This is a genomic window from Vibrio sp. V09_P4A23P171 (assembly GCF_963875615.1).
Lineage (GTDB): Bacteria > Pseudomonadota > Gammaproteobacteria > Enterobacterales > Vibrionaceae > Vibrio > Vibrio anguillarum.
Map to the genome: position 1 here is coordinate 1 of NZ_CAWNMR010000033.1, position 115343 is coordinate 115343.

The 115343-nt window shown below is 44.9% G+C and carries 105 protein-coding genes and 1 other RNA gene (1 of these 106 running past the window's edge); 46 read left to right on the plus strand and 60 right to left on the minus strand.

Features of this window, described 5'->3' with window-relative positions; translation table 11 throughout:
* The 3 genes from AACT23_RS10625 to AACT23_RS10635 all read left to right on the plus strand — a co-directional run.
* A partial coding sequence (locus tag AACT23_RS10625; protein ID WP_141195556.1) for a DUF444 family protein occupies positions 1-251 on the plus strand: 251 nt, incomplete at its 5' end.
* A gap of 12 nt (positions 252-263) precedes the next feature.
* Complete coding sequence (locus AACT23_RS10630; RefSeq protein ID WP_013856538.1) at positions 264-1802, plus strand: SpoVR family protein; 1539 nt, start codon at positions 264-266, stop codon at positions 1800-1802.
* A gap of 165 nt (positions 1803-1967) precedes the next feature.
* Positions 1968-2486, plus strand: coding sequence for a cytochrome b (locus tag AACT23_RS10635; protein ID WP_094128808.1), 519 nt, complete (start codon positions 1968-1970; stop codon positions 2484-2486).
* Positions 2487-2528: 42 nt separating this feature from the next.
* On the opposite strand, the gene kdsB is transcribed toward AACT23_RS10635, so the two are convergent.
* The 5 genes from kdsB to AACT23_RS10660 are packed head-to-tail and all read right to left on the minus strand — an operon-like array spanning position 2529 to position 8476.
* Positions 2529-3281 (minus strand): 3-deoxy-manno-octulosonate cytidylyltransferase, encoded by a 753-nt coding sequence (kdsB, locus tag AACT23_RS10640; RefSeq protein WP_017045182.1) that lies wholly within the window; start codon positions 3279-3281, stop codon positions 2529-2531.
* A complete protein-coding gene (locus AACT23_RS10645) occupies positions 3281-3460 on the minus strand; it encodes a Trm112 family protein (RefSeq protein WP_013856535.1) in 180 nt (59 codons plus the stop codon). The genes kdsB and AACT23_RS10645 overlap by 1 nt, the downstream gene beginning before the upstream one ends.
* The gene (gene lpxK / locus AACT23_RS10650) at positions 3441-4448 is read right to left on the minus strand and encodes a tetraacyldisaccharide 4'-kinase (protein WP_094128811.1); all 1008 of its coding nucleotides are present in this window, start codon (positions 4446-4448) and stop codon (positions 3441-3443) included. The genes AACT23_RS10645 and lpxK overlap by 20 nt, the downstream gene beginning before the upstream one ends.
* Positions 4449-4451: 3 nt before the next feature.
* Entirely contained in the window at positions 4452-6200 is a 1749-nt protein-coding gene (gene msbA / locus AACT23_RS10655) for a lipid A ABC transporter ATP-binding protein/permease MsbA (protein ID WP_017045180.1), read from the minus strand.
* A 32-nt stretch (positions 6201-6232) separates the two neighbouring features.
* The gene (locus tag AACT23_RS10660) at positions 6233-8476 is read right to left on the minus strand and encodes a DNA internalization-related competence protein ComEC/Rec2 (protein WP_094128814.1); all 2244 of its coding nucleotides are present in this window, start codon (positions 8474-8476) and stop codon (positions 6233-6235) included.
* 6 nt (positions 8477-8482) lie between these two features.
* Here AACT23_RS10660 and AACT23_RS10665 point away from each other — a divergent pair, with 6 nt between their 5' ends.
* A complete protein-coding gene (locus tag AACT23_RS10665; RefSeq protein WP_010319231.1) occupies positions 8483-8992 on the plus strand; it encodes a DUF2062 domain-containing protein in 510 nt (169 codons plus the stop codon).
* A gap of 138 nt (positions 8993-9130) precedes the next feature.
* Here AACT23_RS10665 and lolE read toward each other — a convergent pair whose 3' ends face one another.
* The 3 genes from lolE to lolC are packed head-to-tail and all read right to left on the minus strand — an operon-like array spanning position 9131 to position 12263.
* Complete coding sequence (lolE, locus tag AACT23_RS10670) at positions 9131-10375, minus strand: lipoprotein-releasing ABC transporter permease subunit LolE (RefSeq protein ID WP_094128817.1); 1245 nt, start codon at positions 10373-10375, stop codon at positions 9131-9133.
* Positions 10376-11062, minus strand: coding sequence for a lipoprotein-releasing ABC transporter ATP-binding protein LolD (lolD, locus tag AACT23_RS10675; protein WP_017048077.1), 687 nt, complete (start codon positions 11060-11062; stop codon positions 10376-10378). It abuts the gene before it with no gap.
* Positions 11055-12263, minus strand: coding sequence for a lipoprotein-releasing ABC transporter permease subunit LolC (gene lolC, locus AACT23_RS10680; protein WP_017048078.1), 1209 nt, complete (start codon positions 12261-12263; stop codon positions 11055-11057). Before lolC ends, lolD begins: the two co-directional genes overlap by 8 nt.
* 165 nt (positions 12264-12428) lie before the next feature.
* On the opposite strand from lolC, the gene AACT23_RS10685 reads away from it, so the two are divergent.
* The 4 genes from AACT23_RS10685 (at position 12429) to AACT23_RS10700 (ending at position 19746) form a co-directional block, all read left to right on the plus strand.
* Complete coding sequence (locus tag AACT23_RS10685; RefSeq protein WP_017048079.1) at positions 12429-12998, plus strand: hypothetical protein; 570 nt, start codon at positions 12429-12431, stop codon at positions 12996-12998.
* An 8-nt stretch (positions 12999-13006) separates the two neighbouring features.
* Positions 13007-16468 carry a transcription-repair coupling factor gene (gene mfd, locus AACT23_RS10690; protein ID WP_094128821.1) on the plus strand — a complete coding sequence of 1154 codons (3462 nt, stop codon included), beginning with the start codon at positions 13007-13009 and terminating at the stop codon, positions 16466-16468.
* Between the two features lie 28 nt (positions 16469-16496).
* A complete protein-coding gene (locus AACT23_RS10695; protein ID WP_088732653.1) occupies positions 16497-17267 on the plus strand; it encodes a peptidoglycan binding protein CsiV in 771 nt (256 codons plus the stop codon).
* 409 nt (positions 17268-17676) lie between these two features.
* Positions 17677-19746, plus strand: coding sequence for a beta-prism lectin domain-containing protein (locus AACT23_RS10700; protein ID WP_013856525.1), 2070 nt, complete (start codon positions 17677-17679; stop codon positions 19744-19746).
* Positions 19747-19858: 112 nt separating this feature from the next.
* Here the strand turns inward: AACT23_RS10700 and AACT23_RS10705 are convergent, their stop codons facing one another.
* The 7 genes from AACT23_RS10705 to hinT form a co-directional block, all read right to left on the minus strand.
* Complete coding sequence (locus tag AACT23_RS10705) at positions 19859-21148, minus strand: NAD(P)/FAD-dependent oxidoreductase (protein ID WP_026028144.1); 1290 nt, start codon at positions 21146-21148, stop codon at positions 19859-19861.
* A gap of 353 nt (positions 21149-21501) precedes the next feature.
* Complete coding sequence (ycfP, locus tag AACT23_RS10710) at positions 21502-22044, minus strand: alpha/beta hydrolase YcfP (protein WP_013856523.1); 543 nt, start codon at positions 22042-22044, stop codon at positions 21502-21504.
* 100 nt (positions 22045-22144) lie between these two features.
* Positions 22145-22996: a phosphotransferase gene (locus AACT23_RS10715; protein WP_038170292.1), complete on the minus strand. Its 852-nt coding sequence runs from the start codon at positions 22994-22996 to the stop codon at positions 22145-22147.
* 34 nt (positions 22997-23030) lie between these two features.
* Positions 23031-23621 carry a penicillin-binding protein activator LpoB gene (gene lpoB, locus AACT23_RS10720; protein ID WP_094128824.1) on the minus strand — a complete coding sequence of 197 codons (591 nt, stop codon included), beginning with the start codon at positions 23619-23621 and terminating at the stop codon, positions 23031-23033.
* Between the two features lie 22 nt (positions 23622-23643).
* Positions 23644-24033: a YcfL family protein gene (locus AACT23_RS10725; RefSeq protein WP_013856520.1), complete on the minus strand. Its 390-nt coding sequence runs from the start codon at positions 24031-24033 to the stop codon at positions 23644-23646.
* Entirely contained in the window at positions 24033-25424 is a 1392-nt protein-coding gene (locus AACT23_RS10730) for a COG3014 family protein (protein WP_094128827.1), read from the minus strand. Before AACT23_RS10730 ends, AACT23_RS10725 begins: the two co-directional genes overlap by 1 nt.
* A 67-nt stretch (positions 25425-25491) precedes the next feature.
* Complete coding sequence (gene hinT / locus AACT23_RS10735; protein WP_094128830.1) at positions 25492-25842, minus strand: purine nucleoside phosphoramidase; 351 nt, start codon at positions 25840-25842, stop codon at positions 25492-25494.
* A 357-nt stretch (positions 25843-26199) separates the two neighbouring features.
* On the opposite strand from hinT, the gene AACT23_RS10740 reads away from it, so the two are divergent.
* A complete protein-coding gene (locus AACT23_RS10740; protein WP_026027184.1) occupies positions 26200-28191 on the plus strand; it encodes a methyl-accepting chemotaxis protein in 1992 nt (663 codons plus the stop codon).
* A 176-nt stretch (positions 28192-28367) separates the two neighbouring features.
* A complete protein-coding gene (locus AACT23_RS10745; protein WP_013856516.1) occupies positions 28368-29528 on the plus strand; it encodes a DUF1887 family protein in 1161 nt (386 codons plus the stop codon).
* A 52-nt stretch (positions 29529-29580) separates the two neighbouring features.
* Here the strand turns inward: AACT23_RS10745 and fadR are convergent, their stop codons facing one another.
* The gene (fadR, locus tag AACT23_RS10750) at positions 29581-30420 is read right to left on the minus strand and encodes a fatty acid metabolism transcriptional regulator FadR (protein WP_010319711.1); all 840 of its coding nucleotides are present in this window, start codon (positions 30418-30420) and stop codon (positions 29581-29583) included.
* Positions 30421-31075: 655 nt separating this feature from the next.
* On the opposite strand from fadR, the gene nhaB reads away from it, so the two are divergent.
* Both nhaB and dsbB read left to right on the plus strand, forming a co-directional pair.
* On the plus strand, positions 31076-32665 hold the full coding sequence (gene nhaB / locus AACT23_RS10755) for a Na(+)/H(+) antiporter NhaB (protein WP_013856514.1): 1590 nt from the start codon (positions 31076-31078) through the stop codon (positions 32663-32665).
* A gap of 75 nt (positions 32666-32740) precedes the next feature.
* Complete coding sequence (gene dsbB / locus AACT23_RS10760; protein WP_094128833.1) at positions 32741-33280, plus strand: disulfide bond formation protein DsbB; 540 nt, start codon at positions 32741-32743, stop codon at positions 33278-33280.
* A 61-nt stretch (positions 33281-33341) separates the two neighbouring features.
* Here dsbB and bioD read toward each other — a convergent pair whose 3' ends face one another.
* The 4 genes from bioD to bioB are packed head-to-tail and all read right to left on the minus strand — an operon-like array spanning position 33342 to position 37018.
* Positions 33342-34028: a dethiobiotin synthase gene (gene bioD, locus AACT23_RS10765; RefSeq protein WP_176428667.1), complete on the minus strand. Its 687-nt coding sequence runs from the start codon at positions 34026-34028 to the stop codon at positions 33342-33344.
* Positions 34025-34828, minus strand: a complete 804-nt coding sequence (bioC, locus tag AACT23_RS10770) for a malonyl-ACP O-methyltransferase BioC (RefSeq protein WP_094128839.1) — start codon at positions 34826-34828, stop codon at positions 34025-34027. Before bioC ends, bioD begins: the two co-directional genes overlap by 4 nt.
* A gap of 2 nt (positions 34829-34830) precedes the next feature.
* The gene (gene bioF, locus AACT23_RS10775) at positions 34831-35994 is read right to left on the minus strand and encodes an 8-amino-7-oxononanoate synthase (protein ID WP_094128841.1); all 1164 of its coding nucleotides are present in this window, start codon (positions 35992-35994) and stop codon (positions 34831-34833) included.
* A complete protein-coding gene (gene bioB, locus AACT23_RS10780; protein ID WP_017048088.1) occupies positions 35966-37018 on the minus strand; it encodes a biotin synthase BioB in 1053 nt (350 codons plus the stop codon). Before bioB ends, bioF begins: the two co-directional genes overlap by 29 nt.
* A 134-nt stretch (positions 37019-37152) precedes the next feature.
* Between bioB and bioA the strand changes: the two genes are divergently transcribed.
* Positions 37153-38442 carry an adenosylmethionine--8-amino-7-oxononanoate transaminase gene (gene bioA / locus AACT23_RS10785; RefSeq protein ID WP_094128844.1) on the plus strand — a complete coding sequence of 430 codons (1290 nt, stop codon included), beginning with the start codon at positions 37153-37155 and terminating at the stop codon, positions 38440-38442.
* 79 nt (positions 38443-38521) lie between these two features.
* Here bioA and serS read toward each other — a convergent pair whose 3' ends face one another.
* From serS to AACT23_RS10805, 4 genes are all read right to left on the minus strand, one after another.
* Positions 38522-39829, minus strand: a complete 1308-nt coding sequence (serS, locus tag AACT23_RS10790) for a serine--tRNA ligase (protein WP_094128848.1) — start codon at positions 39827-39829, stop codon at positions 38522-38524.
* Between the two features lie 102 nt (positions 39830-39931).
* Positions 39932-41281 (minus strand): replication-associated recombination protein A, encoded by a 1350-nt coding sequence (locus AACT23_RS10795; protein ID WP_026028684.1) that lies wholly within the window; start codon positions 41279-41281, stop codon positions 39932-39934.
* A 30-nt stretch (positions 41282-41311) separates the two neighbouring features.
* Entirely contained in the window at positions 41312-41914 is a 603-nt protein-coding gene (gene lolA, locus AACT23_RS10800; RefSeq protein WP_026027187.1) for an outer membrane lipoprotein chaperone LolA, read from the minus strand.
* A 190-nt stretch (positions 41915-42104) separates the two neighbouring features.
* The gene (locus AACT23_RS10805) at positions 42105-42761 is read right to left on the minus strand and encodes a YecA family protein (protein ID WP_094128851.1); all 657 of its coding nucleotides are present in this window, start codon (positions 42759-42761) and stop codon (positions 42105-42107) included.
* 62 nt (positions 42762-42823) lie between these two features.
* Between AACT23_RS10805 and dusC the strand changes: the two genes are divergently transcribed.
* On the plus strand, positions 42824-43780 hold the full coding sequence (gene dusC, locus AACT23_RS10810; protein WP_088718024.1) for a tRNA dihydrouridine(16) synthase DusC: 957 nt from the start codon (positions 42824-42826) through the stop codon (positions 43778-43780).
* 101 nt (positions 43781-43881) lie between these two features.
* On the opposite strand, the gene AACT23_RS10815 is transcribed toward dusC, so the two are convergent.
* From AACT23_RS10815 to yfbV, 4 genes are all read right to left on the minus strand, one after another.
* Complete coding sequence (locus AACT23_RS10815; protein WP_010319725.1) at positions 43882-44676, minus strand: ABC transporter ATP-binding protein; 795 nt, start codon at positions 44674-44676, stop codon at positions 43882-43884.
* Positions 44673-45617, minus strand: a complete 945-nt coding sequence (locus AACT23_RS10820; RefSeq protein ID WP_094128854.1) for an ABC transporter permease — start codon at positions 45615-45617, stop codon at positions 44673-44675. Before AACT23_RS10820 ends, AACT23_RS10815 begins: the two co-directional genes overlap by 4 nt.
* 59 nt (positions 45618-45676) lie before the next feature.
* Positions 45677-46642, minus strand: a complete 966-nt coding sequence (locus tag AACT23_RS10825) for an ABC transporter substrate-binding protein (protein ID WP_013856501.1) — start codon at positions 46640-46642, stop codon at positions 45677-45679.
* 357 nt (positions 46643-46999) lie between these two features.
* Positions 47000-47452, minus strand: coding sequence for a terminus macrodomain insulation protein YfbV (yfbV, locus tag AACT23_RS10830; protein ID WP_013856500.1), 453 nt, complete (start codon positions 47450-47452; stop codon positions 47000-47002).
* Between the two features lie 348 nt (positions 47453-47800).
* On the opposite strand from yfbV, the gene AACT23_RS10835 reads away from it, so the two are divergent.
* Positions 47801-48997, plus strand: coding sequence for an acetate kinase (locus tag AACT23_RS10835; RefSeq protein ID WP_013856499.1), 1197 nt, complete (start codon positions 47801-47803; stop codon positions 48995-48997).
* Positions 48998-49169: 172 nt separating this feature from the next.
* Complete coding sequence (gene pta / locus AACT23_RS10840; protein WP_013856498.1) at positions 49170-51314, plus strand: phosphate acetyltransferase; 2145 nt, start codon at positions 49170-49172, stop codon at positions 51312-51314.
* Between the two features lie 79 nt (positions 51315-51393).
* Here pta and AACT23_RS10845 read toward each other — a convergent pair whose 3' ends face one another.
* The 10 genes from AACT23_RS10845 to AACT23_RS10890 form a co-directional block, all read right to left on the minus strand.
* Positions 51394-52344 (minus strand): glutathione S-transferase family protein, encoded by a 951-nt coding sequence (locus tag AACT23_RS10845; RefSeq protein ID WP_029388200.1) that lies wholly within the window; start codon positions 52342-52344, stop codon positions 51394-51396.
* Between the two features lie 180 nt (positions 52345-52524).
* The gene (oppF, locus tag AACT23_RS10850) at positions 52525-53517 is read right to left on the minus strand and encodes a murein tripeptide/oligopeptide ABC transporter ATP binding protein OppF (RefSeq protein WP_094128857.1); all 993 of its coding nucleotides are present in this window, start codon (positions 53515-53517) and stop codon (positions 52525-52527) included.
* Positions 53514-54485, minus strand: a complete 972-nt coding sequence (locus AACT23_RS10855) for an ABC transporter ATP-binding protein (protein ID WP_010319733.1) — start codon at positions 54483-54485, stop codon at positions 53514-53516. The genes oppF and AACT23_RS10855 overlap by 4 nt, the downstream gene beginning before the upstream one ends.
* Positions 54486-54507: 22 nt before the next feature.
* A complete protein-coding gene (oppC, locus tag AACT23_RS10860; RefSeq protein WP_026028150.1) occupies positions 54508-55410 on the minus strand; it encodes an oligopeptide ABC transporter permease OppC in 903 nt (300 codons plus the stop codon).
* Positions 55411-55425: 15 nt separating this feature from the next.
* Positions 55426-56346 (minus strand): oligopeptide ABC transporter permease OppB, encoded by a 921-nt coding sequence (gene oppB, locus AACT23_RS10865; RefSeq protein WP_013856495.1) that lies wholly within the window; start codon positions 56344-56346, stop codon positions 55426-55428.
* A gap of 118 nt (positions 56347-56464) precedes the next feature.
* On the minus strand, positions 56465-58096 hold the full coding sequence (locus tag AACT23_RS10870) for an ABC transporter substrate-binding protein (RefSeq protein ID WP_141195557.1): 1632 nt from the start codon (positions 58094-58096) through the stop codon (positions 56465-56467).
* 522 nt (positions 58097-58618) lie between these two features.
* On the minus strand, positions 58619-60397 hold the full coding sequence (locus AACT23_RS10875; RefSeq protein ID WP_017048098.1) for an EAL domain-containing protein: 1779 nt from the start codon (positions 60395-60397) through the stop codon (positions 58619-58621).
* Entirely contained in the window at positions 60394-63960 is a 3567-nt protein-coding gene (locus AACT23_RS10880; RefSeq protein ID WP_094128863.1) for a hybrid sensor histidine kinase/response regulator, read from the minus strand. Before AACT23_RS10880 ends, AACT23_RS10875 begins: the two co-directional genes overlap by 4 nt.
* A 206-nt stretch (positions 63961-64166) precedes the next feature.
* Positions 64167-65411 carry an NAD(P)/FAD-dependent oxidoreductase gene (locus AACT23_RS10885; RefSeq protein ID WP_094128866.1) on the minus strand — a complete coding sequence of 415 codons (1245 nt, stop codon included), beginning with the start codon at positions 65409-65411 and terminating at the stop codon, positions 64167-64169.
* A gap of 23 nt (positions 65412-65434) precedes the next feature.
* Positions 65435-66541 (minus strand): class I SAM-dependent methyltransferase, encoded by a 1107-nt coding sequence (locus AACT23_RS10890; RefSeq protein ID WP_094128869.1) that lies wholly within the window; start codon positions 66539-66541, stop codon positions 65435-65437.
* Positions 66542-66656: 115 nt separating this feature from the next.
* On the opposite strand from AACT23_RS10890, the gene AACT23_RS10895 reads away from it, so the two are divergent.
* From AACT23_RS10895 to AACT23_RS10975, 17 genes are all read left to right on the plus strand, one after another.
* Entirely contained in the window at positions 66657-67394 is a 738-nt protein-coding gene (locus tag AACT23_RS10895; protein ID WP_094128872.1) for a beta-ketoacyl synthase chain length factor, read from the plus strand.
* On the plus strand, positions 67388-68161 hold the full coding sequence (locus tag AACT23_RS10900; protein WP_029189783.1) for a lysophospholipid acyltransferase family protein: 774 nt from the start codon (positions 67388-67390) through the stop codon (positions 68159-68161). Before AACT23_RS10895 ends, AACT23_RS10900 begins: the two co-directional genes overlap by 7 nt.
* Before the next feature lie 191 nt (positions 68162-68352).
* A complete protein-coding gene (locus tag AACT23_RS10905) occupies positions 68353-68613 on the plus strand; it encodes a phosphopantetheine-binding protein (RefSeq protein WP_019282451.1) in 261 nt (86 codons plus the stop codon).
* A 15-nt stretch (positions 68614-68628) separates the two neighbouring features.
* Positions 68629-68886, plus strand: a complete 258-nt coding sequence (locus AACT23_RS10910; RefSeq protein WP_013856486.1) for an acyl carrier protein — start codon at positions 68629-68631, stop codon at positions 68884-68886.
* Entirely contained in the window at positions 68886-69443 is a 558-nt protein-coding gene (locus tag AACT23_RS10915; RefSeq protein WP_013856485.1) for a hypothetical protein, read from the plus strand. The genes AACT23_RS10910 and AACT23_RS10915 overlap by 1 nt, the downstream gene beginning before the upstream one ends.
* Positions 69444-69450: 7 nt before the next feature.
* Positions 69451-70836, plus strand: coding sequence for an AMP-binding protein (locus tag AACT23_RS10920; RefSeq protein ID WP_094128878.1), 1386 nt, complete (start codon positions 69451-69453; stop codon positions 70834-70836).
* Between the two features lie 22 nt (positions 70837-70858).
* On the plus strand, positions 70859-71227 hold the full coding sequence (locus tag AACT23_RS10925; RefSeq protein ID WP_094128881.1) for an ApeI family dehydratase: 369 nt from the start codon (positions 70859-70861) through the stop codon (positions 71225-71227).
* A complete protein-coding gene (locus AACT23_RS10930) occupies positions 71211-72941 on the plus strand; it encodes a glycosyltransferase family 2 protein (protein WP_094128884.1) in 1731 nt (576 codons plus the stop codon). Before AACT23_RS10925 ends, AACT23_RS10930 begins: the two co-directional genes overlap by 17 nt.
* Positions 72922-74466: an HAL/PAL/TAL family ammonia-lyase gene (locus tag AACT23_RS10935; RefSeq protein ID WP_094128887.1), complete on the plus strand. Its 1545-nt coding sequence runs from the start codon at positions 72922-72924 to the stop codon at positions 74464-74466. The genes AACT23_RS10930 and AACT23_RS10935 overlap by 20 nt, the downstream gene beginning before the upstream one ends.
* Before the next feature lie 8 nt (positions 74467-74474).
* Positions 74475-74915 (plus strand): acyl-CoA thioesterase, encoded by a 441-nt coding sequence (locus AACT23_RS10940; RefSeq protein WP_013856480.1) that lies wholly within the window; start codon positions 74475-74477, stop codon positions 74913-74915.
* Entirely contained in the window at positions 74912-75523 is a 612-nt protein-coding gene (locus tag AACT23_RS10945) for a LolA family protein (protein WP_013856479.1), read from the plus strand. The genes AACT23_RS10940 and AACT23_RS10945 overlap by 4 nt, the downstream gene beginning before the upstream one ends.
* A complete protein-coding gene (locus AACT23_RS10950) occupies positions 75495-77843 on the plus strand; it encodes an MMPL family transporter (RefSeq protein ID WP_094128890.1) in 2349 nt (782 codons plus the stop codon). The genes AACT23_RS10945 and AACT23_RS10950 overlap by 29 nt, the downstream gene beginning before the upstream one ends.
* The gene (locus tag AACT23_RS10955) at positions 77840-78460 is read left to right on the plus strand and encodes a DUF3261 domain-containing protein (RefSeq protein WP_094128893.1); all 621 of its coding nucleotides are present in this window, start codon (positions 77840-77842) and stop codon (positions 78458-78460) included. The genes AACT23_RS10950 and AACT23_RS10955 overlap by 4 nt, the downstream gene beginning before the upstream one ends.
* Before the next feature lie 9 nt (positions 78461-78469).
* On the plus strand, positions 78470-79705 hold the full coding sequence (locus AACT23_RS10960) for a beta-ketoacyl-[acyl-carrier-protein] synthase family protein (RefSeq protein WP_094128896.1): 1236 nt from the start codon (positions 78470-78472) through the stop codon (positions 79703-79705).
* Entirely contained in the window at positions 79683-80147 is a 465-nt protein-coding gene (locus AACT23_RS10965) for a hotdog family protein (protein WP_013856475.1), read from the plus strand. The genes AACT23_RS10960 and AACT23_RS10965 overlap by 23 nt, the downstream gene beginning before the upstream one ends.
* Positions 80144-80869 (plus strand): 3-ketoacyl-ACP reductase FabG2, encoded by a 726-nt coding sequence (locus AACT23_RS10970; RefSeq protein WP_094128899.1) that lies wholly within the window; start codon positions 80144-80146, stop codon positions 80867-80869. Before AACT23_RS10965 ends, AACT23_RS10970 begins: the two co-directional genes overlap by 4 nt.
* Positions 80866-82095, plus strand: a complete 1230-nt coding sequence (locus tag AACT23_RS10975) for a beta-ketoacyl-ACP synthase (protein ID WP_094128902.1) — start codon at positions 80866-80868, stop codon at positions 82093-82095. The genes AACT23_RS10970 and AACT23_RS10975 overlap by 4 nt, the downstream gene beginning before the upstream one ends.
* 103 nt (positions 82096-82198) lie before the next feature.
* Here the strand turns inward: AACT23_RS10975 and AACT23_RS10980 are convergent, their stop codons facing one another.
* Positions 82199-82582 carry a DMT family protein gene (locus tag AACT23_RS10980; protein ID WP_017045134.1) on the minus strand — a complete coding sequence of 128 codons (384 nt, stop codon included), beginning with the start codon at positions 82580-82582 and terminating at the stop codon, positions 82199-82201.
* Positions 82583-82817: 235 nt separating this feature from the next.
* Positions 82818-83336 (minus strand): cysteine hydrolase family protein, encoded by a 519-nt coding sequence (locus AACT23_RS10985; protein ID WP_088732687.1) that lies wholly within the window; start codon positions 83334-83336, stop codon positions 82818-82820.
* Positions 83337-83453: 117 nt separating this feature from the next.
* Between AACT23_RS10985 and AACT23_RS10990 the strand changes: the two genes are divergently transcribed.
* Positions 83454-84368, plus strand: a complete 915-nt coding sequence (locus AACT23_RS10990) for a GlxA family transcriptional regulator (RefSeq protein ID WP_094129083.1) — start codon at positions 83454-83456, stop codon at positions 84366-84368.
* Positions 84369-84519: 151 nt separating this feature from the next.
* On the opposite strand, the gene AACT23_RS10995 is transcribed toward AACT23_RS10990, so the two are convergent.
* From AACT23_RS10995 to AACT23_RS11005, 3 genes are all read right to left on the minus strand, one after another.
* A complete protein-coding gene (locus tag AACT23_RS10995; RefSeq protein ID WP_017045125.1) occupies positions 84520-85383 on the minus strand; it encodes a DMT family transporter in 864 nt (287 codons plus the stop codon).
* Positions 85384-85542: 159 nt separating this feature from the next.
* Entirely contained in the window at positions 85543-86151 is a 609-nt protein-coding gene (locus tag AACT23_RS11000) for a bifunctional 4-hydroxy-2-oxoglutarate aldolase/2-dehydro-3-deoxy-phosphogluconate aldolase (protein ID WP_094128905.1), read from the minus strand.
* Between the two features lie 26 nt (positions 86152-86177).
* Positions 86178-87554: a GntP family permease gene (locus AACT23_RS11005; RefSeq protein ID WP_026027816.1), complete on the minus strand. Its 1377-nt coding sequence runs from the start codon at positions 87552-87554 to the stop codon at positions 86178-86180.
* A 160-nt stretch (positions 87555-87714) separates the two neighbouring features.
* Here AACT23_RS11005 and AACT23_RS11010 point away from each other — a divergent pair, with 160 nt between their 5' ends.
* Both AACT23_RS11010 and edd read left to right on the plus strand, forming a co-directional pair.
* Entirely contained in the window at positions 87715-88248 is a 534-nt protein-coding gene (locus tag AACT23_RS11010) for a gluconokinase (protein ID WP_047687909.1), read from the plus strand.
* On the plus strand, positions 88245-90056 hold the full coding sequence (edd, locus tag AACT23_RS11015; protein ID WP_094128908.1) for a phosphogluconate dehydratase: 1812 nt from the start codon (positions 88245-88247) through the stop codon (positions 90054-90056). The genes AACT23_RS11010 and edd overlap by 4 nt, the downstream gene beginning before the upstream one ends.
* 70 nt (positions 90057-90126) lie before the next feature.
* Here the strand turns inward: edd and AACT23_RS11020 are convergent, their stop codons facing one another.
* Positions 90127-91134, minus strand: coding sequence for a substrate-binding domain-containing protein (locus AACT23_RS11020; protein WP_026027817.1), 1008 nt, complete (start codon positions 91132-91134; stop codon positions 90127-90129).
* A 321-nt stretch (positions 91135-91455) separates the two neighbouring features.
* Here AACT23_RS11020 and AACT23_RS11025 point away from each other — a divergent pair, with 321 nt between their 5' ends.
* On the plus strand, positions 91456-91944 hold the full coding sequence (locus AACT23_RS11025; RefSeq protein WP_010319103.1) for a hypothetical protein: 489 nt from the start codon (positions 91456-91458) through the stop codon (positions 91942-91944).
* Positions 91945-92013: 69 nt separating this feature from the next.
* Here AACT23_RS11025 and AACT23_RS11030 read toward each other — a convergent pair whose 3' ends face one another.
* Positions 92014-92580, minus strand: a complete 567-nt coding sequence (locus AACT23_RS11030; protein WP_094128911.1) for a phosphoribosyl-AMP cyclohydrolase — start codon at positions 92578-92580, stop codon at positions 92014-92016.
* A gap of 176 nt (positions 92581-92756) precedes the next feature.
* Between AACT23_RS11030 and AACT23_RS11035 the strand changes: the two genes are divergently transcribed.
* From AACT23_RS11035 to AACT23_RS11045, 3 genes are all read left to right on the plus strand, one after another.
* Positions 92757-94352: a sensor histidine kinase gene (locus AACT23_RS11035; RefSeq protein WP_094128914.1), complete on the plus strand. Its 1596-nt coding sequence runs from the start codon at positions 92757-92759 to the stop codon at positions 94350-94352.
* Positions 94349-95050 carry a response regulator transcription factor gene (locus AACT23_RS11040; protein ID WP_013856461.1) on the plus strand — a complete coding sequence of 234 codons (702 nt, stop codon included), beginning with the start codon at positions 94349-94351 and terminating at the stop codon, positions 95048-95050. Before AACT23_RS11035 ends, AACT23_RS11040 begins: the two co-directional genes overlap by 4 nt.
* A gap of 286 nt (positions 95051-95336) precedes the next feature.
* Positions 95337-96995 carry a putative transporter gene (locus AACT23_RS11045; RefSeq protein ID WP_026027818.1) on the plus strand — a complete coding sequence of 553 codons (1659 nt, stop codon included), beginning with the start codon at positions 95337-95339 and terminating at the stop codon, positions 96993-96995.
* Positions 96996-97102: 107 nt separating this feature from the next.
* On the opposite strand, the gene AACT23_RS11050 is transcribed toward AACT23_RS11045, so the two are convergent.
* Entirely contained in the window at positions 97103-97687 is a 585-nt protein-coding gene (locus AACT23_RS11050) for a LysE family translocator (RefSeq protein ID WP_094128917.1), read from the minus strand.
* Between the two features lie 105 nt (positions 97688-97792).
* Between AACT23_RS11050 and AACT23_RS11055 the strand changes: the two genes are divergently transcribed.
* Entirely contained in the window at positions 97793-98236 is a 444-nt protein-coding gene (locus AACT23_RS11055; RefSeq protein WP_019280913.1) for an Lrp/AsnC family transcriptional regulator, read from the plus strand.
* Between the two features lie 158 nt (positions 98237-98394).
* A complete protein-coding gene (locus AACT23_RS11060; protein ID WP_094128920.1) occupies positions 98395-100032 on the plus strand; it encodes a phosphoethanolamine transferase in 1638 nt (545 codons plus the stop codon).
* 29 nt (positions 100033-100061) lie between these two features.
* Here the strand turns inward: AACT23_RS11060 and AACT23_RS11065 are convergent, their stop codons facing one another.
* Genes AACT23_RS11065 through AACT23_RS11095 form a run of 7 tightly spaced genes read right to left on the minus strand, consistent with a single transcriptional unit; the run spans position 100062 to position 106422 of the window.
* Positions 100062-101474 (minus strand): sensor histidine kinase, encoded by a 1413-nt coding sequence (locus AACT23_RS11065; protein ID WP_094128923.1) that lies wholly within the window; start codon positions 101472-101474, stop codon positions 100062-100064.
* Positions 101464-102120, minus strand: coding sequence for a response regulator (locus AACT23_RS11070; RefSeq protein ID WP_013856454.1), 657 nt, complete (start codon positions 102118-102120; stop codon positions 101464-101466). Before AACT23_RS11070 ends, AACT23_RS11065 begins: the two co-directional genes overlap by 11 nt.
* Positions 102121-102123: 3 nt before the next feature.
* Complete coding sequence (locus tag AACT23_RS11075; RefSeq protein ID WP_176428669.1) at positions 102124-102753, minus strand: tetratricopeptide repeat protein; 630 nt, start codon at positions 102751-102753, stop codon at positions 102124-102126.
* Between the two features lie 27 nt (positions 102754-102780).
* Positions 102781-103578, minus strand: a complete 798-nt coding sequence (locus AACT23_RS11080; protein ID WP_094123787.1) for an SDR family oxidoreductase — start codon at positions 103576-103578, stop codon at positions 102781-102783.
* Positions 103568-104302, minus strand: coding sequence for a TenA family transcriptional regulator (locus tag AACT23_RS11085; RefSeq protein ID WP_013856451.1), 735 nt, complete (start codon positions 104300-104302; stop codon positions 103568-103570). Before AACT23_RS11085 ends, AACT23_RS11080 begins: the two co-directional genes overlap by 11 nt.
* A 1-nt stretch (position 104303) precedes the next feature.
* Positions 104304-105803, minus strand: a complete 1500-nt coding sequence (locus AACT23_RS11090) for an AMP-binding protein (RefSeq protein ID WP_094128929.1) — start codon at positions 105801-105803, stop codon at positions 104304-104306.
* A 10-nt stretch (positions 105804-105813) separates the two neighbouring features.
* Entirely contained in the window at positions 105814-106422 is a 609-nt protein-coding gene (locus AACT23_RS11095) for a thermostable hemolysin (RefSeq protein WP_013856449.1), read from the minus strand.
* 375 nt (positions 106423-106797) lie between these two features.
* On the opposite strand from AACT23_RS11095, the gene AACT23_RS11100 reads away from it, so the two are divergent.
* Positions 106798-107283, plus strand: coding sequence for a VOC family protein (locus AACT23_RS11100; RefSeq protein WP_047687889.1), 486 nt, complete (start codon positions 106798-106800; stop codon positions 107281-107283).
* Between the two features lie 127 nt (positions 107284-107410).
* Here AACT23_RS11100 and AACT23_RS11105 read toward each other — a convergent pair whose 3' ends face one another.
* From AACT23_RS11105 to AACT23_RS11120, 4 genes are all read right to left on the minus strand, one after another.
* Positions 107411-108310: a LysR family transcriptional regulator gene (locus AACT23_RS11105; RefSeq protein WP_094128931.1), complete on the minus strand. Its 900-nt coding sequence runs from the start codon at positions 108308-108310 to the stop codon at positions 107411-107413.
* Positions 108311-108487: 177 nt separating this feature from the next.
* Positions 108488-108584: signal recognition particle sRNA small type (ffs, locus tag AACT23_RS11110), an RNA gene on the minus strand.
* 173 nt (positions 108585-108757) lie between these two features.
* Positions 108758-110824, minus strand: a complete 2067-nt coding sequence (locus tag AACT23_RS11115) for a GGDEF domain-containing protein (protein WP_094128933.1) — start codon at positions 110822-110824, stop codon at positions 108758-108760.
* A gap of 83 nt (positions 110825-110907) precedes the next feature.
* A complete protein-coding gene (locus tag AACT23_RS11120) occupies positions 110908-111651 on the minus strand; it encodes a hypothetical protein (RefSeq protein WP_017045285.1) in 744 nt (247 codons plus the stop codon).
* Positions 111652-111720: 69 nt separating this feature from the next.
* Here AACT23_RS11120 and AACT23_RS11125 point away from each other — a divergent pair, with 69 nt between their 5' ends.
* Positions 111721-112023 (plus strand): MGMT family protein, encoded by a 303-nt coding sequence (locus AACT23_RS11125; protein WP_094128935.1) that lies wholly within the window; start codon positions 111721-111723, stop codon positions 112021-112023.
* 111 nt (positions 112024-112134) lie between these two features.
* On the opposite strand, the gene AACT23_RS11130 is transcribed toward AACT23_RS11125, so the two are convergent.
* Positions 112135-112566, minus strand: a complete 432-nt coding sequence (locus tag AACT23_RS11130; RefSeq protein WP_017044405.1) for a YbaY family lipoprotein — start codon at positions 112564-112566, stop codon at positions 112135-112137.
* A 146-nt stretch (positions 112567-112712) separates the two neighbouring features.
* On the opposite strand from AACT23_RS11130, the gene tesB reads away from it, so the two are divergent.
* Positions 112713-113573: an acyl-CoA thioesterase II gene (gene tesB / locus AACT23_RS11135; RefSeq protein ID WP_013856442.1), complete on the plus strand. Its 861-nt coding sequence runs from the start codon at positions 112713-112715 to the stop codon at positions 113571-113573.
* Between the two features lie 19 nt (positions 113574-113592).
* Here the strand turns inward: tesB and AACT23_RS11140 are convergent, their stop codons facing one another.
* Positions 113593-114054, minus strand: a complete 462-nt coding sequence (locus AACT23_RS11140; protein ID WP_013856441.1) for an Lrp/AsnC family transcriptional regulator — start codon at positions 114052-114054, stop codon at positions 113593-113595.
* 119 nt (positions 114055-114173) lie between these two features.
* On the opposite strand from AACT23_RS11140, the gene AACT23_RS11145 reads away from it, so the two are divergent.
* On the plus strand, positions 114174-115241 hold the full coding sequence (locus tag AACT23_RS11145) for a PLP-dependent cysteine synthase family protein (RefSeq protein WP_013856440.1): 1068 nt from the start codon (positions 114174-114176) through the stop codon (positions 115239-115241).
* Between the two features lie 57 nt (positions 115242-115298).
* On the opposite strand, the gene AACT23_RS11150 is transcribed toward AACT23_RS11145, so the two are convergent.
* Positions 115299-115343 carry the final stretch of a Tim44 domain-containing protein gene (locus AACT23_RS11150; RefSeq protein ID WP_013856439.1) on the minus strand. 825 nt of this gene lie beyond the right edge of the window, so only the last 45 of its 870 coding nucleotides appear in the window; its start codon lies off the right edge, out of view; the stop codon is at positions 115299-115301.

Consider the following 115343-nt stretch of genomic DNA (forward strand, 5'->3'; position numbering starts at 1 on the left):
CAGCTCAAGCATCCGATGGTGATAACTGGGCTGATGATTCGCCTCGTTGTAAAGAACTCCTCACCAATAAGCTTCTGCCATATTGCCAGTATTACGCTTATATTGAAATCACTCGTCGCTCACACCAAACCTTGTGGCACGAGTACGAAAAATTACAACCCTCATTTGGCAATTTTGCGATTAAAAACATTCGCACCGTGGATGACATATTCCCTGTATTTAGGGAGCTATTCCAAAAGGAAACAGCTTAGGGAGGCATACTAATGACAACAAAAGCGAAAGGTACTTCAAAACGCAAGAGCAAATTGTTACCAGACGGGCCTGACTGGACGTTTGAGCTTTTGGAGAAATACCATACTGAAATACGCCGGGTAGCTGAGTTTTATCGTCTCGATACTTACCCCAATCAAATTGAAGTTATTACCTCCGAGCAGATGATGGATGCCTACTCCAGCATTGGCATGCCGATTAATTACAGCCACTGGTCATTTGGCAAAAAATTTATTCAAACGGAACAAGGTTACAAACATGGCCAAATGGGGCTCGCGTATGAGATCGTTATTAACTCAGACCCATGCATTGCCTATTTAATGGAAGAAAACACCGTCACTATGCAAGCCTTAGTGATGGCACACGCTTGCTATGGTCACAACTCGTTTTTCAAAGGCAACTACCTTTTCCAAACTTGGACGGATGCGAGTTCTATCATTGACTATCTCTTGTTTGCCAAAAACTACATTTCAGAATGCGAAGAAAAATATGGCGTACCCGAAGTCGAATCGCTGCTCGACTCATGCCACGCGTTAATGAATTATGGTGTTGACCGCTATAAACGACCTGAAAAAATATCGATAGCAGAAGAAAAAGCACGTCAAGAAGAGCGCGAAGCCTATCTACAATCACAAGTTAATGAACTGTGGCGCACCGTGCCCAAAGCAAAAACCAAAGAAGAAGATCTTAAAGTTCGTTTTCCAAGTGAGCCACAAGAAAACATTCTTTATTTCATTGAGAAACATGCGCCACTGCTTGAGCCATGGCAACGGGAGATCGTTCGTATTGTGAGGAAAATAAGCCAATATTTTTACCCACAAAAACAGACACAAGTGATGAATGAAGGCTGGGCCACATTCTGGCACTACACTATCTTGAATCACCTTTATGATGAAGGTTTTGTTTCTGAGAAATTCATTCTTGAGTTTCTACACAGCCACACCAGTGTCGTCGCACAACCTTCTTACAACAGCCCCTATTTTAGTGGCATCAATCCATATGCACTTGGCTTTGCTATGTTCCGAGATATTAAACGTATTTGTGAAGAGCCAACCGATGAAGACAGGGAATGGTTTCCTGAGCTTGCTGGCACAGAATGGTTAGATGCGCTTCATTTTGCTATGCACAACTTTAAGGACGAGAGCTTCATTAGCCAGTATCTTTCACCTAAAGTAATGCGCGATTTCAAGCTGTTTGCCATTGTGGATGACGATCGCAAGAATTTTATTGAAGTTAGTGCCATTCACGATGATATTGGCTATCACGCCATCCGTGAAAAGCTTGCGGCACAGTACAATCTCAGTAATTTAGAACCGAATATTCAAGTTTATAACGTGGATGTACGTGGTGATCGTTCACTGACGCTTCAACACGTTCCACACGATAGAATTCCTTTAGATCAAAGCTGTCATGAGGTACTAAAACACCTTTACCGTTTATGGGGGTTTGATGTCATTTTAGAGGAAGTCAAAGAGAGTGGCCGACGTGAAATTTTAGCGACTTGCCCACCACACGGCGAACGTGACACATAAGAACAAGTCGTTACCTTAAATATCGACTTCATAATGCGCGACCTCATTCGTTGCGCATTTTTTATTAAAAAATATTTGTAATACATCCTTACAGCTTTGTTCACATTTCATTCATTAAATATTTGCTTAAATAAAATCACCAATATTCATAAGGGTATTTAACTAATGAAGCACAACAAAATCATCATCGCGATACACTGGGTTATAGCATTACTGTTCGTATTGCTGTTTTTAAGCGATTCATTTCGTTCATTCTCCGATAAAGGTAGCGAAATGCGAGTGTTATGGCTGAACTTACATGCATGGTTTGGAGTCGCTGTTTTTGGATTATCGATGATTCGTTTAGCCGTAAAACTAAGCACAACAGCACCAGAGCCAGTGTATGAAAGTGACCTTATGCAGAAGCTGCTATATGGAGCGCATGCTGCCCTTTACCTCCTTACATTGCTTGTTCCAATCAGTGGTTATCTTCGTTTTGCTGGAAAAGGTCGGACATTAACTCTGGCAGGCGATGCTATTCCCTCATTGATAGGTAAGAGTGATTGGCTTTATAACATAGGGAAAACTTTACACGGTGAAGTAATGCAGGTGATTGTATTGACTGTTATCGGTGGTCATATCGCAGCGGTTCTTTATCATCACTTCATCGTAAAAGATCAAGTCATGGCACGCATAAAACCGTAATTAACTCGGTGATAAAAAGGAGCATAATTGCTCCTTTTTTAGCTAACGTTGGCTTACTATCGCTCTCACTAACTCTAAATCTTCTGGTGTATCTACCCCTGCAGGTGGTGCTTCTTTAGCAACGGCAACGTGAATTTTTTCACCATACCACAGTACTCGAAGCTGCTCTAAACACTCAATTTTCTCAAGTACACTGGGTTGCCAGTTGATATAAGTATTGATGAAACCAGCCCGATAAGCGTAAATACCAATATGACGTAGCAATGGCTGAATCACCGTTTGACCACCAGCTGCAAAATTGTCTCTATCCCAAGGAATTGTCGCACGGCTGAAATACAGCGCGTAACCCTCTTGATCTGTTACCACTTTAACCGCGTTAGGGTTAAACACTTCAGCTTGATCAGTAATTTCAACCGCTAAAGTCGCCATCGGCGCGCTACTGTTGGCTAAATTGTTAGCGACCTGCTTGATGATGCTCGGTGGAATGAGTGGCTCATCACCTTGTACGTTAACAATAATGTGGTGATCGGCAATGCCCATTAATTTCACCACTTCGGCTAAACGCTCAGTACCGGACTCGTGATGTGATGATGTCATACAAACATTGCCACCAAACGCATGGACAGCCGCTTCAACACGAGCATCATCAGTAGCAATAACGACCTGCTCAGCTCCCGATTGTAACGCTTGCTCATAAACCCACTGAATCATGGGTTTACCGCCGATATCAGCCAAAGGTTTGCCAGGTAAGCGAGTTGACTGATAACGAGCAGGGATAACAACGGTGAAAGCCATTATCGCCCCTCATCCATCGTCATGCTGCGCGCTTCTGGCTCAAGCAACACAGGAATCCCTTCTTTTATTGGGTAGGCCAAACGATCTAACTTACAAATAAGCTCTTGATTTTCTTTATCATAAGTCAACTTACTTTTACATACAGGGCAAGCTACAATTTCAAGCAGACGGTGATCCATATGACTCCATTACCTCTTTTATTTTGTCCAAAATACGCCTTTCATCTGGCGAACTAAATTGCGCAGAAACGGGAAGATACCACCAGTTTTCTTGTGCAAAGGCCGCACATTTCACTGCGTCTTTTTCTGTCATGATGACGTTTGCTCCATGTTGCGCAAGCGCCTCTAATTCTGAATATTGATACTCTCGGTGATCCGCAAAACCTTGGGTCAATACCGTCTTTGCACCTAAAGCTTCTAATGTATTGAAAAAGCGCGTGGGATAACCAATGCCAGCAAAAGCCACTAATGCAGCTAACTGGCTCACTGGCGCTTGCTGACCTGTCACTAAGTTAACGGCTAAGCTAGGTGAAAGGTGCATAGCCAATTCGCCGTATTGAGCTTGACCGCCATTAGTCACAATAAAATCAACTTCCGCTAACCGAGAGAGTGGCTCTCTTAACGGACCTAAAGGCATGAACTGCTCATTACCGAAGCGACGAACGCCGTCCACGACTGCAAATTCGAGATCACGCTCCAATGCATAGTGCTGAAGGCCATCGTCAGTGATGATCACATCAACACCCAACGGAAGCAGGGCTTGCACTGCTTGTGAGCGCTTTGGTGCAACAGCAACCGGAGCACCCGTGCGCTGGTGAATCAATTTAGGTTCGTCACCGCAGTGAGCGGTTGGCGTATCACTTTGCAGCACTAATGGATAAACCGGAGCCTTACCACCATACCCACGCGAAACAACTCCTGGTTTGAAGCCTTGTTCTTGTAAAGCTTCCACTAACCATACAACCAACGGTGTTTTACCATTACCACCCGCAGTAATATTACCCACCACCACCACAGGAACGGGAGCCTTATAGCGCTCTTTTTTGTTCGCTTGGAATGCTTGCTTACGTGCTTGACTGACCAACCGAAACAAGACACTCAGTGGCCACAACAGTGGCCACAACAAAAAACACGCTGGGTGATGTCCGAACCAGATTTTTTCAATCACTGATTAGTCACCAAATTGAATTCGATGTAGTTGGGCATACGCCCCATCCTGTGCAATTAACTGAGCATGATGACCACGTTCGATAATTTCACCCTCATCGACCACTAGAATTTCATCGGCTTCTTCAATCGTCGACAAGCGGTGCGCAATGACCAATACCGTTTTATTCTTTTGTAGCTCTTCAAGTGCTGATTGAATCGCTCTCTCAGATTCTGTATCCAACGCAGAAGTCGCCTCATCTAGGATAAGTACGGGTGCATCACGTAATAACGCTCGAGCAATCGCTACTCGTTGACGTTGACCACCCGATAAACTGGCTCCATTCTCACCAATCATGGTATCCAAGCCATCAGGCATGCTATTGATAAACTCCATGGCATGAGCAAGCCTAGCCGCGTGCTCAATTTGCTCACGCGTATACTCATTTTCTGCCGCGTAAGCAATATTATTGGCAATGGTATCGTTGAAGAGATGAACATTTTGCGAAACCAGCGCAAAGTGGGTGCGCAAGTTCTTCAGTTTATAATCGCGGATATCATGATCATCTAGATAGATAGCACCTGAATCGACATCATAAAAACGAGTCAAGAGGCTCGCGATAGTACTTTTCCCTGAGCCGGAACGCCCAACAAGCGCGACCGTTTTACCTTGAGGGATCTCAAAGCTCACATGAGACAGCGCTGGTTTTTCTTTACCTTGATAAGTAAAGGTCACATCCTGAACTCTAACGTCACCACGTACTTTTTCGGCTTCAAACTGGCCAGTGTCGCGCTCGGTTTCTAAATCAATCAGCTCAAATAATGTTTGGCTGGCCGCCATACCACGTTGGAAATCGGAGGTAACACTCGTTAACGCTTTCAGTGGTCGCATCAAGCCAAACATTGCCGAGAATACCACCGTAAAAGTACCTGGTGTTAATTCGGCACGAATAGAATCAACGCTGGCTAAAAACAGCACAGTGACAAGTGCTAAAGAAGCAATCATTTGAATGATAGGGTCAGCAGTGGACTGCGCCGCAACCAGCTTCATTGTTTGTTGACGCATTTGATTGCTGACATGGTCAAAACGTTTACGCTCTACGTCTTGTCCACCATAGCTCAGTACGACTTTGTGCCCTTTTAGCATCTGCTCTGCTGAAGAGGTCACATCACCCATGGTGGTCTGCATCCCTTTTGAGATCTTGCGAAAACGTTTAGAGACAATGCCAATCCCCATTGCAACCACTGGCGCAACCACGATTAATACCAAAGATAGCTGCCAGCTATTCCAAAACATCAAGGTCAATAGGCCGATGATACTCGCACCTTCGCGAACAATGCTGACCAATGCACGACTGGTCGCCCCAGCCACTTGCTCTGAATCATAGGTGATACGTGATAATAGACCACCCGTTGATTCTCTATCAAAAAAACTGACAGGCATGTGCATGAATTGATTGAAGATTTTTCGACGCATCAACATCACAACATTGCCAGAAACCCAGCTCAAGCAGTACGAGGAGACAAAGCCACTTAAACCACGTAGCGCCATCATCCCCAAAATAATAAAAGGCAGCACTCGCAAAAAATCGGATTCCGCATTACCAAATCCTTCATCTAGAAGAGGCTTAAGTAACGACACCATATAGGTGTCAGAGACCGCATTGATAATCAATGCGACAACCGCAACTGCTAGGCCAGATTTATATAGGCGGATATAGGTCCACAGGCGTTTGAAGGTTTGCCAAGTGGTTTCGTCAGTATTGAGTGACATAGAAATGCTTTGTTTTTAAGAAAATATTGCGCTCATTCTACCTCGTTACGGAGCATCTGCCTATACCAAGCCTGAGAGCGAGAGATACGCAAGCTGCTAACTTGATAATTCTGCATGCCAAAAATAACGCTAATTTGCCCTGCTTCACCCGTATCCAACCAGTTTGCTCCATGTTGTTGGTAGCGTTGAACAACCTGTGCGGAAGGTAATTGCCAGCGTCCGCCTTTGGCGAGCGAGGCAATAGCGACTTCAGGGTTCACCTTACTAATCAAAGCAACAGTAGAAGATGTCCTACTACCGTGGTGTGGTACAAGCAGGATATGACTTTGTAAGGATTGCTCTGTTCGCGCAAGTAACCACTCACTCATAGCATCCACATCCCCGGGTAAAAGCACTGAAAAACCGGTATTTGGGTCAAAGATTCGAATCACGCAAGAGTGAGGATTGTAAGCCCGCGCTACAGTTTTTGGTGGCCAGATAACATCAAAAGAGAGTTGTTGCCACTGCCATTGTTCACCAGCAATACAAGGTTGGTAACCCGCTATCGTTTGACTAGCACGTTTCCATTTGGGCTGCCAAACACGCTCAACCTCCGCTCTTCCACCTGCATGGTCGTTATCCAAGTGACTCAAAATCAACCCGTCTAATTGCGTAGCTCCCCGTTTGTTTAACACGGGGGCAACTGTTGCCTGGATGTGATCACCGCCTTGCCAACTTGCACCAGTATCATAAAGCACGTAGCGTCCTTCTTTTTCGATCAACACCGCCAACCCATGCCCAACATCTAACACATCAATCCGCCAACCTGTTTTTATCGGAATGGTGAGCCAAGAAACCATCACAATAAGGCTGTAAACCGCAAGTGCAAAACGCGAGATCAACGGTGAAAACACAAACAGCAACAGAGCACTGCTCAACAGAGCCAAAACAGCCCCAGAAATAGGAAACCAACTGAGGCTTGAATAATGTATTGACCAATCAACTGGAATGAGTAATTTGGCCACCCAATGCCACACCATAGGTGCGCCATCAAAAGTCAAAACCGTACACACTAAAGCCACAAAGATCGCCGGAACCACCACAAAACTGAACCAAGGAATAAACACTAAGTTATAGAGCGCCGCACTGGTACTGACTCCACCGAAAAAATAAGCAGTTACCGGAAGCATACACAGCACTAACCCAATCTGCATCGTCAATAAACGCCATAAAAAAAATCGCTGAGTTTGAGGTAGAGAAAGTTGGTAGAACACCACTGAGACAGCAATAAAGGACATCCAAAAGCTACTGGATAACGCAGCAAAAGGATCGATAAGCAGCACCGCCGATAACGTCATAAGCAGTCGCTGCAACGTATTGATACGGACATTGAGGACAATCATCGCCACATTGAGCAAACACATGATGAGCGCGCGTTGAGTGGGCAAGGTAAAGCCAGCCAACCAAGCATAGCCTAGTGCGCACAAGCTTCCTACGACGAATGGCGACCACCCCATGCGATGATGCAAACGCATCAATACGAGCCCAAGGCTATAACCAAAACCAAACGCGATGCCAATGTGCAGACCAGAAATGGCGACCAAATGAATCAGCCCACTGTCTCGTAATGCTTGCCACTGTGCCGTTGAAATATCACTGCGCTCACCAAACGTAAGCGCCATTAAAATACCAAGATTGGGATCATCAGCGAGCCAGGTTTTGATCTTCTGGTACCATTGTGCTCGCCATTCTGGTAATGATTCAATGCGATAAGACTGTCCATTATTAACCGTTGCACGAGCCACAATACCTTGGCTCAAAGAGTACGCCTCTGCATCAAACCCGGTCTCATTTAACCGACCAAAGATAGGTTTTACTGTGATGGAGAATTCAGCCACGTCGCCATACTTCAACGGTAAAGGAGCTATTAATCGCACCTTGGGCCGCAAAAAAATGCCTAAGGTTTGACCATTGATTGATCGAATCGAAATTGTTCCTTCATAACCATGAGTAATTTGTCTAAAAAAGCTGTTAACCTGTCCGTTTATGGTAATATCCGAACCTGTCTGAAAAATAGTGTTGGACTGCTCACGTAATAAGTTCCCGCTGATCACAATGACCATTAAAGCCATTGTTACTCCTGAGAGAAAGCGCAGTTTTCTATAACCAACAGAGAGTATGAGAATGGCGAATAGAGGCATACTCCATTTCCAATCTGGCATCCAAGGCCAATAAGAAGCAGAAATGGCGGTTAGCGAAAACGAAGCTAGGGTCCAGTAATTAGATAAGAGAGTCATGTCACGATGCCAAGAAAGTTCATCAAACGTTTTATGCCTAACCATGAAGTGATTAAGCGTCAGAAGGCATTAAAAATTTTTGGCAATGTGCTGTACAACCCCAATTTATGGTGTTTGAACCGCCGCTCAGCAGCAGGTGCCTTCGCCGTAGGTTTGTTCATGGCTTTTGTTCCACTTCCGAGTCAAATGATCATGTCCGCTGGCCTTGCCATTATGTGCGGCGTCAATTTACCGCTCTCTGTAGCCTTAGTCTGGATTAGCAACCCCATCACCATGCCAGTGCTGTTCTACTTCGCCTACAAGCTTGGCGCATGGGTAATGCAAACACCACCACAACCATTTCACTTTGAACTCTCTTGGCATTTTATCATGCAACAAATGAGTACCATTGGTCCGCCATTCCTTTTGGGGTGCATGATGTGCGGAGTGATATCCGCCATAATCGGCTACTTCGGCATTCACGGTTTATGGCGCTATTCTGTCGTAAGAAGCTGGCAAAAGCGCCAAGCGAGATAAAAGCTTCAAGAGATTGAGACTGGTTATACAACTGAGCATGTAAAACGATGTCGCATGATGTTGAAAAAGGACCAAGTGGTCCTTTTTGTTTGCTAAAAATAGCTCAATGCTGATGAACGAAAAGAATCCGAGTTGAGATTATTTAGCGCTAAGCACAGACGCCGGGTTCAGTTGACTGGCCCTAGAGGCCGGATACCAAGTAGCTAGTAGGCTCAACACAATCGCCGTGGAAGAGACAAGCACCACATCCGATAGGTTCACTTGTGATGGCAAAAAGTCGACAAAATAGATATCACCAGACAAAAACTGATGGCCGACTAATCGTTCTAATCCTTTGATTAACGCTGTTAAATTCCACGCAATCAACACACCTAACACGCCACCTATCACACTGCCTAATACACCAGAGAAAACACCCTGCCAGACAAAAATTCGTTTTACTAATCCATCGCTCGCGCCCATAGTGCGCAAAATGGCGATTTCAGCCGCACGATCTTTGACCGCCATCATAAGTGTTGAAACGATGTTGAAGCTCGCCACACCAATCACCAACACCATCACCAAATACATAATGGTTCTGACTAGCTGAATATCACGGTACAAAAAGCCAAACTTTTGCTGCCAACTGCGTAGATAGACGTATTGATCAAGCGTATTGCCGACCTCTCTTACAATTTGAGTTGCATTTAATACCTCTGAGACCTTGATAGCAACGCCCGTCACTCGCTCTCCTAATTTGGCGTAAGCTTGTGCATCTGCCAATGGCACTAATGCAAGGCTGTGGTCAATTTGGCCATTGAGTTCCAAAAGCCCTGAGACCTTGACGCGCACGCGCTTTGGCGCTTGAACTTTAGCGCTCTCATTCGCAGAGGGGATCATCAAAGTGACATAGTCACCGACTGCCGCGCCCAATTTATCCGCCACTCCTTTGCCTAAAATGACCTGTTGCTGACCTGCGACAAAACCTTGCCATGCATCGGAAGAGACAAATTGAGATAAACGCGACACGGCGCGCTCCATTTGCGGATCAATTCCACGCACCTCAATCGCTTTCAGTTGCGCGCCTTTCTCCGCTAATGCCGTCAATTTTACATAAGGAGCGGCCGCTTCCACTTTTGGATGCTGCACGGCTTGCTTGACTAATGACGACCAGTTCGCGATGGGTTGTTGAACCCCTTCAAACTCTCCGTGTGCAATGACAGATAACACGCGATTCTGCAGCTCTCTCTCAAAACCATTCATCGCTGACAAGCCCACGATGATCACCGCAACGCCCACGGCGATACCAATAATGGAAGAGAGCGAGATAAACGACACCATTTTATTACGCTGCTTTGCCAGGCTAAAACGCCGACCAATCACTAAAGAGAGCGAGGTGAACATCTACGGCGCCTCCACATTAATCAGCAAACCATCTTGCATGTGCATCTGTCTGTCCATTTTTGCAGCAAGTTCGCTATCATGCGTTACCACTAAAAATGCCGTGCCAAACTCTTGATTCATTTGACGCATCAAATCATAAATCGCCAGCGCCGTTTTGTGATCAAGGTTGCCCGTAGGCTCATCGGCTAACACCAAATCGGGTTGATTGACAAGCGCTCGCGCAATCGCTACCCGCTGCCGTTCTCCACCAGAGAGCTCAGAGGGTCGATGAGATAAACGATGTCCCAGCCCCACTTTTTCTAACAGTGCTTGCGCGGCCTGTTTAGCACGCGATACTTTTTGGCCACCAATAAGCAACGGCATGGCCACATTCTCAAGAGCGGTGAAATCGGCTAATAAATGGTGGAACTGGTACACAAAACCCAAATGTTGATTGCGAATGTTCGCTTGTTTATTGGAGCTTAAGCTCGATAAATCCTGACCTAAAAACGACACTGAACCTTCGGTTGCCTCATCCAGTGCACCCAGAATGTGCAATAACGTACTTTTCCCAGATCCAGAAGTCCCAATAATTGAGACTAACTCCCCCGCTTGAATGCCAAAACTGACGCCTTTTAGCACTTGAGTCCGTAGCTCCCCTTCTTGGTAGGTTTTGCATACGTTATGGCATTGTAAAAGGTTATTCATATCTTAAAGCCTCGGCAGGTTTTACGGATGACGCGCGGTAGGAAGGAAACAGTGTCGCGAATAAGCTGAGCGTGATGGCTGCTATCACCACCAACATAATTTGCATGGGGTTAATCACTACAGGCAGCGTTCCCCCCACAGAGAACAGCGCAACCCCCATGCTTTCTAATAATCCATTGAGGTTATCCGCCAGCAATACGCCTAACACACCACCGACAAGCGAACCAATCACTCCACTACTCGCGCCTTGAACCATAAAAATGGCCAGTACTTGTTGATCTGTCATGCCTTGCGTTTTCAAAATCGCGACCTCAGCTTGTTTTTCCATCACCACCATGATCAACGCGGAAATGATATTGAAAGCCGCCACGCCAACAATCAACCCAAGCATCAAACCCATCATATTTTTTTCCATGCGAACAGCTTGGAACAACTCGCCACGCTGATCTCGCCAGTCACTCCATTGCCATCCCTCAGGCAAAGGTGCGCTAGCTAGGTCTGCAACCACAAAAGGATCATCAAAAAAGAGCCGCCATCCCGACACAGTATTTGGTGGTAAACGAAGCAATCGCGCTGCATCTTTGATGTGCGTCAGCATCAGCTGTCCATCCACATCAGACCCCGTATTGAAGATGCCTGCGACTGTAAAATTACGCTGCGCAGGAATACGACCTAAGGGGGTAAATTGGCTAGCTGAAGTGACCATCAAACGCACTTTATCGCCAATTGTCACGTTGAGCGCCCGCGCCAGTGAATGGCCAAGGAAGAGTTGATATTCGCCCGGCTTGAGCGCACTCACTTGACCCGCAATCAAGTGCGCCGCAATCGGATCATTTTGATTAGGTTCAATTCCCACCAACAAGCCTGCGGCCAGTTGCGATGAGCTTTGAACAACCGCTTCACTGCGTACAATCGGTTCAGCCGCTCTGGCGCTAGAGAGCTGGCTAATGAATTGAGGCACATCTTGCGTGAGCAAAGTGCGATCGCCATTTTGCGAAACTACAGCCTGAGGCAACACACCTAGAATTCTATTTTTGAGCTGGGATTCAAAACCATTCATGACCGAAAGCACCGTCACCAGTGACATCACGCCAATGGTTATTCCCGCCGTAGACATATAAGAGACAAATCGACTGAATCTATCACCGGATCGCCCACGTAAATAACGCAAGCCGATGAACGCCGAAATAGGATGAAACATAAGAAAAACCGCCTAAAAGTGATGCTCAGTACTGTAACGAGAAACGGTGGAAGGTTGTAGCTTTAATTTGCCAAAAATCGGTTAAATAGACTCGATAACAAGGACATACCTTGATTAGTTCGCCGGTATGACGATAATCAACAAAGCGATGAGAAGGATGCCTTTATGACCGAGCAAGAATTTTTTACGGTTCACTATGGACTGACAACCAATATTGAACTTTTAGACAGCACATTTATGCTACCTTCCCAATCAATATTTGAAGCGGAGATTCCTGCCCCATTTATTGTGGCCAGTGAGTTTAGCCAGTTGGATGCACTCACCGAAAGTGCACGACTAGAACTGAAAAATAGTGATTTCAAGCACGTCGTTCAGTTACTTGATACTCAAAATTCGAAACTGAATTTGTTGCTGACCTTTATGTTATCACAGCAAGATGAGCCACATTCACGCTTCATCACCAGCACATTTGGGGCCAGTCGCTTCTCACTTCGTTATCCAAACGCACTAGAAATTGGTACCCAAGCCCGCTGTAAACTGTTTTTGGACCACCCTGCAGCCGCTATTTATTGCTATAGTTCGGTGATTGATTGCCAAGCGGACGAGCAACACTATCTCATCACGATGAAATACGATTTACTGCGAGATACTGACCAAGATCTCTTGATTAAAGCCGCACTGTACCAGCAGCAAAAATTGCTGCGTCAACGCTCTTTAGACCGAAATAAACCATAAGCGTTCTCATGACTACACACTCTTTACTGACTCTGATTAAACCTGCTGGCGCGGGCGACAAAAAACACATTGGTAACCTACGTGGTGCAAGCCTTGCGTTGGCAATTGCAGAGCTGGCCAACCAGCATAATAGCCACACTTTACTGGCTGTACCTGATCCTCAAACCGCCTTAAAGCTGCAGCACGAAATTGAGCAGTTTAGTGACGCCGAAGTGGCGCTGTTTCCTGATTGGGAAACTTTGCCTTATGATAGTTTTTCGCCTCATCAAGAGATCATTTCTGATCGCATCGCGCGCCTATATCAATTACCGAGCTTGAAAACAGGCATTACCATTGTGCCAGTGAGCACCATATTGCAGCGTCAGACGCCGCGAGAATTTCTGCTACAGCATACCCTGATGGTTAAAACTGGTGATCAATTTTCCTTAGATAAACTGCGTATTCAGCTGGAAAAATCGGGCTATCGTCATGTTGATCAAGTGTTTGGCCCAGGCGAATACGCCAGCCGAGGTTCGATTCTTGATTTATTTCCAATGGGCAGCAGCGATCCTTATCGCATTGATTTTTTTGATGATGAAATCGACACCATACGCACCTTCGATCCTGAGAATCAACGCTCAATTGAAGAGATCAGTGAGATACGCTTGCTACCTGCTCATGAATTTCCCACCACAGAAAGTGCAATTGAAGATTTTCGCACCCGCTGGCGTCAACGATTTGAAGCGCGTCGTGAACCAGAATCTGTCTATATGCAAGTCTCAAAGGGGATTTGGCCAGCCGGTATTGAATACTGGCAACCGCTATTTTTTGAACACACCGAAACCTTGTTCGATTATATCGCGCCAGAAAGCCAACTAATTGTCGTAGGAAATATCGAAACAGCGATTGACCAGTTTTTAACCGACGTCGAATATCGTTACCAGCAGCGTAAAGTTGACCCTCTTCGCCCGTTGCTGCCACCTCATGAATTGTGGCTTAAAAAAGATGAGCTTTTCAGTCTTTTCAAAAACGTGGCTCAGATCCAACTCAGTGTAGAACCGATTTCAGAAAAGCAAGGGCGGATCAATTTAGCGGTCAGTGCATTACCCGACTTGGCGGTCATGCATCAAAATAAAGAGCCTTTAGTCGCCATTCGGCAATTTAGTGAAAGTTTCACTGGGAAAATCATTTTTTCCGTCGAATCAGAAGGCCGTCGCGAAGCATTACTAGAGCTATTGCAACGCGTAAAACTGCGCCCTATCGAAAAAGAAACCTTCCAGCAAGCGTGCCAAGCAAAAGAAAAACAATGTCTCGTATTAGGGGCATCTGAGCACGGCTTTATCGATAACAATGCTAACTTAGCGTTCATCTGCGAAAGTGATTTACTCGGTGACCGTGTCATTCTTCGCCGTAAGAAAGATCGTAAAGTCACCAATAGTGACGCTGTCATTCGTAATTTAGCCGAACTCAAACCAGGGCAACCCGTTGTTCATATTGATCATGGTATCGGCCGTTATCTCGGGTTACAGACGCTTGAAGCGGGTGGCATGATGACCGAATACGTCACCCTTGAGTATCAAAACGAAGCCAAACTTTATGTCCCTGTCGCTTCATTGAATCTCATTAGTCGTTACTCTGGCGGCGCGGAAGAAAGCGCACCATTGCATAAACTCGGGGGTGAAGCATGGACCAAGGCACGACGAAAAGCGGCCGAAAAAGTCCGTGATGTTGCTGCGGAACTGCTGGATGTCTACGCCAAACGAGAGCTCAAACCAGGCTATAAGTTCGCTCTGGATCGTGGCCAATATGCGACTTTTAAAGCAGGTTTCCCATTTGAAGAAACCGATGATCAAAATACAGCTATCAACGCCGTGCTATCGGACATGTGTCAGAAAAAAGCGATGGACCGATTAGTGTGTGGTGACGTTGGATTTGGCAAAACAGAAGTCGCCATGCGCGCCGCCTTTGTTTGCACCGACAACAATAAACAAGTGGCCGTATTAGTGCCGACAACCTTACTCGCGCAGCAGCATTTTGAAAACTTTCGAGACCGATTTGCTAACCTGCCGATCCGTGTCGAAGTTTTATCACGCTTCAAATCAGCGAAAGAGCAAAAGCAGATACTACAAGATGTCGCCGACGGCAAAGTCGACATTTTGGTTGGCACGCATAAACTGCTTTCCAGCGAGCTAAAATTTAGCGATCTTGGTCTTTTGATCGTTGATGAAGAACACCGTTTTGGCGTACGCCAAAAAGAAAAAGTAAAAGCGATGCGTGCTGATGTGGATATTCTCACGCTAACGGCAACGCCGATTCCGCGCACGTTAAACATGGCGATGAGCGGAATGCGCGATCTATCGATTATCGCCACACCACCCGCACGACGATTAGCCATCAAAACCTTTGTACGCCAACATGATGACAATACGATTCGAGAGGCCGTATTACGTGAAATCATGCGCGGTGGACAGGTTTATTTTCTACATAACCAAGTAGAAACTATAGACAAAGTGGCCGCCGATTTAGAAAAGCTGGTCCCTGAAGCTCGAATTACCGTCGCCCATGGACAAATGCGTGAACGTGAGCTGGAAAAAGTGATGAACGACTTTTATCACCAACGCTTCAACGTATTGGTCTGCACAACCATCATCGAGACAGGGATTGATGTCCCGACGGCAAACACCATCATTATGGACCGCGCAGACAACCTTGGCCTAGCACAGCTACACCAACTTCGTGGCCGAGTAGGACGTTCTCACCATCAAGCTTATGCTTACTTACTCACTCCACATCCTAAAGCCATCACTAAAGATGCCGTGAAACGTTTAGAAGCGATTGCATCTCTTGAAGATCTTGGAGCCGGTTTTACTCTAGCAACGCACGATTTAGAAATCCGTGGAGCGGGTGAATTATTGGGCGATGAACAGAGCGGTCAGATCCAATCAATTGGTTTTACTCTCTATATGGAGATGCTAGAGCAAGCGGTTGAAGCATTAAAAAATGGCAGAGAACCTTCTCTTGACGATTTGCTTCGTGAACAAACCGAAGTGGAAATGCGTTTGCCAGCGCTATTACCCGATGATTACATTCCTGATGTAAATACTCGCCTCTCCATGTATAAACAGATAGCGAGTGTCGCTAGCCGAGATGAGCTCGCCGAGCTCAAAGTCGAGTTGATTGATCGCTTTGGTAAGTTACCTGATGCTGCAAATAACTTACTCGGCGTTGCTGAAGTCAAAATTGATGCTGCACGTATAAAAGTGAAGAAAATCGAAGCGCATGAAAAAGGCGGCTACATTGAGTTCTATCCAGATGCTGACATTAATCCCGTCTTTTTGGTTAGACTTCTGCAATCACAACCGAAAAAATTTGCAATGGAAGGGCCAACTAAGTTTAAGTTTGCTGTACCATTAGCTGATAGACGTGAACGAATTCAATTTGTGTCGAGTATGCTCAGCGAATTCCAACAAAACCTGATGCCTAGAGCATAAATTACGCACAAAAAATGATGGAGCCATAATGAAAAAACTGATCCCACTCCTACTTTTGCTTATTTCGATGCCAAGTCTGGCACAACGGCAATTTGACATAGAAGTGATCATTTTTAAGCGTGCAATTGATGCAGAGAAGGTCAGTGAGTCGTGGCCTAACTCATTGCCTGAAATCAATATTCAACGCGCGGGCAGTTTTAGTGACTTAAACTATCGCCAAGAAAAAGGCGTGAAAATGCTGCCTTTTTCCGACTACCAACTTAACGACCAAGCACAAAAACTGAAAAACCACGCCGGCTTTGAAGTGCTATTGCATACGGCTTGGCGTCAAGGCGATCAAGGCAGAGCTTCCGCACCGATTTTCCATATTCAAGCGGGTAAAGATTACTCCGCTAAATTCAATACTGACGGCAGTGAAAAAGTGGCCGTACTAGAAGAATCGCCAGTAAACGGTGTGCTAGAACAAAGCATCGCGAGTCCCCTTTACGAACTCGACGGTAAATTACAAATCTATGTGCAGCACTATCTTTATGCTGAAACCACGCTCGACCTTAAAGCCCCGAGTGTGCGAGAAATCATGCTCCAAAGTAAACCATTGGAGTTAGACATTACACCTGAAGAGCAAAATGCCGAGGTTCAACTGGGGAACCTAGAAGCTATCTCCCCAACAGTGGAAAAGGAAGAGTTTTTAAAGAGCTATCGGATGGACCAAAAACGCCGTATGCGCAGCAACGAAACCCACTATCTAGACCATCCATTAATGGGAATGATCATTCAAGTTCGCCGCGTTGCAGAATAAAGCCTAACAAAGCGCCCTGTCTGGGCGTTTTTTCTTTTATTCATCTCTCATACAGTTTAGCTCACTGATTTCATATCCTTACCGGTTAGAGCTATTCTGTTGTTAACTATTCTTATCAAAACCAATAACACAACCCACCTACAGGCCGCTCCAATGGTTTGGGTACGTGATCTTCTAAAAGTTAAACTGGCAATGTATTTTATTAGTGAGTGTTTCATTTTTAAGACCTCTCATTTATGAGAGCCATGTTAGATTGAATCTCTCTTATTAAGTCTTGATAATCCCTCCATCTCGTGTTGTGCCATGTTCAACTTATTTACCGTAAGACCTATCGTTAAAGTGCAGCACAGGTTAACAACATCAATTTAAATCGGAATTTACACAAACATACTGAGAGAGATGTTACCTAATGACTTCTAAATTTTCGTTATGTGCGGTCGGGCTACTGTCAATAAGCAGTATTGCAGTCAGCACTATTGCAACCGCATCAAACCCTAGTGAGATAAACACCCAATTAAAGTGGTCTTGGGAAAGTAGCTCGTTTAAACCAGAATCAAATCAAGTCATGGCGGCTCCTGTTATTGCCCAGCTAAATGATGATAATGGCGATGGCAAAATCGACGAGAATGATATTGCTGATATCATTGTTGTGACGTTTGAAAATAACAAATATACACAAGGTGGACTAGTTAGGGCATTAAGTGGTATTGATGGTTCTGAGCTTTGGTCATACGATAACGGTGGCATCATAGCCGATGCTCGCTACTCTCCTGCTGTTGCAGACCTTGATGGTAATGGTGTTGTTGATATTGTTATTACCAGTGCATCAAGCCCTTACATTACTATCCTAGATAATGAAGGGAATATTAAAAAGCAAATTTTAAAGCATGTCACAGGTGGACGGTCAGTCGGTACAATCTCGATCTCTGATTTAAACAATGATGGGTCAATTGAGATCATCTCTGCCGATGGTGTTTATAACTACGATACTGGTTTGCTATTTAGTTTGGAGTGGGCTCCATCATCGATCAGCTTTGATGCGGATGGCGATGGTGTTCAAGAAATATTTTCAAACGGCGCTCTTTACAAAAGTGACGGCTCATTTACTTGGCAATATCAAGCGAATGATACGGTTTGGTTTTCTTCCGTTGCCAACCTAGATAGCGACAATAAACCAGAAATTGTTGTATCAGTACCAGCCACTAAAGCAACAGCACAAAACAGTGTATTTGCAGTTTTAGAGCATGACGGCTCAGTAAAGTGGGAGGTTAATAACCTTGAAAACCCAGGTGGTGGTGTACAAGCTATCTCTAACTTCCTTGGTAATACAGCAACAAGCTCCACCAATGAAATAGCTAAGTCCCCTGTTTATGGATATACCCATTTACATCACAGCCATCCAGTTAAAATAGCAGATGACAACCAACTTAAAATCCGCTCAGGAGATCTGATTGACGCTATTGGATCAACAGCAAGTAATATGGTGGGTGGTCAAGGCGGTTCACTGCATACTATTGATGCAAGCAAAGTCCGCTCTATCGATGTAACCTACGGCAAATATAAAACGTGGTGGACATATGGCGTACTCGAGATGGAATTCACTCTCAATGATGGTTCGAAAATAACGTTAGGTTCAAAAGACTCAGCCTTTAAATACCCAGCATTAGAGTGGCGAACCAAAGAAGTTCCATATCTTGGATTGGAGTGGAGAACAAAACAAGTTTCTTACTGGTTCTTTGGCTGGCATACCAAAACAGTTTCTTACCTAGCTCCTGTTTGGAAAACTAAAACGATTCCTTATGCTGTTCCCGTCATGAAGAGCAAAGCAACCACTGAACGATACACAGTCCCAAGCAATACCCAATTGGTAGGCTTAAATGTTTGGAGCAAACCAAAACCTATCTTTACCTTCAAAAAACACGTTAATGCAGTTCAGTTTGTTGTTGGGGAAAGCATTAATGATAGTTACCTGAACACTGGTATTGTCTATGCAGGTTATCATGCTGTTGATATGTATAATGCACAAGGTAGCAAAGTTTGGTCTGTAGCAAATGATGACTATAACAGCGGTAAAATTGGTGTCTCGGCTTACGATTTCACTGGTGATGGCATTGATGAAGTTATCGTACAAGATCTTCTGAGAGTCCGTATTCTTGATGGGCGCACAGGAGCAGTATTAGCAACGATTGCTAACTCGTCGAACACCTTGTGGGAATATCCTGTTGTGGCGGATCTCGAAGGCAACAACAATGCATCGCTTATTGTGGTCGCAAATGATTATGCAAAAGAAAGCGCAATCAACCACGGCGTCTACGTTTATGAATCAGCCGATGCTGATAAACCATGGAAAAATGCAACGAGAATTTGGAACCAACATTCATTCCATTTCTCAAACATTAACCAAGATGGCTCAGTACCAACCAATGCTCAGCCTAGTTGGCTAACACATAACACTTATCGCTCAAGTACCATTAAATAACTTGAATTTGATATAACCACCACTATCGCCCAAGGCGGTGGTGGTGGGTGACAACAAAAAACCTCGCCTTTTAACAAAGGCGAGGTTTTTTATGGCTAGTACGCTGGGAATATTAGTGAAGCTTTAAGTTTGGACGCAACACACGATTAATACGGCCAACTAACATCATCAACCCTGTTTTGAACATACCGTGTAGCGCCATTTGGTGCATGCGATACAAAGAAATGTACACGACTCGCGCAATACGACCTTCAACCATCATCGAGCCTTTGGTTAAATTACCCATTAAGCTACCAACGGTAGAAAAACGACTTAATGAAACCAACGAACCGTGATCTTTATAAACATACGGTTTGAGCTCACGCCCGTTAAGCTTAGCAACAATATTCTTGAACGCTTGGCTTGCCATTTGGTGCGCTGCTTGTGCACGAGGTGGCACAAATGAACCATCGGCTTGTGTACATTGTGCTAAATCACCGATCACAAAAATATCGTCATCTCTTGTGGTTTGTAAGGTGTTTTTTACCACTAACTGATTAATGCGGTTTGTTTCCAAACCAGCAATCTCTTTCATAAAATCCGGTGCTTTGATGCCAGCAGCCCACACCATGATCTGAGCGGGAATCTTTTCGCCATCTTTAGTTGTTAGGCCATCCTTATCCGCTCGCGTGACCATAGTCGCAGTACGAACGTTGACACCTAATTTCGTTAATTCGCTATGCGCAGCACTAGAAATGCGAGGTGGAAGAGCGGGTAGAATACGCTCACCCGCTTCCACAAGGTTGACATTCAGTTTGCTTGAATCAAGATCGCCAAAACCATAAGTCCGCAGCTCTTTTACTGCATTATGTAGCTCTGCAGATAATTCAACACCCGTTGCACCTGCGCCAACAATCGCAATATCAACTGTACCGTTACCATTTTTCGCATGAAGTTTTAGAAACTCATTATTCATTTCAGTACGAAAACGATTTGCCTGTTCAGGGCTATCAAGGAAGATACAATGCTCACGAACTCCTGGAGTATTGAAGTCGTTAGACGTTGAACCGATTGCCAGCACCAAAATGTCATATTCAAGCTCACGACTTGGCATTAACAATTCACCATGCTCATCTTGCAATTCACTAAGAACAATCACTTTGCGTTCACGATCGATATCAGCAAGACTACCCATTTGGAAATCAAAACGATGATTTTTTGCGTGAGCGCGATAGCTTAGCGCATCCACTCCTTCATCTAATGAACCCGTTGCCACTTCATGCAATAACGGTTTCCATAAGTGGCTTGCTTTACGATCCACTAATGTGATTTCTGCGCGATTTTTACGGCCAAGAGTGCGACCAAGTTTAGTCGCGAGCTCTAAACCACCCGCGCCACCACCGACTACGATAATTCGTGTCACAACAATAATCCTCAAAAAGAAATAAACATGATTCAGTGTGAAATCTCACACTGAAGGAATTCTCAGTAATGCGCTTGCTTCAGATAAATCTTGTTCAGCAAATGAAGCTATCTTCGCAGCACGTTTCATTAGGATAAATGCATGTAACTACACACAAATTAGGCAAATTTAAGACTTGCTCTCAATTTTTTTGATATTTATCAAAATATTTATAATTTAATCATTATATAGAGCAAAACTGATGGTGCAACCAAAGAATTCCTCTATTTCACTACGAGATATAGGGGGATTGGGCCATAAAAAAACGACTCACAATTGTGAGTCGTTCAGTCGAAACTATGATGCACGGATGCTTAATTTGATTCTTTAAATGCCTTCATCGCTTGCAAATGCTGTGAGATTTTCTTGAACTTATGGTTCTGGGTTTCATCCCAAATGATATCGTAGTAGTTTTCGAGCTCTGCTGCTGTTTTGCTGTTGTCATGAATTTCATCTTCTTTAGATAAAATCACTAAACAGCGTCCTTTATTTTTTACCCTGTATTGCTCAACACACTTAGTCGCAATATCTTCATACTCTTCAGGGCGATCGATGCGTCCAGTCATGTTTGTTTCCGGATGCAAGTTAGGATTAAACACCACTTGCTTAATTCCGCATAAGAATCCAATCCGCTCAGACCAGAAGCCGCCGAGGCCTACACCACAAATAATCGGATGTGGGTCATCAGACAACTCAATCACTTTATGCACTTCTTTTAGAAGATGCTGCATATCGTGTTTTGGGTGCTGTGTACTGTAGTTAATAAAACGGACATCGCTGTCAATAAATTGCAATTGCAGTACTTTTTCATGGTTTCCTGGGCTTGTTGAATCAAAACCGTGCAGATAAATAATCATAATAACTCCCCACTCCTTGAGGTTTTTAATCTACCACGAAGATTGTGGTTTCAAAGACTTTAACCTTAATTTACTGCAACAAAACGACGAAACAGTGATCCTAGCTACATAATGTGCGTTTTAGATGTTCGGCTTGTTGACGATAATAGTCATCACCCCATAATTGATGTGCTAACAAATACCATAACATGGCCATCATTGTTGCTCTTGGATGCCAAGCCACCACACCTTCGACCCAATCATCGACCCCCACAATCTCACGCAATTGACAATAACGGTAGACCGCCTCTAATGGTTTTTCTTCTGCAACATCAATGCTTAAAGCCAGGTCGAGCCGGGGGTCGGCAATTGAGGCGTATTCCCAATCAATCACGCGGTTACCTTCATCGGTTTTAACCATATTGTAGCCAGCCAAATCAAAGTGACACAAAGTCTGACCAACATCAGCAAGGTTAGGTGCGGTGCGCCAACGTTGATATAAAGCCGACAAGTCCTCACTTTTATACTCAGCTTTGAGCTGTAGCCAATAATGATCAACCCGAGCGATAAAACTGAAAGGGGCAACTGGAATGCGTGCTGTACTGAGATTATGGATCTTTATCTGTGTTTTTAATAGAGAATCGAAAGGTAAACCACCAGTAAGGGATTGACCATCAATCCATTCAACCAATAATCCTTGATCATTAATGGAAAGTGGCTTGGGGCCTAAGTGAGAAGATTCGATAGCAGAGAGAATTTGATATTCTTGAAAACGCGAAATGGAAAAGGCTTGAGTGATCGGAGTATTAGGCCGCCAAACAAAGCTGCGTTCCTCCGTGACAATTTTCCAACATCGGTTTGTTAACCCCCCTGTCAGCGTTTGTGCGTAGTCAGGGGGAGTAGAGAAGAATCCTTCTAGCGACGTTAAGGTACGATCAAGCTGACAAGCTTCACGCCAAGACATTCTCGCCATAAGGACCTCTTCTCTCAATTACTCAATTTTGTGATTAAAAACCGAGTAAACTTTTTGACTGCTGTTTACGAATTTCGGTTTCATCTGCCCATTCAATAAGGCCGCTTTGAAGATCCATTAAACGCATCGTCATTTTGTAATATACATCTTTATCACTGCTTGCGTTTTTCACAATACTCGACAAGTTGCCATACAGCATATATTGTGCGCCAACCATTTTGCCAAACTGAATGGCGGTACTTTGGTTGACCAACTCATCATTATTTTGGAAATTGAGCTGTTCGCGCACAGCTTCAACACGACCCATGTCGACGAAGCGGAACTTACCTGAATTCAACATCTTAGTACTGATGGTATCAGTGATAGATTCAGTATCAATGTGCTCACTGGTTTTATTTTTGATTCGCTCAACAAACACGATAGGACGAGAATCACGGGTAATCGCTGCTACCGAACCTGACATCATCATGCTATCAACCATTTCCCCCGCGATTTTTTGTAAATCTGTTGAACCAAAATCAACTGTCGTCGTTTCAACGGATTGTGCATCTTCGTAGCTGACTTTATTTGAACAGCCGCCCAAAATGACAGCGAGCCCTAGCAATGCGATAATACTTTTGTTCATATTGGTTCCTTACTTTCCCAATTTAATTATTTGACCCACGGATCTGTACGCGAAACTGTTTTCCATTTGGATTGACAGAAATCTCCGACAACGACACCGTCTCCATCCCACTGATTATCTTTTGTTTCCAAGGACTTTGTCTGTTATTGACTTCAAGCCCATCATCGTCATACCAAGAAAAACGGTACTCGATAATTTGGTCACCTTGGTAATGACTCACTAAACGCACAAGTCCCCTCGTATGACCATCCACTTGGTTAGTTGCAATGTCTTCAACAACCAAGCGATTACCTAATACATTGTCGCCAAATAGCACTTTTTGCGAAGCGCCATCAACTCTTAATCCTGCGGTATTTTCAGCACATCCAATCAATGAGAATGTGACTAACAGTCCCAATATCCACTTTTTCATTACAATCTTCCTAGTTGTTTATGCCAGATGGTTGAATGACGTCCCTGACGAGAAACCCACACCAAAGTGGTGCCTTTTTCCGGTACAGAAAACGGATATTCTTGCTCTCCCACCTTTATTCGTTGCTCGCCTGCATTGACTTGCAGACTGGCCGTTTGCACCAACCCTGGCAGCGTTAGCCAACTGCGCGTATCGGGCTGCTCTGTCAGCAGATTCCAAACGTTGAAGACTAAATTACCAACATTGTCATCTTTGGCCGCTTCTTTGCGCAATTGATCTTTCGCCAGCACTCTCAACACTTGCCTTATTACTATAGAGGGCATTTTCTCAGACAAGTTTCGACTTGCCATTAAATTCACATCCGTCAGAAAATGAGAAGTCAGTACTTTGTCATTCATCGTCAGTGATGAAAATGATTCAACGGGTGTATTCGGATAATAAGGTAAGGCGAGAGAATACAATGCGCCATTTCCTCTGCTGTCATACAAGGGTAAAGATTGACGCCAGCTATCTAAGGCTTTCACCACACTCTGCTCTTCTATTATAAGCACACGACCTTGAGAAGCAGTCAGTGAATGAGATTTCCCGTAGCGTTTCTCTAATTGGATTAGGTCTTCTCTCATCCCTAATCGTTTCGCAACGCGTAATGTACCCTCTATAACCTCAATATTATCGGGAGTGACTGCCAAAGCGCGTCGATAGTCGACATAGGCACTGTTAACATCACCAGAGGCTTCATAAAGCAAAGCAGAAAGGTAAAAAAGGTAACCATTCTGCACCGCCTGCAAAGCTTTTCCTGCATCAGGGTAGTTTGCTAGTACGCTGCCTAAGTTTGGTGTCACACCTTGTGATTTTAGCTCTTTTTGCGCCTTTTCAAGTTCCGCTTCTCTAGCCTGCCTTGCTTGCTCTTGTACCTGATTCGCTCGCCGAACTTCAACCAGAGCTCCATCCAAATCATTCTGTTGTAAATAATTCAAACCGAGATAAAGATGTAAAAAACCGAGTTCATAATCCGCAGGAACGTATTCCATCAAGTTATCATTCACAGCCAACGCACCGACACTTGTCGCCGTATCACTTAGTGAAATCAATGCCTTATCTTGTTGAATTTTAACCGCAGAATCACTCAATTCGAAACTACGCTTACTGTCTACATAATTCTGGTTAAGAAAATGGACTCGCCCTTTTTCCAGGTTGTCCAGAATGTCACCCGCGACAAATTCCGCAAGTTCATTCTCCGCATCTTGATACTGCCCAGATTTAACTGACTGATAGACAGCGCCATTTTGAGCACTGTAATGACTAAACAAGTTCCCCGCAGAAAAATTAGCACAGGCATTGAGAAAAAAAGGCGATAAAAAAACCGTAATATGTCGCACGTAACGCTTCACTCAATACTCCATATTTAACTCTAACCGTATCAATCGAGCGCCCAATAGTGACTGGGCGACCCATGCATTAGCTCATCAAAAGCGGACCCAACGGGCGACCACCAACCAAGTGCATATGAATGTGGTAAACCTCTTGGCCACCATGAGCGTTACAATTCACTATCAAGCGATAGCCATCTTGTGCAATACCTTCTTGTTGAGCGATTTTTTTTGCCACTGTAAACATACGTCCCATAGCCGCTTCATGCTCAGGTTCAACATCGTTGGTCGTCGGAATAAACGCATTGGGAATGATAAGAATATGGCTAGGCGCTCTAGGGTTAATGTCCCGAAAGGCGGTAACTAAATCATCTTGATAGAGGATATCTGCAGGAATTTCTTTACGGATAATTTTGCTAAAAATGGTTTTTTCAGCCATGAAATACTCCACTAGTAAATAGGCCTACGCAGTCACATCAAAGTACATTAGATTGAGATAAGTGGTTCAAGGCTAATACCTAAGTGGCCCACGACAACATATCGACAACCGATAGAACCGACACTAATTTGACCTTAATGCTACTGAATATAATAGGTGTGTAGTTGGATTTGAGTATGCGTGAACCCTGTCAAAAGCTCAATAAAAAACACCGTACGCGTAGCATAAATGACAGAACACTAATATAAAAAATGCGTTTTGCCAGGCCCGTCATAAAATGTACGTCTCACATTCAATACAATACTCATTATTTTGTTATTTTTTAAAACAAAACACTATTTTTCTAGGGAGAGGATTATGAAGGGTTCAGTGATTAGGCGAATGTACGCTGGTTTCACACTGATCATCATCATGTTTGCAGTAACGACCGCCATAATGATGGGAGGAATGAATCAAATTCATTCTAATTTCGAAAGTGTATCAACCACCGCCTTACCGCTCGTTTCTTTGTCAAACAAAACAAGTGTTCAACTGCTTTCTGCCGATAAATCTTTTAAGGACTTTTTGACGACACAAAACCAAGATCGCATGAATGTGATGCGTTCAGAATTTGCTAAAGCAAAACAAGATTTTGCTGACGTGCTAAACCAGCTCCAACAAGCAAGTGCAATGAACCCCTCTCTTGAAGAGCGGATAAGCCAACTTAAACAGATGGAACTCCGCTACTTTTCAGAAGCAGAACAAGCCATGAATAATTATCAGGCGATGTTTGAGGCGCAAGCTCAAGTGCAAAAATCAACTCGTGAATTTCAAAGACTTCATGCCGATTTAAGCACCGGAATGAAAGATTTTGTCGATGGGCAAAATAGTATTTCAGTTAAAGTCATGGCGAAAAGTTATTTCATTAAATTGAAAGATGCGGAATTAATCACTTCAGACGCTTTGGCCAGTTCGGATGTCGCCTTTGTTGACAAAGCCGTCACCATGAATAAAAAAGCGGTCACGCACCTCAACTACGCTTACCGAGGCTTATCGACCCAATTACCTGAACTGAAAAAAACATTTGACGATCTCGTCCAAAAATTCTCTCAAGATATTGGGCAAAAGGGTGGTGTGCTTGATCAACACAATAGTTACTTACTAGCGAAAACAGCCCTTTATGAAAACATTGCGAATTTGGCTATCGAGGTCGATAAAGCAATGACGATTTTAGACTCTTTTAACGATACTGCGACCGACGGTTTAAATGCCTCTCTGCGAGAAGCCGGGGAAGTCTATAAGCAAGGAGTTATTAAAGCGATCGTGATTGGTATTGCGGTTGTGCTAGTGGCTACGGGTATTGGTTACCACATTGCGCAAAGTGTTCGTGAGCCGTTAAATCGTATACTCAAAACGCTAGAAGGGCTGACAAAAGGAGATATGACACAACGCATTGAAATTCGTTACAACAACGAGTTTAGTCGCTTAAGTGGCCACATCAATTCGCTAGCAGATAATTTGCACCATATTTTGGTGCAGTTGAATGATGCTTCTGAAAATTTAACCAACACAGCTAACCACAACCAAACCACCTCTTCAAAAGCACAGTCACAACTCAGCACCCAACGTGAGCAAACCGCGAGCGTGGCAACCGCAATGACGGAAATGGCTCATTCAGTACAAGAAGTAGCGCAAAGTGCTCAAAGTTCGCTAGAGATGGTGCAGAAAGTTGAATCGGCTTCTGAATCGGGCCGTAAAATTATGAGTGACAATATCACTACTATTAATCAATTGGAGACTCGCTTAAATCAATCGGTTGATGCTGTCGGTGAACTGCAAAAAATGAGCAGCCAAATTGGTTCTATCTTGGATGTGATTCGTAACATTGCAGAACAAACTAACTTATTGGCGCTCAATGCTGCGATCGAAGCTGCTCGTGCTGGAGAGCAAGGGCGCGGGTTTGCAGTCGTAGCTGACGAAGTTCGTGTTTTGGCAAAACGCACAACGGATTCGACGTCTGAAATTGAAAGTATGATCAGCAACTTGCAATCCAGCTCATCTTCTGCCAGTACTGTTATTGAAAGCTGCATGACTGATATGGAACTTTCTGTCGAGCAAGCATCAACGGCGAATAGCGCAATGGAAGAGATCCAAGCGTTAATTCTAGAAATCAGTCAGATGAGTACTCATATTACACAGGCGGCCGCCGAGCAAAGTGAAACAACCGGTGACATTGCACGCAGTATCGAGGATATTAATTTAATCGCTGATGGTAGCTATCAAGCCATGTCTCAAATTGCACAGGCAAGCGCCAACCTAACTCAGCTTGCTAATCAGCAGAATGAATTAGTCCATCGTTTTACATTATGAGTGACCGTTAACAAACTCAACCCCATTTGTAAGTTACATGTAAATTATGTCTCAAGGGCGGCTTTTAATCTAAAGTCGCCCTTGTTTTTTTGATGCCACATCGTTATATGATAACTATCGGCTTGCGCATTATTATCTACCTCCTACTCTTTGCAAGCCAAACATGAGGATGATCTATGGCTGTTCATGTTGGCATTATCGACCAAGACCCTATTCGCTTGGTTACTCCCCTGCTTGATAATCGAACGGTAAGTTCGCACATTGTCTTCATCGGTGATCAAGACCAAAAATCAATGTATTTACGTTTACACTCGGTATTGAGTCAGCGCGACATCACTTCTGAGTTTTTTGAAATCCCATCGGGTTCCAATACCTCAGCAATCAAACAAGCTATCCAGTTTTTAGCGGAAGATTTGAAAACCAGATACGATGAAGTCAAGCTGAACGCAAGTTGTGGTTTGAGACATCGTTTATTATCCGTTTATGAGGTGTTCCGTAGCTATCAATGGCCTATTTTTGTCGTCGAACCGAACAGTGATCAGCTGTGTTGGCTTTATCCCGATGGTCAAAATAATACCCAAGTGCAAGACCATATTACCATTTCAGATTATTTAACCATTTTTGGCGCACGGGGTGAATTTAGTGAGCATCATATTCCGCCACAACTTGACCAAAAACTTTACGAACTCGGCGAGCGCTGGGCAAGTAATGCATTAGAACTTGGTCCTGGTTTAGCCACATTAAACTATTTAGCGACGACGTGCCGCAAAGAGCAGCGGCTAGATGTTGCACTTTCAGAAAAACAACAAGGCTATCGTGAACTTCATATTCTGTTGACCGATCTGGTCGAAGCACAAATCGCCACCTATCAAAATGGCATTTTAACCTTCGCCAACGAAGATGCGCGCCGATTTTCCAATGGAGAATGGTTAGAAACATTAGTGCACAGTACAATAAGGCAGATCCAAGATGATATGCCAACCATTCAAGATCGCTCTTTGAATGTTCAAGTCTACCGTCAATTAGGTGAGCGAGAAGTCAGAAATGAACTCGATGTCGCTACAGTGGTGAATAACAAACTGCATATTATTGAATGTAAAACGAAAGGTATGCGTGATGACGGCGATGATACGCTTTATAAGCTAGAATCATTACGTGATTTGCTTGGTGGCCTACAAGCTCGCGCTATGCTCGTGAGCTTTCGCCCACTCCGCCATAATGACATTACTCGTGCAGAAGATTTAGGGTTGGCCTTAATCGGCCCTGATGAACTGAAAGATTTAAAATTACATTTAGCCGCTTGGTTTAAAGAAGCAGGTGGTAACGAAGATATCTAACCTACAAAAAAGCCCGTTTCATACGGGCTTTTTTTACAGTAAAACGAATTTTCTAATGATCATCTTCTGTAAAATTTGTCGGTAACGTTGTTTTCATTTGATTCCATATGTGAGCGCTGTCAATACCGTAATGACGGATCACAATCGGCAACTGCTCACGATTGCCACTTTCACACACTGCTAATAATTCACGGTAAAACTGCAAGGCTAACTCGCGTGCTTCTGGATTAGAGAAATAATAGCTGCCGACTCGGTCATATAATTTCTTTAGCCCATTAAAAATCAAACCATAAATTTGATTTCCTGAGTGAAACGCTAAACGCTGAAATAACATGTAATCGTAAAAGTTAAAGGTTTTCGCAATCAATATTTGCTGACGTTTATATTCGTCTTTTTCACCATCATCTTTAATATGCTGCTGGATTTTCTGTGCATAAGGAGATAACTCCATAAAAGAATCCCAAGATTTGGCACTTAATAGTGCTTCACAGCTTTCGATAACATTAGTAATAGTGCGCTCAGCAGGCTCTTTGTTCACTTTAAATGCATAACGCATAAATATGGGGCTAATATTTGTCCGAGCCGCAAGTAAGTCTTCCACAATACTGGTGGCATTTTCAGCATCGAGCGTCATTAATGTATCTAATATGTGTAAACCGGAAGTTTCCATAAATTGGTTTACTTTTGTTGGCTTACCATGCTGTATAGTCAACCAACCATCACGGGCTAAGCGTTGTAATACTTCTCGAAGCGTTGTACGTGTTACACCAATTAATTCTGAAAGTTCGCGCTCTGCAGGTAAGATAGAACCCGGTGCAAAGCGACCATTCCAAATGCTCTCAATTATGTATTTTTCAGCAAAACCTGCTGGGCTTTTTGCCTTAATGACCATTAAGTACTTATCCAGTTTTCTATTTATTTGGGTCGAATGGGACTCATCATACCACTAGTTGAACGTTATCGGAAACAAACCATCCGCGAAGTTATCACAAACAAAATAGAGCTTAAACTCTAATTTATTCATCTCGTTTATGAACAATACCGAGTCAATGAAATAGTATTTTTTAGCAGTTCTTCAAAAGGAAGAACACATAAGAGTAGAAAAAATAAAGAGATATAACTCACATTAATAAACTTAAAATAATCAATTTAAGCTTGCAAAATTCGCTCTTTTTAGTCATTTAGATGCCTATTACCTTAACTCCACTTCAAAATACGGCTCGGCGTGAATTTTTCACAACTCTTATGCTATGCTTACCCAACTTTGATCGCGTTTTTGACCAAAATATCGGTAAGTGTTTTATCAATAACCTGATTATTATTGACTAAAAAAGCTTGCGGAGTAGAGTGACGGTCGAAGTAAGGATTGCTTGTCTCACTCAAGGAGTGTCTTGGTAAAACCATAATCCCTAAACGGTTTGTTGTTTCGCTAGAACATTGCCGATAGATACTGTTTTCGTGTTTAACACGTTCTATTTGGCCACTTCACATAATGAATTAAAGATAAGCTGACAGCGTCTATCATCTCAACAGTAAGAGAACTACCCATGCCGATGTCCCTCGGAAGCGCTTTTCTCAAGAACTTTCTTGGTAAAGCCCCTGACTGGTACAAAGTTGCCATTATTGCTTTTCTCATTATCAACCCGATTGTTTTCTTTTTGGTCGACCCATTTATTGCTGGTTGGCTACTTGTGGTTGAATTCATTTTCACCCTAGCGATGGCGCTTAAATGCTATCCCCTGCAACCTGGTGGCTTACTGGCTATCGAAGCTATCGCCATTGGAATGACCAGTGCAGAGCAAGTAAAACATGAGCTTGTGAATAACATCGAAGTTCTGCTGCTACTGGTGTTTATGGTGGCTGGTATCTATTTCATGAAACAGCTATTGCTGTTCATCTTCACCAAAATACTACTTGGTATTCGTTCAAAAGCGATGCTTTCGGTCGCCTTTTGCATTACAGCTGCTTTCCTGTCTGCATTTTTGGATGCTTTAACAGTTATTGCTGTGGTCATCAGTGTCGCCGTTGGGTTTTACTCGATTTATCACAAAGTGGCATCGGGACAAGGGACAAGCTCCGCTCATGACCATACTCAAGATGAGCATATCTCAGAACTAACACGTGATGACCTAGAAAACTATCGTGCGTTTTTGCGCTCACTACTGATGCATGCTGGCGTAGGTACCGCTTTAGGCGGGGTGATGACCATGGTTGGTGAACCACAAAACTTGATCATCGCCGATCAAGCAGGTTGGTTTTTTGGCGAGTTTATCATCCGTATGTCTCCGGTAACCGTACCTGTTTTTCTCTGTGGTATTTTGACCTGTGTATTGGTTGAAAAGCTGAAGCTATTTGGTTACGGCGCAGAATTACCCGCTAACGTTCGTCAAATTCTGGTCGATTTTGACACGGCTGAGCGCAAAAATCGAACCAATCAAGACGTCGCAAAACTTTGGATCCAAGGCGCTATTGCTGTCTGGCTGATTGTTGGATTGGCACTGCACTTAGCGGCAGTGGGATTGATTGGTCTTTCAGTTATTATTTTGGCGACAGCATTTACTGGTGTGATAGAAGAACATTCGCTAGGCAAAGCATTTGAAGAAGCCCTACCCTTTACGGCGCTGCTGGCGGTATTCTTCTCCATCGTAGCCGTAATTATCGATCAACAACTCTTTAAACCAGTTATCGATGCTGTGTTGAATGTTGAAGATAAAGGGGCTCAGCTTGCTCTCTTCTATGTGGCTAACGGGCTTTTGTCGATGGTTTCGGATAACGTTTTCGTTGGCACTGTCTATATTAATGAAGTCAAAACAGCGCTACTAGAAGGTGTTATCACGCGTGACCAATTCGATTTATTGGCTGTCGCGATTAACACAGGTACGAACTTACCGTCAGTAGCAACACCAAACGGCCAAGCCGCTTTCTTATTCTTATTAACATCAGCACTTGCACCATTGATCCGCCTTTCTTATGGCAAAATGGTCATCATGGCTCTGCCTTACACGATTGTATTGGCATTAGTTGGTCTGTTTGGCATTGTCTTCTTAGTTGAACCCATGACTGCGCATTTTTATGACTTAGGGTGGATTACGCACCATTCAGCCAAAGCGGTTCAAGCCATCTCTGCCGGGCATTAAAATATTCGGTTGATAATGAAACTTATCTAAGTTAAAAAGCTCTGAACTATCAGGGCTTTTTATTCTTTACAGGTATTGAATGTGACTTTTTTTTCTACTCTGAAACTGTTCTCTCAATCGAGAAAATCTTGGTTTTTATTACTTCTTTTTGTGGTTTTTTTTGAGGCTTGTGCGCTTTTTTTTCAGCACATCATGATGCTCGCACCGTGTGTGATGTGCATTTATGAACGTGTGGCGATGCTAGGAATTGGCGGAGCAGCTCTGCTTGGCTTAATCGCACCCAATAATCCGATTGTTCGTTGGATTGGACTCGTTGCTTGGGGATCCAGTGCTTATAAAGGTTTGACCTTAGCTCTGCAACATGTGGATTACCAATTCAACCCTTCTCCTTTTGCCACTTGTGATTTATTTGTCACTTTCCCAAGCTGGGCACCACTCAATCAATGGGCACCTTGGATGTTCGAAGCTTACGGTGACTGTTCGAAAGTGGTATGGCAATTTTTAACGCTTTCCATGCCACAGTGGCTAGTGGTCATCTATGCTGCTAACTTGCTGGTGCTCGCTTTTGTTGTTTTAGCTCAGTTCACGAAAACCCACGTCAATAAGCTGCGGTAATAACCTGCTTGATCAAAAAAGGCATCTCGCTAAGAGATGCCTTTGGGCTGATTCACATCGCTTACTCTGACGCAAGCAGCGGATCAACATTAATATACTTACCAATTTGTTGCCGTTTTACCGTTGGCACATAGGGTATTTCACCAAGCTTAGGCGCTGGAATGCGCGATTCCAACATTGCAATAATTTCAGCGTAATGCTCAGTTCCTGGGTTCACTCGGTTGGCTACCCAGCCAACAATCTTCAACCCGTCGGCAATAATACTTTCCGCTGTTAAAATTGCATGGCTTAAGCAACCTAGTTTAATCCCTACCACTAATACCACTGGTAGCTGTTCTTGTTTAACCCAAGTAGACAAGCAGTCCGTATCAGAGATCGGAACGCGCCAACCACCAGCACCTTCGATCAACACAATGTCAGCATTCGCTTTATGCTTAGCTAATTTGCTACTGAGTACGCCATAATCAATCTCGATCTGTTCATGTTTTGCGGCGATATGTGGTGATGTAGGGAGCGCTAAAGAATATGGATTCACATCACCATAGGGCATCTCTTTGGTTGCCGCTTTCATCAGATGTAATGCATCTGAGTTGCGTAAGCCAAATTCCGTTTTTTCGCTACCAGCGGCAACGGGTTTGTAGCCAATAGTCACCAAATCCTTGGCGGCTAATGCTTGTAGAATCGCTTTTGAAGCGACCGTTTTTCCAACGTCGGTGTCCGTACCCGCAATAAAAAATGCATCAATCATCGATGTATAACCCCTAAACAAACCTGATAAGTTGCAGGTAGAAGACCTTGATGGTTTTGAAATGCTTGGTATGCCTGCTCAATTTGCATTAGAGCCTTGCGGCTTGTTAACCCTTGTGAGCGTCCACTTACGTGATTTGCACCAATTCCTTTAAGATCTCTCATCAAGGAAAAAGCTTTGTCATACCAAACTGTGATCGAAGGCAAGTCTAGTTGATGGTGGTAACCGTGAGATTGCGCTAACGCAATTTTTACCTGATTGAGTGTGATGAAATCATTGACGTGTTGATGTGTATCAATTTTTGTCCACGCTTGTTTCAGTTCAAACAGCGAACCGTCCAATAATGTCGAAAAATAAGCCGTCCCTTGTGGTTTCAATACGCGGTGAATTTGTCGCAGTGGTAGAACAAGGTCATCACACCACTGCAGCGCTAAGCTAGAAAAAACGTAATCAAAAGAGGCGTTGGCGAAAGGAAGCGCCTCAGCATCGGCTTGATAATAGGTGACGCCAACATCACCACAACGTCTTTTAGCTTGTACTAGCATCTCACTGGAGAGGTCAACACATACCACATACGCCCCTCTACGCCGCAGTTGCTCTGAAAAATAGCCCGTACCGCAACCAAGATCGAGCACTCTTTTCCCTACTAGACTGTGCGGCATTTTGTCCAATAAACGGTGTCCTACGTCACGTTGAAAAGCGGCATGTACATCATAATGCTTTGCCGCGCGGCCAAAAGAATGGGCAATGGCGGCTTTGTCATGCAGCGCATTTATCTCTATCGCATGAGTTTGTGACATATTCAGCTCTCCTCTAGCGCACGTTGCAGTTGTGTGGTTAGTTGATCTATGTCAGCAATAGTGTGGTTGGCGGTTAGAGTGATACGCAATCGGGCACGGCCTTGAGCCACCGTTGGTGGGCGAATCGCGGTCAACCAACACCCGTGATGTCGCAATTGATCGGCGATATTCAATGCTGTTTGCGCCTCACCAACAAGGTAAGGTTTGATTGGCGTTAGCGTTTCAACATAGCCATCGAAACCTTGCATAGATTCAGCGTAATAAGCTTGCAGCTCAGTCAGTTTTTCTCTGCGCCAAGACTGCTGAGTGACCATTGAAATAGCATGAGTTACTGCATAAGCTTGCGCTGGCGGCATGGCTGTAGAATAGACGTGGTGACGAGCAAACTGCGTAAGAAAGTCACCCACCTCTTGATTGCATAAGATAGCTGCACCCGATAACCCTAAGGCTTTGCCAAAGGTCACCACTAAGAGCTGTGGTTTTATTCCTGCCGCACTGCAACTGCCGGCCCCACCCTCGCCCAACACACCGATGCCGTGTGCATCATCGACTGCCAACCACGCTTCACCTTGCAGTGCATCCGTGATTTCGCACAGCGGTGCACAATCACCATCCATGCTAAAGACCCCTTCAGTCACCACTAACGTATGACTATCGCGGTTAAACTGTTGCTTAAGATGAGTGACATCGTTGTGCCGAAAACGCTTCATACTGGCTGCGCAAAGCATTCCTGCTTCGATCAAAGAGGCGTGGTTAAGTTTATCTTGCAGTAGCAAATCGTCTTTATTGAGCAGGCTAAACAGCAGTGCCTGATTGGCACTAAACCCCGATCCAAACAAAATGGCTCGCTCATAACCTAGCCACTCACACAAGTTAGCTTCAAGGTTGCGATGGGCTGAGCTAAAGCCTGTGACCAAAGGAGATGCGCCACTACCGCAACCATACATACTCAGCCCTTGCTGCCAAGCGGCAATCAATTCTGAGTCGTGTGCAAGGCCAAGGTAATCGTTACTGGAAAAGTTAAGATACTGGCGGCCATCTTTGCACAATCGAACCTGATTGCCCCCCTCAAGCTCGATAAGAGAGCGAGAAAGCCCAAGATCGCGACGAGCACTGAGGGCCGCTGAAATACGTGAATTAAACGCTGGCATCGTAGAAAAGATCATCTTTAGTAGGACGAGCTGCCACCCGTTTTACGACACGTTCAAGCAACTCACTTTCTGCAATTTCATCCGGTTTTTGGCTCACTTGTTGGCTATTGATACCCAGTTTTTTAAATAACTGCATATCGCTATCTTCATCAGGATTAGGAGTCGTTAGCAACTTGCAACCGTAGAAAATGGAGTTTGCACCTGCCATAAAGCACAGCGCTTGCATCTGCTCATTCATATTTTCACGTCCAGCCGATAAACGCACCGCCGATTGTGGCATCATGATCCGAGCAACGGCAATCAGACGAATAAAATCAAACGCTTCGACATCTTCGGCTTGCTCTAACGGTGTGCCTTTCACTTTGACCAGCATATTAATCGGTACACTTTCAGGATGGGTTGGTAAGTTCGCTAATTCCACCAACAGGCCAGCGCGGTCATTAGCGCTCTCTCCCATACCGATAATTCCCCCAGAGCAGATCTTCATTCCTGCATCGCGCACGTGCGATAAGGTATCAAGGCGATCTTGATAGGTTCGGGTGGTGATAATGTTGCCATAGTATTCAGGTGAGGTATCTAGGTTGTGGTTGTAATAATCAAGCCCTGCACTGGCCAACTCGCTTGCTTGATCAGGCGTTAGCATGCCCAACGTCATACACGTTTCCAAGCCCATCTCTTTCACGCCACTAATCATCTCTTTCAAGAGAGGCATATCACGCGCTTTCGGGTTTTTCCACGCCGCTCCCATGCAAAAGCGGGTCGAGCCAGAGCGCTTCGCTTTTTGCGCCGCGTCTAACACCCGCTCGACTTCCATCAACCGTTCTTTATCAACATCAGTCCGGTAATGCGCACTCTGCGGGCAATATTTACAATCTTCAGGACACGCCCCCGTCTTAATAGAAAGTAACGTGCTGACCTGAACATAATTTTTGGGATGGTATTGACGATGTACTTGCTGCGCTTCAAACAGTAGATCCATAAACGGCTTTTCGACCAGTGCGTTCACCTCAGCAACGGTCCAGTTATGACGAACTTCCACATCTCTTCCTTATTCAGTTTTATTATTTTGTTGCTTGGCTAGTCTACTGACAAGCGATAAACTGTCAACAACCAAAGAAAACACAAGTTTACGCATGGTTAATTTTCAAACAAACCTAGCAATATGGACTGATCATGGATTTACTCTTCGACCGCCAACATATCTGGCATCCCTACACTTCAACGCTGACGCCATTGACTTGCTATCCCGTCACTCACGCTCAAGGTGTCCATATTTATTTGGAAGATGGGCGACGCTTGATTGATGGAATGTCCTCTTGGTGGGCAACTATTCATGGTTATAACCATCCACACCTTAATTACGCTGCGCATCAGCAAATTGATAAAATGTCACACGTGATGTTTGGCGGTATCACACATCAACCCGCCATTACGCTTTGTAAAAAATTACTGGCATTAGCGCCAAGCAATCTTGAGCACGTATTTTTAGCCGATTCTGGCTCCGTCGCCGTGGAGGTCAGTTTAAAAATGGCGCTGCAATACTGGCATGCAAAAGGTCAACCACGAGCGAAATTTCTCACCTTACGTCATGGCTATCACGGCGATACGTTTGCCGCAATGTCAGTCACTGACCCAGATAACTCGATGCATTCGCTCTACAAAGGTTTTTTGCCGCAGCATATTTTTGCCGATTCGCCAACTTGCGGTTTTTGGGATGAGTGGGATGAACGCGATCTCGATGATTTTCGAGATAAAATAATGCACTCTCATCAAGAGCTTGCGGCGGTGATTTTAGAACCAATTGTGCAAGGTGCTGGCGGTATGCGTATCTATCATCCTCAGTTTTTAAAAGGCGTGCGCGCACTTTGCGATCAATATGGTTTGCTACTGATTGCCGATGAGATTGCAACTGGGTTTGGCCGTACTGGAAAGCTCTTCGCCTGCGAGCACGCTAATATCGCGCCTGATATTTTATGTGTCGGTAAGGCCTTAACGGGTGGCTATATGACGCTTTCGGCCACACTGGCGACCAAGCAAGTCGCCGATACGGTTTGTGCTGGCGAAGCGGGCTGCTTTATGCATGGGCCAACCTTTATGGCTAACCCATTGGCGTGCGCTGTCGCCTGCGCCAGCTTAGAGCTCATCGAACAGGGCGATTGGCAACAGCAAACCCAGCGTATTGAAACGCAATTTGCTCATTTACTGCCCATGCTTAACCGTTTTGAGATGGTAAAAGAGACGCGCTGGCTGGGCGCTATCGGCGTGATTGAAACGCATCGCCCTGTCAATATGGAAGTCATTCAAGCGCTATTTGTTGAGCAAGGGGTCTGGATCCGTCCTTTTGGCTGTTTAATCTATGTGATGCCACCGTTTATTAGCCAAGTAGATGACATTGAAAAACTGATCAACGCTGTAGCGGTGGCATTGCAAAATTCGCAATGCTTTCAAATCGATGGGGCTTAAATAGAACCGACACATACTATTGATGCATAAAAAAACCGACTCGCAAGTCGGTTTTTTTACTGTGTTTAACGCATCATGATTAACCGATGTGCGTTGCGCCACCCATGTATGGTTGCAGTACGCTAGGAACGGCAATACGGCCATCGGCTTGTTGGTTGTTTTCCAAAATGGCTACCATAGTACGGCCCACAGCAAGGCCTGAACCGTTCAGCGTATGCACAAGCTCAGGTTTATTACCGCCTTTGCGACGGAAACGGGCTTGCATACGACGCGCTTGGAAATCCCACATGTTTGAGCAAGAGGAGATCTCACGGTATGTACCTTGCGCAGGAACCCACACTTCGAGATCGTAAGTTTTGCGAGAGCCAAAGCCCATGTCACCTGCACACAACACCACTTTACGGTACGGCAGTTCAAGCAATTTCAGCACGTTTTCCGCATGACCGGTTAACTCTTCCAGCGCCGCCATTGAATCTTCTGGGCGCGTGATCTGAACCAATTCGACTTTATCAAATTGGTGCATACGGATAAGACCACGTGTATCGCGACCATACGATCCCGCCTCAGAACGGAAACAAGGTGTATGAGCCGTCATTTTCAATGGCAGATCGGCTTCGTCAGAAATGGTGTCACGCACCAAGTTCGTTACCGGTACTTCAGCCGTTGGGATAAGAGACAGTTTACGTGGCTCTTCATCATTCACTTTTTCAGTTAGTGGCTCAGTATGGAATAGGTCTTGACCAAATTTAGGTAGCTGACCAGTACCAAACAGGCTGTCAGCGTTGACAAGATAAGGGACATACATTTCTGTATAACCATGTTCTTGTGTGTGCAAGTCCAGCATGAACTGAGCAATCGCACGGTGCAGACGAGCAAATTGGCCTTTCATCACGATAAAGCGAGCGCCAGTAATTTTAGTCGCACTAGCAAAATCTAAACCACCGGCCATTTCGCCAAGATCAACGTGATCTCTGAGCTCAAAATCGTAAATTTTAGGTTCGCCCCAACGAGAAACTTCTACGTTGTCATTTTCATCTTTACCGTCAGGAACCGATTCATCTGGTACGTTGGGTACAGACATAGTAATCGCATCCAATTGTGCTTGGATGTCATTCAACTGCGCTTTTTTCGCGTCTAAGTCACTGCCTAGAGAGCCGATTTGTAGCTTGACTGCTTCTGCGCCCGCTTTGTCGCCGGCGGCCATTTTTTGGCCAATTTCTTTGGAGATGGAGTTGCGCGAGGATTGTAAATTTTCAACTTCTACTTGAATGGACTTACGTTGTTCTTCAAGTTGACGAATTGTCTCAACGTCGAGTTTGAAACCGCGACGCGCTAATTTTGCAGCTGTTTCATCCAGCTCAGTGCGAAGTAATTTAGAATCCAGCATTGCTAATCCTATGCTTTTAGTTATGAAAAACGCGTCTGCATCCCTTTCTAATAAGAGCGACGCGTAGAGAAAATTGAACCCGACAAAGATAACGAAAAGAGACTATTTTTCATAGCGCTTTTGTGGGCTTTTTGCATCTAAACTAGCCAAGTAATCTAACTTTTCACCAATTTTGGTTTCTAACCCTCGATTTGTTGGCTGGTAGTAGCGTGTATCGCTCATTTCAGGCGGCAAATAACTTTCGCCAGCCGCGTAAGCTCCCGGTTCATCGTGGGCATAGCGATATTGTGCTCCATAACCAAGATCTTTCATCAAACTGGTTGGTGCATTACGCAAATGAGGCGGCACCTCATACTCTGGCAAATTATGCGCATCAGCTAAGGCTTGCTTCCACGCGCTATACACGGCATTACTTTTGGGCGCGCACGCTAAATAGACAATCGCTTGTGCAATAGCACGTTCACCTTCCGCAGGACCAACGCGGGTAAAACAGTCCCAAGCGGCGAGCGCCACCTGCATGCCTCTTGGGTCGGCGTTGCCGACATCTTCCGAAGCTATCGCCAATAAACGGCGAGCGATATAAAGTGGATCGCAGCCTGCTGCGATCATTCTGGCCGACCAATACAGCGCCGCATCGGGGTTGGAACCTCGAATCGATTTATGCACCGCAGAGATAAGGTCGTACCAAATATCGCCTTTATTATCAAAGCGCGACACTTTTTCGCCTGCCACTTCGGCCAACAGTTTGAGCGTAATGAGCTTTTCACCTTGCGCATTCTCTTCGGCCATGTCGTACAGCAGCTCAAGATAATTGAGTGACATGCGCGCATCACCATTGACCAATTCAGCCAAACGTTCGAGCACGTTATCCATAAACTGCGCTGCAACTTTACCTAAACCGCGATCGGCATCGTTGATTGCTTGATTGAGCGCCAGCAAAATTTCATCGCTAGCCAGCGAGGTTAATTTGTACACCCGAGCACGAGATAGCAAAGCGTTGTTGAGTTCAAAAGAGGGATTCTCTGTCGTGGCACCAATGAAAGTCACAGTGCCATCTTCAATGTGTGGCAAAAAGGCATCTTGTTGAGATTTATTAAAACGATGCACTTCGTCTACAAACAAAATAGTACGTCGACCCGCCATTTTATTTTCGCGCGCTTTTTCAATGGCAGCACGGATCTCTTTAACGCCAGAAGTCACCGCAGAAACACGTTCAACCTCTGCATTGGCGTAATTCGCCGCCACTTCAGCCAAGGTCGTTTTACCCGTACCGGGCGGCCCCCACAAGATCATCGAATGAATATGACCAGCCTCTAATGCACGCCGCAAGGGTTTACCCACACCTAAAATGTGCTGCTGGCCAATATACTGCTCAACCGTCTGAGGGCGCATTCTCGCGGCCAACGGACGGAAATCTTCATCACCCGAAAAATCTAAGCTGTAGTTACCCACACTATAATTGCTCACGCCTTAGTCCCTATCTCAATTACGTTGATCATCAACCTCGACACCTTGCGGGATCTGGAACGTGAAACGCGCTTTGGCGGCCGGTGTTAGTTGTACATCGCTAAACGTAAACAGACTCTTCTGCCCATCTTGTTCAATCACGTTAAAACCTTTCACGATCCCTTTCTCATCAATCGCTATCTGAAACTGCCCTTGGTTTGAATCTACCGCGGTTGGCGTTAGGGTGAAATCATCACCGTTTTGTGCAACCTTGTAGTGATCCCAATCACTGGCGCGATTACGAGTCAGCAACACAAAAGGAGTTTGTTCCGTCGCTTGTTCTTGATTATAAATACTCACTTGTTCGATAAATGGACTGTAATACCACAAGGTTTTACCATCAGACACCAGTAAGTTTTCATCAGGAGCGGTCGTTTGCCAACGGAAAAGGCTTGGCCGAACAATATCAACTTTCCCCTGACCTTCCATCACAATATCACCTTCAGGGCTGATCACTTGCTGGGCAAAGGTAGCGCTAAAACCAGCGTTCAGCGCGAGGCGTTGGCTCAACTCCTCTTTTGGCGCAGCCAAAACAGCGACAGAAAAACTACACAGCAACAGGGCTAACACTCTTTTCATGATTACCACACTCCATGGATAACAATTTTTTGTCTATAACGTTTTCTATAACGTTTATTGATAAGGCCCTCTTCTCTTAAGAAGCGTTCGCTTATCAGAACAACTTATGTATCAGAATAACTCGTTTATAAGGGCTTATTTGCTTAGGTTTGTCAGCGTTTTGTTGAGATTAAACCTCAGGCGGCGTACTTTACTGGCCACAGCACTGTTTGAATTTTTTGCCACTGGCGCACGGACAAGGATCATTGCGTCCAATCCCTTTAAATGGGTTAACCCGCTGCGTTTTCATGCCGAGCATTAATTCATCAGCCATTAACGCCACTTCAGTGATCATGACATCCAACTGCTCAGCAAAATCACTCAAACTGGGTGGTGTTGCAAAACCCGCTTCGCTCATCTGCTGCTGTGTTTGTGTTTCATCGATGGCTAACATGAAGGTGGTCAACAAAGCTTGCAGCATGCGCAGGCTGCCATCACCAATTTGAGTCTCTAACCATTGCGGTTCAACGACTGGCCAGACGCTCATAAACCCTTCAGCAAAATCAGCCCACTGAGTCGCATTATCTAGCAAGGCTAACGCCGAATATTCGCTACGTTTGAGCAAGTTATATTGCAGATTAATTTGCGCCATCACCGCTGGTTCAAGTGCTTTGACTTGCTCCCCCACTAAAGGTTCTAACCAAGTTGTGGGTTCTAACGGCTTAGTGGCGAAATTGGATGCCAAAATAGCCCCTTCAAAAAAATGAGCGGATTGAGGAGCTGATTGAGGAAGAGAGAGCAATGAGTAGGTCATGAAAATCTGTACAGTTAAAATGGTTGACCAAGGATTATATACCAACTCTTGCATTTAGTGACTTTTGATTCGGTAACCACTACAATCTCGCCTCGAATTTTTAAGGCGAAATGATGATGCGTGTAATTTTGGGCCCAATGGAGGGTGTGCTAGACCACTTGATGCGTGAACTGCTCACCCAGATGAATGATTACGATCTGTGCGTGACTGAATTTGTGCGTGTCGTTGACCAATTATTGCCTGACCACGTTTTTTATCGCCTTTGTCCTGAACTGAAAACAGGCTCAAAAACACAAGCAGGTGTTCCCGTGCACGTTCAACTGCTCGGCCAAGAGCCACATTGGATGGCAGAAAATGCCGCACGAGTTGCTGAATTAGGCGCGCACGGCATTGACTTGAATTTTGGTTGCCCAGCGAAAACGGTCAACAAACACAAAGGCGGTGCGGCGCTGTTACAACATCCGGAATTGATTTATCAAGTGGTAAAATCATGCCGAGATGCGGTACCGAAAGCGATCCCTGTTTCGGCTAAAATCCGCTTAGGTTGGGAAGACCCTAACGACTGCTTTGAAATTGTCGATGCGATTGAACAAGCTGGAGCAAACGAGCTCACAGTTCATGCCCGAACAAAAGCGGGCGGTTATCGCGCCAGTGAAATTAAGTGGGATTACATTAATCAGATACGCCAGAAGACGTCTCTGCCTCTGATCGCTAATGGCGAAATTTGGAACTATGACGATGGTCAAGCCTGTATTAAAGCGACGGGCGTAGAGTCATTGATGGTTTGTCGAGGCGCATTCAACGTTCCCAATTTAGGCAATGTGGTCAAACATAACCATAAAGTGATGCCTTGGCATGAAGTGGTTGATCTGCTCCTGCGCTATTCGCAATTTGAAATTAGAGGCGATAAAGGCTTTTACTATCCCAATCGAGTCAAGCAATGGTTTACCTACTTGCGTCAAGAATATCCTCAAGCTAACGAGCTATTTCGCGAAATCAGGACCTTCACCAAATCGGAACCTATCGTGGAGCACATTCAGCGTTACCGTGATCGGTTACAAAACACGTTGTGATGCGTTTTCTTCAGGCTTTCTCAACCTCACGCCGAGAAAGCCTGTTGCTGCTTAGTCAACCACTGTGTTAACTAACCCTCTGTGATAACGAAATAAAACCATTAACTGAGTAGAAGGCTATCATCTGCCAGCTCTTCGCCTCGAACTTTCGAAAACATTTCCAGTAGATCAGGCACTTTCATATTGGCACGCTGCTCACCAGACACATCAAGAACAATTTCACCTTGGTGAAGCATCACTGTGCGATCACCACACGCTAAGGCATCTTTCATCGAGTGCGTTACCATCATCACCGTCAAGTTAAATTCTTTGACGATTGTTTTGGTCAAATCAATGATAAAGGCCGCCATTCTAGGGTCCAGAGCCGCAGTGTGCTCATCAAGCAGTAACAATTTACTGTCAGATAAAGTTGCCATCACTAAGCTAACCGCTTGACGCTGCCCACCAGACAGTAGGCCGATATTATCGCCTAAACGATCTTCTAATCCCAAACCAAGGATAGCGATTCGCTCTTGAAACAACTTGCGACGTGATGAAGAAAGTGACAGCCCCCACCCTCGGCGCTTGCCGCGCATGTAGGCTAAAGCCATATTCTCTTCAATGGTTAAATCGCCACATGTACCGGCAAGTGGGTCTTGGAACACGCGAGCGCATAAACGTGCACGCTGATCCACGCTCTGGCGCGTGACATCGACTTCATCGATGAGTACTTTGCCTGCCATCATGGGCGTTTCGCCCGTTACAGCACCTAGTAAGGTCGATTTCCCTGCACCATTTGAGCCAATCACAGTTAAAAATTGATGTTCAGGTACTTCGAGGTGAACACCTCTTAACGCTCTATTTTCTAAAATTGTGCCAGGGTTAAACGTGACTTGAATATCTTCTAAACGAATCATAATGTTTCTCCTGACGCTTTATCCTGCTTAGCAACAACCGACTTCTGAGTAGGAGAATTACCCTTTTTTGCTTTGAAGTTCCTTTTCATTTTTGGCGCAATCAGTGCAATGGCCACCAGCACAGCGGTAACTAAGTTGAGATCAGACGCCTGCAAACCGAACATGCCCGAGCTCAAAGCAAAGGCGACCGCTAAACGGTACAGCACTGAACCGACGATGACCGCCAGCACTGCAACCCAGATCCGGCGACCAGGGATCAACGTCTGCCCCAAGATCACAGCGGCAAGGCCAACGACAATCGTCCCTACGCCCGAAGTTACATCAGCAAAACTGTTGGTTTGCGCAAACAGTGCCCCAGCAAAACCGACAAAACCATTCGATAACGCAAGAGCAAAATAGGTATAAAACGAGGTGCTTCCGCCTTGTGCTCTCACCATGCGGGCATTAACACCCGTAGCACGCAGTCCAAGTCCAAAGTCACTGTTTAATAATCGCACCACAAACCAGGCCGAAATCAAGACCAATACACCCACGACCAGCGGGCGAATGTAAACCGAGTCACCCATGGCTTCAAAAGGCGTAAGAATGGTCTCCTCCCCAAGCAGAGCAATATTGGGACGTCCCATAATACGAATATTGATGGAGAAGGCGGCAATCATGGTGAGAATCGACGCCAATAGATGTAAAATACCGCAGCGAACCGCAAGAAATGCAGTCACCCAACCGGTAAAGGCACCCGCAAGTATTGCCATTCCTGTAGCTACCCAAGGGTTAATACCTGCCACAATCGCTGTTGCGGCCACCGCAGCGCCCATCGGGAAGCTGCCGTCAACGCTTAAATCGGGGAAATCAAGGACACGGAAAGTGAGGTAAACACCCAATGCCACTAATCCGTACAGCAGCCCTATCTCTAGAGCGCCAAAAAAAGCAAAAGCAGACATAACAACTCCTTTCTCTGCTTAAACAGAGCTAAAGCCTTCGCTCTAGCTCTGAATGGTCTTTATTTTACGCTCGTAGCACGATCAAGTACTGACTGAGGAATAGTTACGCCCAGTTTTTCCGCTGCGGTTTTGTTGATCATTAAATCAGACCCTTTGGCCACTTTAACATCCAGTTTACCCGGTGCTTGGCCTTCCAAGATAGCGACAACATAGTCCGCGGTTTGTACGCCAATTTGGTAATAATCAAAGCCAAGGCTAGCAATCGCTCCGCGTTCAACATAAGAGGTTGCTGCGCCAAATACTGGGGTCTTAGCTTGGTTTGCCGAAACAATCATCCCTTCAATCGCACTGGCGACGGTATTATCAATCAAGGCATAGATAATGTCTGATTTTGAGGCAATCGCCTGTGTCGCAGTTTGTACGTCTGCGCTTTTTAAGGCTGTCGCTTCAATAAGTTTAATGCCATGTTTTTGAGTGCTCGATTTAAGCAGTTCCATCAAGCTCACTGCATTAGCCTCACCGGGGTTATACACTACACCGATAGATTTCACGTTTGGCATGATCTCTTTGATCAGCTCAACGTGCTGTTCAACTGGCGATAGATCAGAAAGCCCGGTCACGTTTTTACCCGGTTGCTCAAGTTTTTTCACCAATTTAGCACCGACAGGATCGGTCACCGCCGTGAACACGACAGGAATAGTTTTGGTTGCAGAGACGAGCGCTTGCGCCGTGGGGGTTGCGATGCCGACTAACACATCAGGATTTTCCCCGACAAATTGGCGCGCAATTTGAACAGCAATGGCTGGGTTGCCTTGCGCAGTTTTAAAATCAAAATCGAGATTTTTGCCTTGTTCATAACCTTTTGCTTTTAAACCATCAAGTAAACCTTGTCTGGTTGCGTCTAAAGCTGGGTGCTCAACAATTTGCGATACGGCGACTTTCGCTGTTTTGGCCATGATGCTTGTGGAAGAGAGTAATACTGCTCCTGCAAAAACGGCGGTAACAATGGCTTTGCCTGCTTTCATCTTAACTCCTTGATTTAAGCATTATACCCTTCCTACTTAAAGCGGTAGCATGCTAGCAAATGCGCTCATCCCGTTAAACACAGTTAACCTGTGCCACATTAGGATTCATCCCATTGCAGATTGCTTACAACTTCATATTGTTTGGGTATACATGTTGGATGTTGTGTTTTTAATATTTTTATGTACGCGCACTGAGCGTCGCTGACAACATTATTACCAGTAACTCAGGCTAAAGGGAAGTGAGGTTTAACAGTAAAGTAACAAAAAGAGAGATAAGAATAAGGCGAAAGTTGAATAACAAAGAGGAGTTCACTGCGGAAGTCCTCTTTGCCTTTTATTCACATGCTACCTGGGTGGCTAGAACCAGCGTTCTAACGCGGCGTCATCTAACTGACGGAATGCTCGGTTGAGGATAGCAGCCAGCTCTTTGTATCTCGGCTTCGCTTTGATTGGCTCTAAAGCAAAACCAGTATCGACAATCTTCTGGTACAGCTCTCGGTACCACCCAGCAAGCGAAGGTGGAAGTTGGGTATTGGCGCGGTTTCCCAGCCACCACATACCTTGTAGCGGTAAGCTTATGGCAAAAAGTGCCACTACCACTGCTTGGGGCATCGCCTGTGTATTTTCAAAAACCATCTGTGTCAGTACACTGATTGCGGCGATAGCTGGCATAGCCTTAACGCCAAAACGCGTGGCTTTAATGATCCGTTGCTCAGGAAAAATGAGGCCTAGCTCTTTGCGCACAGGCCAAACATCCATATATTTCTGACCATCTTTCAGGCTGTGAACGATTCCAACTTTGTTATTCATAGCGCGCCCTCACTCTCGATGCTGCCCATTCAACTAAAAAATAGTTTAATGATTCAACTAATCTAGTAAAAAATTGATAGAAGTTAATATTATTTCAATTTTTTTTTGTTATATTGGCCCATTATCGCTATTCTTTGCGAGCCCTCAATCTCATTGTTGCCGTTATTTACAATTTAGGCAACTCCGAGATGAAATCTGCAAGGAATGCATCGACGACTTTACGTTAAAAGCCCCGTCTCATTATACGGAAATTCAAGTTTTATTGACCAAGATTAGTAGCGCTCCACAACGGTTCTACTATTCTTGTGAATGATTTTTATCCTAACCGATTATTACAGGTAGTCACACATGTCTAAGCTAGTTTTAGTTTTAAACTGCGGTAGTTCTTCTCTTAAATTTGCTGTTGTCGATGCAGAAACAGGTGCTGAGCACCTATCAGGTCTTGCTGAATGTCTTCACCTTCCTGAAGCACGTATCAAGTGGAAACTTGACGGTAAACACGAAGCGCAACTAGGCGAAGGTGCAGCGCACGAAGAAGCACTCGCGTTTATGGTTGAAACTATTCTTGCTTCTAAGCCAGAGCTTAAAGCTAACCTTGGCGCTATCGGTCACCGTATCGTACACGGTGGTGAGCAGTTCACTCAATCTGCACTTATCTCTGATGATGTACTGAAAGGTATCCAAGACGCTGCAACCTTTGCACCGCTTCATAACCCAGCACACATCATCGGTATCGAAGCCGCTAAGAAAAACTTCCCTGAGCTTCAAAACGTAGCTGTGTTTGATACTGCGTTCCATCAAACTATGCCTGAAGAGTCTTTCCTATACGCTCTTCCGTACAATCTATACAAAGAGCATGGTATCCGTCGTTATGGCATGCATGGTACTTCACACTTATTCATCACTCGTGAAGTTGCAGGCCTACTCAACAAGCCAGTTGAAGAAGTTAACATCATCAACTGTCACCTAGGCAATGGTGCTTCTGTTTGTGCGATCAAAAACGGTCAATCAGTTGATACTTCAATGGGTCTAACGCCGCTTGAAGGTTTGGTGATGGGCACACGTTGTGGTGACATCGACCCTGCAATCATCTTCCACCTGCACGATGCACTGGGTTACTCTGTTGATCAAATCAACACTATGCTAACCAAAGAGTCTGGCCTACAAGGCTTAACTCAAGTGACTTCGGATTGCCGTTTTGTTGAAGATAACTACGGTGAGAAAGAAGAAGCGACTCGTGCAATGGACGTGTTCTGCCACCGCCTAGCAAAATACGTGGCTGGCTACACAGCAAGCCTTGACGGTCGCCTAGACGCTATCGTCTTCACTGGTGGTATCGGTGAGAACTCAGGCCCTATCCGTGAAATGGTACTAAACCGTTTGGCTATCTTCGGTATCGAAGTCGACAGCGCAGCAAACCTAAAAGCACGTTTTGGCGGCGAAGGTGTGATCACAACGGCAAACAGTCGTATTCCAGCTATGGTTATCTCGACCAATGAAGAGCTAGTGATTGCTGAAGATACTGCTCGTCTGGCAGGTCTTTAATTGACTTTCTGGCTAACTCTCTGAGTTAGCCAGTTTTTTACCGGGGCTCAACCCTTAGTTTCTAGCGATTTAGGTCAGCAGGCTTATTTCCGAAGAAGGTCATGTTGGGCTTTGTTCCTTTTTCAATCTAGTTTCGGTTAGATTGATTTCAATAGTTTGAGGTACTCTACTCATGTCCCGTACTATTATGCTTATCCCTATCAGCGCTGGTGTTGGTCTTACCAGCGTGAGCATGGGTGTCCTTCGCGCCATGGAGCGTAAAGGTGTTAGCGTTTCTTTTTATAAGCCTATTGCACAACCTCGCTCGGGTGGCGATCAACCTGATCTCACTTCAACGATTATCGGTCGCAACAGCGACATCAGCATTGCAGAACCGATGATGATGTCAGCGGCAGAAACGTTGATCGGTAGCGAAAAGATGGATGTGTTGCTTGAAACCGTCGTTGAGCGTTACAACCACATCAATAAAGATTCTGAAGTAACACTGATTGAAGGCCTTGTGCCAACACGCAAACACCCATTCGCGAACCAAGTGAACGCAGAAATTGCCAAAACACTGGGCGCAGAAATTGTGTTTGTCGCGACACCGGGAACGGACAACCCAACTCAGTTGAAAGAGCGTATTGAAGTTGCGTGCTCAAACTTTGGTGGAACAAAAAATAAAAACATTTCAGGTGTTATTATCAACAAGCTTAATGCCCCTGTTGATGAAGCAGGCCGTACTCGCCCTGACTTATCAGAAATTTTTGATGATGCAGATAGCGCGAAACAAGCCAATTTAGAAGTGATGCAGATTTTCAACACTAGCCCAATTCGTGTGTTAGGTTGCGTGCCTTGGAGTATCGATCTTATCGCGACTCGTGCTATTGATATGGCCAAACACCTGAAAGCTGAAATCATTAATGAAGGTGAAATTAAGTCTCGCCGTATTAAGAGCATCACTTTCTGTGCGCGTTCTTTGCCACACATGATTGAGCACTTTAAGCCAGGGTCACTCTTAGTGACATCGGCCGATCGTCCTGACGTGATTGTTGCCGCCTCTCTGGCTGCAATGAATGGCGTTGAAATTGGTGCGGTACTGCTGACTGGCGGTTACGATATGCCACAAGAGATTGTGAACCTATGTAAACCAGCCTTTGAAAGCGGATTGCCTATTTTTAAAGCACAAGGTAACACTTGGCAAACGTCACTCAACCTACAAAGCTTTAGCCTAGAAGTTCCAGCTGACGATAAAGAACGTATCGAGTTCATCAGCGATCATGTTGCTAGCCACATCGATGGTCCTTGGATTAATTCGCTCACTGAAGGCACGCAAGGTATTCGTCGCCTTAGCCCGCCAGCATTCCGTTACCAGTTAACTGAGTATGCTCGTCGTGCAGGTAAACGTATTGTGCTTCCTGAAGGGGATGAACCACGCACAGTGAAAGCGGCATCTATTTGTGCTGAGCGCGGTATTGCGACTTGTGTTCTACTTGGTAACCCTGATGAAATCCGCCGCGTTGCTGCGCAGCAAGGTGTTGAGTTAGGTGCTGGCGTTGAAATTATCGATGCTGACTCAGTGCGCGAAAACTACGTCGCTCGCTTGGTTGAGCTGCGTGGTTCAAAAGGCATGACGGAAGTTGTGGCTCGTGAAAAACTGCAAGATTCAGTATTCCTTGGCACAATGATGCTTGAAGCGGATGAAGTTGACGGTTTGGTTTCTGGTGCGGTTCATACCACAGCCAACACCATTGTTCCTCCATTCCAAATCATTAAGACCGCGCCAAATGCCTCGATTGTATCCTCTATCTTCTTCATGCTATTGCCTGATCAAGTGTTGGTATACGGCGACTGCGCCATCAACCCAGATCCAAATGCTGAACAGCTTGCTGAAATTGCGATTCAATCGGCCGATTCTGCGGCGGCATTCGGCATTGACCCGCGCGTGGCGATGATTTCCTACTCGACGGGTGAATCAGGTAAAGGTGCTGATGTAGATAAAGTGCGTGAAGCGACGCGCATTGCTCAAGAGAAACGTCCAGATCTTATTATCGACGGTCCTTTGCAATACGATGCTGCAATCATGGAAAACGTGGCGGCTTCTAAAGCACCAAACTCTCCAGTCGCTGGTAAAGCAACGGTATTTGTCTTCCCTGACCTAAACACAGGTAATACAACTTACAAAGCGGTACAACGCTCAGCAGACCTTGTTTCTATCGGTCCAATGCTGCAAGGCATGCGTAAACCAGTAAACGATTTGTCTCGCGGTGCATTGGTTGACGACATTGTTTACACAATCGCGTTGACGGCGATTCAAGCAAGCCAAGAAACAAAATAAAATTCTTAGCTTAACTTGCTGATTAAAAGGCTCTTATGTATCACATAAGAGCCTTTTTTATAGCACACTTCCACCCTCGTTATAACCCAATAAAGCCGCGCTCATGGGGCGTATCAAGATCAAGATCCGGCCCCTTAGGTACCACTTGCGTTGGGTTAATGCCGATATGGCTGAAATAATAGTGGCGTTTGATGTGGTAAAAATCGGTCGTTTGTTTGATACCATCGATTTGGTAAAGCTCTTTTAAGTAACCGCTTAAGTTCTCATAATCGGCGATACGCTGTTTATTGCATTTAAAATGCCCGACGTAAACAGCATCAAAACGGATAAGTGTAGTGAATAAACGCCAATCCGCCTCGGTGATCTGGTTACCGACCAAGTAGCGATACGTCGCTAAATGATTGTTGACCTTATCTAATGCCGTAAAGAGTGCATCATAAGCATCGTCATAGGCCTCTTGCGTGGTCGCAAACCCACATCGATAGACGCCATTATTAATATTGGGGTAGATATACGCATTCCATTCATCGATAGCTTTGCTGAGTGCTTGCGGATAGTAGTCTTGCTGATTACCCGTTAACTCATTAAATGCACTGTTAAACATGCGAATAATCTCAGAAGATTCATTGCTAACAATAGTATTGGTCTTCTTATCCCACAGCACAGGTACAGTTACTCGCCCTGAATAATCTACCTTTGCTTTGGTGTAGATTTGGTGGAGTTTGGTATAGCCGAACAGAGGTTCAGGAATACCAAAAGACCAGCCTTCACTTAGCATGTCAGGACAAACGACCGTAACATCAATGTGTTCGGTGAGTGATTTGAGTTGGCGAAAAATCAATGTACGGTGAGCCCAAGGGCATGCCAAAGAGACATACAAATGATAACGGCCCGATTCTGGTTGAAATCGTGCATCTGGCTGGCTGTCGACCCAGTGTCTGAATCCTGCGTCTTCGCGTACAAAATGCCCAGCGCTGCTTTTGGTGTCATACCAAACATCGTGCCAGACGCCTTCAACTAATTTTCCCATGATCTCCACTCCTCATTCCGATGACTTTTTTATTATAAGTAGGATAGAAAATGGTAAAACCGGAGGAAGTTGTCCTTGTTATTCAGAAATTTTGAACAGTGCGATTTACCCCGCTAAGCGCACAGATAAAAAAAGCGCGACCCAGAAATTCGTCGCGCTTAAGCCTGTCACAGGCTAAATTTAGAGCTCGACATGCAAACAAGACACAGCATGTTCACCACTACCTTTAATCTGCGGTTTTTGCTGTGCGCAAATTTCCGTCGCTTGAGGACAGCGGGTACGGAAAACACATCCAGAAGGCGGGTTAATTGGCGAGGGTAAATCCCCTTCTAGCATCTGAATTTTCTTAGCACGCTCCAGTTTTGGATCTGGAATTGGCACAGCCGACATCAAAGCTTTGGTGTAAGGGTGTGATGGATTCGCAAACAACGCCTCCGAGGTGCCAAGCTCGACCGCATTGCCTAAATACATCACGAGTACACGATCAGAGATGTGTTTCACTACCGATAAATCATGGGCAATAAAAACCAAACTTAAACCAAGCTCATTTTGCAGCTCTTTGAGCAGGTTAACCACCTGCGCTTGGATTGAAACATCCAAAGCAGAAACTGGCTCATCACAGATGATCATTTTCGGTTTTAAAATGAGCGCACGGGCAATACCAATACGTTGACACTGACCACCAGAGAATTCATGGGGATAGCGGTTAATGACGTTCGGCAATAAACCGACTTTTGTCATCATCTCTTTTACACGATCCTTTACTTCTTGCTTCGAAAGTTCTGGATAGAAGGTTTGAAGTGGCTCTGCAATAATATCGCCAACCGACATTCTTGGGTTCAATGACGCCAGTGGGTCTTGGAAAATCATCTGAATTTGCTTACGGGTTTTGCGACGCTCAACCTCATGCATTTTCGTCAAATCATTTCCTAGCCACACCACTTCACCCTCGGTGGCTTCGACTAAACCAATGATCGCTCGCGCAAAAGTAGACTTTCCGCAACCTGATTCGCCTACTACACCGAGAGTTTCACCCTCATATAGGCGCACATTAACGCCATCTACGGCTTTTAGGTTGGATGGTTTAGACCACGGCCACGCGGATTTAGAGGCAATGTTGAAGTGAACTTTGAGGTTCTTTACATCCAGTAATAATGGTTTTTGTTCGCTCATTTAACCCAAGCCTCCCAATCAGAAAAACAGGCACGTTGGCGACCATCGGCAAATGGCAATAAAATAGGTGCTTCACGTTTACAGCGTTCTGTCACTCGGTGGCAGCGCTCTTGATAAGGGCAACCCGGTGGCAATCGTAGCAAGTTAGGTGGGTTTCCAGGAATTGTTGGTAATATTTCACCTTCCGTATCCAAACGAGGAATGGCTTTTAATAAACCTTCAGCGTAAGGGTGACTCGGGTTGTAGAAAATCTCATCCACAGAGCCATATTCCATCGTACGCCCTGCATACATTACCAATACTTTGTCACATGAACCCGCAACCACACCCAGATCATGGGTGATCATGATAATAGCGGTATTGAATTCGCTTTTGAGTTCATTCAACAAATCCATAATTTGGGCTTGCACCGTTACGTCCAATGCGGTGGTGGGTTCATCGGCAATCAGTAACTTAGGCCGGCATAACAACGCCATTGCAATCATAACGCGTTGACGCATACCACCAGAAAACTCATGCGGATACATGGTAATTCGCTTACGCGCTTCGGGGATTTTAACCGCCTCTAGCATACGTACCGACTCTTCAAACGCAGCCGACTTGCTCATTCCTTTGTGCAGCATCAGCACTTCCATCAACTGCTCGCTGACCTTCATATAAGGATTCAGTGACGTCATTGGATCTTGGAAGATCATCGCAATTTGTTCAGCGCGCACTTTGTTCAAGGCTTTTTCTGGCAAATTGAGGATCTCTTTCCCTTCAAATTTTGCGCTACCCGTGATAATACCATTTTTGGCAAGTAGGCCCATAATAGCGAACACGGTTTGCGATTTACCAGAGCCAGACTCCCCTACGATACCGAGGGTTTCGCCTTGCTCCAGTGAAAAAGTTAAATCGTTGACAGCAGTAACAATACCATCTTGAGTGGTAAATTCGACCCGCAGATCTTTGACATCTAATAAGCTCATTATTGCTTCCTTAATCTTTTAATTATCGGTCTTTAGGATCAAGCGCATCGCGCAGACCATCACCGACATAGTTAAAGCAAAACAGGGTGACCACCATGAACGCGGCTGGGAAAGCAAGTTGCCAAATAGCGACTTCCATTGTTTGTGAACCTTCTTGTAGAAGTGCTCCCCAGCTTGTCATCGGCTCTTGAACACCAAGACCAAGGAAAGATAAAAATGACTCTGTCAAAATCATACTTGGGATCAACAGCGTCGAATAGACCGCTACAATACCCAACACGTTTGGCACAATATGACGTGTAATAATTTTCCAGTTGCTGACGCCACACACATGCGCCGCTTCAATAAACTCTTTGCTGCGTAGGCTCAAGGTTTGGCCACGCACAATTCGCGCCATATCAAGCCATGCAATTGCACCGATAGCGACGAAGATAAGCACGATATTGCGGCCAAAAAACGTGACCAACACAATAACAAGGAACATGAAAGGAACAGCGTATAGAATCTCCAAAATACGCATCATAATGCGGTCTACTTTACCGCCAATGAAGCCCGACGCCGCACCATAAAGTGTGCCGATCAGAACAGCAACCAACGCGCCCATTACGCCAACCATCAACGAAATTCGCCCACCCACTAAGGTACGCACATACAAATCACGCCCAAGGCTATCGGTGCCGAACCAATGATCCGCATTGGGCCCAACGTGCATTGAATACCAGTCCGTATTGTCATAGGTATACGGGGCCATCATCGGTAGTACGATCACCGCAAGGGTCATCATCGTCAAAATACACAAACTGACCATTGCCGCTCTGTTACGCATAAAGCGAATTCGCGCATCTTGCCATAAGCTGCGGCCAGCTATTTCTAAGTTTTCAGAAAACTTCTCAACCGCGGCTAGGTTTTCTCTTTTCGTTAACATAACCATACGTCCCTGTTAGTAGCGAATTTTCGGGTCAATGACCGCAAGCAAAATATCAACAATGGCGTTGAAAAGAATAAATAGGAAACCAATTAAAATGGTTACACCCATCACCAATGAGTAATCGCGGTTAAATGCAGCGTTAACAAACAGCTTACCGATACCCGGTAGACCGAAAATCGTTTCAATCACCACAGACCCCGTAATAATACCGACAAACGCAGGCCCCATGTACGACACAACAGGCAGTAAAGCAGGCTTCAAAGCATGGTTAACAACGATATAGGGATAACTCAATCCTTTCGCGCGTGCCGTGCGAATAAAGTTACTGTTGAGTGTTTCTATCATTGAGCCACGGGTGATACGGGCAAAGGTGGCAATATAGAGCATCGACATACCCAGCACTGGCAGTACTAAATATTGGAAACTTCCATCTAACCAACCACCAGCTGGGAATATTTTCCAATGCAAGGAGAAGAGATAAATTAAAGCTGGGGCGAGAACAAACGACGGCATCACCACGCCAATCATTGCCGTCGACATGATGGTGTAGTCAATCCAAGTGTTGTGTTTTAGTGCGGCAATCGTACCGATGGAAACACCCGCGATAACAGTAAAAATAAAAGCGATAAAGCCGACTTTTGCCGAGACAGGCAAGGCAACGGCGATCAATTCATTCACCGTATAATCTTGGTATTTGAATGATGGGCCAAAATCACCTTGCAAAATATTGGTCAAGTAGGTGAAGTATTGCTCAGACACGGGTTTGTCTAAGCCATATTTGGCTTCAATGTTGGCCATCACTTCCGGTGGTAAAGGACGTTCGCTTGAGAATGGGTTACCAGGAGCGAAACGCATGAGAAAGAAAGATACCGTGATCAACACCAACATGGTTGGTATCGCTTCCAATATCCTTTTTGCGATGAATTTAAGCATAAACTCACTCTTTCAGTCTGTGACAATGAAAATTAGAAAGACGCTGCATGTAAATTACTATCTGAAGATAGCTACATGCAGTGTCTAAGTCGTTATATTTTTATCAGCGTAAGTGGACTTACTTTGCTGTGATATAAAGATCTTTTGAGTAGATCTTATCTTCCGCATTATTCACCGGGAAGCCGCCTACATTAGGAGATACTAAACGAGATTTAACATACTGATAGATAGGGGCAATTGGCATATCTTTAGTTAATTGCTTTTCAGCATCCAGATATAGCTTAGTGCGCTCTTCTTCTGAGGTTGATTTCAACGCTTTATCAATAATTGCATCGTATTCAGCGCTTTGGTAGTGCAAACCACCCGTGGTGTTATTGCTCACCATTAAGGTTAGGAATGAAGACGCTTCATTATAGTCACCACACCAACCAGCACGTGCCACTTCAAAGTTACCTTGATCTTTAGAATCTAGATACGTTTTCCACTCTTGGTTCTCTAATACAACGTCAAGACCTAACGTTTTTTTCCACATAGAACCCAGTGCTACAGCGATTTTCTTGTGGTTTTCCGATGTATTGTAGAGGAGGCTGAATTTCAGTGGGTTGTCTTTATTAAAGCCCGCTTCAGCTAACAATTTTGCCGCTTCTGCATCGCGCTCTTTTTGCGTCATCTTGCCGTATGCTGGCATTTGAGGATTAAAGCCAGCCGTAATTTCAGGTGTTAAGAAATAAGCTGGTTTTTGGCCTTGACCTAAAATCGCATCACTCACAATATTACGGTCGATAGCGTAAGAAATCGCTTTACGTACGCGAACGTCGTCAAATGGTGCTTTTTTGGTATTAAAAATGTAGTAGTAGGTACATAGGTTACCCTGAATCGATACTGATTCCGGGTGTTCTTTCTTCAGACGCTTGAAGTGCTCTGTTGGCAATTCATTGGTGAAATCGATTTCGCCTGATAAGAAACGGTTCATTTCTGATACTTGGTTTTCAATAGGCAGGAAGGTAACTTTGTTAATGACTGTTTTATCATTGTCCCAGTATTGCTCGTTACGCTTTAGTACTAAACGCTCATTGACAACCCATTGATCAACAACGTAGGCACCGTTACCAACAAAATGCTCAGGCTTGGTCCATTGGTCACCAAACTTTTCTACGGTTGCTTTATGAACGGGTTTCACGGTTGTATGGCCCATCATCATGACGAAATAAGGCACAGCATCTTCAAGCTCAACAACGAGTGTATGGTCATCTTTAGCTTTAACGCCAAGTTCACTTTTGTCTTTCGTTCCTGCGATAATCTCTTTGGCATTTTTCATCTTGGTATATTCCATATACCAAGAATAAGGAGAAGCCGTTACAGGGTCGACGGCACGCTGGAAGCTGAAAACAAAATCACCAGCCGTGACAGGATCACCATTTGACCATTTTGCATTTTTGCGCAAATGGAAAATAAAGGTTTTGTTGTCTGCGGTTTCCCAACTTTCTGCGACACCAGGAATGGTTTTACCATCCGCGTCTTGGTTTACAAGCCCTTCCAATAAGTCACGAATTACGTGCGACTCAGGAACACCTTGGGATTTGTGAGGATCGAGTGTGGCGACTTCAGTACCGTTACCGCGAACGATTTCCTGAACTTTGGCCAATTTGGTTCCGGCTGGAACATCAGCCGCGAGAGAAAAAGTAGAAGTGGCAGCCACTGCCATACCCGCCCCTAGAAGAAGGGCTTGGGTGATTTTATTTTTATACATGCATAAACTCCAAGTTTTTATTTTTGCATCCATGACTTCCTTGAGAGCTCTCTAGCATCGCTAGAACTTTAGATTTATTTAGCGCAAAAACTAAGCAGAAAAATCTAAAAACTCCTAAGGATAGCGGCACACATTAGCAACCATTGAAGTAATTTGCCATAAAATCGTAGCAAAAAAATGCATAATTCCATGGTTTACCTAATGGAATAGATAAATAGCCCAACAATTAACTCAAACTCAGTGAATTAAAGTTACCAAGTGCCATCTGGTCAGACCATGGTGCTAAATCATCTAGTGTTGAGTACATTTTCAGCACATTTCACTGGAAAATCAGCCTTTTTTTAACATCTTAGTTACGTTAGATCTAACTTAAAGGGATAATCCTGCCATCTGAAAATAAAATCCGTGAAGAGTGTCACTAAAATCGATTAACAATAAATTAACAACGTGTTGATTGGTAATAATAAATAAACACTTTCACCGAAAAGTGTAATCTAATGCTTACGCAAATCGACATTCAGTTTAAGCGATGCTCAAACTGGCACTAAGATGATCGAGCTCAATGTAACGAATCAGCTCCATGGCCGAACGAATGCCCAATTTACTTTGAATTCTCGCTTTGTAAGTACTGACTGTTTTCTGATTAATATCCAGTTGATTAGCTATCTGCTTATTGGTCAAACCTTGAATCAACAAATTTGCCACACTCAACTCTCTGCTGGATAGTCTTTCATTGAGTCGAAAACTAGGTTGAAAATTAACTGTTCGCCCAACCTCCCCCATTATGCTCTGAATGGTGTCAGTCAATGCAGCTGATTTCACAATGTGGCGCGCATGTGCAAGTTCTGCAGATATTGCTTCATGATATTCATTGAGAAAAATAAGTCTTCCCTTAAAATTCATCGATTCAATATGCTGATGCAACTGCAAACTAGCGTCTTTACTGCAGTAGCTATCCACAACCACTAAATTAAAAGGTAAATCACGCAATCTCTTTACAGCGCAAGCGAGATCACTGGCAACGACCACCTGCGTAACGCGTTTTTCTCTCATCAACATTTTTCTTAGGGCATTAGCGCTAGTCGAATTTTCTCCAACTAATAAGCAATACACACCATCTTCAATACTTTGATGGCTTAACTGCTTGCTGATATTTTTGCTATACAGTTCAGCGAGATCGCCAATCGGCATCGGCATCGCCGAATAATAACCTTGGCAAGTATCCACGCCTAAATGACGTAAATATTGCCAAGTATCTTCGTCCTCCACACCTTCGACAACACAATGCAAGCCTAAGGATTGCGCTAGCAATAAGCACATGTTGGTGAGTTGCTGGTTTTTATAATTGGTGGAGAGATCACGGACAAAGCTTTGATCTACTTTAAGTTCTGTAAAGGGTAATTTCGAAAGCTGACTTAGAGAGGCGTAGCCTGTGCCAAAATCATCAATGGATAAACCAACACCATGCATTCTTAAACGCGCAAGATTAGCCAGTGATGCTGTCGTACCGTTATAGACATGATCTTCCGTCAGCTCGAGCGTAAGTTTATCAGTGGGAAACGCGTATTTGTGACAGAGAGTAAGAATAGGGTCACAGATCAGCTGTTGTAAATTACTCTGGGAGATATTGATTGATAACTGGAGATCGGCTGACAAACTGCCTAAAGCCGATAATGCTTTATCCAAAACAATTAAAAACAGCTTATCCATCAAATTCAGCTCTTCAATAAGAGGCAGAAAATGCGCAGGGCTTAATACACCATGAACTGGGTGATCGAGTCGGACAAGTGCCTCGACTCCAACCATGGCACCCGTTTTAAAATCAAACTGAGGTTGATAGTAATTGAATAACCAATCTTCACTGAATGCTGTTTCTATCTCTTTGTACCCTAATGAGATAGGCGTAATGCTTGCGGCCTGTTGTTCACACTTCACATGAAACGCATGAATCACGGTTTCAAGTTGCTCAATAGAATAGGGTTTTCGCAAAACATCGACAAAATTAAAGCTCGCTAAACAGCACATGTTATAAGTAAGGTCTAACACGGCATCGTCAACAGCACTCAATATAATAATTCCGAGTGAAGGATGTTTATCCCCAAGCATCGACAAAAGCGTAACTCCGTCCATTTCCGGCATATGAATATCACAAAAAACCAGCGATATCTCTTTGCGCAAGCATAAAGCCAACGCTTGGTGTCCATTTGCTGCAATATCGACATTATTCAATCCAAGTTGTCTGAGTTTCAGTTTCAAACTCGTGGCTTGAATTCGATCATCTTCGACAATCAAAATGTTCATTCGTCATCTACTCGTTGCTGTTTATCTAACCATTCTTGTGCTTGTGTAATCACGATTTTCATTTCCATTATCAGTCGTTGTTTTGCAGATACAACAGCTTGTGGTTCTAATTCGCGCTCCAAGCTAACCGCAAGACTCGCGAGATAATCCAGTTGAAGCGCTCCGGCAGAGCCTTTAACACGATGGGCTATCATTTTGTAATCAGAATCATGCTTTTCGAGTCTATCGACCTCGGCCGCTAAAGATTCTGCCACAACAGAAGCAATTTCACTTTTTTCACTCGGTAAAAAGCTCTCAAGCCAGCTTTTTGAGTCAACATTTACTAAAGGATACATAGAAAGATAACCACTCAACATAGTATACAGCGACGCCAACGAGTAGGGTTTATACAACACGTGTTCCATACCAGACTGGTAAGCCTTCTCTGCGATCAACCGTGAATCTTCTGCCGTACAACCGATAACCACCTTATATCTCTCTTGCGGAATATGATTTTTAACAAATCTTGCTAAAGCGAAACCATCCATTTTAGGCATATGGCAGTCCGTTAGTAGTAAATCGAACTGGCTGTCTTCGCTTTGTAAAAGATGGCATGCCTCTTCTCCATCACCAACAATGGTTGCTTGCACACCAAGTTCATGCAGCTGTTTTTTTAATAACAAACGGTTAATAGCGTCATCATCAACCACCAAAACATGCCCGCAAAGTTTCATTTTTTTCGGTTGAACCAGCACTTGCTCACTATCTTTTATCTTATCAATAAGCAGGTCAGGATAGAGATGTTTTTTGGTCATTATCGCGTCAAAATCGACCAAGGATACACCACCTTGACTCACCGAAACCTGCCAACACTTCAGCCACTCGATAATGCGTTCGTTAGTGCAACGGTAGTGACGTTGACTCAACGGTTCAGACAAAGGCTCACCACAAATGGGAAGCACTATCGTTACTTGAGTCCCCTCATTCAGCGTACTGGAAACCGTAATATGACCATCCATTAGATTGACTAAATTCGATACTATTGACATACCAAGCCCAGTACCGCCATATTGGCGAGTAATGGTTTTATCCGCTTGCATGAATGGCTTAAATAACGAATCCAAGTGCGCTTCATTCATTCCGCACCCCGTATCTTTTACGGCAAAGACTATCTGTTCTTCCGTCAATTCAACATGGATGGAAACCGTACCTGCCGTAGTGAATTTAACAGCATTGGCTAATACATTGGTAAGAACCTGATTTAAGCGTAATGCATCAAACTTTGCGTAAATAATAGCTGTCGGCACCCAATCAACAACGAACTCAACGCCTTTCAACTTAGCACTCGCTTCAAAGCTTCTAATGGTGGGACATAACTCTTCTAAAATATTATGCTGGCGTATATCTAATTGTAATTGCTGAGCTTCCATTTTTGAAAAATCTAAAATCTCATAGACATGGTGCTTAATTCTCTCGGCAGAACGAATTGCATTCGTCAATAACAAACGGCTCTCATCGTTTTTAATTCGAGTTGATAAAATCTCCATCAACCCTAGCATGGCCGCAATTGGCGTTCTAAGCTCATGACTCATTACAGCTAAAAAATGATTCCTCGCATCTACAGCTTCTAGTGCCTTATTATTAGAATCACGTAATGCCAATTCTGATAGCTTGAGTTCTGTGATATCACTGCAAACGGTCAAGTAATGAGTATCCCCACTCTTGGGATGCGCAATCGATTCATGATTAATGACATAATATTTCTCATCAATCTGATAGTGTTTATTCGACAGATCGACAGATCCGATGCCAGTACATATGAGGCAATTCACATCATCACTAATTAGAGAAGCCTTGCTACATTGCTTATATGAACGGTTAGATAACACTACTTTCCCATTCACATCTGAAATGAAGATCATGCTGGGTATTTTATCGAGCAAATCTGTCAGCCATTGCACTTGAACTTCTGAAAGTTTTGAACTGATTTGACTGTATTTTAAGGAACTTTTTAACTTGTAAAATATAATTATCCCAAATAATAATAAAAACAAAAAAATACACATTGCAATCAAAGAATAGATTGTAACTTGCTGCTTATCATAACCATAATTCACATTCACTTTCTTATGGAGTGATTTTAGTGCATTAATCTCAGACTCAGTTACCATAGTTAAAGATCGGCTGAGCATTTCAAACAATATCGACTCATCCTTTCGAAAGACCATACCGATATTAATAGAGTAACCTTCATTATCTATTGCTGGAAGTATCAAAAACTTATCACCAAGGTATGCCATTTGCTGATTTATAATATCTTGATTCATTAAGGCATGAGTTATCTTACCTGATTTTAAATCTAGAATAACCTTTTTAAGATCTCTATAAACTTTAACTTTTTTATTATCTTCATAGATTTTTAAGTGGCTATATAAGTAACCAGTACGATCTAATATCGCTAATTTTTTCTGTTGAAAAGGCTTTTTAGTGACCACATAACCAAATTGTAAATTAGTGTAAGGTGGGGTCGCTATAAAATCACGATTATCGATGTCATCGACATTTAATGAAGGCAATAAATCGACTTCATTATCGATAAGCATTTGTCTAATATCTCTACCATTGGCCGGCACATACTGAAATTTAAGAAAGCTTTTTGACTCAATGAGCTTGAGTAAATCATGGACATATCCCTTCACCTGATTATCACCCTCATCACAATAAGAGAGTGGATATATATCTTCTTCTATGGTGTATCTGACAATTTGATTGCTATTTTCTTGACTTAATAATTTTAGGCTATCTTTATTATTCAAAAAATAAACATTAGTCGAGTCTATCTTATTAGCTGTATTTCCTGTTGCTTCAGCAAGAATGAGTTTATCAAAAATGCTTTTTAATTCATTATTTCCCATCGGCAAAATGATTCTATTTATTTCGACACCTAATCGACCATCTGCAATAATCTCACCGTCATATCCAGAATTAGGGCTGATATAATGATTGAGTGATATATAGTTGGTTATCGTTGCATCGGCTAAACCTTGCTTCATCATTTCTGCTGATTCTAAGAAACTTTGTGCTAGTAATATGTGTGGGTAATGGCTCTGCTCTAATGTTTCACAATAAGATGAACCTTGTACGCAAACCCATTTCAAATGATTCATATCTTGCTGATTTAATTTTTTGTCCCTTAGCCAAATCACTCGTAGGTTATTATAGAGCGGCAAACTGAATAAAATGTTTTTTTCTCTCTCTTTTGTTTTGCTAAAACCAATAGCAAAATCCACATCACCACCATGCACAGCAGCAACAAGATCAGTTATCGATTGATAGCTACGATATTCAATTTTGACATCAAGCTCTTTTCCTATTCCTACCGCATAATCATGTTGAATACCGATTGTATTCTCAATACCGCCCCAATAAGGTAGCCAAGGTTCAGACAATACACCCATTACAATGACTTTTTTTGTTTTTAAATAGGTACGTTCCGAATCTGATAAATAATCGGCGGCATAAACAGTATTAAAAAGTAAGTTAATTGCTAAAATTAACAGCAAGTAGATACGTAACAAATTCATTCTCGTGATATTGATTCCAATATCCAACTAGTTTAACGATCCTGCTCCTCATTGCCAAGAATAGGGCATCAGAACAAAATTGATTAAAATACATATTTATCAACACGTTAATGCGGTGTAGGAATAATCTTACAAGAGAATAAACCCATAAAATTAAAATGTGAGATGCATATCCGCACCAAAACATAATTTCGGTGCGGATATTATTAATGAGATGAAGTACGAATAATTTCAGCTAAACTTGATAAGCGTCGTTGATGCTCAGCGACATAAGGATTACTACGATCCCAGGCATATCCTGCAAGAATAGAGCAAATCATCTGCTTTATTCTTGGATTGGGCGTTTGGTAAAAAATCACCTCTTGTAACATGCCGTTGTACCAACCTTCCACATAAGTGCGGAACGTATCCACTCCGACCATTAATGGCTGAGAATACTCTTGCTGCCAATCTACACTTTCGTTTTTTAGTTGGCGTACAACGCAAGACACTGCTAACTGAGCCGATTTCATGGCTATCGTTACACCTGATGAAAACACCGGGTCTAAAAATTCACCAGCATTGCCTAATAACGCATAATTTACCGTGGCCAAGTGCTTAACATTTGCAGAATAGCCGCCTAGCTCACCAGCAGGATTAGGATATTCGGACTTCGAAAGCAGTTCTGCCAGCTCAGACATTTCATTCACCAACTGCTGGATCGCCGCAATTTTATCACTTGGATAGCCGTCAAAAAACGACGGTTCACCGACAACACCTAATGAACATGTGCCGTTAGAAAAAGGAATGAGCCAGTACCATACGTCAGGATTACGCGGATGGACGGAGATCAGTATCTTGTTTCGGTCGTAGTCTGGTTGTTCAGGGGAGATATGATCAATGATATGGGTAAAGATGGCTTTTCTCGGAGGTAAACACGATGGCTCTTCCAAACCGAGTAACTTAGGCAATACTCGGCCAAAGCCACTGGCATCCAGCACGAAGTCGGCTTCAATTTGATACGTTATGCCGTGTTGATCCGTCACCAATAATTGTGATTTATTCTCTTCAAATTCGATATTCGTCAGTTGATGTTGATAACGAATTTCAACCCCTTGCTTAACAGCAGAATCCGCTAATACTTTATCAAATTGACTACGCTGTACCTGAAAAGTGGTTCCCGGCCCATTCGAATATTTGTCGGTAAAATCAAACTGAGCGTATACACCATTTTTTCGAAAGGCTGCACCATTTTTATATTGAAAACCCGCACGCATAACATCAGGCAACATTCCCGCCGCTTCTATCACTTCCATACAAGCAGGTAATAAGCTTTCGCCAATAGAAAAGCGTGGGAAAAGTGCTTTTTCGATAACCAACACACGTATGTTTTGCGCATGGAGTAATGCCGCGGCAGTCGAACCCGAAGGGCCCGCACCAATGATAACAACTTGAGTTATCTCTTTATTCATGAATTGACTCGCATCGATTTTAATTAAGCTTGGGCTTTTAGCTCTAACAAGGTGTGGCCAAGGCCAATATTGTCGGTTCGTTTGATCACCTGTAATCCTGCTGCTTGAACGATTTCTAAGAAATCTTCGCTGCGATAGAAGCGACTATTACCATTTGCAAGGCAGGTAAAATACAAAGAGGTGGCATTGAGGCTATAAGAAGCCGCATCGTACTTCTGTGAATCCCAGAACAGTTCCAAAATATAAACCGTCGAATATGCAGAAAGATTGTCGCGAACGCGTTTTAAAATACTCAAAATTTCCATTGGCGAAAAACAGTCTAAAAACTGGCTCATCCACCACACGTCCGCATTTTTTGGTAACGGTTGTTCTTTATCGAGCATGTTGGCTGGAAAAGGATGAATACGCTGCGTAAAACCTTGTTGCTGCGCGTTAGCCATCGCCATTTCCAACTGTTGTGGCAGATCCACAATCGTCACTTCAACGTCTGAATCATAGTGACAACATTGCAGTGCCCATTTACCCGTATTGCCACCAATATCGACCAAATGTTTCGGTTTTTTACGAAACACTTCTTTCAGCAAAATAGGAAAAGAACGATCGGAATAGAAGTGATCGAATTTGAACCAACTCTCTTTAGCTTGCTGGGGCAAACGCGATAAACCTTGGTAGATGGTATCCCAATCGCCGAGTTCTTTCAGACCAGCAGGCTTGCCTTCGGTGATCGATTCGGTTAAGTGCATCATGGCGGCATAACAAACGTCTGCCGTGAAATCCATATTGGCTTGCGTCATCCCATCATGCAGCAAAAAAATGCCTAGATTAGCCAATGAATAATTCGGTTTATCCCATAAAACAATATGGGCACTGATGGCCATATCGAGCAATACTTTAACGCCATACTCTGACACGCTCGTTTCTTGAGCAATTTGTTCCGCATTTAAACCTTTTTCGCCAGCATTATCTAATGCAGCCAATATGCCTAAGTCACGTAATGTACGCGCCGTATGAAAAACGATGGGGGCAAAAGATAATTTTTGAGCTTCGGTTTTTGCCTCTAAAGCGTTATAAGGATCTATTTTTTGATTTAACACATTAAAACCTAACTTTAATTTGTGAACAATATCCAAACACTTAATCTAAGTTCGACTCAATTCTTAAAAATCAATATTTAAGTCAAGGATACAAACGTTTATAGTTGCGAAGAATAATCTTGTGCCATAGTATTTAACCCTATCAAAAACAATGCAATATCTTATGTCAAATCAACAGCAAATAATCACGTTAAATATTGATACTTGGGTTGCAAATTCTGCAGGCTTATCTCACCCTACTGATTGGCAAAATTGGGCAAGAGAAGAGATTTGGCCTGACGATAATACGCTCAACACAGACCATATTCCTCCTATGATGCGCCGCAGAATGAGTAGTTTGAGCAAATTAGCCGTGCAGACTGCACTGACTGCTATAGAATCACAACATATTGATTACATGGTATTTTCATGTCGTCATGGCGAGCTTCATCGTAGCGTTGAAATCGTGAAGTCGATATTGATTGGCGAAGAAGCCTCACCAATGGCGTTTTCACAATCTGTTCATAATACAGCGGCAGGCCTAGCAACCATCGCTTCAAAACAACCGATCCCGTTAACCTCGATTGCAGCAGCACAAAACACATTTCAAAGTGCCATATTAGAAGCTTGGCTCTATTTAAATGAACACCCTAGTCACAAAGTGCTGTTGGTTGATTTTGATGAGCCATTACCTAGCGACTACCAGCAATACGAAGAGTGGCAGTTTCAAGGCTATGCCTTAGGGTTAACCCTGTCTCACGGTTCAGATTTTACGCTCTCTATGCAGATGTCTGATACCAAGCCACAACAGCCGCAAGCATTGTCGTTTCTTCACCACTATTTGTCAGAAAAATCTGAATGGATCATTGAGGGCTCGCAAAGCGCTTGGAAATGGCAACGAAAATGTTAGAGTTCAACCGCTACTGGCGTATTGCTGCTACAGGTTTTTGTTTTTTTATATTTGGTTTAGGCGGATTAACGCTGAGTTTTATTATTATCCCACTGATTGCATTATTTTCATCGCAAACAGATCGTCGAGAATATAAAGTTCAAAAATCAATCCAAAACTCATTCAATATATTTTGTAAGTTGATGAAATTAACAGGTGCCATCGACTATAAAATAACCAACGCAGAACTATTAAAACAGGATAAAAGCTGCCTTATTATCGCCAATCATCCAAGCTTAATTGATTATGTTCTCATTGCATCACAACTTCATCAGTGCGATTGCTTGGTTAAATCAGCTATCTGGGCCAATCCTTTTATGAAACGGATTGTTCAAGCCGCAGGTTATATCCCCAATGAAACACCTGATGATTTGTTAAATGTGTGCGAGGAACGCATGAGCCGCGGAAACGTATTATTGATTTTCCCTGAAGGCACGCGAACCACACCCGGTGTTAAACCCAAATTGCAGCGCGGTGCGGCGCAAATCGCAATCCGAACTCAAAGAGACTTACGCATCGTACATATTACCGTTTCTCCGAGTTTTCTCACAAAAGAGCAAAAGTGGTACCAAGTTCCTAAAACCAAACCCTTTTTCCATGTGGAGATAAAGGGTAAAGTTGTCGTCACACCTTTTATTGAAGGTGCTGATAACCCCACCACTGCAGCACGACGTTTAAATCGCCACCTTGCAGAGGTGATTTTCCCCCAAAACAATAACCAGAAATGACAAAACTATTGAAGTTATCGCCCCATAACGTCGAGTTGCAGCGAAGCGGAAAGTGAGTAAGTCCCCCATCCGTATAGATAACGATATGATTGGGGTGAGCGAACGTAGCCAACACCGCTGCAACTTTAAGTGGGGAAGTGTATATCAAGGTTTTGTTCAAAACGGCTAGAACATTATATAAGTAGGTTGAAGTGGAAATACTACACACAGAAATAAAACAGCTCATTATCGACGCACTAAATCTTGAAGATATCTCAGTTAACGATATCGAAACTGACGCACCACTTTTTGGTGATGGGTTAGGTTTAGATTCTATCGATGCTTTAGAGCTCGGTTTGGCCATTAAAAAGAAGTATAATATCGTCATTGACGCTGATGACTCCAATACTCGCCAACACTTTGCATCAGTGGCAAACTTAGCAAATTATATTTCATCTCAAACTAGCCACTAATAAATAGATAGCGTTATGACAGAAGTAAACCAACAACAAGTATTTGATCAAGTTAAAGAAGCTCTCGTTGAACTATTTGAAATTGATGAAGCCGATATTCAACCAGACGCTCACCTTTATCAAGATCTCGATCTCGACAGTATTGATGCTGTAGATCTTGTCGTTCACTTACAAAAAGTGACTGGCAAAAAAATCAAGCCTGAAGAGTTTAAAACCGTTCGCACCGTCAATGATGTGGTGGAATCGGTTATTGAACTTGTTAAGGAAAGCTAATGCGGCGATTGCTGACGATTTTGTCTGCAATCGTCCTGCTTACCTACCCACTCGCGGTCTACTTCGGGATTAATCAGTTTGGTTTGCAAGCTATAGGGGGCTTCTTAGCCGCTATTTTTGCTTTAAGAATTCTTTCTGGTTGGCAAGCCAAGCTTCAAGAACTGAAGCAACTGGCTTGGCTTAGTGGGTTCGTTGGTATCACTTTGGTGACTTTGGGGATGTTCTTTCAGCAGCATGGTTGGCTACTGTTTTACCCTGTTGTGGTTAATGTATGTCTTTTGGCTCTTTTTGCCTTGAGCCTAACGCAACCGCAAACAGTGATTGAACGGCTGGCGAGGCTGCAAGAGCCTGAACTTCCTCAAAGTGGCATTGAGTACACACGCACGGTCACTAAAGTGTGGTGCCTCTACTTCATCATGAATGGAGCCATCGCACTTTATACCTGCTTCCAATCTATCGAGATCTGGACGTTGTATAACGGATTGATCAGTTATCTCCTTGCTGGCAGCCTCTTTGTAACGGAATGGCTAGTAAGGCAAAGGATTCGCAAAGGCTAGGTACGCTATGACTTTCGGCAACCCCGATTTTTGCTCGCTTGCAACGTTACTCTCCTCTCCAAGAAACGATTCGCATTGTGTTGCTTTTGACCTCAATAACACCATTAACTGGGCAAACTTTGTCGCCGATGTCAGCCAACTAAGCCGGCAATTAGCATCGCGAAATGAACATCATATTGCACTGTGTGCTGGCGATAGCTATCGGTTCTCAGTCGGTTTTTTCGCCGTCTGCTGCACGCAAAAATCATTAATTCTGCCCGGTAATTATCAACCTGCGGCACTGGCAGAACTGAGCCAACACTTTGAGTTGTTGCTGTGTGATGAGGCAATAACAATACCCAATTCAACGCCAACTCTCTCTCTTAACCATTTAGCGCTACCCAACGACATGCGCGATGAAGCCGTTTGTTTTGCACCACTTTCATTAGAGACACAAACCGTGACGCTGTTTACGTCAGGCTCCAGCGGTCAGCCTAAGGCTATCATCAAAACACTGCGGCAGCTTGAAGCTGAAATCGCCATTTTAGAGCAGCTTTGGGGCGAACAGCTCATTGGTGCAAAAGTGGAAAGTACAGTTTCTCATCAACATATTTATGGGCTGCTATTTCGTGTGTTATGGCCACTGTGTGCAGGGCGAGCATTTGCCCGCCACAACTTGGAATTTCCAGAACAAGTGACCGCACATGCGCATCCGGACACTGTGCTGATTAGTAGCCCTGCGCTATTGAAACGCTTATCACAAGAGCATCAGCCAAGCCCAATGCGCACACTGTTTTCTTCCGGTGGCCCGCTTCCCTACTCTGCTTCTTGTCACGCAAAAACCCTGTTTGGGCAACGACCTATCGAAGTGTATGGCAGTACGGAAACTGGCGGCATCGCTTTTCGGCAACAGCACAGTGCAACGCAGCAATGGCAGCTTTTTCCTACTGTTGAAGCAAGACTTAACAGCGAGCACTGCTTAGCCTTGCGCTCTGCACATATTGATCCAAATCATTGGTATCAAACAGCCGATGAATGTGAGCTTTCCGACCAGCGGCACTTTACCTTGAAAGGTCGCACCGATCGCATCATCAAAATCGAAGAAAAACGGATCTCACTGGTTGAAGTGGAGCAGCGTATTGAACAACTGCCGTGGATCAGTGAAACAGCCGTGTTACCACAGCAAGACGGTGAACGTTTGATCTTAATCTCAGCGATTGTACTGTCAGCCAGCGGCACTGAAAAATTAGCTCAACTTGGAAAGGGGAAGTTCTGGCTGTTGCTGCGCTCTGAACTGCGCCAATGGTTAGAACCTATTGCTGTACCTCGACGCTTTAGAGTGGTAAAAGAGATCCCTCTCAACAGCCAAGGTAAGCGCCTTGTTGCTGAACTAGAAACACTATTCCAACCATAAAAATAACGAAGCCCAATAGATTATGGCCAAAAGAACACCCACATTATTATGTGCTGAAACTCAGCCTCACACGGTGAATTTGACGCTGCGCGTTGACGCCGACATTATTGATTTTTCAGGACACTTTGCACATTTTCCATTGCTGCCAGGCGTTACCCAAATCGATTGGGCACTGCGCTATGCACGAGAATACTTATCTGTACCCACAAGCTTTCAAGGTATGGAAGTGATCAAATTCCAAGAACCTATCTTGCCAGACATGACCGTTCAACTGGCATTTAGTTGGGATGAGGAAAAACAGAAACTCGCGTTTAGTTATAGTTCGCAGCGTGAGGGTTTAAATATCATTCACTCATCAGGAAAAATGAAGTTGGGTGAAATCTGTGGCTGATTATCAAGCTTGTTTTTTAATTCCGTGCTACAACCACGGCAGCACAGTAGCAGAAGTTGTCTCATCACTCAGCGCATTTGAACTTCCCATTTTACTGGTTGATGATGGCAGCAATCAGCAAACAAAACAGGCGTTGAGCAACGTCGCCCAGCAAACACATGTTCACCTAATTACCCTAGAACAAAACCAAGGAAAAGGTGGCGCGGTAATGGCTGGCATTCGCCAAGCGCAGCAGTTGGGGTTTAGCCACGTCATCCAAATTGATGCCGATGGCCAACATGATTTACAAGCGCTGCCTAAATTACTGGCCGCGTCAAAGCAACATCCAAACCACCTAATTTCTGGTCAGCCGATTTACGATGACAGCGTACCCAAAGCGCGTTTATATGGCCGTTACGCAACGCATCTTTGGGTTTGGATTGAAACGCTATCCTTTACGATCAAAGACAGTATGTGTGGTTTTCGCGCGTATCCTGTAGACCTCACCGTTGAGGTGCTCAATAACCATAAGATCGGCACGCGCATGGATTTCGACATCGAAATCTTAGTTCGCATGTATTGGCACGGGGTCGATATCGATTTTGTGGAAACTCGCGTCATTTATCCTGAAGGAGGCGTCTCTCATTTCGATGCACTATGGGATAACATCAAAATCAGTTGGATGCACAGCAAATTATTTTTTGGCATGTTACCGCGTATTCCTCAACTGCTGAAACGCAACCAAAGCAGGCACAACAAAAGTGGCGCAGAGCCAAACCAGCACTGGTCAAAGCGTCAAGAACGAGGAACGATTCTAGGTATTAAAGCGTTACTGGCGGTATATAGCCTACTCGGGCGGCCAATTTTTAACCTGATGCTGAAACTTGTAATGGGCTATTACTACCTTACCGGAAAACAAGCTCGCCAAGCCTCTGAACAATATTTACAGCACTTACAAAGTTACGCAAACCGTCGCCAAATCACGCTGCCAAATCATCTCTCTAGCTATAACCATCTGCTCTCTTTTGGCCACACTATGCTGGATAAATTGGCGGCATGGAAAGGCGATTTTTCGGTAAAAAACTTGACCATCCATGGTCAAGAATCATTCCAAGCCCTAGTAGAACGTAAACAAGGAGTGCTTCTTTTAGGATCTCATCTTGGAAATATTGAACTGTGCCGCGCTCTGGGACGTCGGCATTCTCAGATTAAGATCAATGCGTTAGTCTTCACCGAGCACGCCGAACGCTTCAATGCGGTAATGAAAGCGATCAATCCCAACTCAGAACTGAACCTCATTCAAGTGAGCCGTTTGGGCCCTGATACCGCTATTTTGCTTCAACAGAAAATAGAGCAAGGAGAATGGGTGGTGATCGTCGGAGATAGAACGTCCACCAGCAAAGAGACCCGAGCCGTATGGGCCGATTTTTTAGGCCAACCCGCACCGTTTCCACAAGGCCCTTTTATGTTGGCCTCGGTGTTGAAAGCTCCCGTCTACCTTTTGTTTGGCTTAAGAGACGAACGTTCTAAAACTCCACATTTTAACGTCTATTTCGAGCACTTTAGTGACAACATAGATTTACCGAGAAAAGAGCGACAAGCGGCGCTAGCGCAGGTAGTACAACGCTACGCTGATCGGCTGGAACATTACACACTGCAAGCTCCACTGCAGTGGTATAACTTTTTCAACTTTTGGACTCTAAGTAAACAGCAGCATGATGATTCAGACAGATAACCGCATAACTTTTGGCGTCGATCGCCTCACCATTGAAGATGTTGTCGCGATTTCGCAAGGCGCGCAGGCCAACCTCAATTCTTCAGCGGAATTCACCGCTAAAATTGATCGCGGCGTCGCTTTTCTAGAACGACTTTTAAAAGAAGAAGGCGTGATTTACGGTGTAACCACCGGCTATGGTGATTCATGCACCGTTGCCATTCCGCCGAATCTAGTAGACCAATTACCACTGCATTTGACTCGCTTTCACGGCTGTGGCTTAGGCGAGATATTAAGCCATCAGCAATCTCGCGCAGTATTAGCAACACGCTTGTGTTCACTAGCGCAAGGTGTCTCTGGTGTGAGCCATGAACTGCTTAACCAAATCGTCACCTTGATCAACCACGATATCGCCCCTCGTATTCCACAAGAAGGTTCGGTCGGGGCAAGCGGTGATTTAACGCCACTCTCCTACCTCGCGGCCACACTGATTGGTGAGCGCGACGTGCTTTATAAAGGTGAGATGCGCCCAACTCAAGATGTGTTTAACGAACTGGGTATTCGCCCGATCAAGCTAAAACCAAAAGAGGGATTAGCGCTGATGAACGGCACATCAGTCATGACTGCTTTGGCCTGTTTAGCCTATAAACGCGCCGAGTATTTAACTCAACTCTGCACCAAAATTACCGCCATGGTGTCTGTCGGTATTCAGGGTAACGACTTCCATTTTGATGCCGCGCTATTTGCCGTCAAGCCGCATCCTGGCCAGCAACAAATCGCAGCATGGCTACGCGATGACTTACAAGCAGAGCGCCCACCTCGCAACAGTGATCGCCTGCAAGATCGCTATTCATTGCGCTGCGCACCCCATGTGATTGGCACCGTGCAAGATGCACTGCCGTGGCTACGTCAACTGATTGAAAATGAGCTCAACAGTGCCAACGACAACCCCATCATCGATGGCGATAATGAACGCGTACTGCACGGCGGCCATTTTTACGGCGGCCACATTGCCATGGCAATGGATACCTTAAAAACACAGGTTGCTAACCTAGCCGATTTGCTCGATCGCCAAATGGCGCAATTGATGGATTACAAATTCAACAACGGTTTGCCGTTTAACTTAACTGGCGCAGAAGGCGAAAGAAAACCGATCAACCACGGCTTTAAAGCCGTGCAGATCGGCATTTCAGCGTGGACGGCCGAAGCCTTGAAACATACCATGCCTGCCAGCGTTTTTTCACGTTCGACTGAGTGTCACAATCAAGACAAAGTCAGCATGGGAACCATTGCCGCGCGTGATTGTCTACGTGTGCTTGAACTGACAGAACAAGTGGCGGCCGCCTCGCTGTTGGCAGCGACCCAAGCAATAGAATTGCGCAAACGTCATCATGAGCTGGATGAGCAACACATGAGTCACAATATCAAGCAGATGCGCTTAGCCGTGTTACAAGAGTTTGATTTTGTGGTAGAAGATCGTCCGCTAGAACATGATTTGCGCCACTTTATTAGCCGCATTCAACAACGCCACTGGACACTTTACTAGGAAGCGCGATGAGCGATGTACTTCATCCATTGGAAAGTGAGGTGACTTTAGTCACCTCGTTTCAAGATGCCGACCCAATGGGCGTTATCTACCACGGCAATTATTTTCGTTTTTTTGAAGAAGCACGCCGCGTGCTGATGGAAAAAATTGATTACAGCTATCACGCGATGACTCAGTCGGGCTACCTATGGCCGGTGATTGATGCCCACGTGAAGTACGTGAAAGCGATCCCGTTCAACCATACGATTCGTATCAAAGCGACCTTGACAGAATGGGAAAATCGCTTGCGTGTTGACTACATGATTTTTGATAGCCAGACCGGGCAACGAATGTGTAAAGCACACACCACTCAAGTAGCGGTTCGCATCGACACGCAAGAGATGTGTTTCGCTTCCCCAACGCTATTTACCGACAAAGTTCAGCACTGGCATACCTACGGGAAATTATGATGCGCCGTTTTCTCTGGCTAACTTTAGCCCTATTTCCGCCCCTACTCTGGGCACAGGTGACCGACCTAGCTTCACTGCAAGCGCAGTTGGCGAAACACCAGATCGTACGCGGAGAGTTTACTCAACTCCGCCATATTGAGATGTTCGAACAACCACTGTCGTCAGCCGGGAAATTCTTGCTCGATAAACAAAATGGCTTACTTTGGCAACAAAACTCACCATTTCCAGTTAATTTGGTGCTAACTCAAGACAAGCTTCGCCAAACTTTTGCTAACCAACCACCACAGGTGATTACCGAAAAAGAGAATCCAATGGCGTTTTATTTCAGCCATCTCTTTTTGTCGGTATTTCATGGTGACACGCAGCAATTGAATGAACAATTTACGATGACGCTGCACAGCGAAGATGGCCAGTGGCAGCTAAATTTAACGCCGAGAAATGCGCCACTGAGCTCGGTGTTTACCTCGATAACATTAACGGGGCGAGATGACATTGATGGTTTGATCCTGCAAGAAGTGCGAGGCGACAAAACCGAGATTCAGTTTACTAACCAAAACCACCAGCCAGAGCGTTTAACCCATGCTGAGCAAGCACAGTTTAACTTCTAAATCGAACCGGCTGGCATTGTTCTGGTTGGCTTTTGTGACCCTTTGTCTTGGCTTACTACTCAAGCAGTGGTTCTTTTCAGCAGCCTCACCGATCGAGACAGATATCCTTAAGCTACTGCCGGTCAACCAGCAAAGTGTGCTCGCCGAGCAAGCGTTTGAAAAAGTCACTGCCAGTATGAGCGATAAGGTGGTCTTTATTGTCACTGCGCCCAATGAGGCTGACCGGCTCAAATCCGTTACAGCGCTAGAAAGCGAGCTCAAGCAGAGTGGCTATTTCAAGGATGTGATTGGGAAAATCGATGCCACTCAACAGAGCGCTTGGGCCAGTTACTACTTTCAACATCGAGCACAACTGCTCACCAGCGAGCAACGCAATCAGCTCAGTCAACATCCCGAACAACAAGTGCAAACCGTGGTGCAAGCCCTATATAACCCTTTTTCTGGGGTAACAGGGCAAGAGCTCAGTCATGACCCTTTTCTGCTATTTCGCGACTACTTAGCGCAACTTAGCCAGCTATCGTCTCATTTTCGTTTGCAAGATGGATACTTAACCCGCGAGTATCAAGGCCAAAAATACGTGCTGATCACCGCGCAGCTCAACGACTCACCATACAGTTTCAAAGCGCAACAAGTGGTGCCCGATATTGCTCAATGGCAACAACGCATCAAGCAACAATTTAGTGCGGACATTTATCACACTGGTGTTTTATTTTACGCCGATTTTGGTACTCAAAGTGCCAAGTCAGAAATCAGCACTATTGGCCTTTTCTCATTACTCGGAATTGTGCTGTTGGTGATGCTGGTTTTTCGCAGTGCCATGCCTTTACTGTTAGCACTGCTCTCGGTATCCGTTGGGTTAGTGGTTGCCATGGTGATCACCACCGCGTTTTTTGGTCAGATCCATCTGTTTAGCTTAGTGTTTGGGGCCAGCCTGATTGGCGTTTCAATCGACTACGCCTTTCACTACCTGACCGATCGCCTTGCCGCGAATGAACAATGGGACAGCGTGCAAGGACTAAAGCATATTCTGACGGCCATTACCTTAGGGTTAATCACCAGTTTAATTGGCTATCTCGGTCTACTGGTCGCCCCTTTCCCCGGCTTGCAACAGTTAGCGCTATTTTCCGCCTTGGGGCTCGTTGCCGCTTACGCGACGGTCGTGGCTTGGTATCCGATTTTGGCCAAAAAACCAAGTTCATCGAGAACGCTTCCCGGCCTCACTTATTGGTCCTTATGGTTTGCGCTTTGGCAAAAGCCATGGGTTAAATGGGGCCTACCCACGGCGTTATTGATCATCAGCAGTCTTGCCCTGACGCAAGTGCACTACAACGATGACATTCGACAATTACAAGCCATGCCTAGCGACTTGAAACAGCAAGAGCTGCAAATCAGCGCCTTGACTGGTATTCAATCATCACAGCAAATGTTGGTCGTCAGTGCCAACGATGATGAAGCATTAATGCAGCAGTTAGAAAAATTAGATACGCAATTTTCACAATGGCAACAACAAGGCGTACTTTCTGGCTACCAAAGTTTAAGCCAAAACATCAGCTCGCTTAAGCGTCAGCAAGAAAACTACGCACTGGTTGAAGCACTGTACGCAAACCAAGGCGCAGCACTGGCTCACACGCTGAAACTATCTTCGGCTCCTAAACTGGAAGCGTCATTTTTGCCCATGACACTGGCGCATTATTTAGCCCATGATGTTTCCCAGCCGCTGCGCTTTCTTTATTTAGGTGAAGTTGAGCAAAAAGTGGCGGCGGTAGTGCTGTTGAAAGAGGTTCACCAAGCAGCAGTAATTAAGCAGTTTGCGGCGCAAAATAGCGACTACGCCTATTTGAATAAAACCGAAGAGATCTCAACCCTGTTTGGGCAGTATCGCCTTAAAGTGATGGAGTTAATTGCGCTGGCTCTTACCTTGATCAGCGCTCTCACTATTTGGCGCTACGGCGTGAAACACAGTATTCGCATTATGTTACCTTCGCTGATTGCTTGCATCGCTGGGTTAGCCGTCACCGTCGCAACAGGCTCTACGCTCAATTTATTCAATCTATTAGCGCTGGTATTAGTGATAGGTATCGGTATTGATTACACGCTCTTTTTTGCCGAACAAGCCCGCAGTCACAGTACCTTGCTTGCCATAACCCTTTCGGCACTAACGACTTTGCTCTCGTTTGGTCTGCTTGCTCTTAGCCAAACTCACGCCATCCACAGTTTTGGTTTGACGGTACTGAGCGGCATTTTCGTTGCTTGGTTGCTTTCACCACTGGCGATCAAATCACAACCTGCCGCCATGAAAGCGCATGAGGAAAAACTATGATGATGAGAATACGCCGTGCGCTGCCCTTGCTGTTACTGATGTTGTCTGGCTGCTCTTTAGTGCCAAACCAAGCCTCCACACAGGTAGAAATTAGCCCCAACACATTCGTTACTCTGCCCAAACCTGCGCAACTTGGGTACCAAGTCACGGCAAGTCAGTTGATCAGCGCCCATTGGCAAGATGATAACGGCCAGCACAACCAACAGCTTCCGGTCCAGTTGCAGGTGACCGATGACAAGATTGTGCTGGCAGGGTTTTCATCTTGGGGAACGAGGATTTTATCGCTCAATTATCAGCAAGATACTATTGAGACCAGTGTACTCACTGGCTTAGAAAACACCTTGCCGAAGCCCGAACAGATACTCTTTAACCTGATGATCACGCTCTGGCCGCGAAATGCTTGGGAAGCCTCGTTAAATAAGGTAAAGTGGCAAATCATTGATGATGAGAATAGACGAACACTCATCAATGAACTGGGTGAAACAGTGATTGTTATTGATTATCAACATCCCTTCTCGATGAAGGGCGATATTCGCTTCCACAATCAATTATTGAATTACACCATTACGATTAAAACACTCAGTGCCCAGCACCCTTTGCCGCCCACACAACCGTAGATAGCTATCATGAACTCATCCACGACTTCTCCTATTGATTCTCGCTCACCTATTTATGTCCAAGACTGCGGTTTTCACTGCGCGATGGGGAGTGACTCGTCGCACATTCACCAAAGTTTAGCGCAGGGCTATTGCGATAACATGGTGGTTGACCGCACGTCACTCAACACTGGCACCCCAACCATCGTAGGCCGAGTGAGTGAACCGCTACCAAAAATCCCAGCGCATTTAAGTGCGTTCAATACGCGCAACAGCCAACTGGCTTTATCGGCACTGCAACAAATCGAACCGAGCGTCCGCCACGCGATTGCCACCTATGGTGCAGATCGCATTGCATTGGTGGTTGGCACGAGCACGTCCGGCATTGCTGATGGCGAAATCGCACTCGCCCACAAGTTAGAGCAGGGCGAATTCCCAAGCGACTACCACTACTACAAACAGGAATTAGGCAATTGCAGTGATTTTATCGCTCGCTATTTTGCAATAAGCGGCCCCTGCTACGCCATTTCAACCGCCTGTTCGTCCAGTGGCCGCGTCTTTATCACCGCCAAAAGAATGCTTAATGCTGGGTTGGTTGATGCGGTGATTGTCGGTGGTGCTGACACTTTGTGCCGCTTAACTCTCAATGGTTTTAACGGTTTAGAAGCGCTGTCTCAACATTTGTGTAAACCGTTTGATGCACAGCGAGATGGCATCAACATTGGTGAATCTGCCGCTTTTATGCTGCTGGGTAAAACGCCGTCTCAGCAACACGCTCACGCCATTGCGCTATTGGGCGCAGGCGACAGTTCCGATGCACACCATATTTCTGCGCCCCACCCAGATGGAAACGGTGCAGAACAGGCAATGCGTAACGCGCTGCAAGATGCCAAATTAACCGCCAGTGATATCGGCTATATCAACGCTCACGGCACCGCAACACCGCTCAATGACAGCATGGAAAGTAAAGCGATTTTCCGCGTTTTTGGCCAGCACGTTGCGGTGAGTTCAACCAAACCACTCACTGGACACACGCTCGGCGCGGCCAGTGCAACCGAAGCCGCCATTGCTTGGCACATACTGCAATACCAATTGCCTTTGCCCATTCAGCGCTGTGCTAACAAAGCGCCAGACATTGATATTACGCTAGTGGAAACCACTCAATATTTAGAAAACAAGGCCATTTTAAGCAACTCCTTTGCTTTTGGTGGCAACAATATTAGCCTCATTTTTGGTTACGTTAATGACAAAGCTTCCTGCAATTGATCAACTGCTGCCTCATCAAGCGCCGATGATTTTGATTGACCGCGCGCTTGAGGTACAGAGCGAATCTATCCACTGCCAAGTGGATATTGAATCGCACCACCTGTTTTTTGACCCGGCGACACAAAGCATACCGGCCTATGTCGGTATCGAGTTTATGGCACAAGCCATTGCCGCGTGGTCTGGGTATCACTCACTTGTCCAAGGCATTCAACCGCCGATTGGCTTTCTGCTCGGCAGTCGCCGTTATCGAGCGCTGTGCGATGCATTCCTGAAAGGGCAAACGCTCGATATCTACGCTGAACAGCTAATGCAAGACAATGGCATGGCTGTGTTTAAGACAAGAATCGAGCACCAACACCAGCTTTTGGCCGAATGCCAATTAAATGTGTATGTGCCATCAGAACAAAAATTAGAAGAAATGAAAATGAGGAGTCAAGCATGACCCGACACGTATTAGTGACTGGTGCGAGTAAAGGCATAGGCAAAGCGATTGCAATTGCGCTCGCCAAAGATGGTTTTACCATCGCTGTCCATTACATGGGCGACCAGCAAGGTGCCCTGCAAACACTAGCGACCATCGAGCAAAACGGTGGTTCAGGCCGACTGATTCAATTTGACATCAGCAACCGAGCTCAGTGTCGCGAAGTATTGGAAGCCGATATGGCTCTACATGGCGCTTATTACGGCGTGGTCAATAACGCGGGCATTACTCGTGACACGGCGTTTCCCGCCATGACAGAACAAGAATGGGATGGTGTAATTCACACCAATTTAGACAGCTTTTATAACGTCCTCCACCCTTGTGTGATGCCAATGGTGCAAAAACGCCAAGGTGGGCGCATTGTGACTTTAGCATCGGTGTCGGGCATCACGGGCAACCGGGGCCAAACCAATTACAGCGCCGCTAAAGCTGGCGTGATTGGCGCGACCAAATCGCTCGCGCTTGAACTGGCTAAGCGCAAAATCACCGTCAACTGTGTTGCTCCGGGTTTAATCGATACCGGCATGGTAGATGAGCACGTCAAAGAGCACGCACTGCCACAAGTTCCTTTACGCCGCATGGGTGAACCCGAAGAAGTCGCAGGCCTTGTGAGCTATTTAATGTCTGATATTGCTGCTTATGTCACTCGCCAAGTTATCTCGGTTAATGGAGGCTTAGTATGACCCGCCGCGTTGTCGTTACAGGCATGTCCGGCGTGACTGCTTTTGGTAATGACTGGGCCAGTATTGAGCCAAAACTCAGAGCTTGTGAAAATGCCACTCAATATATGCCCTCCTATGAGCAGTATGAGGGTTTAAACACTAAACTCGCCGCGCCAATAATGGGCTTTACACTGCCTAGCCACTACAAACGTAAGCAAGTCCGAGGTATGGGCCGTGTGTCACAACTGGCGACCGTTGCCACCGAAAATGCGCTGCTACAGGCGGGCTTAATTGGTCATGAAGTGCTGACGAATGGCCAAACCGGCATCGCTTATGGTTCATCAACAGGCAGTACCGATGCCATCGGTGCGTTTGGTGTCATGCTCAACGAAAAAACCACTCGAGCCATTACCGCCACCACTTATGTGCAAATGATGCCTCACACTGCCGCGGTGAACGTAGGTCTATTTTTCGGGCTCAAAGGCCGCGTAATTCCAACCAGTAGCGCCTGCACGTCTGGTAGTCAAGCCATCGGTTACGCGTACGAAGCGATCAAACACGGCTACCAAACCGTAATGGTGGCGGGCGGTGGTGAAGAGCTCTGCCCTACCGAATCGGCCGTATTTGATACCTTATTTGCCACTAGCCTCAAAAACGACCAGCCAAAAACCACCCCCCGCCCGTATGATACTCAGCGTGATGGTTTAGTGATTGGTGAAGGCGCAGGAACTTTAGTGCTTGAAGAGTATCAACACGCCATCGCACGCGGTGCCACCATTCACGCAGAAATCATCGGTTTTGCCAGCAACTGCGATGCCGCCCATGTCACTCAACCACAAATGGACACCATGCAAATCTGCATGGAGATGGCGCTGCGTGATGCCAAGTTAAGTGCAGATAAAATTGACTATGTTTCGGCTCACGGCACGGCGACCGACCGGGGTGACATAGCCGAAAGTCACGCCACCGCAAACGCGTTGGGTAAAGTGCCGATCAGCTCGTTGAAAAGTTATTTTGGTCACACATTAGGCGCATGTGGCGCGGTTGAAGCTTGGTTAGGTTTAGAAATGATGCGCAGCGGTTGGTTTAATCCAACCCTTAATCTAGATAACATCGACCCGCAATGTGGCGATCTTGATTACATTACAGGCACAGGGCGTGAGCTGGATGTGCAATACCTAATGAGCAATAACTTTGCTTTTGGTGGCATCAACACCTCGATTATTTTTAAGAAATTCAGCGAATAATCCCATAAAAAAGCCGTTGCCAACACAACGGCTTTTTTTACGAGTTTATTTATCCGGCATTTACCTCTTCAACATTGGTAGCCTGCCAAATACTCGCCAGCAATCAGCCAATACTTTTCGCAAGTACTTCGAGGATTTGCGGTCTGAAAATAAAAAACACCGCGCCAAGCAAACAGAGCCCTGCCCACACAAAATCAAGCCTGAAAGGCTCTTTCATGTAGATCAATGCAAAAGGCACAAACACCGATAAGGTGATCACTTCTTGCAATATTTTCAATTGGCCAAGGTTTAATACCGTATAGCCAATCCGGTTAGCAGGTACTTGGAAGAGATATTCAAACAGGGCAATTCCCCAACTGACCAACGCTGCAATAATCCACGGTTTGTGGCTGAGATCTTTTAAGTGAGCGTACCAAGCAAAGGTCATAAATACGTTGCTGATCAACAAAAGCCCAATAGTCATCACGACGGGAGGAAGGGTGAACATTAAGACAAACTCCAAAATAAGCAAACACGAACTGAACTCACAAACGAGCGGAGTCTGCGCTCAACGTTTCCCTTCGTCAATATTATTGATGAGCGCTAAGCTGCCTAAAATACGAACCAATTCAGCCAACATAACAACTGACTGAAATGGCTTGTGTTTCAAAGTTTTTAGGTAGAAAGCTTACGGGTAGATTATACCAGTGAATTCTCGATACATTTCTTGTGGCAGTTTACTTCTATAACACTTCAGAAAAAGCCAATAAAGGTACTCGAATTGATACCGCATTTAACGCTATGTTATGAATCATTCTATCTGTAGCCGTACAACAATCTCCAATAATGGAGACTTTATATTTTTCCGCTTTCTTTGATATTGCCGTATGCGTAACGCAATTCTGAGTCATCATTCCACAGATCAGCAACTCATCAACATCGAGCTTTCCTAGTGATTTTTCTAGATTAGTTTGATGAAAACCATCAGCGTGCTGTTTACAGATAATTTCAGCATCAGGGCATATTGACATTATTTCAGAGTGAATTCTCATACCGTCACTTCCTTCTTCAAAGAAAGGTGCCATTCCTTGAGGTGCAGAAGATACATGTTGAATAAGGAATACAGGAACATGCTGTGCGTTGGCTTTAGTAATGAGCTGTTTAATGTTGCTCAGGGTCTTATCTGTATTCCACAAAGGAAATTTTCCGTCAGGGAAATAGTCGTTTTGTATATCAATTACAAGCAATGCTTTTTTACCCATTTTCAAATCCTGTTTTTTTAAGTTTTGGCTCAGAAAAATTATGAGTAACTTGCTGCATTACTTTTAGAGGCTAAAATGACATTAAAGAGGTTAAAAACGACAAATTCAGAGATAGATATGTTAAAAATTACGATTGGAATTTGCGAGTATCCTTCAGTATTGAAGTCAGCTGTTTACGGTCTTGAAGAGATGTTTTTGCTTGCAAGCAGAGTTTGTTGGGAACAAAGGATTGAGGTCTTATTTGAACCAGTCATTATTTCGCATGATGAGCTTATAGAGGATAGCTTTACAGTTGTTTTGCTACCGCCTGCTTCAATAGATGATTACTACTTGGTCCCTGAAGCCAAACTTATTGAATGGCTTAGAAAGCAGTATTCCAAAGGTGCAGTTCTATCATCTGCTTGTGCGGGGGGATTTATTTTGGCCGCAACTAACTTAATTGGTAAAAGAGAAGTGACAACTCATTGGGCGTTAGCAGAAACATTTTCCAAAATGTTTCCTAGTATTACGCTTAATAGCAATAAGATATTGGTCGATCACGGTGACATAATTACGGCGGGCGGGATGATGTCGTGGCTAGATCTAGGGTTTGAGTTGATCGCCAAATATGCATCTCCAAAAGTTGTGCGTCAACTTGGTAAAACGCTGGTTATCGACACAGCACAGAGAGCGCAGAGTTACTACCAACAATTCAATCCTTCGTTCTATCATGGTGATATGGCGATTGTTTCGGTCCAACAAATAATGCATCAGAGTTATGCTGAATCGTTGTCTATAAAGCAGTTAGCAAAGCAAGCAAACGTTACCGAACGTACGATGCAACGAAGATTTTTAAAGGCTACAGGTCATAACCCTAATCAGTATTTGCAGCGTCTTAGAATACAGAGTGCGTGTGACTACTTGGAAAGCACACAACATTCATTTGAGTGGATAGGAAATCAGGTTGGTTACGAGGATATCAGCGCGTGTCGAAAGGCCTTCATTAATATTGTGGGATTAACGCCGCGAGAGTTTAGAAAACGATTTTCTTGATTTTGTCTGAATCAAAAATTCCCAAAAATAATTTATCAGCCCCAATAATCATATTCTCCACGCTATCAACGCACACAATGCCTACAGCCCAACCCACACCTTGGCTCTAGAAACTATGCAGCAAAACCGTTTTGAAAGATTTGCGATGATTTTAACGATGACGAAAATGGCCCATTCGATAGAAAAGAAGCGAACAGAGCAACAAGCCGCAGCCGAAAATCTTATTCGCTGGCATCGATTCATCATAAATCAGCACGCTCAGAACCAGTGTCCAGATTGGCTCAAGCAGCATTAATATCGCCGCATTGGTGGGGTTGGCGTGCTTTTGACCTACAGTTTGCATCAAATACCGCAAACTGGTGGCGAGTAATACGCTCAGAGCAAGCCACTTCCATGTCATCAAACTTATTTGATCTGGCCATGACTCAAACAGTAAAGAGAGTAATACCCCAAGGCAGCCGCCAACAAACAGTTGTAATGTAGTGAGCAACATCGGCGGCAGATTAGCCGAAAAACGGCTGTTAAAGTTAAAATGCAATGCCAAGCTAAAAGCAGCAGCCATAAACCACAGCTGGCTGGTCGCAACAACCCACTCCCCGTTCCACGACAGTAAAAAAAGCCCAATCAGTGCAATGGGTAGCGACAACCAAAATGCGCGCGCCGGTTTAGTGCCAAACAGCGGCCATGCTAATAACGGAACAAACAGCATAGAGAGGCTCATGATGAATGCGCCCTCTCCTAGCGTATCGCTAATGGAAATCGCGTGTATCCAGCAAAAAATCGAGCCACCTAGCAACACGCCCACACTCATCGATTTTAAACAATCGTGCAGTGAAGCTTGGCGCAGCGCTTTAAGACAAAATGGCAGTAGGCACAGCGACGCTAAAAGAAAACGCACGCCAATAAAGCCAAAAGGCGGCAGGCCTTGAATGGCTTGTTTGGAAAACACCCAGCCCGCAGCGGCCAATAAGGTCGTGATGACTAAAATTAATTCTGCGCGTCGGTTTGCGTACATAGCTTGGCTTATCGTGAAATGAGTAGGAGAACGATTGTAACGAGATTTCTGATCGCGCGTTACTCTCGATTACTTTTATCGTTAATGGTCGGAGGTGCGCATAAAAGGAGAAGACGGCTTACCGAAGCAAGCCGTTGTTCTTAAAGAAAATAGAAAGGGTTATAGCGCTTTCACCAATTCCGCAATTCCCTGCCAATCACCTTTATCCATTAGATCTGTCGGTACCATCCACGTACCGCCACACGCCACTACGGATTTAATCGACAAATAATCTTGAACGTTACTTGGGCTAACGCCACCTGTTGGCATGAAATTGACCGGATAAACGGCCGTCAATGCTTTGAGCATGGCCACGCCACCTGAAGGCTCGGCTGGGAAGAATTTCAATGTGCGCAAACCCATCTCCATCGCTTGCTCAACCAAACTTGGGTTGTTGACGCCCGGAACAATTGCCACATGACTCTGTTGGCAATATCTCACCGTGGTTGGGTTAAAACCGGGGCTGACTACAAAATCCACGCCCGCCTCAATGGCTTGATCTACTTGCGCCGTGGTCAGTACTGTCCCTGCGCCAATCAGCATCTCTGGGTAGGCGGCACGCATCAAACGAATCGATTCTGCAGCCGCTTCTGTTCTAAAGGTCACTTCCGCGCATGGCAACCCATTTTCAACCAATACTTTGGCCAAAGGGACCGCTTGGCTAGCATCATTAATCGCAATCACAGGGACGATTTTGATTTCTTTCAATCGTTGTTCAAGAGTTTTCATTTCATAACCTTATAGTAAAACGCTTTTTATAATAAGAAGCTTAGGACAGCGACAATCACAAACGCGATGCTACCAAGCAGTGTTTCCATCACAGTCCAAGTTTTGAGTGTGGTTTTCTCATCCATTTCCATCAAGCGAGAAACCAGCCAGAAGCCTGAGTCATTAAAGTGAGATAGTACCGTTGCTCCACCAGCAATCGCAATCACGATAAAACATAAATCCAACTCACTCAAACCCGTGGTTTGTGCCACAATTGGCGCAATCAAAGCGGCGGTCGTGGTTAGTGCCACGGTGGCAGAGCCTTGCGCCACACGTAAGCAAGTTGCGATAACAAACGCCGCAACTATGATAGGCATGCCTGTATCGGATAACACGTCAGCCAATGCTTGGCCAATGCCACTGGCGCGCAACACACCACCAAACATACCGCCCGCACCTGTCACAAGAATTACCGCACAGATAGGCGCTAACGAGTCACTGCACAGTTTTTCCAGCTTGTTCATTCCAAAATCTTTGGCAAACACCAGTAAACAAGTTAGCAGAGTCAGCAACAGGGCCACCGGGGTTTTACCCAACATGCGTAAGAATTCAACCAATGGCGCTTTACCGTCAATCACGCCTGCTACCGCAAGGGTATTAAGACCTGTATCCATAAAAATGAGCAGCACAGGCATCACTAAAATTGCTAATACCGTGGCAAATTTTGGCAATTTATTTTCATCAATAATTTGCTCGGTATTAAAAAACGCTTTAGAGAGTGGAATATCAAATTTCTTACCCGCATACAGGCCAAAGAGGTAAGCGCCAAAATACCAAGTAGGAATCGCGACCAAGATACCAACAATCAGCAGCAGACCAAGATCAGCACCTAAAAGATCTGAAGCCGCAACTGGCCCAGGATGAGGCGGCACAAAAGCATGCATCACGGCAAAAGCACCTGCTGAAGGCAGCGCGTATTTCAATGGTGAGCCACCAAAGCGCTTCGCTACACTAAAGATGATCGGCATCATCACGATCAATCCCGCATCAAAGAAGATGGGAAAACCAAACAGTAATGAAGCAATACCCAGTGCAAACGGCGCTTTTTCTTCACCAAAGCGGCCTATCAAGGTATCGGCCAGCACTTTAGCACCGCCCGTCACTTCTAAAATTTTGCCAATCATCGCACCTAAGCCGACCAGCAAAGCAACGGAGGCTAGGGTTCCACCAAAACCAGACATCATGGTTGGGACCACTTTTTCCGCCGCAACGCCGGTGGCAATTGCAGTGCCGAGGCTGACTAAGGTTAATGAAGCGAAGGCGTGTATCTTCAACTTCATGATTAAAATCAGTAGTGCTGCAATCGCACATCCCGCGATTGCTAATAGGTAAGCAGGGTTACTGCTTTGAGTCATCAATTCCATGTTCTTCACCTTATATCACGTATTGTTTTGTTTGTGTTTCAGTTCACAAATCTCTAAGTTACGGGTAACATGTTACCGATAACATGGATAAGATAAAGTCATATTTCCAAGTGAATTTAAAAAATGAGATCCAGCTCAGAATACCACTCAAGGAGTCCGTATGACTGGTAGTAGCATTATTGTAATGGGCGTATGCGCCTGCGGAAAAAGCACTGTAGGCGCGAAACTGGCCCAGAAATTAGGGGCGAAATTCATCGACGGTGACGACCTTCATCCAAAAGCCAATATTCTCAAAATGGCAGGCGGAGATCCGCTAAATGATGACGATCGCAAACCTTGGTTAGAGCGCATCCGTGACGCGGCTTTTAGCTTAGAGAGTAAAAATGAGCACGGCGTGATTGTTTGCTCTGCGTTGAAAAAAACCTACCGCGATCAAATCCGTGACGGTAACCAAAATGTGACCTTTCTCTTTCTCGATGGCAGTTTTGATTTAATCATGAAGCGCATGCAAGCGCGTAAAGGCCACTTTATGAAAGCGAACATGGTGGAAAGCCAGTTCAATACGTTAGAGCGCCCCGACAACGAAGTGAAAGTCGCTATCGTTGATATCGATACGGATATTGATGAGGTTGTAGAGCGCGCCCTAGTGGCATTGCGCGAGCTCACTTTAGATGGTCAAAAGGTGTCAGCATGAGTACAGCCTTAAACCCAACCATCACAGCCGTCACCGAACGAATTATTCAGCGCAGCCGTACTTTGCGTGATGAGTTTCTCAACCGCGCCAAGGCACAGCAGCACAGTGGCAAGGGTAAAGCATCACTTTCTTGTGGTAATTTGGCTCACGCCGTCGCCGCCTCTTGCTCTCAAGAGAAAGCGCACATTCTCGATTTAACGCGTTCTAACTTAGCCATTATCACAGCATACAACGACATGCTTAGCGCGCACCAAGTGTATAAAGATTACCCTGAGCAAATCAAAAAAGTGCTCGCCCCATTTGGCCACACGGCTCAAGTTGCTGGCGGCGTTCCTGCGATGTGTGATGGCGTAACGCAAGGCCAAGCGGGCATGGATATGTCGTTGTTCTCACGCGATTTGATTGCACAAGCCACGGCATTTTCACTCAGCCACAATATGTTTGATGGCACATTACTGCTCGGTATTTGCGATAAAATTGCGCCCGGACAACTGATGGGCGCGCTGGCGTTTGCGCACCTACCAACGGCTTTTATTCCCGCAGGGCCAATGTCCACTGGCATTACGAATGATGAGAAAGTCGATGTTCGCCAAAAACACGCGGCGGGTTTGGTTGATGATAGCGCGCTGCTGAATATGGAATGCGCTTCGTACCACTCCCCAGGCACTTGTACTTTCTACGGCACTGCCAATACCAACCAATTAGTGTTTGAGGCGATGGGTTTAATGCTGGCAGGGTCAGCGTTTGTCGCTCCCTTTTCCCCACTGCGCCTTGCATTGACGCAACATGCCGCGATCCGCCTTGCCGCCATGAGCGATGGCACGGCGCATTTCCGTCCACTTTATGAAGTGGTGACCGAAAAAAGCGTAGTCAACGGCCTAGTGGCTTTGCTCGCCTCTGGTGGCAGTTCAAACCATACCATTCATTTACTGGCTGTTGCTCGCGCGGCGGGTATTGTGCTGACTTGGCAAGATATCAGTGATCTGTCTGACGTCGTTCCTCTTGTGGTGAATGTTTACCCCAATGGTTCGGCGGATATCAATGAATTTGAGCTCGCAGGCGGCGTACCCATGTTGATGACGCGGCTGCATCAAGCGCAGTTACTTCACAGCGACGTAAAACCCGTGTTTGGTGAATTTGCAGATCAACTAAAATCACCGCAATTAGTGGGCCATACGTTAGAATGGCAAGCGTGTACTCAAACTAAAAACCCCAAGGTAATCGCCCTGCCTGATAAGGTATTTCAGCGCTCTGGTGGTATTAAAGTGTTATCGGGTAACCTTGGGCAAGCGGTGATCAAAGTCTCTGCCGTGGCTGAGCAACATCGCATTGTTGAAGCGCCCGCCAAAGTGTTTGCTTGCCAGCATCAGGTTGAGCAGGCGTATCAACGCGGCGAGCTCAATCAAGATTGCGTGGTTGTAGTCCGCTTCAATGGGCCAGCAGCCAATGGCATGCCTGAGCTGCATAAGTTAATGCCGATTTTGGGCAACTTACAAAAAGCAGGCTATCAGGTTGCGTTAGTGACCGATGGTCGTTTGTCCGGCGCTTCTGGTAAAATTCCTGCGGCTATTCACGTCTCACCGGAAGCATTAAGAGGCGGCGCAATTGCGCTTATTGAAGAGGGAGATAGGATCCGCGTCGATGCGGTGACAGGCCGATTAGAGAACTTAACGCCAACCGAAGGCCGCGATATCGCCACTTGTGATACTGAGCTCACACAGCAAACTTGGGGGCGCGATCTGTTTAAAGTGTGCCGAGATAATGTCTCTGCCGCCAATCAAGGGGCTTCGTTCCTCTACCCTAATTGATACAACATGAGCTTGATGTAGCCATTGAAGTGACAAACCCAACCACTTCAATGGCTGAATAACAAGCTGACTACAGGCTCTCGCCATCGGTGACACTAAAGCCTAAGTCGAACACTTTCTGCTCAATCACTTCACCAGCCAGTGCGGACAATAATAGCTCAGCACTTTTCTTGCCAATCTCAAACCGAGGCGTTTCTACACTGGTTAGCTTTGGCGAAATCGCTTGACCTATATCGAGCGCGTTATACCCCACGATTGCAATATCTTGAGGAATCTTCAGCCCTCGATGTGCACACTTCATCATGGCACCAATTGCAATGTCATCATTAGTACAGAAGATGCCATTGATCTCTGGCCTCTCTTCTAGGGCTTGTTCGAGTAAATCACCGCCGAGAGTAAAACTTGAATGCTCTTGAGTTAGGATATGAACTGCGGTTAAGCCTGCATCTTGCATTGCACGATCATAGCCATTCATCCGCAACTGCGTTCGAGTATCAAGACGCGCACCGAGATAGGCAATATGCTGTTTGCCACTATCAATCATCTGCGTCACCACATGATACGAGGCCTGTTCGTGATCCAACCCCACCGCCATATTGATCGGCTTGTCTGGCAGCTCCATCGTTTCAACCACTGGCACACCCGCCGCTTTTAGCATTTGGATGGTACGTTCGGAGTGGTGCGTTTCGGTCAAAATAAGACCATCGACTTGATACGACAGCAACGAGGCAATTTTCTCCTCCTCTTCTTGCACGTTATAACCAAAGTGGGCAATAAGTGTATCGTAACCTCTTGCTTTGGTTACCGACTCAATCCCTTGAACTAAATTGGCAAACACTTGGTTTGACAAGGAAGGCAGAAGAATACCAATCGCCTTACTTGACGATTTCGACAACATCGCCGGGGCGCGATTTTGTATATAACCTAACTCTTCAATCACTGCGGCAATTTTTTCTTGGGTTGCCAATGCGACCGAATTGGGGTCGCGTAGAAAACGGGAAACTGTCATTTTCGTCACCCCCACGCGGTCTGCGATATCTTGCAGGGTAGGCCTAGTTTTACGTTGCATACTGCTCATTTTTATTCTGTTTTCCAACTGAATGTTACCGTAACATTAAACCTCATGACGACTGTGCATTTCAATCTTTATATCACCTCTCTAAGCTCATACACACAGAGGCAATGGCGTAATTTGTGTGACCAACTCGCACAATTATCAACAAACTCATTAATAATCCCTAAAATGGACTTGCTTTCTTGCCTCCTCACCCCAAAAAGAGAGTAATGTGAGGCAGAAGCTCTCCTTTTCATGGATCTTTGATTCATCGCAAGGCGCTTTTCCCCCTGCCAGATTAATTAATAGCTTCTGATTTTGAAGCTGCATTCTAAGGAAATAATAATGTCTGATACACCCACTACCGTTGAATATACCGTTGAAACCCTAAAGCCTGTTGTTGAATCTTCCGGTTCTATTTGGGGTTATGTGGCGGGCGGTGTCGTGCTTGCAGTCGTTCTTGGTTACTTTGCTTTTAAAAAGCTCAACAAACCGGCCTTTGTCATTAAACAAATGCGTAAACGTAACCGCAAAGAGATGAAAAAACATGGTGTGGAAAGTGCCGAGGCGATGGTCGATCTCGATCTTTTACTCGATGCAGTACAAGAGTACGCCACCCAACAAGCGATGAGTGGCACAACCATGGTGCAACTGTTAGCACCATTAAATGACGCCAATAAAATGAAATCCGCAGGAGATTTCTATCATTCAATGGCCTACATTGCCAAAAGCATCAATAACCCGACGCTGGCTAAAACATTACAGAACAAATCAAAACAGGTTCGTTCAAGCTCGCCACTGATGGCTGGCCTGCTCAAACGTGCTGGCGTTTAGCTGGCACTACTGCAAAACCTGCGATGTGGGTGTATCACCATCACCCACATCTAAAAGTTTTCCCCTCAGTTAAGGCTGAAATGGCAGTGATGAATGGTGCAGAACAATTCGCAGTTGGCCCTGTTCATCTTTCTTGAATGCCCAGCTTTTATCCACCACGGTTTGCTTTCCTTTATTATCGATGAGCTTGACATGCCCCATGGTTAAGGCCACATCACCATTGATGTAGACTGCTGCGTTATCAAAGCTATACTCCTTCCAACCTTTTAGTGCAAAACCAGAATCTTGTGGGTATTGCTTATCACTGCCGACAAAATAAGATAGCGCTCCGTCTACTTCTGTGCGAAAGGTTTGCTCCCCACTGGCAAGCGTAGGTTTGAAAAGCACCGCACCTTGTTGATAGCCATACGCTTGGTCTAACACTTGCTGTGCCAATTTCTTCGCTTCAGCATGACCTTTTTGTTCATAAGTCTGGCTGATCTTGATTAACGCTTCTCCCCAAGCTTGCTGGGCATCAAGCACCTCTTGGTGGTTAATGTTGTTATTAACTAATACGTTAGAAGCTTGAGCGGATAGCGGTAACAACCCGCAGAGTAATAATGCTGAAATAGAAATTCTTTTATGTGTACGTTGCATGATGAAGGCCTTATCTAATTATCTAGTTGATGGGAGTAATGTGGTTGATGGGAGTAATTTACGGCCTCTCGATGAACCTAAACCATGCGCTTAGATTAACTTCAGATGAATATTCTTTACCCAATACCAACGGATCGCTTACTCTGCTCACCTATTGAATTTATGCGGCGATCATTATGTTTCGTTATCAATTATCTCTCGTACTGGCTCTGTTGCTCACCCTAATCTTAGCCCAAGCTGGCACCGCTTTATGGTCAAATAACGTCGCTAATGAGCACATTCAGCGCGGACAGATCTCCAATCAAATCTTGCAAAGCTTTATGCAGTTAAGCACGGAAAAACAGCAGCTAAAAATTTGGCTTGCCGAGTATTTATTGACCAAAGATGGCAGCACGCTCAAACGAGACATACGTTTTTCAAAGATTGAAGATTTGCTCAGCGAGCTCTATTTGCTAACCGAGCAAGCACAACAACACGGTATCACCAACCAAGACTTTGCCGAGATCACTCAGCAAATCAAAGTCATTTCTCTCTTTGAAACTAACTTTGGACGATTAAAAACAGCGCTTCGATCCTGGGAAATCGCAAAAATCACAGACAATAATGATCGCTGGCTTTTACTCAGTGACACCTTTGATAAAGTGGATAACACCGACCTACGCCAGCTGCTGAATCAAGCTATTTCTCTACAGAAACAACGTACTGCACGCTATGAAGCCGCAGCGATGAAATCATTATCTGATGTAGAAAATGTCATTGTAACCTTATCATCACTAGGGGTAGTCTTTGGCTTGCTACTCGGAGGCTGGTTACTGCGCACCTTATCCAAACCGTTAGCGGAACTGCTAAAAAGCACTTCAGCTTTAGAACAAGGCCATCTTAACCATCGAGTATCGGTCAGCGGGCCAAGTGAGCTCAGAACCCTAGCGCAGCATTTTAATTACATGGCACAAAGCCTTGAAAATGCGCAGCAAAAAGAGATCGCTTCGCGTCAACTCATTGAGCGAGAAGTTACTGCACGCACCCAAGAACTCGCCAATGCACTCGAAACATTGGAGCAAGCTAAACGCCAGCAGAAAGAGTTTTTTGCGAACGTCAGCCATGAATTGCGTACTCCCGCAACGGCCATTTTAGGAGAAGCGCAAATTACCCTTCGCAGTCGTCAAAATAGTGATGAAGAGTATCGACAAACGCTACAGCGTATCAATGAATCGGCAACCCACCTTTCCTACCGGATCGACGATTTATTGCTGCTTATCCGTCAAGATGAAAAGCTGTTCCAACCGACTCTTATCCCCATCACCTTAGAGAACCTATGGCAATCGGTGACGAGACAAGCCACCCTTTTAACTCACGCGCATCAAGTGCAACTTGAATGTCTTCATCCACAACAGGCAAACTGGCAAGCTCGGATCTTTCATACTGATTTAGATAAGCTACTGATGACCGTGCGAATTATCGTCGATAATGCATTGCGCTATGATCCACATCACCAGCCTATTACGCTCACTCTGCTAGTTGAGCCCAAGCAATTTCATCTTCAATTACAAGATCACGGTATTGGCATTGACCAAGAGGACCTCGCACAGATTTTCCAACGCTATTTTCGGTCCGAAAACGGCAAACGCTATCGCCCTGATGGCTTAGGGATTGGTTTAACGCTGGCTTATAACATTGTGCAGCAGCAACACGGAGCCATCGCATTCCAAAGCCAACTGGCTCAAGGCACAACCGTTACACTTACCTTTGAACTGGAAGAGGAAGAATCATGAGAATTCTTTTAATTGAAGATGATGCCAGAATTGCCAACTTTATTGAGCGAGGGCTCAAAGCAGAAGGTCACCACATTCAGCGACTAAATGATGGGCAATACGCACTTGAAACACTCATAAGCGGCGAGCCCGATATTTTAATTTTAGATCGAATGCTTCCGCACACCGATGGATTAACTCTTTGTCAGCAAATACGTGAAGCCGGTATTGATGTGCGAATTTTGATGCTTTCTGCACTGGGCGAAGTTGAAGAACGGGTTCGGGGCCTACGCATTGGTGCGGATGATTATCTGGCAAAACCTTTTCATTTTGAAGAGTTACTGGCTCGCCTAGATGCGCTGCAACGTCGACATTCTGACTCTGCGCCAATGCCCACTCTACACATTGCAGACTTAACGCTCTGCTTATCAACCATGGCCGTAACACGGGCAGGGCAAGCCATTGAGTTAACCGCCAAAGAACTCTCCATATTAGAGCTATTGATGCATAAACCCGGTCATATTTTTAGCCGAGAACGGATTCTTGCTAATGTTTGGGGTCTCCATCAAGATCCCCTAACCAACGTAGTCGATGTGTATATGCGTCGTCTACGCAAAAAAATTGATGACCCTTTCTCATCAGCACTGATTAAAACTAAACGCGGTATGGGCTATTTTCTCGATAAAAATAGTGGTGAGCAACGCACAGGAAATGGATAAATTTAACTCTTATCTAACAATTACTTATCTGAGAAATTTAATATTCGTTCCGGTGCACAAATTTGCATACCTATAGTTAACATTTGTAGTTCATTACAGTATTACTGGTCATAAGTTCAGGGCAACCACAAAACGACATCGAGAGTTCATTTCACTAGGTGACTTCTCAATGCCGTATTTGAACCCTCCAGCTGTAGACATAACCACTAACCGAGTTCTTACGCCTACCCCTGCCGTTCATTAAGCTTGCCCACCAGCCGTTTTTTAATTGTTCAGGAGACTCATCATGAGTGACATTGCACTTTCTATCAGCATTCTCTCGCTGGTAGCTGTGCTGGGTTTGTGGATAGGGAATTGGCGCGTCTACGGTGTTGGTTTAGGGATCGGTGGGGTGCTGTTTGGCGGCATTCTCGTCGGCCACTTTACAGGCATGTGGGGTGTGGTTCTTGACTACAATACGTTGCATTTTATTCAAGAGTTCGGCCTTATCCTATTTGTGTACACCATTGGTATACAAGTCGGACCCGGTTTTTTCTCTTCACTTCGAAGCTCAGGACTAAAACTCAACGCCTTTGCCGCACTGATTGTGTTGCTGGGCTGTGTGGTGACGGTCGCGCTTTACTATCTGTTTGATGTGCCTTTACCCGTTATTCTTGGTGTATTCTCCGGTGCAGTCACCAATACGCCATCATTAGGCGCGGGGCAACAAATCCTGACTGAGTTAGGTGGCCAAGAGAACATGCTTGACCTGACGGGTATGGGTTATGCGATTGCTTACCCCTTTGGCATATGCGGTATTTTGCTTACCATGTGGCTGCTCAGAATTGCCTTTCGTGTCAGTGTTGACGCCGAAGCCGAAGAGTTTGAGATCCACAACGGCCACAAAAAAGAGAGCTTGCACACCATTAACGTTGCGATTAAAAACCCCAACTTAAATGGCCTGCTCTTAAAAGACATTCCCGCGCTCAGTGATGGCGATATTGTGTGCTCGCGCCTTAAACGTGGTGAACACCTTTCCGTGCCCAAACCCGATTCACGAGTTGAAGTGAATGATTTGCTTCATCTGGTCGGCGATAAAAAAGCGTTAGAAAAAGCACGCTTGGTGATTGGCGAAGAGGTCGATGCATCACTTTCGACACGCGGCACGGAGCTGCGAGTACAGCGCTTAGTCGTCACCAACGAGATTGTGCTTGGTAAAAAGCTGCGCGATCTGGATTTAAAAGAGAAATACGACGTCGTCGTTTCACGTTTAAACCGTGCCGGGGTTGAGCTTATCCCAACCAGCCAATCTACCTTGCAGTTTGGCGACATTCTCAATTTAGTCGGGCGTCAAGAAGCGATTGAAGCGGTCAGTGGCATGGTCGGCAACGCGCACCAAAAATTACAGCATGTGCAGATGCTACCAGTCTTCGTTGGGATTGGACTTGGGGTATTACTCGGATCTATTCCGTTTTATCTACCGGGATTCCCCGCCGCCATTAAGCTCGGCTTAGCTGGAGGACCGCTGATTGTTGCACTGGTTTTGGCGCGTATCGGCAGCATTGGCAAAATGTATTGGTTTATGCCACCCAGCGCGAACCTTGCTCTACGAGAAATTGGTATTGTGCTGTTTTTAGCCGTGGTCGGGTTAAAATCTGGGGGCAATTTTGTTGAAACCTTAGTGCAAGGCGATGGCGTCAGTTGGATGGGCTACGGCATGTTGATCACGGGTATTCCATTGATCACCGTCGGAATACTGGCTCGTGTTTTAGGCCATATTAACTATCTCACTATCTGTGGCATGCTGGCAGGCTCGATGACCGATCCACCTGCCCTTGCTTTTGCGAATGCGCTGCACGAAAGCAGTGGCGCTTCTGCATTGGCATACGCCACTGTCTATCCGTTAGTGATGTGCCTGCGCATACTCTCACCGCAAATATTGGCGTTAATTTTATGGGCAATATAGCGAACGGTTAATATCAGGCAAACTAGAGAAACAAAGTGGGTCGCTCAGTACCCACTTTCTTTTACTGCGTTGATAATGCTCCCACACAGCAACGTCTCACCAAATCTCTACAACATAGGAACAACGGACAGTAGCAGCAACGCGCCCATCGCGCCGTTAAACCAGCGGACATAACTTGGGTGATTCATCCAGTGGCTCAACTGTTTACCCGCCGCAGTCCAAACACTGACCGACGGAATGTTCACCAAGGCAAACACCAATGAAATCAGTATTAACTGCGCCCAACTCGCACTTTGGTTAAATACACTCACCGCTGTCAGCGCCATCGACCAACCTTTGGGGTTGACCCATTGAAACAGAACAGCCGAAACAAATGACATCGGTTGATACAGCTTCTCTCCCTGCGAAGGATTACTCAGCGCAATTTTTATCGCCAAATAGACCAAATAAATGGTGCAGGCAATTTGCAAGCCTTGTTGCAACATAGGATAACGATGGAATAAACCCGTTAACCCAAAACCAACCAATAGCACCATAATGCTAAAACCAAACGTTACACCAAGCATGTGCGGAATAGTGCGCATAAAGCCCACATTCGCACCGGATGTCATCAGCATGATGTTGTTTGGACCCGGTGAAAAGGTCGAAACAAAAGCAAAAGCCACCAGTGGCCACCATTGTGTGTAATCCATCTTCTTTCTCTATTTAATAATGATGAACAAATAATAATGGTATCGGCTGGCAATATTGTGCTTATATTGGTCAATACCACCAATATTGAGCAATAAAAATAAGCCATGGACAGATTTGACGAGAGAATATTGCAAGAGCTACAACTTGATGGCCGAGTCTCGAATGTCGAGCTAGCCGAACGCATCGGCTTATCGCCCTCCGCCACGTTGCGCCGCGTGCAGGATCTTGAGCGTAAGCAGATCATTAAAGGCTATCGAGCGGTCTTAAATAAAACCCAACTTGATGTCGGGTTTGTCGCTTATGTGGCAATTGGCTTAAACAGCCACACGAAAAAAGCGCAGCTCAGTTTCGAAGAACATGTGCGCTACGCCAAGGAGGTGGTCGAATGCCACAACATTACCGGGATGAACGAATATTTGCTGCGTGTCGAAAGCAAAGATCTCAGCGCCTATAAACGTTTTCACGCCGATGTGCTTGGTGAGTGCTTAACGGTGAAATCGATCACCACCATGGTGGTCATGGACTCTCCTAAAGACGAACGGCAATAGTATTTACGCCATCACTTTTAGCATTCGACAAGGTGCGCAAGGTACTAAGATAAGTAACCACCACAAACTCATCTCATTCTAACGATTGAATTTCTTAAGCCTTTATTAAGAAAAGATCTTTATAAGTTCCATAACGTCTTCTCATCACACGGTATGTTATGGAACCCACAATGAAAAATCCTCGCTTCTCATACGCAAGTATTACCTTGTTGCTTGCTCTCTATTTCAGCTTGGTACTCAACATTCCTATTTATGCCAAGTTGGCACAGATTTTTTCGGCTGCTGATCAGTTCAATTGGGGGTTTGCGTTCTCAATACCGATTTTTTTCTTTTTGGCGCTGAACGTTATTTTCCAACTGTTTTCGTGGCCTTATTTTCTAAAACCTTTTTTTGCGGTCTTACTCATCCTTTCTGCTGTGGTGAGTTATGCGAGTTACAATTACGGCACGATTGTCGACCGAGACATGTTGCTCAATGTCGTTGAAACCAATAGTAGTGAGGCAGGCTCTTATGTCAGTCTCTATTCCATTGTCTGGATCTCAGCGTTGGGCATCCTCCCTGCTGCTCTATTACTGCTTTCGCCACTTAAAGTAGAAAAATCCATTTCCCGCTTTTTAGGCTATAAAGCACTATCAATATTGCTCTCTTTACTCGGCATCGTCATTATTGCGGCGCTGTATTATCAGAACTATTCGTCGGTTGGACGCAACAATAGTTACCTCAAGAAAATGATCATCCCCACTCACTTTGTCTATAGCGCTTATGGTCTTGTGAAAGATCGCTATTTTACCGAGCCCGAGGTGTATCAAATTATCGGCGCTGATGCGCAGCAGCAACCGAAAACTACCCATAGCCGTGATGCAGAAAAACCAACCTTAGTCTTATTTGTGCTAGGAGAAACGGCTCGCGCACAAAATTACCAATACTATGGCTACACACGTGATACCAATGCTTATACCGCGCCTTATCAGCCTATATTTTTCAGTGATGTCGCCTCTTGTGGTACTGCGACAGCGGTCTCTGTACCTTGTTTATTTTCCAATATGGATCGTCATAATTTTGATCGTACCAAAGCGGATAACCAAGACAACGTCCTCGATATCTTGCAGCGCGCAGGCGTCGACCTCTTATGGAAAGAAAATGATGGAGGAGATAAAGGTGTCGCGAAAAATATTCCGCAGAAAGAGCTGGATAAAACTGCGCGAGAAGGCCGATGTGACGGCAGCACTTGTTATGACGTCACAATGCTAGACAACTTAGATGAAGAAATTGCCAACCAAACTGGTAACCGAATGATTTTCATGCACATTATTGGAAGTCACGGGCCAACCTACTTTAAGCGCTATCCTAAAGAAATGGCGCAATATCAACCTGATTGCCCAAGAGCGGATATTGAAAATTGCAGCGTTGAGCAGATAGTGAATACTTACGACAACACTATTCGTTACACAGATTTTGTTTTGGCGCAGCTGATTGAAAAGCTAAAGTCACTGCAAGCGCAATACAACACCGCATTGATTTATGTCTCCGACCATGGGGAATCGCTGGGAGAAAATGGACTGTTCTTACATGGTATGCCGTACAGCCTAGCACCCGATTATCAAACTCAAGTACCGCTTTTAGTCTGGTTATCTGACGAATTTGCCCGAACGAAAGGCGTGAATCAAACCTGTTTACGTCAAACAGCCACTCAGCCCTATGCTCAAAGTAATCTCTTTCACTCTTTACTTGGCATTATGGATGTATCAACCAATGCATACGAGAAAGCGCAAGATATTTTTGCGCCATGCCGCTAAAGAGTATGGATAAAAACAGAAGAGACCTGTTAGCTTAGATGAAAACAAACCCTGAAGATGTTGCTGTCGTTGTGTCTCGGCAGCAACTCGACAGTGGCATTATGCAGCGCGGCGATATCACGGCAAATCGACATTCCAAGCCCTGCCCCATCGCCTTTTTCACTGTTAGCTCGATAAAAGTTATCAAATATTTTTTCTCGGGCTTCGTTCGTGATGCTGGGGCCGCTATCAGTCACATTCACTTGAATAAACTGATCATCGCCATGCAACGTAATATCAATGTGGCTGTGTACGCCAGAATAGCGCATCGCATTATCGATTAAGTTTTTAAACAACACGCCGAGTAATAGCTCGTCGCCTTGAACCGACAAACTCTGCCCTTCAAAGCTCAATTGTTGGTCGTGCTTTAAGGCTAACGGCGCAAGGTCTGCGATAACTTGCTTAATAGAGACTGAGAGATCGACCGTTTGTGATGACAATTCCATAGTGCTTTCGACTTTGGCTAACATCAACAACTGATGAATAAGGCGGTCAGTACGCTCAATACCCTTAAGAATCATGTCCAGATCATATTTCAGTTGCTGCTCATTCTGGCTGAGCATGGCGTTTTCGGCATTTAATCTCAATACCGTTAGTGGTGTTTTAAGTTCATGAGCAGCCATGCGTGTGAAGCGTTTTTCTCGCTGCCAAGCCAATTCTAATTGAGCCAACAGTTGGTTGAGTGTCTCTACTAATGGTGAGAGTTCGGTGGTTTGTTCTGTAACGTAAATGCGATCCAACTTATGGACACTGCGAATGGCGATTGCTGATTTTAGTTCTTGCAGTGGTTTGAAACTTCGGCCAATAAGCATCACCAGCACCAAGATAACACAGGGGATCAGGATCAATTGCGGCAATGCGGTCGACAGTGCAATTTCATTGACCATTTCATCACGAATACTCTGTTTTTCCGCAACCAGAATGTATTCAGAGCCACGATCAGGATGAGGTTGCGCCAATTGAAAATAACGCCATGTTTGGCCATCAATGGTGACGTTGCCAAATCCATTATTGCTGGCATTGCTGCTAAAAGCGGGTTGCTGACTATCAGAGCTATACATCAACTGACCATCTCGATAAAACTGAAACAGAATGTACCGCTCATAAGGGTGACCATACTGCGTTGCCATCTCCTTGTTGGCTTGCGAAAGACGTTCAATGCTTTGCATCCACTGATCAAACTGTTGATGAAGATCGGCATTGTCTCCTTCTTTTATAGAGACAGAAGTCGCCATCAACAGTAATTTTGCCGATTGACCTAAGCGCGCATCGTACACCTCCTCAACTTCATGTTGAGCAGTAGAAAAACTGAAATAAAGAGAAATGAGCAGTAAGCCACCGCTTAACCATACAGCCGACTGTGTTAAACGACGTTTAATCGAAAAGATTTTTTTATTTTTCAATCATATACCCCACACCACGGATATTTTTGATGACATTTTCTGGCATTTTTTTACGCAAGTTATGAATGTGAACTTCGATAGCGTTGTCACTGCTGCCTTCGTCCCAGCCATGAAGCGCTTGTTGCAATAGCTCTTTGCTCATCACTCGCCCTGCTTGAGTGATCAAACTGGCGAGAATTTTATATTCATTGCGCGTCAGTTTAAGGGGTTGCTGACGATATTCAATCTCCTGTTTGGAAAGAGAGAGGCTCAGATCACCAATCGAAATCAGAGCCTCGGCGCTGCCCGAGCTGCGACGAATGATAAGCCGTAAACGTGCCAGTAGCTCTTCTAGCGCAAAGGGTTTACCTATGTATTCATCGGCTCCTCCATCTAACCCTTTGACGCGATCGCTAATATCATCACGCGCCGTTAGGATCATCACAGGCAGCGAATAACCGGCGTTTCTAATGCCACGCAACACCTCAAGACCATCCATATCCGGTAAGGTTAAATCCAAGATCACCGCCGAAAACTGTTCAGTTTTGAGCGCACACGCCACGCCGCCACCTTTTTCTAGCCAATCCACCGTATAGCCTTGGCGAGTCAACGCCACCTGCATTGACTCGCCCAGTTGTTTGTCATCTTCGACTAATAATAAACGCATACGTTATTTTAAATTCTCCAACAAAAGAGCAATTTCTTGCTGACGCCCAGCATCGGCAATCGCTCTTTGTGGCCTTGCTGGTGCTTGTTGTGCTTGCAACAGGTACTTTCTTGCTTCATCGGTTCTGCCCTGCTCGGCAAGAAAATCACCGTAAAAATAGTTGGCATCAATTCCTGTCGGGTTAATCAGCAGCGCTCTTTGCAGCAACTCTTCCGCTTTAACGTCATCGCCAAAAGCCACTGGCCAGCCGGGCACTTTGTAATATAAGGTGCCTAAACTTGTGAAAGCCGAGCCATCTAAAGTATTAGGCGCTTGATCGATAACCTCTTCGTACAATAATTTCGCCTCTTTCACTAAAGATAGCGCACCCAACCCACCTTTTACGCCCGCTAATGAGGATTTATTGATGGCAAGCCACACTTTGAGTTCTGGGCTGTTGCTTGATTGCATCTCTAAGGTGTTACGCATAATGACACGTTCAAAACAACGTTCTTGATCATCGCTCGACTTCATTTTGTATTGGCATTTGGCCCAATCAGATTGAACCTGAGCTAAAGGGGTGATCGCAAAAGCGAGTGTCGTGCTTACCGCAAAGATGACCAATGCACTGGCCCATTTAAACACAGTTTTCATATGTTGTTCTCCTTGAATTATCACGCTTTAACGGTTCAAAAAGGCAAGAATGGTCGCTTGCTGCTTTTTAATTGCCGACGAAATCACTGCAGGCCATAGTTGATTTAATCGCACCAATACTTTTTCAGGCCAGCCAATCCAGCGAGTTGTTGATTCGCTTTCGAGCATACTAAGCACATGTTGGGCAACAACCTCTGGCTCATCACAGTGGTTGCCTACGGCTTGGTTGAACTGGTTCACCGTGTCATTATTCAGCTCGGTATTGGTCGCTCGCGGCGCTAGGTAGAGTACCTTGATACCCGTCCCCTCAAGCTCACGCTGCATCGCTTCACTAAAACGGTGCAACCCTGCTTTGGTAGCGCAGTACGTTGCATAACCTGGGTAACCAATAGCCCCTAAACTTGAGCCAATATTTAAAATAATCCCCGGTTTATTCAACCAATGTATCGCCGATTGAGTCAGTTGCATCGGAGCAAGTAAATTCAAATGCAGCTCCTGTTGCACTGAAACTGCGGTTCGTCTGGCTAATAAGCGAAACTGGTTGATGCCCGCATTATTGATCACCACACTGATTCGTTTCTGGCCCATAAAAAAGCGCTGAATGAAGGTGTTGATCTGCTCTATTCCTGACTCTGTGCTTAAATCTGCACTCAAAATCAGATGCTTCTCAGGCATGGGTAGCGTTTGCCGAAGTTGCTCGAGTTTTTGACCATCACGAGCCACCAGAACTAGACTGGCTCCTTGCTTAGCAAGCAGCAATGCGATGCGTTGCCCGATACCACCGGAAGCGCCGGTGAGTAAAACATGTTGATGATTAAGATCCATATTGCGACCTTACACCTTGCGAAGCTAAATCTTGCGAACCTGCATGTACCATTGACTCGCAAGGAAGCGGTAGTTCTCGCAGCATCTGCCCATACAGATCAAACACCATGTTTGCAGAGCGGATGATGGCCTCTTGGTCGGATACACACTGAATGTTGTTCATTAACGATTCAAAAAAACGGATGTGCCCTTGGTCAAGTTCACTGTGCGAAGTGAGATAGGTCATCGCCGCATCAGGAAGCTCCAAACGCTGTTTGACTAACCGTGCGATATTCCCACCGACACCCACACTGGTTCCTTCAAGTACCCACACCATGCCAAATAAGCTCAACGGGTTGGCGCGATCAATCTGGTGATAAAGATACGCCACCATGAGTTCGATGGAAGCGCTGACGCGCCCTGCACCCTCATTATGACGCACTGCGTCCACATCACCACCGCACGCTTTAATATCGTTCAAGATCCACTCTTGGTGGCCTTTTTCTTCATCGATGTACTCAGCAATCGCCGTTCGTACCCACTCATATTCGTCGCCTAAGCGGCTGCCGCATGCCATCAGCAGTGGCACCGTATGTTTAACATGGTGATAAGCTTGAGTGAGAAAACGAATATACATCTCTAGGCTGATCTCTCCTCTTGCGCAGGCATCAAATACCGGAGCTTGCAACATCTGCTGCTGTGCTGGCTCAGTTTGTGTTTTTAAAATATGGAAAAATTTGCTCATTTTAAAGCTCCTCAGCCATTGAATAGAAGGAAGGAATAGAGATAAAAACCGTCTGTGGATTAGTGGTGTGGCGCGCCAAGCGAGCCTCTTGCAGTGCGTTTTCAATAGCTAAGCGTTTTGGGCGACCATTAGCGGTCAGCCACTTTTGCCAGCAGTGAATATCGCTCACCAACCAAAGCTGCGTGATGTGTGCGTAATCGGGCAACACGCTATTGAGCTGTTGCACGCGCGTAACGAGATCAGGTAAAGGACTGTCACTGACGGCCGTGAGGCCTGCCTGCCCGTCGCCCACCACCACAAATCGATGGTGTGCAATCAAAGCCAATGCTTGAGATTCAATCCATTCAGGGGCCACGTTGCGCCCAAAACTGGTGATTATTAGGTTCTTTTTACGCCCGATGATGGTTAAAAAACCCTCATCATCGATTGTGGCCATATCGCCAGTTGACAACCACTCGTGGCTAAACGGCTCACCTAAATACCCCAAAGCCGTGTTGCCTTTAACTAACAATTCGCCATCTTGTGCCAGCGAAACCTGAAGATGAGACAGCACCTGTCCGCACGACCCCGGCTTATTTTGTTGGGGTGTATTCATACTCACGACCGAAGCACTTTCAGACAAACCATACCCTTCAAAAGCAGGAATGCCGAGCTGGCGAGCTGCGTCAATTAATTGGGGAGCCACTCGCGCCCCGCCCACGGCAACCCAGCGTAAAGGCAGCGCAAGAGCTGGGCTCTGCTTGACGACTTCAATTAATGCCAGCAATAACGCAGGCGTTAGCACCAAGCTTGACGGCTGAAACTGTTGCAGTGCGAGTGCGAACGTTGCACCACAGAACTGACTAGAACCGGTCAAACCTACTTCGCTGCCACAGACAACTGTCGATGTCACACCCAGAACCAAAGGAACATACACACCCGTGATGTTTTCTAACAAGGTTGAGAGAGGCAGCATCACGAGGTGATGCTCAACTTGCGCGGACATTTTCTCTGCGATCGCCAGCGTGACCGCTTGCATGTTTTCGTCACTCAAACACACCCCTTTCGGCGTTCCGGTGGACCCAGACGTAAAGGTGATTTTTTGCGTCAAAGGCAACACCTGTGCTGATGGATTCGCCAAATAGACAAAAGCAGGTAGATGACTGAGCGTTGAGAAAGGTTCACCTAGCGTTGGCCAATCACCTAAGCAAACATCAACACCCGATTCATACAGTAGGTGTTCAACCTGGGCCTTACTAAAGAAAGTAGGTACAGGAACGAGCACTATTTTTGCGTGCATGGCCGCAAGGTCGATGATCACCCAATCCAAACTATTTTCAGCTTTTAATGCAATACGCTGAACCTGCCACTGGCGCAATGTGCGTGCTGTTGCTTCCACCTTTTCTAAGAGCTGTTGATAGCTCAGCGCTATCTTTTCTTGTTTGGCATTGTGCCCAATGAAGGCAATGCTATCTGGCTTTTGCTGCGCATGTTGATGAAGCGCCGATAAAATTCGGTTCATAGCAAAGGCCTCACGCTTGTTTTTGGTTTAAATGAAATCGGTTGAGCAACGCCAGCCCCTGCGCCAAATTTCCCGCTAAAATTCGAGGGCTGTGTTGGTAATAACTGCCCCAAATTTGGTTGGCGTTAGGAATGCAAGATGCTGACGCTTTCGCGATCAATGTCGGTTGTAAACCAAATCGACGCATCAAAGCATGCAATGGATCCGTTGCTGTAAAAACGCACCATTCATACCCTAAATCAACCAGCTGTTGAGCGATCAAAGTAAAGTGCAGCGCCGATAAACCACGACCAAAAGAGGCCAGTTGGCCAAATTCAATCAAAGCACTTCGGGATACTCGGCAATCAAAACGCTGCGATAAAATTTCATCGGCAGGTTGGTCAAGGTATTGTTCGAGAAATAGAGGCTCTTGCTGCGCTACGCGAAAACCACATACGGATTTCATTTCGTCATGATCAAGCAAAGCTAAATAAGCAGGCATAAAAGTAATAAGGCGTGCATCAAACGCTTGCTGATAACGCTCGCGCACAAGGTGTATGGCTTCCAACCAGCGAGGATGAGAAGGATCAATTACGGCCAATTGCAGATCAGATGCTGAGCGTATGGTTTTCATCGGCATTTCCTTTTTGCTTACTCTGTGAACAAAAATAACGGACGTAACTTAAGAATCCCTTAATAAGAGATTTTTCTTCAACTCAATGGATGAGGAGCCGTTGAATATCCGATACCACTTAGCTCACTCGCAAATGTGTGGCCAAATCTGAACTGAACGATTTTTCTAAATTAGCCTGTCACGGATTGGCTTAGATACGGAAAATTATCATTTTCTACTATCGCATTTGTATTGGTTCTAACACGAAGACATCTTGCGTTTCGCTTATAATTATAATTTATCATTTTTATAATTACTGATAATTTTATTTAATCCATCAATCTCCATATACTCCCATCTATCGAAACGAAGCCAAAAAATCAAAGGTATTAGGAGCGAATTATGAAAATGAATCACGTCGGTATTATGGTTGGCGATATGGATAAAGCTGTTGAGTTCTACACTCAAGCTTTAGGTTTAAAAATCGTTATGAATAATACACAAGTTATTGAAGAGCGAGAGTCAGCGATTGGCCGCATGTGTATTGCTGTTTTTGGTGAGGGTTTCAAAGGTTTCAATATTGCACATCTAGTAACAACTGATGGTATTGGCGTTGAACTGTTTGAAATGAAAGAGCGCGAAGAGCGCCACGAAGTAGACTTCTCTCGCCTTGGTATCTTCCACTTCTGTCTACAAACCGACGACTTTGAAGGCGCGATTAAGCGCATTGAACAATATGGCGGTAAAGCGCGTATGGATATCATGCGTTACCACCCAGAAGATGATAACAAGCTCGCTAAAATGGTTTATCTAGAAGACCCATTTGGTAACCTATTTGAGCTTTACTCGCACTCATACGAAGAAACTTATGCCTCTGATTACGAATAGTCGATCTGTGATGCATTAATAAAATTTCAAGGGCAGGTAGCACAACCAGCCCTTTTTGGTTTCTATTGCAAGGTCAGCTATGAAGCTTTAATGCCAATATCATCTGCTTATGTGGAGTTCAATCAAGTCAAACAACCTTAAAAGAGTGATCAATAACATCAATGACTTGCTCATAACGCCTAGCAAGAGGTGAATTAAGTTTGCTAACCAAGTAAACAGGTTCTTGTATATCTGCAGTAATGTTGAATATTTTTAGCTGCTCTTTATCCGCGAACAAGTTAACGCACCATCGAGGAACCACTGTAAAACCGATCCCTTTAGCTATAGGAACTAATATTTGGTGCACTTGGTTAATATAGCTTTGCGTCGAAACATCCTCCAAATCGACTAGACGAAGCAAATCATTATTCGCTTGATTGACATATGTTTGGAAGTAGTGAGCAAAATCTGGATGACGAACGACTCCCAATTCTATTAACAAGTCATTTATAGGCAAGCTTTCGTCTGCGGACAGTGGCAATACAAGAGCAAGACACTCCACACCAACAATACGGCTCGCGAAATATTTAGGGTTAGGTTCTTTTGTCACTAGACCTATATCCAGTTTCCCCTGCAATATCTGCTCAAATATACGATGGTTTGGCGTTGCTTCTAACTCAATGGATAAGCCTGGATAGCTCACTTGCAAAGAAAGTAATTGTGAATAAATCAGCCACGCGAAAGTCCCCGAACAGCCTATAGTACAGCGACCACGGAAAGGTTCGTCGTGTGCCAAATTCTGTAATAACTCAAACTCTTCTTCAAAGTGTTTGACAGCATAATCGTAAACTTTCCGCCCATAGATTGTTAACTCAAATTTCTTGTTAAATCTCTTTATCAAAGGATAGCCGCAGGCAGCTTCTAGTTTATTTATGTGCTGGCTTACCCCAGGTTGCGTCATATGGAGTAACTCAGCCGTTTTAGTAAAGTGCCCAATATCGACTAATGTTTTAAAAGTGTTTAACCACATAGGATTGAGCATAGTCATAAACCAATAGTTATTAATAAATCAACTTTCAATAATAATTGATTATAAATGAATCAGCATGTCTTTGGACAAAATGTATGTTTCAGATTGCAATATGATAAAACATTATTGCATTAGCTTTTGAAACGAAGAAATCGGGAGTGTACGGATAAAGTTTGTCAGCGACAAAAAGGGTGGAGGCCCCAGCCACATCCCGGCACACACGTCGCCTGCTGCGGCTGCTCCCTTCCGGGCCTGACCGAGTTCACAAGTTAGTGTTGCGGGAGGACCAGAGCCTCCATTGATTTGTTTTCTTGGCTTGCTAGCCAAAGAGTGCGGCGATTATCAAGCATCATAGTAATGATTGCAAGCCGAAATCCCAATGGATGGAAGCTTTTTGTTTTAAGTGAACACCATTTGAGCAAATCTTCTATTTTCTCTTCTACTCAATAAAATAGGTGGACTATTTTAGCTCTTGTTTGAACTTCTGATTATCTTGAGAAGAGGCTTTGTACTATCTCGTTGGCCGCTACCGTGGTGCTTACTTTGGTACATGGCAATATCAGTTTGGTGCAATACTTCTTCTAGGCTCATGAAATGATCTCTGTAATTCGACACACCAATCGCCACATTGACTTTTATGTTTAAATTTCGAGCAGAATCGCTGTAGGTAAAGGACTCTAACTGCATTAACACAGGCTCAAGCTCCTCATCACTATATTGCCCAATCAGGATAAACTCATCACCCCCGATTCGGTAACTACGACCACGCCAAATAGAGTCGATACGGCTAGCAAGTGCTTTCAACACTTCATCCCCCACTTCATGACCATAGTTATCGTTTATCGGCTTAAAGTTATTCACATCTAAATAAATCAAGGTTAGATCGCTGTTTAAGCCTCTCGAATAACGGCGATATAAAGCTCGGCGATTACGCAGCTTGGTTAAATTATCGGTAACAGATTGTGAGTGTAGATAGAAAGCGACCACTAACAAGAAGCCAAATACCAACGTAAACAGCCATTGAGTGTGGCGTGAAAAAGTTTTCTCGGCCGCTAACGTTGCTCGCCAATTCGGTTGATAATCATAGGTGTTGATGATTTTCTGCGTATCAATCATCTTAATAGCACGAGTAAATAAAGGAGCCAGCGAAGCGCCCATGCTATTTTTGGGAAAGCCCATTGCAATCTCAGACGAGTAAAAACTGCCGATAAATAGATCTTCCTCCAACGGCAATAAGTTATCCGCTTCGCGCAATATTTGGTTAAAGTTAGCACGGTTTAGAACGATGTAATCGACCTCCTTACCGAGCAAGGCTTTGACCAATTCATTTTGAGTTTTATAAACATGTAGCACTTTATTGGGCAGCATTTTTCCTAACAGCTCTTCAAAGAAATCTTCTTTAATCACGCCGATGCGCTCAACAATTAATTCAGACACATTGCTGTAAACATTGTCTTTGTAATTTTCACGCTTAATCAAGACGGCTTCAGGCTGGTAATACGTGTCACTGAAATAAACGTCGGATTTTCGTTGTTGAGAGACGGTAACTGGTACTAGGATATCAATGCGTTTATTGACCAAATCGGCATACATACTCTCCCACGTTTCGTCTGGCTGGCTGGCCAGTTCGCATTTGAGTAACAGAATGTCACATGCTTTAAAAACAATGTCCGCGTTTATTCCTTTCACTTTACCATCGTGCTGATACTGAGCAAATTGGCTGATGTTCTCCAATTTTACTTTTAACGGTCGCTGCACGTTTAAGCCGCTATCGATGACGGATTGACGCAACGCCTGCTTGCGGATATCAAATTGGTATTTTTGTACTGATTCTCTAAGCAGTTTTTGTACCGACGCTGAGTGTACATATTCTTGAATTTTGTTGAGTAATAAAGTGTTGTGCCCTTTTGGCGTAATAATGGCAACTGGCTGAATAGGCAGTTGGTCATTAAGCAATTGCGCATCGAGCCCTGCCATCAACATCGGCTTTAATTGATTAATCGCGTCTACGACCACATCGACTTCAGCCGTGCTTAAAAGTTCTTTGGCACGCCGAGCACCATCATACTCAATCTGTATAATATGAGGAAAATAAGCGGCAATCAGCTCACCATAAATCGTTCCTTTGGGAACCCCGACCCTCGCCAGATCGGTTAACTGTACGTTGCTGTGGCTAAATGCATAGGTGTATTCAATATTGGTAGGACTAGAGAAATCAAAGCGTTGAGCACGCTGTTCGGTGTAAGTCACATTGGCTGCAAAATCGCTCTCCCCTTGTTCAATAGCGGTCAAGATCGCATCAAAGCTGGGGTAATTAACATAGTCAATCTCAAGGCGAAATTGGTAAGCAATGGCATCAAACAAAATACGCGTGACAACATCGTCCGCTTCTGTCGCTACTCGATATGTTTTAGCGTTGATTATGGGAGCACTGATGACGCTGTGTGCCGCCGTTGCTAGCCATAAAAGACCTATTAGCCGAAATGCACGAACCATGACGTTTATATTATTGTAATGAGAGGTGAGCATCATATACTAATGCTCTATATATGCATAAGAATGAAGTCACAACTTCACCCACAACATGCTCTAATCTACATTCAGTTGTGTTCTGGTCATTCGGTATTCTCTTCGGTGCTCTTGAGTAGATAATCAGTCATCCAAGCAGTAGCCAGTAAACAGATCCAAACCACGAATACGGGGTTTGGTACATCACTTGTGGGCGAGACGACTAAGCTTGCAAAGCCTACCGTTGGAAGTGTCCAGCATAACAAACCATTCCAATTCACCGCGACTGGTTTGGATTGGGTTAAACTTTCCATCGACGCCATAATGCCAGTAATGCTTAACGCAACTAACACCGCATACGAGAAATCGGCCATCCATAGCGGTAGCAGTAACCCTAACGCCCACCAACGGTGCTTATTGGATGGCTTCCAGTGCGCAACCGACCACCAAACAACGATAACAGAAAGAGTCTGAATAACAGTAAGCCAGCCTGTACCGCCTAATTTCCCAGCCGATTGAGTAACGATGATACCGACTTGCAACGTCAGTACGATCAACGTGCTCACTAAGATAACACCCATGCTACTGCGTTTAGAAAAGGCCACCGTCAACAAAGGCAGCAACACCCAAACACTGACAGAAAGAGCGATTGGCTGATAAGATAAAGTGAAACCATAAGCGGTCATTGCAGCCAATAACAACACACCCGCGACGCCCCCTTGCGGTAAAATCCACAGCGCAGGGATCACGATGGCCAGCACGGGGATGTCCCCTTCGCTTAAACCTATGGCTCTTGCACAAACCACAGCCAACAAGGTTGTGATTAAAAATTGAAAGGTAGAAAATAGCATGCCCTCTCCTTATACCGTTCCTTGGTAACTATCGAACTAGGACACTGCTAGTATGGACGAATTGTCAGCATGAACCAATTTTTAGCGCAGATTTTTGCAGTTATACATCAAATTCCCGCAGGAAAAGTGACAACCTATGGGGAAGTTGCTCGTTTAGCAGGATACCCCGGCTACGCACGCCATGTTGGAAAAGCATTAGGTAACCTACCTCAAAACAGCCGATTACCTTGGTTTCGTGTGATCAACAGCAAAGGAGAGATTTCGCTAAAAGGAGAGGATTTATTACGTCAACGACAGAAATTGATCGCCGAAGGCGTCGAAGTGAACGAGCATGGCAAAATAAAACTTCGATTATACCAGTGGCGCCCCTAAGCCCCTTTCGGTCAAGCGCCTTTCCCGCTTATCTAGCACGGGAAAGGGCTGTTTTACTATTTCTTGTTTTACTGTTTTTATAGTATTGCGTCTATTTTATTGCTTCTGTTTTTACTGTTTAACACCAACCAAACGCAAATCAACCCGTTTAGTGTTATTCTCATCAGTAATCACGGCGTAATGGGTATCCGTAATGAAGCGCAGTTTTCCATCTACTTCGATGCGAGCACTGACGCTGTAACGGTGGCGAGCATCAATTTTTCGGTTGTCGAATGCCAAGTCAAACTCAAGCGGCACTTGCATTCCGTTAGTTTCAAAGCGGTGTTTTGCGATCACTTTAGCGGGTGCATCAGCCAATGAAACATCTTGCAAAGTGATAGTGACAAGCGCCTTATCCGGCAGTGCGATACGCTCACGGTACGAAACCGTACCCATGATAGATTGAATATTGCTCTCGGAAGAGGTTGGTTTTTGCGCTGACTGGCAACCCACAAGCATTAGACCCAAAACAGACGACATAATCAGCAACAGTGCCTTTTTCATAAGGATAAAACCTCAGTTATGGTGTTAGATAGGTGATGATTATAGGTTCGGTTTTATCTGCTGTCATGGTCGTCCATTTGGTATTAACAAGATATTGACTTAGTCAACAATGATAATAATTACATTAAGAATCTCGGTGAGGGTCTATGAGTAAACCATTAAATGAACTATTGGATTTGCTGCAACTGGAAAAGCTAGAAGAAGGTTTATACCGAGGTGAGAGCGAGAACTTAGGTCTGCCACAAGTGTATGGTGGGCAAGTGATTGGCCAAGCACTCTCGGCGGCTCGCTATACGGTTGATTCCGACCGCACTGTTCACTCATTTCATAGCTATTTTCTTTACCCCGGAGATCCTGAAAAACCAATCATTTATGATGTTGAGAATTTAAGGGACGGACGCAGTTTCAGTACCAGACGAGTCAAAGCCATTCAGAATGGTCGGCCGATTTTCTATCTCACTGCTTCTTATCACGGTGAAGCGCCCGGTTTTGAACATCAAAACACCATGCCTGACATCCCTGGTCCTGAAAATTTTGCCTCTGAATCTGAACTGGCAGCCCAGATTGCACACTTATTACCTGAAAAAATAAAAAAGGTTTTTTGTGGCGAAAAAGCGATTGAGATGCGTCCAGTGACCGTAATTAACCCGCTAAAACCACAAAAAGCGGAGCCAAAACAGTACCTGTGGATACGCGCTAATGGTGAGTTGCCAAATAACCAACTCATCCATCAATATTTGCTCGGTTACGCGTCTGATTGGGGGTTTTTAGTCACAGCGTTGCATCCTCATAAAGTCTCTTTGATGACACCTAACTTTCAAGTCGCGACGATTGATCATTCGATTTGGTTCCATCGCCCATTCAAAATGGATGAGTGGTTGCTCTACGCAATAGAAAGCCCTACGGCCAGCAATACCCGTGGTTTAGTGCGTGGCGAGATTTACAACCGCCAAGGAGATTTAGTCGCAACAGCAGTGCAAGAAGGTGTGATGCGCTTCACCAAATAAAAAGACTCGGACGAGCAGGCTATGCCAGAGGCAATTGGGTAGTGTACTTCAATGACTCCATTGCAAAGGTTGAAGTCACGTTATTAATCCCTTTCACGCCATTGACCAGTTTTTTATAAAACTGGTCAAAACACTTCATGTCTTTGACCAACACTTTCATCATGTAATCGTACTCACCCGCCATACGATAGAACTCCATCACCTCAGGGTACTCAGACACAGTCACGACAAAATGGCTATACCATTCGTGAGAGTGATCGCTGGTCTTAATCAACACAAACGCGGTAAAACTCAAATCTAATTTTTCTGGGTCAAGCAGGGCAACTCGCCGCGCAATCACGCCAGATTCTTCGAGCTTTTTCAACCGCTTCCAGCAAGGTGTGGTGGTTAAGTTCACCGCTTCAGCCAAATCATTTAGCGACAAAGTGCTGTCTTGTTGCAGTAATGAGAGGATCATGCGATCAATTCTATCAAGCTCCATAGCTCCCCCAGAATAAGAGAATAATTTTCTCTAAAACTACAAAATGACAGGCAACATAGCAAAGCTTTTCTCTCACATTAAGGGTAAATTACCCTCATAATAACGATGGAGAGAGAACCATGTGCACCGATCATCAATGGATTAACAACGCAATTCGAAAAATAGAAGCGGACTACCAACGCTCGGCCGATACTCATCTGATCAAGCTCGATTTGCCTTGTGTCGCTGGGGTCGATATTTATCTCAAAGATGAAAGTACGCATCCTACGGGTTCGCTCAAACACCGCCTAGCCCGTTCTCTTTTTCTGTATGCCATCTGTAACGGCTGGGTTGGCCCTGAAACTACTATCATTGAATCTTCATCGGGCAGTACTGCGGTATCAGAAGCTTATTTTGCCCGTTTACTAGGTTTGCCTTTTATTGCTGTAATGCCCAAATGTACTGCACGTAAAAAAATTGAGCAGATTGAGCTTTATGGCGGCCAAGCGCATTTAGTCGATCGCTCTGATCAAATTTATGCCGAATCACACCGCTTAGCCAAAGAACTGAATGGCCATTATATGGACCAGTTCACTTATGCTGAACGTGCGACCGACTGGCGTGGTAATAGCAATATTGCCGACAGTATTTTTAACCAAATGCAAATGGAAGATCACCCCGTTCCAACATGGATTGTAATGAGCCCGGGCACAGGCGGAACCTCAGCAACTATAGGCCGCTTTATTCGCTACCAAAAACACAATACCAAACTGTGCGTCGTCGACCCTGAAAACTCGGTATTTCATGATTATTTCAAAAGCCGAGACCCAAGCTTAACCTTGCAGTGTGGTAGCAAAATTGAAGGAATTGGTCGCCCACGAGTTGAACCGAGTTTTATTCCCGGCGTAGTCGATGAAATGCGTACCGTTGCGGATGCCGCCAGTGTCGCTACGATCTATTGGTTGGAAAAACTACTCGGCCGCAAAGCAGGCCCTTCTACCGGCACCAATCTTTATGGGGTTTTGCAAATTGCCAGTGAGATGAAACAACGAGGTGAAACAGGCTCCATCGTGACGCTGTTATGCGACAGCGGCGAACGTTATTTAGATACCTATTACTGTGCCGATTGGGTGAAAAGCAATATTGGTGATTTAACACCTTATCTTTCAAAATTAGAAGCCTTTGAAACGACGGCTAAATTAGCTTAGTGACCTAGCAAAACGCCCAAGACAAACTTGGGCGTTTTGGATCCATCGTGAAAAGTCTTAGCCTTGAATGCCGACAATCAACCAAGGTGCATTAGGTACGGT

Excerpts from the sequence above, each read along its gene's own strand:
- AACT23_RS10630 (WP_013856538.1), top strand. The coding sequence starts at position 264 with ATGACAACAAAAGCGAAAGGTACTTCAAAACGCAAGAGCAAATTGTTA.
- AACT23_RS10635 (WP_094128808.1), top strand. The coding sequence starts at position 1,968 with ATGAAGCACAACAAAATCATCATCGCGATACACTGGGTTATAGCATTA.
- kdsB (WP_017045182.1), bottom strand. The coding sequence starts at position 3,281 with ATGGCTTTCACCGTTGTTATCCCTGCTCGTTATCAGTCAACTCGCTTA.
- AACT23_RS10645 (WP_013856535.1), bottom strand. The coding sequence starts at position 3,460 with ATGGATCACCGTCTGCTTGAAATTGTAGCTTGCCCTGTATGTAAAAGT.
- msbA (WP_017045180.1), bottom strand. The coding sequence starts at position 6,200 with ATGTCACTCAATACTGACGAAACCACTTGGCAAACCTTCAAACGCCTG.
- AACT23_RS10660 (WP_094128814.1), bottom strand. The coding sequence starts at position 8,476 with ATGACTCTCTTATCTAATTACTGGACCCTAGCTTCGTTTTCGCTAACC.
- AACT23_RS10665 (WP_010319231.1), top strand. The coding sequence starts at position 8,483 with ATGCCAAGAAAGTTCATCAAACGTTTTATGCCTAACCATGAAGTGATT.
- lolE (WP_094128817.1), bottom strand. The coding sequence starts at position 10,375 with ATGTTCACCTCGCTCTCTTTAGTGATTGGTCGGCGTTTTAGCCTGGCA.
- lolD (WP_017048077.1), bottom strand. The coding sequence starts at position 11,062 with ATGAATAACCTTTTACAATGCCATAACGTATGCAAAACCTACCAAGAA.
- lolC (WP_017048078.1), bottom strand. The coding sequence starts at position 12,263 with ATGTTTCATCCTATTTCGGCGTTCATCGGCTTGCGTTATTTACGTGGG.
- AACT23_RS10685 (WP_017048079.1), top strand. The coding sequence starts at position 12,429 with ATGACCGAGCAAGAATTTTTTACGGTTCACTATGGACTGACAACCAAT.
- mfd (WP_094128821.1), top strand. The coding sequence starts at position 13,007 with ATGACTACACACTCTTTACTGACTCTGATTAAACCTGCTGGCGCGGGC.
- AACT23_RS10695 (WP_088732653.1), top strand. The coding sequence starts at position 16,497 with ATGAAAAAACTGATCCCACTCCTACTTTTGCTTATTTCGATGCCAAGT.
- AACT23_RS10700 (WP_013856525.1), top strand. The coding sequence starts at position 17,677 with ATGACTTCTAAATTTTCGTTATGTGCGGTCGGGCTACTGTCAATAAGC.
- ycfP (WP_013856523.1), bottom strand. The coding sequence starts at position 22,044 with ATGATTATTTATCTGCACGGTTTTGATTCAACAAGCCCAGGAAACCAT.
- AACT23_RS10715 (WP_038170292.1), bottom strand. The coding sequence starts at position 22,996 with ATGGCGAGAATGTCTTGGCGTGAAGCTTGTCAGCTTGATCGTACCTTA.
- lpoB (WP_094128824.1), bottom strand. The coding sequence starts at position 23,621 with ATGAACAAAAGTATTATCGCATTGCTAGGGCTCGCTGTCATTTTGGGC.
- AACT23_RS10725 (WP_013856520.1), bottom strand. The coding sequence starts at position 24,033 with ATGAAAAAGTGGATATTGGGACTGTTAGTCACATTCTCATTGATTGGA.
- hinT (WP_094128830.1), bottom strand. The coding sequence starts at position 25,842 with ATGGCTGAAAAAACCATTTTTAGCAAAATTATCCGTAAAGAAATTCCT.
- AACT23_RS10740 (WP_026027184.1), top strand. The coding sequence starts at position 26,200 with ATGAAGGGTTCAGTGATTAGGCGAATGTACGCTGGTTTCACACTGATC.
- AACT23_RS10745 (WP_013856516.1), top strand. The coding sequence starts at position 28,368 with ATGGCTGTTCATGTTGGCATTATCGACCAAGACCCTATTCGCTTGGTT.
- fadR (WP_010319711.1), bottom strand. The coding sequence starts at position 30,420 with ATGGTCATTAAGGCAAAAAGCCCAGCAGGTTTTGCTGAAAAATACATA.
- nhaB (WP_013856514.1), top strand. The coding sequence starts at position 31,076 with ATGCCGATGTCCCTCGGAAGCGCTTTTCTCAAGAACTTTCTTGGTAAA.
- bioD (WP_176428667.1), bottom strand. The coding sequence starts at position 34,028 with ATGATTGATGCATTTTTTATTGCGGGTACGGACACCGACGTTGGAAAA.
- bioC (WP_094128839.1), bottom strand. The coding sequence starts at position 34,828 with ATGTCACAAACTCATGCGATAGAGATAAATGCGCTGCATGACAAAGCC.
- bioF (WP_094128841.1), bottom strand. The coding sequence starts at position 35,994 with ATGATCTTTTCTACGATGCCAGCGTTTAATTCACGTATTTCAGCGGCC.
- bioA (WP_094128844.1), top strand. The coding sequence starts at position 37,153 with ATGGATTTACTCTTCGACCGCCAACATATCTGGCATCCCTACACTTCA.
- serS (WP_094128848.1), bottom strand. The coding sequence starts at position 39,829 with ATGCTGGATTCTAAATTACTTCGCACTGAGCTGGATGAAACAGCTGCA.
- lolA (WP_026027187.1), bottom strand. The coding sequence starts at position 41,914 with ATGAAAAGAGTGTTAGCCCTGTTGCTGTGTAGTTTTTCTGTCGCTGTT.
- AACT23_RS10805 (WP_094128851.1), bottom strand. The coding sequence starts at position 42,761 with ATGCAAGAGTTGGTATATAATCCTTGGTCAACCATTTTAACTGTACAG.
- dusC (WP_088718024.1), top strand. The coding sequence starts at position 42,824 with ATGCGTGTAATTTTGGGCCCAATGGAGGGTGTGCTAGACCACTTGATG.
- AACT23_RS10815 (WP_010319725.1), bottom strand. The coding sequence starts at position 44,676 with ATGATTCGTTTAGAAGATATTCAAGTCACGTTTAACCCTGGCACAATT.
- AACT23_RS10820 (WP_094128854.1), bottom strand. The coding sequence starts at position 45,617 with ATGTCTGCTTTTGCTTTTTTTGGCGCTCTAGAGATAGGGCTGCTGTAC.
- AACT23_RS10825 (WP_013856501.1), bottom strand. The coding sequence starts at position 46,642 with ATGAAAGCAGGCAAAGCCATTGTTACCGCCGTTTTTGCAGGAGCAGTA.
- yfbV (WP_013856500.1), bottom strand. The coding sequence starts at position 47,452 with ATGAATAACAAAGTTGGAATCGTTCACAGCCTGAAAGATGGTCAGAAA.
- AACT23_RS10835 (WP_013856499.1), top strand. The coding sequence starts at position 47,801 with ATGTCTAAGCTAGTTTTAGTTTTAAACTGCGGTAGTTCTTCTCTTAAA.
- pta (WP_013856498.1), top strand. The coding sequence starts at position 49,170 with ATGTCCCGTACTATTATGCTTATCCCTATCAGCGCTGGTGTTGGTCTT.
- AACT23_RS10845 (WP_029388200.1), bottom strand. The coding sequence starts at position 52,344 with ATGGGAAAATTAGTTGAAGGCGTCTGGCACGATGTTTGGTATGACACC.
- oppF (WP_094128857.1), bottom strand. The coding sequence starts at position 53,517 with ATGAGCGAACAAAAACCATTATTACTGGATGTAAAGAACCTCAAAGTT.
- AACT23_RS10855 (WP_010319733.1), bottom strand. The coding sequence starts at position 54,485 with ATGAGCTTATTAGATGTCAAAGATCTGCGGGTCGAATTTACCACTCAA.
- oppC (WP_026028150.1), bottom strand. The coding sequence starts at position 55,410 with ATGTTAACGAAAAGAGAAAACCTAGCCGCGGTTGAGAAGTTTTCTGAA.
- oppB (WP_013856495.1), bottom strand. The coding sequence starts at position 56,346 with ATGCTTAAATTCATCGCAAAAAGGATATTGGAAGCGATACCAACCATG.
- AACT23_RS10870 (WP_141195557.1), bottom strand. The coding sequence starts at position 58,096 with ATGTATAAAAATAAAATCACCCAAGCCCTTCTTCTAGGGGCGGGTATG.
- AACT23_RS10875 (WP_017048098.1), bottom strand. The coding sequence starts at position 60,397 with ATGAACATTTTGATTGTCGAAGATGATCGAATTCAAGCCACGAGTTTG.
- AACT23_RS10880 (WP_094128863.1), bottom strand. The coding sequence starts at position 63,960 with ATGAATTTGTTACGTATCTACTTGCTGTTAATTTTAGCAATTAACTTA.
- AACT23_RS10885 (WP_094128866.1), bottom strand. The coding sequence starts at position 65,411 with ATGAATAAAGAGATAACTCAAGTTGTTATCATTGGTGCGGGCCCTTCG.
- AACT23_RS10895 (WP_094128872.1), top strand. The coding sequence starts at position 66,657 with ATGCAATATCTTATGTCAAATCAACAGCAAATAATCACGTTAAATATT.
- AACT23_RS10900 (WP_029189783.1), top strand. The coding sequence starts at position 67,388 with ATGTTAGAGTTCAACCGCTACTGGCGTATTGCTGCTACAGGTTTTTGT.
- AACT23_RS10910 (WP_013856486.1), top strand. The coding sequence starts at position 68,629 with ATGACAGAAGTAAACCAACAACAAGTATTTGATCAAGTTAAAGAAGCT.
- AACT23_RS10915 (WP_013856485.1), top strand. The coding sequence starts at position 68,886 with ATGCGGCGATTGCTGACGATTTTGTCTGCAATCGTCCTGCTTACCTAC.
- AACT23_RS10920 (WP_094128878.1), top strand. The coding sequence starts at position 69,451 with ATGACTTTCGGCAACCCCGATTTTTGCTCGCTTGCAACGTTACTCTCC.
- AACT23_RS10925 (WP_094128881.1), top strand. The coding sequence starts at position 70,859 with ATGGCCAAAAGAACACCCACATTATTATGTGCTGAAACTCAGCCTCAC.
- AACT23_RS10935 (WP_094128887.1), top strand. The coding sequence starts at position 72,922 with ATGATGATTCAGACAGATAACCGCATAACTTTTGGCGTCGATCGCCTC.
- AACT23_RS10940 (WP_013856480.1), top strand. The coding sequence starts at position 74,475 with ATGAGCGATGTACTTCATCCATTGGAAAGTGAGGTGACTTTAGTCACC.
- AACT23_RS10945 (WP_013856479.1), top strand. The coding sequence starts at position 74,912 with ATGATGCGCCGTTTTCTCTGGCTAACTTTAGCCCTATTTCCGCCCCTA.
- AACT23_RS10950 (WP_094128890.1), top strand. The coding sequence starts at position 75,495 with ATGCTGAGCAAGCACAGTTTAACTTCTAAATCGAACCGGCTGGCATTG.
- AACT23_RS10955 (WP_094128893.1), top strand. The coding sequence starts at position 77,840 with ATGATGATGAGAATACGCCGTGCGCTGCCCTTGCTGTTACTGATGTTG.
- AACT23_RS10960 (WP_094128896.1), top strand. The coding sequence starts at position 78,470 with ATGAACTCATCCACGACTTCTCCTATTGATTCTCGCTCACCTATTTAT.
- AACT23_RS10965 (WP_013856475.1), top strand. The coding sequence starts at position 79,683 with ATGACAAAGCTTCCTGCAATTGATCAACTGCTGCCTCATCAAGCGCCG.
- AACT23_RS10970 (WP_094128899.1), top strand. The coding sequence starts at position 80,144 with ATGACCCGACACGTATTAGTGACTGGTGCGAGTAAAGGCATAGGCAAA.
- AACT23_RS10975 (WP_094128902.1), top strand. The coding sequence starts at position 80,866 with ATGACCCGCCGCGTTGTCGTTACAGGCATGTCCGGCGTGACTGCTTTT.
- AACT23_RS10980 (WP_017045134.1), bottom strand. The coding sequence starts at position 82,582 with ATGTTCACCCTTCCTCCCGTCGTGATGACTATTGGGCTTTTGTTGATC.
- AACT23_RS10985 (WP_088732687.1), bottom strand. The coding sequence starts at position 83,336 with ATGGGTAAAAAAGCATTGCTTGTAATTGATATACAAAACGACTATTTC.
- AACT23_RS10990 (WP_094129083.1), top strand. The coding sequence starts at position 83,454 with ATGTTAAAAATTACGATTGGAATTTGCGAGTATCCTTCAGTATTGAAG.
- AACT23_RS10995 (WP_017045125.1), bottom strand. The coding sequence starts at position 85,383 with ATGTACGCAAACCGACGCGCAGAATTAATTTTAGTCATCACGACCTTA.
- AACT23_RS11000 (WP_094128905.1), bottom strand. The coding sequence starts at position 86,151 with ATGAAAACTCTTGAACAACGATTGAAAGAAATCAAAATCGTCCCTGTG.
- AACT23_RS11005 (WP_026027816.1), bottom strand. The coding sequence starts at position 87,554 with ATGGAATTGATGACTCAAAGCAGTAACCCTGCTTACCTATTAGCAATC.
- AACT23_RS11010 (WP_047687909.1), top strand. The coding sequence starts at position 87,715 with ATGACTGGTAGTAGCATTATTGTAATGGGCGTATGCGCCTGCGGAAAA.
- edd (WP_094128908.1), top strand. The coding sequence starts at position 88,245 with ATGAGTACAGCCTTAAACCCAACCATCACAGCCGTCACCGAACGAATT.
- AACT23_RS11020 (WP_026027817.1), bottom strand. The coding sequence starts at position 91,134 with ATGAGCAGTATGCAACGTAAAACTAGGCCTACCCTGCAAGATATCGCA.
- AACT23_RS11025 (WP_010319103.1), top strand. The coding sequence starts at position 91,456 with ATGTCTGATACACCCACTACCGTTGAATATACCGTTGAAACCCTAAAG.
- AACT23_RS11030 (WP_094128911.1), bottom strand. The coding sequence starts at position 92,580 with ATGCAACGTACACATAAAAGAATTTCTATTTCAGCATTATTACTCTGC.
- AACT23_RS11035 (WP_094128914.1), top strand. The coding sequence starts at position 92,757 with ATGTTTCGTTATCAATTATCTCTCGTACTGGCTCTGTTGCTCACCCTA.
- AACT23_RS11040 (WP_013856461.1), top strand. The coding sequence starts at position 94,349 with ATGAGAATTCTTTTAATTGAAGATGATGCCAGAATTGCCAACTTTATT.
- AACT23_RS11045 (WP_026027818.1), top strand. The coding sequence starts at position 95,337 with ATGAGTGACATTGCACTTTCTATCAGCATTCTCTCGCTGGTAGCTGTG.
- AACT23_RS11050 (WP_094128917.1), bottom strand. The coding sequence starts at position 97,687 with ATGGATTACACACAATGGTGGCCACTGGTGGCTTTTGCTTTTGTTTCG.
- AACT23_RS11055 (WP_019280913.1), top strand. The coding sequence starts at position 97,793 with ATGGACAGATTTGACGAGAGAATATTGCAAGAGCTACAACTTGATGGC.
- AACT23_RS11060 (WP_094128920.1), top strand. The coding sequence starts at position 98,395 with ATGGAACCCACAATGAAAAATCCTCGCTTCTCATACGCAAGTATTACC.
- AACT23_RS11070 (WP_013856454.1), bottom strand. The coding sequence starts at position 102,120 with ATGCGTTTATTATTAGTCGAAGATGACAAACAACTGGGCGAGTCAATG.
- AACT23_RS11075 (WP_176428669.1), bottom strand. The coding sequence starts at position 102,753 with ATGAAAACTGTGTTTAAATGGGCCAGTGCATTGGTCATCTTTGCGGTA.
- AACT23_RS11080 (WP_094123787.1), bottom strand. The coding sequence starts at position 103,578 with ATGGATCTTAATCATCAACATGTTTTACTCACCGGCGCTTCCGGTGGT.
- AACT23_RS11085 (WP_013856451.1), bottom strand. The coding sequence starts at position 104,302 with ATGAGCAAATTTTTCCATATTTTAAAAACACAAACTGAGCCAGCACAG.
- AACT23_RS11090 (WP_094128929.1), bottom strand. The coding sequence starts at position 105,803 with ATGAACCGAATTTTATCGGCGCTTCATCAACATGCGCAGCAAAAGCCA.
- AACT23_RS11095 (WP_013856449.1), bottom strand. The coding sequence starts at position 106,422 with ATGCCGATGAAAACCATACGCTCAGCATCTGATCTGCAATTGGCCGTA.
- AACT23_RS11100 (WP_047687889.1), top strand. The coding sequence starts at position 106,798 with ATGAAAATGAATCACGTCGGTATTATGGTTGGCGATATGGATAAAGCT.
- AACT23_RS11105 (WP_094128931.1), bottom strand. The coding sequence starts at position 108,310 with ATGACTATGCTCAATCCTATGTGGTTAAACACTTTTAAAACATTAGTC.
- AACT23_RS11115 (WP_094128933.1), bottom strand. The coding sequence starts at position 110,824 with ATGATGCTCACCTCTCATTACAATAATATAAACGTCATGGTTCGTGCA.
- AACT23_RS11120 (WP_017045285.1), bottom strand. The coding sequence starts at position 111,651 with ATGCTATTTTCTACCTTTCAATTTTTAATCACAACCTTGTTGGCTGTG.
- AACT23_RS11125 (WP_094128935.1), top strand. The coding sequence starts at position 111,721 with ATGAACCAATTTTTAGCGCAGATTTTTGCAGTTATACATCAAATTCCC.
- AACT23_RS11130 (WP_017044405.1), bottom strand. The coding sequence starts at position 112,566 with ATGAAAAAGGCACTGTTGCTGATTATGTCGTCTGTTTTGGGTCTAATG.
- tesB (WP_013856442.1), top strand. The coding sequence starts at position 112,713 with ATGAGTAAACCATTAAATGAACTATTGGATTTGCTGCAACTGGAAAAG.
- AACT23_RS11140 (WP_013856441.1), bottom strand. The coding sequence starts at position 114,054 with ATGGAGCTTGATAGAATTGATCGCATGATCCTCTCATTACTGCAACAA.
- AACT23_RS11145 (WP_013856440.1), top strand. The coding sequence starts at position 114,174 with ATGTGCACCGATCATCAATGGATTAACAACGCAATTCGAAAAATAGAA.